General features: G+C 70.6%; 108 protein-coding genes and 1 pseudogene (2 of these 109 running past the window's edge). 54 read left to right on the top strand and 55 right to left on the bottom strand.

Annotation, left to right across the window (positions count from 1 at the left end):
• From FHS29_RS03895 to FHS29_RS03910, 4 genes are all read right to left on the bottom strand, one after another.
• Positions 1-497, bottom strand: the 5' portion of a protein-coding gene (locus FHS29_RS03895) for a YebC/PmpR family DNA-binding transcriptional regulator (RefSeq protein ID WP_184688229.1). Its footprint begins 256 nt before the window's first position; the window shows 497 of its 753 coding nt (coding positions 1-497); it begins with the start codon at positions 495-497; the stop codon falls past the left edge of the window.
• A gap of 18 nt (positions 498-515) precedes the next feature.
• Positions 516-1,121: a pyridoxal 5'-phosphate synthase glutaminase subunit PdxT gene (gene pdxT / locus FHS29_RS03900; protein ID WP_184688230.1), complete on the bottom strand. Its 606-nt coding sequence runs from the start codon at positions 1,119-1,121 to the stop codon at positions 516-518.
• Positions 1,122-1,227: 106 nt separating this feature from the next.
• Complete coding sequence (locus FHS29_RS03905) at positions 1,228-2,646, bottom strand: amino acid permease (protein ID WP_184688232.1); 1,419 nt, start codon at positions 2,644-2,646, stop codon at positions 1,228-1,230.
• Positions 2,647-2,658: 12 nt separating this feature from the next.
• Positions 2,659-3,882: a trans-sulfuration enzyme family protein gene (locus FHS29_RS03910; protein ID WP_184688234.1), complete on the bottom strand. Its 1,224-nt coding sequence runs from the start codon at positions 3,880-3,882 to the stop codon at positions 2,659-2,661.
• A 76-nt stretch (positions 3,883-3,958) separates the two neighbouring features.
• Here FHS29_RS03910 and FHS29_RS03915 point away from each other — a divergent pair, with 76 nt between their 5' ends.
• The 3 genes from FHS29_RS03915 (at position 3,959) to FHS29_RS03925 (ending at position 6,728) form a co-directional block, all read left to right on the top strand.
• Positions 3,959-4,426: an Lrp/AsnC family transcriptional regulator gene (locus FHS29_RS03915; RefSeq protein ID WP_376774379.1), complete on the top strand. Its 468-nt coding sequence runs from the start codon at positions 3,959-3,961 to the stop codon at positions 4,424-4,426.
• A 63-nt stretch (positions 4,427-4,489) separates the two neighbouring features.
• On the top strand, positions 4,490-6,340 hold the full coding sequence (locus tag FHS29_RS03920; RefSeq protein ID WP_184688639.1) for an acyl-CoA dehydrogenase family protein: 1,851 nt from the start codon (positions 4,490-4,492) through the stop codon (positions 6,338-6,340).
• Between the two features lie 19 nt (positions 6,341-6,359).
• Positions 6,360-6,728 carry a DUF6292 family protein gene (locus tag FHS29_RS03925; protein WP_184688237.1) on the top strand — a complete coding sequence of 123 codons (369 nt, stop codon included), beginning with the start codon at positions 6,360-6,362 and terminating at the stop codon, positions 6,726-6,728.
• On the opposite strand, the gene FHS29_RS03930 is transcribed toward FHS29_RS03925, so the two are convergent.
• Both FHS29_RS03930 and FHS29_RS03935 read right to left on the bottom strand, forming a co-directional pair.
• Complete coding sequence (locus FHS29_RS03930) at positions 6,725-7,030, bottom strand: branched-chain amino acid transport AzlD family protein (RefSeq protein ID WP_184688238.1); 306 nt, start codon at positions 7,028-7,030, stop codon at positions 6,725-6,727. The two genes, FHS29_RS03925 and FHS29_RS03930, sit on opposite strands and share 4 nt — an antisense overlap.
• Entirely contained in the window at positions 7,027-7,707 is a 681-nt protein-coding gene (locus FHS29_RS03935) for an AzlC family ABC transporter permease (protein ID WP_184688240.1), read from the bottom strand. The genes FHS29_RS03930 and FHS29_RS03935 overlap by 4 nt, the downstream gene beginning before the upstream one ends.
• A 57-nt stretch (positions 7,708-7,764) precedes the next feature.
• Here FHS29_RS03935 and FHS29_RS03940 point away from each other — a divergent pair, with 57 nt between their 5' ends.
• The 3 genes from FHS29_RS03940 to FHS29_RS03950 all read left to right on the top strand — a co-directional run bounded on the left by FHS29_RS03940 (position 7,765) and on the right by FHS29_RS03950 (position 9,067).
• On the top strand, positions 7,765-8,322 hold the full coding sequence (locus FHS29_RS03940; RefSeq protein ID WP_184688242.1) for a helix-turn-helix domain-containing protein: 558 nt from the start codon (positions 7,765-7,767) through the stop codon (positions 8,320-8,322).
• Between the two features lie 89 nt (positions 8,323-8,411).
• Positions 8,412-8,666, top strand: a complete 255-nt coding sequence (locus FHS29_RS03945; protein WP_184688244.1) for a FitA-like ribbon-helix-helix domain-containing protein — start codon at positions 8,412-8,414, stop codon at positions 8,664-8,666.
• Positions 8,663-9,067: a type II toxin-antitoxin system VapC family toxin gene (locus FHS29_RS03950; RefSeq protein WP_184688246.1), complete on the top strand. Its 405-nt coding sequence runs from the start codon at positions 8,663-8,665 to the stop codon at positions 9,065-9,067. The genes FHS29_RS03945 and FHS29_RS03950 overlap by 4 nt, the downstream gene beginning before the upstream one ends.
• 57 nt (positions 9,068-9,124) lie before the next feature.
• Here FHS29_RS03950 and pdxS read toward each other — a convergent pair whose 3' ends face one another.
• Positions 9,125-10,033 (bottom strand): pyridoxal 5'-phosphate synthase lyase subunit PdxS, encoded by a 909-nt coding sequence (pdxS, locus tag FHS29_RS03955; protein ID WP_376774382.1) that lies wholly within the window; start codon positions 10,031-10,033, stop codon positions 9,125-9,127.
• Positions 10,034-10,231: 198 nt separating this feature from the next.
• Positions 10,232-11,074: a PaaX family transcriptional regulator C-terminal domain-containing protein gene (locus FHS29_RS03960; RefSeq protein WP_184688249.1), complete on the bottom strand. Its 843-nt coding sequence runs from the start codon at positions 11,072-11,074 to the stop codon at positions 10,232-10,234.
• Positions 11,075-11,152: 78 nt separating this feature from the next.
• On the opposite strand from FHS29_RS03960, the gene FHS29_RS03965 reads away from it, so the two are divergent.
• The 3 genes from FHS29_RS03965 to FHS29_RS03975 all read left to right on the top strand — a co-directional run bounded on the left by FHS29_RS03965 (position 11,153) and on the right by FHS29_RS03975 (position 15,943).
• On the top strand, positions 11,153-12,127 hold the full coding sequence (locus FHS29_RS03965; RefSeq protein ID WP_184688250.1) for an alpha/beta hydrolase family protein: 975 nt from the start codon (positions 11,153-11,155) through the stop codon (positions 12,125-12,127).
• A gap of 71 nt (positions 12,128-12,198) precedes the next feature.
• On the top strand, positions 12,199-13,308 hold the full coding sequence (locus tag FHS29_RS37585) for a saccharopine dehydrogenase NADP-binding domain-containing protein (protein ID WP_312864735.1): 1,110 nt from the start codon (positions 12,199-12,201) through the stop codon (positions 13,306-13,308).
• A 577-nt stretch (positions 13,309-13,885) separates the two neighbouring features.
• Complete coding sequence (locus FHS29_RS03975; RefSeq protein ID WP_184688254.1) at positions 13,886-15,943, top strand: elongation factor G-like protein EF-G2; 2,058 nt, start codon at positions 13,886-13,888, stop codon at positions 15,941-15,943.
• A gap of 75 nt (positions 15,944-16,018) precedes the next feature.
• Here FHS29_RS03975 and FHS29_RS03980 read toward each other — a convergent pair whose 3' ends face one another.
• Together FHS29_RS03980 and FHS29_RS03985 are read right to left on the bottom strand one after the other, a co-directional pair.
• Positions 16,019-17,509 (bottom strand): CoA-acylating methylmalonate-semialdehyde dehydrogenase, encoded by a 1,491-nt coding sequence (locus tag FHS29_RS03980; protein ID WP_184688256.1) that lies wholly within the window; start codon positions 17,507-17,509, stop codon positions 16,019-16,021.
• Positions 17,506-18,813, bottom strand: coding sequence for an aspartate aminotransferase family protein (locus tag FHS29_RS03985; RefSeq protein WP_184688258.1), 1,308 nt, complete (start codon positions 18,811-18,813; stop codon positions 17,506-17,508). Before FHS29_RS03985 ends, FHS29_RS03980 begins: the two co-directional genes overlap by 4 nt.
• 108 nt (positions 18,814-18,921) lie before the next feature.
• Between FHS29_RS03985 and FHS29_RS03990 the strand changes: the two genes are divergently transcribed.
• The gene (locus tag FHS29_RS03990) at positions 18,922-20,535 is read left to right on the top strand and encodes a PucR family transcriptional regulator (RefSeq protein WP_184688260.1); all 1,614 of its coding nucleotides are present in this window, start codon (positions 18,922-18,924) and stop codon (positions 20,533-20,535) included.
• Between the two features lie 67 nt (positions 20,536-20,602).
• Here the strand turns inward: FHS29_RS03990 and FHS29_RS03995 are convergent, their stop codons facing one another.
• The 3 genes from FHS29_RS03995 to FHS29_RS04005 form a co-directional block, all read right to left on the bottom strand.
• On the bottom strand, positions 20,603-21,046 hold the full coding sequence (locus FHS29_RS03995) for a hypothetical protein (protein WP_184688262.1): 444 nt from the start codon (positions 21,044-21,046) through the stop codon (positions 20,603-20,605).
• 329 nt (positions 21,047-21,375) lie between these two features.
• On the bottom strand, positions 21,376-22,815 hold the full coding sequence (locus tag FHS29_RS04000; protein WP_184688264.1) for a S1 family peptidase: 1,440 nt from the start codon (positions 22,813-22,815) through the stop codon (positions 21,376-21,378).
• Positions 22,816-22,936: 121 nt separating this feature from the next.
• Complete coding sequence (locus FHS29_RS04005) at positions 22,937-23,914, bottom strand: LysR family transcriptional regulator (RefSeq protein WP_184688266.1); 978 nt, start codon at positions 23,912-23,914, stop codon at positions 22,937-22,939.
• Positions 23,915-24,156: 242 nt separating this feature from the next.
• Here FHS29_RS04005 and FHS29_RS04010 point away from each other — a divergent pair, with 242 nt between their 5' ends.
• The 7 genes from FHS29_RS04010 to FHS29_RS04040 all read left to right on the top strand — a co-directional run bounded on the left by FHS29_RS04010 (position 24,157) and on the right by FHS29_RS04040 (position 30,589).
• On the top strand, positions 24,157-25,659 hold the full coding sequence (locus FHS29_RS04010) for an NCS1 family nucleobase:cation symporter-1 (protein WP_184688268.1): 1,503 nt from the start codon (positions 24,157-24,159) through the stop codon (positions 25,657-25,659).
• Positions 25,656-26,498, top strand: a complete 843-nt coding sequence (locus FHS29_RS04015; protein WP_184688270.1) for a nitrilase-related carbon-nitrogen hydrolase — start codon at positions 25,656-25,658, stop codon at positions 26,496-26,498. The genes FHS29_RS04010 and FHS29_RS04015 overlap by 4 nt, the downstream gene beginning before the upstream one ends.
• Entirely contained in the window at positions 26,495-27,880 is a 1,386-nt protein-coding gene (hydA, locus tag FHS29_RS04020) for a dihydropyrimidinase (RefSeq protein ID WP_184688272.1), read from the top strand. The genes FHS29_RS04015 and hydA overlap by 4 nt, the downstream gene beginning before the upstream one ends.
• 10 nt (positions 27,881-27,890) lie before the next feature.
• Positions 27,891-28,883, top strand: coding sequence for a TIGR03842 family LLM class F420-dependent oxidoreductase (locus tag FHS29_RS04025; protein WP_184688274.1), 993 nt, complete (start codon positions 27,891-27,893; stop codon positions 28,881-28,883).
• Positions 28,884-28,945: 62 nt separating this feature from the next.
• Entirely contained in the window at positions 28,946-29,455 is a 510-nt protein-coding gene (locus FHS29_RS04030) for a DUF4240 domain-containing protein (protein ID WP_312864736.1), read from the top strand.
• A 245-nt stretch (positions 29,456-29,700) separates the two neighbouring features.
• Complete coding sequence (locus FHS29_RS04035; RefSeq protein WP_184688277.1) at positions 29,701-30,177, top strand: hypothetical protein; 477 nt, start codon at positions 29,701-29,703, stop codon at positions 30,175-30,177.
• A gap of 37 nt (positions 30,178-30,214) precedes the next feature.
• Complete coding sequence (locus tag FHS29_RS04040; protein ID WP_184688279.1) at positions 30,215-30,589, top strand: PH domain-containing protein; 375 nt, start codon at positions 30,215-30,217, stop codon at positions 30,587-30,589.
• A gap of 120 nt (positions 30,590-30,709) precedes the next feature.
• Here FHS29_RS04040 and FHS29_RS38620 read toward each other — a convergent pair whose 3' ends face one another.
• The 8 genes and pseudogenes from FHS29_RS38620 to thrS form a co-directional block, all read right to left on the bottom strand.
• Positions 30,710-31,186 (bottom strand): NUDIX hydrolase, encoded by a 477-nt coding sequence (locus tag FHS29_RS38620; protein ID WP_446689058.1) that lies wholly within the window; start codon positions 31,184-31,186, stop codon positions 30,710-30,712.
• A 9-nt stretch (positions 31,187-31,195) separates the two neighbouring features.
• Positions 31,196-31,654, bottom strand: a pseudogene (locus FHS29_RS38625) (exopolyphosphatase); the annotation flags it as partial.
• A 17-nt stretch (positions 31,655-31,671) separates the two neighbouring features.
• The gene (locus FHS29_RS04050; protein ID WP_184688282.1) at positions 31,672-32,787 is read right to left on the bottom strand and encodes a glycosyltransferase family 4 protein; all 1,116 of its coding nucleotides are present in this window, start codon (positions 32,785-32,787) and stop codon (positions 31,672-31,674) included.
• Positions 32,784-33,716, bottom strand: coding sequence for a phosphatidylinositol mannoside acyltransferase (locus FHS29_RS04055; protein WP_184688284.1), 933 nt, complete (start codon positions 33,714-33,716; stop codon positions 32,784-32,786). The genes FHS29_RS04050 and FHS29_RS04055 overlap by 4 nt, the downstream gene beginning before the upstream one ends.
• Positions 33,713-34,321 carry a phosphatidylinositol phosphate synthase gene (gene pgsA, locus FHS29_RS04060; RefSeq protein ID WP_184688286.1) on the bottom strand — a complete coding sequence of 203 codons (609 nt, stop codon included), beginning with the start codon at positions 34,319-34,321 and terminating at the stop codon, positions 33,713-33,715. The genes FHS29_RS04055 and pgsA overlap by 4 nt, the downstream gene beginning before the upstream one ends.
• A gap of 61 nt (positions 34,322-34,382) precedes the next feature.
• On the bottom strand, positions 34,383-35,222 hold the full coding sequence (locus FHS29_RS04065) for a helix-turn-helix domain-containing protein (protein ID WP_184688288.1): 840 nt from the start codon (positions 35,220-35,222) through the stop codon (positions 34,383-34,385).
• A gap of 199 nt (positions 35,223-35,421) precedes the next feature.
• Positions 35,422-35,967, bottom strand: a complete 546-nt coding sequence (locus tag FHS29_RS04070; protein ID WP_184688290.1) for an HIT family protein — start codon at positions 35,965-35,967, stop codon at positions 35,422-35,424.
• Complete coding sequence (thrS, locus tag FHS29_RS04075) at positions 35,964-37,997, bottom strand: threonine--tRNA ligase (protein WP_184688292.1); 2,034 nt, start codon at positions 37,995-37,997, stop codon at positions 35,964-35,966. The genes FHS29_RS04070 and thrS overlap by 4 nt, the downstream gene beginning before the upstream one ends.
• 480 nt (positions 37,998-38,477) lie before the next feature.
• Here thrS and FHS29_RS04080 point away from each other — a divergent pair, with 480 nt between their 5' ends.
• Complete coding sequence (locus tag FHS29_RS04080; protein WP_184688294.1) at positions 38,478-39,341, top strand: lamin tail domain-containing protein; 864 nt, start codon at positions 38,478-38,480, stop codon at positions 39,339-39,341.
• 151 nt (positions 39,342-39,492) lie between these two features.
• Here FHS29_RS04080 and FHS29_RS04085 read toward each other — a convergent pair whose 3' ends face one another.
• The 5 genes from FHS29_RS04085 to FHS29_RS04105 are packed head-to-tail and all read right to left on the bottom strand — an operon-like array spanning position 39,493 to position 44,359.
• A complete protein-coding gene (locus tag FHS29_RS04085; RefSeq protein WP_184688295.1) occupies positions 39,493-40,194 on the bottom strand; it encodes a FadR/GntR family transcriptional regulator in 702 nt (233 codons plus the stop codon).
• Positions 40,194-40,961, bottom strand: coding sequence for a 3-oxoacyl-ACP reductase (locus FHS29_RS04090; RefSeq protein WP_184688297.1), 768 nt, complete (start codon positions 40,959-40,961; stop codon positions 40,194-40,196). The genes FHS29_RS04085 and FHS29_RS04090 overlap by 1 nt, the downstream gene beginning before the upstream one ends.
• Before the next feature lie 23 nt (positions 40,962-40,984).
• Complete coding sequence (locus FHS29_RS04095) at positions 40,985-42,343, bottom strand: aldehyde dehydrogenase family protein (protein ID WP_184688298.1); 1,359 nt, start codon at positions 42,341-42,343, stop codon at positions 40,985-40,987.
• Positions 42,343-43,038: a gamma-glutamyl-gamma-aminobutyrate hydrolase family protein gene (locus tag FHS29_RS04100; RefSeq protein WP_184688300.1), complete on the bottom strand. Its 696-nt coding sequence runs from the start codon at positions 43,036-43,038 to the stop codon at positions 42,343-42,345. Before FHS29_RS04100 ends, FHS29_RS04095 begins: the two co-directional genes overlap by 1 nt.
• Positions 43,019-44,359, bottom strand: coding sequence for a glutamine synthetase family protein (locus FHS29_RS04105; protein WP_184688302.1), 1,341 nt, complete (start codon positions 44,357-44,359; stop codon positions 43,019-43,021). The genes FHS29_RS04100 and FHS29_RS04105 overlap by 20 nt, the downstream gene beginning before the upstream one ends.
• A gap of 213 nt (positions 44,360-44,572) precedes the next feature.
• Here FHS29_RS04105 and eat point away from each other — a divergent pair, with 213 nt between their 5' ends.
• Both eat and FHS29_RS04115 read left to right on the top strand, forming a co-directional pair.
• Complete coding sequence (gene eat, locus FHS29_RS04110) at positions 44,573-45,988, top strand: ethanolamine permease (protein WP_184688304.1); 1,416 nt, start codon at positions 44,573-44,575, stop codon at positions 45,986-45,988.
• Between the two features lie 141 nt (positions 45,989-46,129).
• A complete protein-coding gene (locus tag FHS29_RS04115) occupies positions 46,130-46,993 on the top strand; it encodes a 3-hydroxybutyryl-CoA dehydrogenase (protein ID WP_184688305.1) in 864 nt (287 codons plus the stop codon).
• Between the two features lie 79 nt (positions 46,994-47,072).
• Here FHS29_RS04115 and FHS29_RS04120 read toward each other — a convergent pair whose 3' ends face one another.
• Complete coding sequence (locus tag FHS29_RS04120; RefSeq protein ID WP_312864737.1) at positions 47,073-48,182, bottom strand: tryptophan dimethylallyltransferase family protein; 1,110 nt, start codon at positions 48,180-48,182, stop codon at positions 47,073-47,075.
• A 210-nt stretch (positions 48,183-48,392) separates the two neighbouring features.
• On the opposite strand from FHS29_RS04120, the gene FHS29_RS04125 reads away from it, so the two are divergent.
• On the top strand, positions 48,393-49,697 hold the full coding sequence (locus FHS29_RS04125) for a flavin-containing monooxygenase (RefSeq protein ID WP_312864738.1): 1,305 nt from the start codon (positions 48,393-48,395) through the stop codon (positions 49,695-49,697).
• Positions 49,698-49,726: 29 nt separating this feature from the next.
• On the opposite strand, the gene FHS29_RS04130 is transcribed toward FHS29_RS04125, so the two are convergent.
• The 5 genes from FHS29_RS04130 to FHS29_RS04150 form a co-directional block, all read right to left on the bottom strand.
• The gene (locus FHS29_RS04130) at positions 49,727-50,320 is read right to left on the bottom strand and encodes a GTP-binding protein (RefSeq protein WP_184688310.1); all 594 of its coding nucleotides are present in this window, start codon (positions 50,318-50,320) and stop codon (positions 49,727-49,729) included.
• Positions 50,301-50,672, bottom strand: a complete 372-nt coding sequence (locus FHS29_RS04135) for a DUF742 domain-containing protein (RefSeq protein WP_184688312.1) — start codon at positions 50,670-50,672, stop codon at positions 50,301-50,303. Before FHS29_RS04135 ends, FHS29_RS04130 begins: the two co-directional genes overlap by 20 nt.
• Positions 50,672-51,106 (bottom strand): roadblock/LC7 domain-containing protein, encoded by a 435-nt coding sequence (locus FHS29_RS04140; RefSeq protein WP_184688314.1) that lies wholly within the window; start codon positions 51,104-51,106, stop codon positions 50,672-50,674. The genes FHS29_RS04135 and FHS29_RS04140 overlap by 1 nt, the downstream gene beginning before the upstream one ends.
• A gap of 42 nt (positions 51,107-51,148) precedes the next feature.
• A complete protein-coding gene (locus FHS29_RS04145) occupies positions 51,149-53,569 on the bottom strand; it encodes a sensor histidine kinase (protein ID WP_184688316.1) in 2,421 nt (806 codons plus the stop codon).
• A gap of 219 nt (positions 53,570-53,788) precedes the next feature.
• The gene (locus FHS29_RS04150) at positions 53,789-54,709 is read right to left on the bottom strand and encodes an SMP-30/gluconolactonase/LRE family protein (protein WP_184688317.1); all 921 of its coding nucleotides are present in this window, start codon (positions 54,707-54,709) and stop codon (positions 53,789-53,791) included.
• A gap of 211 nt (positions 54,710-54,920) precedes the next feature.
• Here FHS29_RS04150 and FHS29_RS04155 point away from each other — a divergent pair, with 211 nt between their 5' ends.
• Complete coding sequence (locus tag FHS29_RS04155; RefSeq protein WP_184688319.1) at positions 54,921-56,330, top strand: DUF1996 domain-containing protein; 1,410 nt, start codon at positions 54,921-54,923, stop codon at positions 56,328-56,330.
• 13 nt (positions 56,331-56,343) lie between these two features.
• Here FHS29_RS04155 and FHS29_RS04160 read toward each other — a convergent pair whose 3' ends face one another.
• Together FHS29_RS04160 and FHS29_RS04165 are read right to left on the bottom strand one after the other, a co-directional pair.
• Complete coding sequence (locus FHS29_RS04160; RefSeq protein WP_184688321.1) at positions 56,344-56,724, bottom strand: hypothetical protein; 381 nt, start codon at positions 56,722-56,724, stop codon at positions 56,344-56,346.
• A gap of 10 nt (positions 56,725-56,734) precedes the next feature.
• Complete coding sequence (locus tag FHS29_RS04165; RefSeq protein WP_184688323.1) at positions 56,735-58,222, bottom strand: PucR family transcriptional regulator; 1,488 nt, start codon at positions 58,220-58,222, stop codon at positions 56,735-56,737.
• Between the two features lie 154 nt (positions 58,223-58,376).
• On the opposite strand from FHS29_RS04165, the gene uraH reads away from it, so the two are divergent.
• The 6 genes from uraH to FHS29_RS04195 all read left to right on the top strand — a co-directional run bounded on the left by uraH (position 58,377) and on the right by FHS29_RS04195 (position 64,198).
• On the top strand, positions 58,377-58,679 hold the full coding sequence (gene uraH / locus FHS29_RS04170) for a hydroxyisourate hydrolase (RefSeq protein WP_184688325.1): 303 nt from the start codon (positions 58,377-58,379) through the stop codon (positions 58,677-58,679).
• On the top strand, positions 58,679-59,551 hold the full coding sequence (locus tag FHS29_RS04175) for an FAD binding domain-containing protein (protein ID WP_184688327.1): 873 nt from the start codon (positions 58,679-58,681) through the stop codon (positions 59,549-59,551). The genes uraH and FHS29_RS04175 overlap by 1 nt, the downstream gene beginning before the upstream one ends.
• A 3-nt stretch (positions 59,552-59,554) precedes the next feature.
• The gene (locus tag FHS29_RS04180) at positions 59,555-60,022 is read left to right on the top strand and encodes a (2Fe-2S)-binding protein (protein WP_184688329.1); all 468 of its coding nucleotides are present in this window, start codon (positions 59,555-59,557) and stop codon (positions 60,020-60,022) included.
• The gene (locus FHS29_RS04185) at positions 60,019-61,374 is read left to right on the top strand and encodes an 8-oxoguanine deaminase (protein ID WP_184688331.1); all 1,356 of its coding nucleotides are present in this window, start codon (positions 60,019-60,021) and stop codon (positions 61,372-61,374) included. The genes FHS29_RS04180 and FHS29_RS04185 overlap by 4 nt, the downstream gene beginning before the upstream one ends.
• Positions 61,371-63,590 (top strand): molybdopterin cofactor-binding domain-containing protein, encoded by a 2,220-nt coding sequence (locus FHS29_RS04190; RefSeq protein WP_184688333.1) that lies wholly within the window; start codon positions 61,371-61,373, stop codon positions 63,588-63,590. Before FHS29_RS04185 ends, FHS29_RS04190 begins: the two co-directional genes overlap by 4 nt.
• Positions 63,591-63,715: 125 nt before the next feature.
• Positions 63,716-64,198, top strand: coding sequence for a nucleoside deaminase (locus tag FHS29_RS04195; protein WP_184688336.1), 483 nt, complete (start codon positions 63,716-63,718; stop codon positions 64,196-64,198).
• 139 nt (positions 64,199-64,337) lie between these two features.
• Here FHS29_RS04195 and FHS29_RS04200 read toward each other — a convergent pair whose 3' ends face one another.
• From FHS29_RS04200 to FHS29_RS04220, 5 genes are all read right to left on the bottom strand, one after another.
• Positions 64,338-64,955, bottom strand: a complete 618-nt coding sequence (locus FHS29_RS04200; protein ID WP_312864739.1) for a response regulator — start codon at positions 64,953-64,955, stop codon at positions 64,338-64,340.
• Complete coding sequence (locus FHS29_RS37590; RefSeq protein WP_312864740.1) at positions 64,952-66,151, bottom strand: sensor histidine kinase; 1,200 nt, start codon at positions 66,149-66,151, stop codon at positions 64,952-64,954. Before FHS29_RS37590 ends, FHS29_RS04200 begins: the two co-directional genes overlap by 4 nt.
• Positions 66,152-66,160: 9 nt before the next feature.
• Positions 66,161-66,895: an ABC transporter permease gene (locus FHS29_RS04210; RefSeq protein WP_184688338.1), complete on the bottom strand. Its 735-nt coding sequence runs from the start codon at positions 66,893-66,895 to the stop codon at positions 66,161-66,163.
• Positions 66,892-67,800 (bottom strand): ABC transporter ATP-binding protein, encoded by a 909-nt coding sequence (locus FHS29_RS04215; RefSeq protein ID WP_184688340.1) that lies wholly within the window; start codon positions 67,798-67,800, stop codon positions 66,892-66,894. The genes FHS29_RS04210 and FHS29_RS04215 overlap by 4 nt, the downstream gene beginning before the upstream one ends.
• A 252-nt stretch (positions 67,801-68,052) precedes the next feature.
• On the bottom strand, positions 68,053-69,552 hold the full coding sequence (locus FHS29_RS04220) for an LVIVD repeat-containing protein (protein WP_184688342.1): 1,500 nt from the start codon (positions 69,550-69,552) through the stop codon (positions 68,053-68,055).
• A 148-nt stretch (positions 69,553-69,700) separates the two neighbouring features.
• On the opposite strand from FHS29_RS04220, the gene FHS29_RS04225 reads away from it, so the two are divergent.
• Positions 69,701-70,324, top strand: coding sequence for a DUF305 domain-containing protein (locus FHS29_RS04225; protein WP_184688344.1), 624 nt, complete (start codon positions 69,701-69,703; stop codon positions 70,322-70,324).
• Here FHS29_RS04225 and FHS29_RS04230 read toward each other — a convergent pair.
• Complete coding sequence (locus FHS29_RS04230; RefSeq protein WP_184688346.1) at positions 70,314-70,637, bottom strand: antibiotic biosynthesis monooxygenase family protein; 324 nt, start codon at positions 70,635-70,637, stop codon at positions 70,314-70,316. The genes FHS29_RS04225 and FHS29_RS04230 overlap by 11 nt on opposite strands.
• A gap of 79 nt (positions 70,638-70,716) precedes the next feature.
• On the opposite strand from FHS29_RS04230, the gene FHS29_RS04235 reads away from it, so the two are divergent.
• The 5 genes from FHS29_RS04235 (at position 70,717) to FHS29_RS04255 (ending at position 75,569) form a co-directional block, all read left to right on the top strand.
• Positions 70,717-71,307, top strand: a complete 591-nt coding sequence (locus FHS29_RS04235; RefSeq protein ID WP_184688348.1) for a TetR/AcrR family transcriptional regulator — start codon at positions 70,717-70,719, stop codon at positions 71,305-71,307.
• A gap of 272 nt (positions 71,308-71,579) precedes the next feature.
• Complete coding sequence (vanH, locus tag FHS29_RS04240; RefSeq protein ID WP_312864752.1) at positions 71,580-72,533, top strand: D-lactate dehydrogenase VanH; 954 nt, start codon at positions 71,580-71,582, stop codon at positions 72,531-72,533.
• Positions 72,526-73,566: a D-alanine--(R)-lactate ligase gene (gene vanA, locus FHS29_RS04245; RefSeq protein WP_184688352.1), complete on the top strand. Its 1,041-nt coding sequence runs from the start codon at positions 72,526-72,528 to the stop codon at positions 73,564-73,566. Before vanH ends, vanA begins: the two co-directional genes overlap by 8 nt.
• Positions 73,563-74,171 carry a D-Ala-D-Ala dipeptidase VanX gene (gene vanX, locus FHS29_RS04250; RefSeq protein ID WP_184688354.1) on the top strand — a complete coding sequence of 203 codons (609 nt, stop codon included), beginning with the start codon at positions 73,563-73,565 and terminating at the stop codon, positions 74,169-74,171. The genes vanA and vanX overlap by 4 nt, the downstream gene beginning before the upstream one ends.
• Before the next feature lie 288 nt (positions 74,172-74,459).
• Entirely contained in the window at positions 74,460-75,569 is a 1,110-nt protein-coding gene (locus FHS29_RS04255; RefSeq protein ID WP_184688355.1) for a UDP-N-acetylglucosamine--N-acetylmuramyl-(pentapeptide) pyrophosphoryl-undecaprenol N-acetylglucosamine transferase, read from the top strand.
• Positions 75,570-75,653: 84 nt separating this feature from the next.
• On the opposite strand, the gene FHS29_RS04260 is transcribed toward FHS29_RS04255, so the two are convergent.
• Together FHS29_RS04260 and FHS29_RS04265 are read right to left on the bottom strand one after the other, a co-directional pair.
• Positions 75,654-76,772 carry a sensor histidine kinase gene (locus FHS29_RS04260; protein ID WP_184688646.1) on the bottom strand — a complete coding sequence of 373 codons (1,119 nt, stop codon included), beginning with the start codon at positions 76,770-76,772 and terminating at the stop codon, positions 75,654-75,656.
• Positions 76,765-77,460 (bottom strand): response regulator transcription factor, encoded by a 696-nt coding sequence (locus FHS29_RS04265; RefSeq protein ID WP_184688357.1) that lies wholly within the window; start codon positions 77,458-77,460, stop codon positions 76,765-76,767. The genes FHS29_RS04260 and FHS29_RS04265 overlap by 8 nt, the downstream gene beginning before the upstream one ends.
• An 87-nt stretch (positions 77,461-77,547) precedes the next feature.
• Between FHS29_RS04265 and FHS29_RS04270 the strand changes: the two genes are divergently transcribed.
• A complete protein-coding gene (locus FHS29_RS04270; protein WP_184688359.1) occupies positions 77,548-78,180 on the top strand; it encodes a M15 family metallopeptidase in 633 nt (210 codons plus the stop codon).
• 57 nt (positions 78,181-78,237) lie between these two features.
• Here FHS29_RS04270 and FHS29_RS04275 read toward each other — a convergent pair whose 3' ends face one another.
• The 5 genes from FHS29_RS04275 to FHS29_RS04295 all read right to left on the bottom strand — a co-directional run bounded on the left by FHS29_RS04275 (position 78,238) and on the right by FHS29_RS04295 (position 83,324).
• Entirely contained in the window at positions 78,238-79,389 is a 1,152-nt protein-coding gene (locus FHS29_RS04275) for a low temperature requirement protein A (protein WP_184688361.1), read from the bottom strand.
• 77 nt (positions 79,390-79,466) lie between these two features.
• Positions 79,467-80,516, bottom strand: coding sequence for an ABC transporter ATP-binding protein (locus tag FHS29_RS04280; RefSeq protein WP_184688363.1), 1,050 nt, complete (start codon positions 80,514-80,516; stop codon positions 79,467-79,469).
• A 1-nt stretch (position 80,517) separates the two neighbouring features.
• A complete protein-coding gene (locus FHS29_RS04285) occupies positions 80,518-81,291 on the bottom strand; it encodes an ABC transporter permease (RefSeq protein WP_184688364.1) in 774 nt (257 codons plus the stop codon).
• A complete protein-coding gene (locus FHS29_RS04290; RefSeq protein ID WP_184688366.1) occupies positions 81,282-82,190 on the bottom strand; it encodes an ABC transporter permease in 909 nt (302 codons plus the stop codon). Before FHS29_RS04290 ends, FHS29_RS04285 begins: the two co-directional genes overlap by 10 nt.
• A 3-nt stretch (positions 82,191-82,193) precedes the next feature.
• Entirely contained in the window at positions 82,194-83,324 is a 1,131-nt protein-coding gene (locus tag FHS29_RS04295; protein WP_184688368.1) for an ABC transporter substrate-binding protein, read from the bottom strand.
• Between the two features lie 510 nt (positions 83,325-83,834).
• Between FHS29_RS04295 and FHS29_RS04300 the strand changes: the two genes are divergently transcribed.
• Positions 83,835-84,458: a hypothetical protein gene (locus tag FHS29_RS04300; RefSeq protein WP_184688370.1), complete on the top strand. Its 624-nt coding sequence runs from the start codon at positions 83,835-83,837 to the stop codon at positions 84,456-84,458.
• On the opposite strand, the gene FHS29_RS04305 is transcribed toward FHS29_RS04300, so the two are convergent.
• Positions 84,431-84,901: a TIGR03618 family F420-dependent PPOX class oxidoreductase gene (locus tag FHS29_RS04305; protein WP_184688371.1), complete on the bottom strand. Its 471-nt coding sequence runs from the start codon at positions 84,899-84,901 to the stop codon at positions 84,431-84,433. The two genes, FHS29_RS04300 and FHS29_RS04305, sit on opposite strands and share 28 nt — an antisense overlap.
• A gap of 271 nt (positions 84,902-85,172) precedes the next feature.
• Here FHS29_RS04305 and FHS29_RS04310 point away from each other — a divergent pair, with 271 nt between their 5' ends.
• From FHS29_RS04310 to FHS29_RS04320, 3 genes are all read left to right on the top strand, one after another.
• Positions 85,173-85,970 (top strand): IclR family transcriptional regulator, encoded by a 798-nt coding sequence (locus FHS29_RS04310; RefSeq protein ID WP_184688373.1) that lies wholly within the window; start codon positions 85,173-85,175, stop codon positions 85,968-85,970.
• Between the two features lie 4 nt (positions 85,971-85,974).
• Positions 85,975-87,339, top strand: coding sequence for a DEAD/DEAH box helicase family protein (locus FHS29_RS04315; protein ID WP_184688375.1), 1,365 nt, complete (start codon positions 85,975-85,977; stop codon positions 87,337-87,339).
• An 81-nt stretch (positions 87,340-87,420) separates the two neighbouring features.
• Entirely contained in the window at positions 87,421-88,248 is an 828-nt protein-coding gene (locus FHS29_RS04320; RefSeq protein ID WP_184688376.1) for an alpha/beta fold hydrolase, read from the top strand.
• Here the strand turns inward: FHS29_RS04320 and FHS29_RS04325 are convergent.
• Entirely contained in the window at positions 88,184-89,677 is a 1,494-nt protein-coding gene (locus FHS29_RS04325; protein ID WP_184688378.1) for a pyridoxal phosphate-dependent decarboxylase family protein, read from the bottom strand. The two genes, FHS29_RS04320 and FHS29_RS04325, sit on opposite strands and share 65 nt — an antisense overlap.
• A gap of 217 nt (positions 89,678-89,894) precedes the next feature.
• Between FHS29_RS04325 and FHS29_RS38430 the strand changes: the two genes are divergently transcribed.
• From FHS29_RS38430 to FHS29_RS04365, 9 genes are all read left to right on the top strand, one after another.
• Entirely contained in the window at positions 89,895-89,972 is a 78-nt protein-coding gene (locus tag FHS29_RS38430; RefSeq protein ID WP_360106957.1) for a putative leader peptide, read from the top strand.
• 149 nt (positions 89,973-90,121) lie between these two features.
• Positions 90,122-91,105, top strand: coding sequence for an ABC transporter substrate-binding protein (locus FHS29_RS04330; protein ID WP_246439799.1), 984 nt, complete (start codon positions 90,122-90,124; stop codon positions 91,103-91,105).
• Positions 91,102-91,947 (top strand): ABC transporter permease, encoded by an 846-nt coding sequence (locus tag FHS29_RS04335; RefSeq protein WP_184688382.1) that lies wholly within the window; start codon positions 91,102-91,104, stop codon positions 91,945-91,947. The genes FHS29_RS04330 and FHS29_RS04335 overlap by 4 nt, the downstream gene beginning before the upstream one ends.
• Complete coding sequence (locus FHS29_RS04340; RefSeq protein ID WP_184688383.1) at positions 91,944-92,687, top strand: ABC transporter ATP-binding protein; 744 nt, start codon at positions 91,944-91,946, stop codon at positions 92,685-92,687. The genes FHS29_RS04335 and FHS29_RS04340 overlap by 4 nt, the downstream gene beginning before the upstream one ends.
• Positions 92,668-93,693 carry an ABC transporter substrate-binding protein gene (locus FHS29_RS04345; RefSeq protein ID WP_184688385.1) on the top strand — a complete coding sequence of 342 codons (1,026 nt, stop codon included), beginning with the start codon at positions 92,668-92,670 and terminating at the stop codon, positions 93,691-93,693. The genes FHS29_RS04340 and FHS29_RS04345 overlap by 20 nt, the downstream gene beginning before the upstream one ends.
• The gene (locus tag FHS29_RS04350; protein WP_184688387.1) at positions 93,690-94,640 is read left to right on the top strand and encodes an LLM class flavin-dependent oxidoreductase; all 951 of its coding nucleotides are present in this window, start codon (positions 93,690-93,692) and stop codon (positions 94,638-94,640) included. Before FHS29_RS04345 ends, FHS29_RS04350 begins: the two co-directional genes overlap by 4 nt.
• A 1-nt stretch (position 94,641) precedes the next feature.
• Entirely contained in the window at positions 94,642-95,805 is a 1,164-nt protein-coding gene (locus FHS29_RS04355; protein WP_184688388.1) for an LLM class flavin-dependent oxidoreductase, read from the top strand.
• A gap of 33 nt (positions 95,806-95,838) precedes the next feature.
• Entirely contained in the window at positions 95,839-96,597 is a 759-nt protein-coding gene (locus FHS29_RS04360; protein ID WP_184688390.1) for an IclR family transcriptional regulator, read from the top strand.
• Positions 96,598-96,665: 68 nt separating this feature from the next.
• A complete protein-coding gene (locus tag FHS29_RS04365) occupies positions 96,666-97,607 on the top strand; it encodes an ABC transporter substrate-binding protein (protein ID WP_184688392.1) in 942 nt (313 codons plus the stop codon).
• 68 nt (positions 97,608-97,675) lie between these two features.
• Here the strand turns inward: FHS29_RS04365 and FHS29_RS04370 are convergent, their stop codons facing one another.
• A complete protein-coding gene (locus FHS29_RS04370; protein WP_184688394.1) occupies positions 97,676-100,474 on the bottom strand; it encodes an AfsR/SARP family transcriptional regulator in 2,799 nt (932 codons plus the stop codon).
• Positions 100,475-101,001: 527 nt separating this feature from the next.
• Positions 101,002-101,541: a hypothetical protein gene (locus FHS29_RS04375; protein ID WP_184688396.1), complete on the bottom strand. Its 540-nt coding sequence runs from the start codon at positions 101,539-101,541 to the stop codon at positions 101,002-101,004.
• Positions 101,542-101,997: 456 nt separating this feature from the next.
• Here FHS29_RS04375 and FHS29_RS04380 point away from each other — a divergent pair, with 456 nt between their 5' ends.
• Positions 101,998-102,777: a class I SAM-dependent methyltransferase gene (locus FHS29_RS04380; RefSeq protein ID WP_184688398.1), complete on the top strand. Its 780-nt coding sequence runs from the start codon at positions 101,998-102,000 to the stop codon at positions 102,775-102,777.
• 162 nt (positions 102,778-102,939) lie between these two features.
• Positions 102,940-103,764, top strand: a complete 825-nt coding sequence (locus tag FHS29_RS04385) for a transglutaminase-like domain-containing protein (protein ID WP_184688400.1) — start codon at positions 102,940-102,942, stop codon at positions 103,762-103,764.
• Between the two features lie 95 nt (positions 103,765-103,859).
• Here FHS29_RS04385 and FHS29_RS04390 read toward each other — a convergent pair whose 3' ends face one another.
• Complete coding sequence (locus tag FHS29_RS04390; RefSeq protein ID WP_184688664.1) at positions 103,860-104,144, bottom strand: hypothetical protein; 285 nt, start codon at positions 104,142-104,144, stop codon at positions 103,860-103,862.
• Positions 104,145-104,376: 232 nt separating this feature from the next.
• Between FHS29_RS04390 and FHS29_RS04395 the strand changes: the two genes are divergently transcribed.
• Both FHS29_RS04395 and FHS29_RS04400 read left to right on the top strand, forming a co-directional pair.
• Positions 104,377-104,805 (top strand): VOC family protein, encoded by a 429-nt coding sequence (locus tag FHS29_RS04395; protein ID WP_184688402.1) that lies wholly within the window; start codon positions 104,377-104,379, stop codon positions 104,803-104,805.
• A gap of 393 nt (positions 104,806-105,198) precedes the next feature.
• The gene (locus FHS29_RS04400) at positions 105,199-108,504 is read left to right on the top strand and encodes a S8 family peptidase (protein WP_184688404.1); all 3,306 of its coding nucleotides are present in this window, start codon (positions 105,199-105,201) and stop codon (positions 108,502-108,504) included.
• A gap of 110 nt (positions 108,505-108,614) precedes the next feature.
• Here the strand turns inward: FHS29_RS04400 and FHS29_RS04405 are convergent, their stop codons facing one another.
• The gene (locus FHS29_RS04405) at positions 108,615-108,902 is read right to left on the bottom strand and encodes a TetR/AcrR family transcriptional regulator C-terminal domain-containing protein (RefSeq protein ID WP_312864741.1); all 288 of its coding nucleotides are present in this window, start codon (positions 108,900-108,902) and stop codon (positions 108,615-108,617) included.
• A gap of 17 nt (positions 108,903-108,919) precedes the next feature.
• On the opposite strand from FHS29_RS04405, the gene FHS29_RS04410 reads away from it, so the two are divergent.
• On the top strand, positions 108,920-109,978 hold the full coding sequence (locus tag FHS29_RS04410; protein WP_312864753.1) for an FAD-dependent monooxygenase: 1,059 nt from the start codon (positions 108,920-108,922) through the stop codon (positions 109,976-109,978).
• A gap of 165 nt (positions 109,979-110,143) precedes the next feature.
• On the opposite strand, the gene FHS29_RS04415 is transcribed toward FHS29_RS04410, so the two are convergent.
• Positions 110,144-110,542, bottom strand: coding sequence for a hypothetical protein (locus tag FHS29_RS04415; protein ID WP_184688408.1), 399 nt, complete (start codon positions 110,540-110,542; stop codon positions 110,144-110,146).
• A 166-nt stretch (positions 110,543-110,708) separates the two neighbouring features.
• On the opposite strand from FHS29_RS04415, the gene FHS29_RS04420 reads away from it, so the two are divergent.
• Positions 110,709-112,967 carry a tetratricopeptide repeat protein gene (locus FHS29_RS04420; protein ID WP_184688410.1) on the top strand — a complete coding sequence of 753 codons (2,259 nt, stop codon included), beginning with the start codon at positions 110,709-110,711 and terminating at the stop codon, positions 112,965-112,967.
• Positions 112,968-113,033: 66 nt separating this feature from the next.
• Here the strand turns inward: FHS29_RS04420 and FHS29_RS04425 are convergent, their stop codons facing one another.
• A protein-coding gene (locus tag FHS29_RS04425; protein ID WP_184688412.1) for a hypothetical protein crosses the window boundary here: on the bottom strand, positions 113,034-113,160 show its final stretch. Its footprint extends 401 nt past the window's final position; 127 of the gene's 528 nt are visible here — the last part of the coding sequence; its start codon lies off the right edge, out of view; the stop codon is at positions 113,034-113,036.

Below are 113,160 nucleotides of genomic sequence, written 5' to 3' on the forward strand. Positions count from 1 at the left end.
TTGACCTCTTCCGCGCCCGCGTCCAGCACCGCCATCAGGACGTCGTCCTCGGACAGCTCGTTCTTCGGCACGATCACGACGCCCTTGCGGGTGAACATGTAGGAGACCGAGCCGGGGTCGGCCATGCTGCCACCGTTGCGGGTCATGGCGGTGCGGACCTCGGACGCCGCGCGGTTGCGGTTGTCGGTCAGGCACTCGACCAGCACCGCCACGCCGTTGGGGCCGTAGCCCTCGTACATGATGGTCTGCCAGTCGGCCCCGCCCGCCTCCTCGCCGCCGCCGCGCTTGCGGGCGCGCTCGATGTTGTCCAGCGGCACGGAGTTCTTGCGCGCCTTCTGGATGGCGTCGTAGAGCGTCGGGTTGCCGTCCGGGTCACTGCCGCCGGTGCGGGCCGCCACCTCGATGTTCTTGATGAGCCGCGCGAAGAGCTTGCCGCGTTTGGCGTCGATTGCGGCCTTCTTGTGCTTGGTGGTCGCCCACTTTGAGTGGCCGCTCATTTCTCCTCCGTCTGATACTCAGCCCGCGGCACGGACCATGTCCACGAAAAAGCGGTGCACGCGTCCGTCACCGGTCAGTTCCGGGTGGAACGAGGTGGCGAGCACGTGTCCCTGCCGAACCGCGACGATCCTACCGGCGGCGTCCCCCGCCTCGACGGAATCCGGAACCCGGGCGAGCACCTCCACGCCTTCCCCTGTCTTCTCCACCCAAGGGGCACGGATGAACACCGCGTGCACGTCGCCCACGTCGGTGAAGTCCAGTTCCGCCTCGAACGAGTCGACCTGCCTGCCGAACGCGTTGCGCCGCACCACGATGTCCAACCCGCCCAGCTGGTGCTGGTCCGGCCGGCCGTCGAGGACCTCGTCGGCGAGCAGGATCATGCCGGCGCACGACCCGTAGGCCGGCATCCCCTCCGCGATCCGCGCCCGCAGCGGCTCCAGCAGCTCGAACGTGGCCAGCAGCCGGCTGATGGCGGTCGACTCGCCGCCGGGCAGCACGACGCCGTCGACCTCGGCGAGTTCCTCGGGGCGGCGGATCGGGCGGGCCAGCACATCGGCTTCGGCCAGGGCGACGAGGTGTTCACGGACGTCGCCCTGCAGGGCGAGGACACCGACGACGGACACGGCTGGTCTTCCTCCTAGGTGAGCTCCCACCAGCCTAGGTGACCGGGCCGGACGGGGTGCTCGTGGCACCCGCCCGGCCCGGTCGGGACCGCTCCGGCGGACGGGGCTAGTCGCCCACCGCGATGCGCCCGGAGGCCTGGTGGGCCTTCGAACGGCGGGACTGGATGGCTCGCCAGCCGAGGAACAGCACGACCGCGAGCACGGGGATGGACCAGAACGCGATCCGCTCGGCGGTCCCCGCGAACGCCATCAGCACGATGACCAGCGCGAGGAAGCCGAGGGTGGCGTACCCGGTGTAGGGGGCGCCGGGCATCCGGTAGGCGGGACGGGTCAGCTCGCCGCGCAATGCGGCCTTCCGCAGCCGGAGCTGGCAGACGAGCAGCGTCGCCCAGGTCGCGACCACACCCAGCGAGGCGATCGCGATGGCGATGTCGAACGCCTCCTTGGGCACGATGTAGTTGAGCACCACACCGGCCAGGTAGGCGACGGACGTGAACAGGATGCCGCCGTAGGGCACGTGCCGGGAGTTCATCTTCCCGGTGAACGCCGGGGCCTCGCCCTTCTGCGCCAGCGACCGCAGGATGCGGCCGGTGGAGTACAGGCCGGAGTTGCACGACGACAGGGCGGCGGTCAGCACGACGGCGTTCATCACGTCGCCCACACCGGCGATGCCGAGGGCGGAGAACACCGTGACGAACGGGCTCTCCGCGCCGCTGTAGAGGTTCCACGGCAGCAGCATGGCGAGCAGGAGCACCGAGCCGACGTAGAAGATCGCGATCCGGTAGACCACGCCGTTGATCGCCTTCGGCAGCACCTCGCGCGGGTTGGCGGTCTCCCCCGCCGCGATGCCGACCAGCTCGATCGCCGAGTACGCGAAGACCACCGCTTGCAGCGTCATCAGCGCGATGCCCACGCCGGCCGGGAACATGCCGCCGTTGCCGAACAGGTTGTGCACGCCCGCCTCGTGGCCGCCGACGTCGGCGGTGCCGATCACCAGGGCCGCGCCGGTGAAGAGGAAGACGATGATGGCGGTGACCTTGATGACGCTGAACCAGAACTCCAGTTCACCGAACAGCTTCACCGACAGCAGGTTGATGGCGACCAGCGCGCCGAGCGCGATCAGCGCGGTCACCCACTGCGGCAGGTCGGGCAGCCAGCGGTGCACGTAGATGGCCACGGCGGTGATCTCGGCGATACCGGTCATCGCCCAGTTCACCCAGTACATCCAGCCCGAGGTGAATCCCGCCCACGGTCCGATGAACTCGCGGGCGTATTCCACGAAACTGCCCGCGGTGGGGCGGTGCAGGACCAATTCGCCCAGGGCGCGCATGACGAAGAACGCCGCGATTCCGCAGGCCGCGTAAGCGAAGACGAGCGAGGGACCGGCTTGGGCGAGTCTGCCGCCCGCACCCAGGAACAGCCCGACACCGATGGCGCCGCCGATGGCGATCATCTGCACTTGCCGCTTGGACAGCGCTTTGGTGTAGCCGTCGGCGTCCGGCTCCGTTGCCCTCTGCTCGTTCATGGTGGCCGAACGTTAGTGGCTCCCCGCGAGCGCTCGCGATCGGCTTGAGGAAGTCTTGATGTAATCACGATCACATTCACCGGAAAGAGCCTGTTCGAGGTCTTCCCAGAGGTCTTCCACGTCTTCCAGGCCGACGCTGAGGCGCAGCATGTCGTCCGGTACGTCGCACGCCCGGCGGTCGTCCGCCGGGACCAGGCGGTGGGTCAGCGCGGCCGGGTGCTCGATGAGCGTGTCGACCGAGCCGAGGCTCACCGCGGGCGTGACGAGGCGGAGGCGTCGGACGACCGCCGTCGGATCTTCGCGGGTGGTGAACGCGAGCACCGCGCCGGTCCCCCGCAGTTGGGTGCCGACCAGCCCGTGCGGGTCCGCGCCGGGCAGGCTCGGGTGCCGCACCAGGCCGACGGACGGGTGCCCGGACAGCCTGCGCGCCAGTTCGACCGCGCTCCGCTGGGACGCCTCGATCCGCAGCGGCAGGGTCGCCAGGCCCCGGTGGAGCAGGTAACCGCCCAGCGGGTGCAGCACCGCGCCGGTGATGATCCGAATCTGCCGCAGGGCCTTCGCGTGGTCGTCGGAGCAGGCGACCACACCGCCGAGCACGTCGCCGTGCCCGCCGAGGTACTTGGTGCCCGAGTGCAGGACGTAGGTGGCGCCCAGGGTCGCCGGGTTCTGCAGGACCGGCGTGGCGAAGGTGTTGTCCACCATGACGGGGACGGCACCCGCCCCCGCGACGACCCGGGCGATGTCGACCAGGTCCAGGTTGGGGTTGGCCGGCGTCTCCAGGACGACGAGACCGGTGTCCGGGGTGATCGCGTCGGCCACCCGGTCGGCGGTGGCGTAGGTGGTGCGCACGCCGAGCAGGCCGGACGACAACAGGTGGTCCGTGCCGCCGTAGACAGGGCGGATCGCGACCACGTGCGGCTTGCTCGTGAGGACGCACGCGGCTTGGACCACGGCCGTCACGGCGGCCATGCCGCTGCCGAACGCCACGGCCGCTCCGGTGTGTTCGAGAGCGGCCAAGGCCTCCTCGAAACGGGCCACGGTCGGGTTGTGCAGGCGCGAGTAGACCGGTGACGCGGCGTGCGCCGCGCCCTCGGCGAGGGCTTGCAGTGCCAGACCTCCCTCGGCCTGGTCCGGGATCGGGTAGGTGGTCGACAGGTCGATCGGGGGCGCGTGCACCCCCAGTGCGGCCAGGTCGCCGCGTCCACCGTGCACTGCCGTCGTCCGCAACCGTGTCATGGCCGAATCGTGGACTTTCCTCGGCCGAACGGCGAAGATCCCGCAGGATGTCCGGTGGGGAATGGAGTTCGCCGCAGTGGATTCGATCGACGCCGCCATCGTGCGGGAGTTGCAGAAGGACGCGCGGCTGCCCAACAAGGACCTCGCGGACCGGGTGAACGTGGCGGCGTCCACGTGTGTCGTGCGCCACCGGGCGTTGCGGGAGCGCGGCGTGATCACCGGGTACCACGCGGAGGTCGACCTGACGGCCATCGGGCGTCCGGTGCAGGCGGTGATCGCGGTTCGGGTGCGGCCGCACACGCAGGCGGTCGTCGGACCGTTCATGGAGTACGTGCTGTCGTTGCCGGAGGTGCTGGCGTTGTCGCACGTGGCGGGACCGGAGGACTTCCTGGTGCACGTGGCGGTGGCCGACACCGCTCACCTGCAACGCCTGGTGCTCGACCGGTTCACCACCCGGCGGGAGGTCACCGAGCTGCACACGAACCTGTTGTTCCAGCACGTCCGCAAGCACACCGTGCCGCCCGCCGCGCAGATCCGGGACTGAGGGCCGGGACCGGCGGCCGGACGATCGGTCGGCGAGGCGGTTCGGGGTGTGTTAGCAATGGCCATGCCTGATGAACTGCGCGATCTGCTCGACGGCCGCTGGGCGGCGTTGCGGCGCAACTCGTCGGAGCTGCTCGGCAAGTTGGAGCCGGCCCACGACCTGGACCGCGAGGAGTACCGGGCCTGGGTGCTGGAGCAGCTGCACGCGTTGGCCGAGGGCGGGCACCCGCTGACCGGGTTCCCCGCCGCGTACGGCGGGAAGGACGACGTCGGCGGCTCGGTGGTGGCGTTCGAGGTGCTCGGCTACGGCGACCTGTCGTTGATGGTCAAGGCGGGCGTGCAGTGGGGGCTGTTCGGCGGGGCCGTGCAGGCGTTGGGCACGCGGGCGCACCACGACGAGTACCTGCCCGCGATCATGAACCTGGAGCTGCCGGGGTGCTTCGCGATGACGGAGTCCGGGCACGGGTCGGACGTGCAGCACCTGCGCACGACCGCGACCTACGACCCGGCGTCGCAGGAGTTCGTCGTGCACACACCGGACGTGTCGGCGCGGAAGGACTACATCGGCAACGCCGCCCGGGACGGGCGGATGGCCGTGGTGTTCGCGCAACTGGTGACCGCCGGCGAGTCGCACGGCGTGCACGCGGTGCTGGTGCCGATCCGGGACGAGTCGGGTGCGCCGATGCCGGGTGTGCGGATCGAGGACTGCGGGTCGAAGGCCGGGTTGAACGGTGTCGACAACGGGCGGCTGACGTTCGACAACGTGCGGGTGCCGCGTTCGGCGCTGCTGGACCGGTACGGGTCGGTGTCCGCGGACGGTGTGTACTCCAGCCCGATCGAGGGTGCCGGGCGGCGGTTCTTCACCATGCTGGGCACGTTGGTGCGCGGGCGGATCAGCGTCGCGGGCGGTGCGGGCAGCGCCACCAAGAAGGCGTTGACGATCGCCATCCGGTACGGGTTGGCGCGGCGGCAGTTCACCCGACCGGACAGCGACGAAGAGGTCGTGGTGCTGGACTACCTCGCGCACCAGCGGCGGTTGCTGCCCGCGTTGGCCACCTCCTACGCCCTGCACTTCGCGCAGGAGGAGTTGGTGTCGGCGTTGCACGACGTGGCCGACGACCGCGGCCGACGGGAGTTGGAGTCGCGGGCCGCGGGGCTCAAGGCGGTGGCCACGTGGCACGCGACGGCGACCATCCAGACGTGCCGGGAGGCGTGCGGCGGGGCCGGGTACCTGTCGGAGAACCTGTTGGCCGGGCTGAAGGCCGACACCGACGTGTTCACGACGTTCGAGGGAGACAACACCGTCCTGCTGCAACTGGTCGCGAAGGGGCTGTTGACCAGCTACCGCGATCACGTCGGCGATCTGGACCCCTGGGGCATGGCCCGGTTCGTGGCGGACCAGTTCGTGGGCGTCGTCATCGAGCGGACGGCGGCGCGGGCGATCATCGACCGGTTGGTGAGCGGCAGCTCCGACGCGTTGCTGGACCGGGGTTGGCAGCTGCGGCAGTTCGAGGATCGCGAGCGGCACGTGGTGGAAGGGCTGGCGCGGCGGCTGCGACGGGCCACGGCGGAGAACGCGTTCGACGTGTTCAACGCCGCGCAGGACCACGTGCTGCACGCCGCGCGGGCGCACGTGGACCGGGTGGTGCTGGAGGCGTTCGTGGCGGCCGTGGACCGGTGCGGGGATGCCGCCACCGCCGGTTTGCTGGACCAGGTCTGCGACCTGTACGCGCTGAGCACGATCGAAGCGGACCGGGCGTGGTTCCTGGAACACGGCAGGCTGACACCGGCGCGGGCCAAGGCCGTGACGCAGGCCGTGAACGACCTTTGCGGCGGTCTGCGGCCCCATGCACGGCGTCTGGTGGACGCGTTCGGCATCCCGGAGGGCTGGCTGGCGGCACCGATCATCACGTGACAGGTCCAGAATGGTCCGTATGGACGAGCTGACCGTGGGACTGGCCGGATATGTGCGCGCGGTCGCGGAACAGGTCGGCGTGCCGCCGGAAGGCACCGAGTACGAGGTCAGCGACACCGCGACCGCGTACCTGGCGCTCAACGAGGGCGCCGGCCGTGACCTGATGCTGCTGTGGAGCGAGACGCACGGCTGGTCGATCGCGGTGGAGACGAACCCCGCCGAACCGCCCGTCGTGCTGGCGCACATGGGCGTTCCGCTGGTACCGCCGCCGCGCACGGTGGCGCGGTTCGTGGCGGACGTGCTGGCGGGCAAGCGCGGCAGCAACGAACCGACCGTGGGCGGCGACAGGAGTGTGCTCGCGATGCGCCTGCGCCCGTACGCGTTCTAGGCGCCGAGGAGGCGGAGGCCGGCCGTGGTGGCCGCGGCGAGGAGCACGACCACCACGAACGGCGCCTTGCGCCACGCGGCGAGCCCACCGACCAGGACGCCGACCGGCAGCGCCCACCCGGCGAACCCCTGCCCCTTCATCAGCGAGGACGTGGCGACGAGCGCGACCAGCAACACCGTGGCGGACATGGACATCAGTTCCCTGGCCTTGGCCGGCAGCGCCAGCCGGTCCCGGAGCAGCGGCCCGGCCAGCCTGAACGCGTACGTCCCGACGGCGAGCACCAGCACGGCGGTCAGCGTCATGCCCGGACCGCCTTCCCGCTGAACGCGACCACGAGGCCGCCGAGGGCGAGCAGCACCGGCAGGCCGGCGGGCAGGAACGGCGTCGTGGCGAGCGCGACGGCCGATCCGAGCAGTGCCGCGTGCCGGGTCTTGCGGTCCTTCAGGGCGGGCAGCGTCAACGCGAGCAGGGCCGCCGGGAACGCCGCGTCGAGCCCGAACGCCGCCGGGTCGCCGATCGCCTGCCCCGCCAGCGCGCCCGCGACGACCGAGGCGTTCCACGCCCCGAACAACGCCACCCCGCAGGACCAGTACGCGGCGCGGGCCCTGGCGGGATCGCGTTGGGCCAGCGCGAAGGCCACCGTCTCGTCGATCAGCAGGTGACTGCCGACCAGGCGGGCGACCAGCCCGCGTCCCAGCACGTCCCCGACCGCCAGCCCGAACGGCAGGTGCCGGGCGTTGAGCACCAGCCCGGCCAGCACGGCGGCGGCCGGACTGCCGCCGGCGGCGACGATCCCCACCGCCATGAACTGCGATCCGCCGGCGAAGACGAGCAACGACATGACGACCGGCAGCCACCAGGGCAGGCCGGCGGCGACCGAGATCGCGCCGAAGGAGGCGCCGCTGACCGCGGCGCCGGCAGCCACCGCGGCGACGTCACGCAGCAGCCGTTGGTCTAGGGTTCGCCATATCGAACGCATCGTCTTCTACGATGAACAGTGGTGGAGCTGTTCGTCAAGGCGAACGATTGGACTGTCATGTCGAACACAGGCGCGCCGCTGGAGGTCATCGCCGCTTCGCTGCGGCGGGAGCGGGAGCGGGTGGGGTTGTCGCTGAGCGAGCTGGCCAAACGGGCGGGGATCGCGAAGTCGACGCTGTCGCAGTTGGAGGCGGGCAGCGGGAACCCCAGCGTGGAGACCCTGTGGGCGTTGGGCGTGGCCCTGGGGGTGCCGTTCAGCCGGCTGGTCGACCCGCCGGCGGCTCGGGTGCGGGTGATCCGGGCCGGTGAAGGGCCTGCGATCCACTCGGAGCGGGCCCACTACGCGGCGACCCTGCTGGCCTCCTGTCCGCCCGGGGCGCGGCGGGACATCTACGTGCTGGACCTGGAGCCGGGGAATCCCCGGGAGTCGGAGCCGCACATGGCGGGGACCGTCGAGCACATGATCGTGAGCCGGGGGCGGGTGCTGGCGGGGCCTTCGAACGAGCCGGTCGAGTTGGGGCCCGGGGACTACTTGCTGTACCCGGGGGACCTGCCGCACACGTGCGCGGCGTTGGAGCCGGGTACGTCGGTGGTGCTGGTGATGGAGCACGTGTAGAACACCCGTTCGAGCGATGTCGATCAAGTGGGGAATACGCCGATAGGGGGTGCATGCAGACAGCTACCGCACCACCTAGGGTCGACGACATGAGCGAAGAACGCACGACCAAACCTGTTCACGTCCGCGACGTGCCCGAAGAGGTCGTCGCCGTTCTCCAGGCGCGAGCCAACGCGCATGGCATGTCCCTCACCGCCTACCTCCGCAACATGTTCGTCGAGGCGGCGAACAAGCCTTCGATGGCGGAGTGGATCGAGTCGGCGACCGATCGCGATTGGGGTGTCGACCGCGAAGTGCTCGACCAGGCCTTCCGCGAGGCCCGCGAGGAGGCTGATGCGCGATGAACCCAACCATCGTGGTCGACTCCTCGGCGCTTCTCGAGGTCGTCGCGAGCAAAGTCCCCGACCGGGAGCTTCTGCACAGGCTGTCCACCGCCGTCGCGGCCGCACCCGAACTCATCGACGTGGAGGCGTTGAGCGTCCTGCGCCGCCTGGAGTCCATGCATGCGCTGTCCGGTGACGAGGCGACGGCAGCGCTGGCCAAGGTTCGGGCCGCACCGATCGACCGGGTGCCCCATCGCCCGCTCATCAAGCGCGCTTGGAGTTTGCGCGGCTCCATCCACGCCGCTGACGCCTTCTACGTCGCACTCGCCGAGGAACTCGGCATCCCGCTGATCACCTGCGACGCGAGGCTCGCGGGTTCGAACGGTCACCAAGTGGACATCGAGGTGTATCCGGTGTCCTGACAACCGGGAACGGCCCCGCAGGCGAGCCTGCGGGGCCGTTGCGGGTGAAGGACGTTCCTACCAGCCGCGCTCGGCGAGCCGGTGCGGCTGCGGGATCTCGTCCACGTTGATGCCGACCATGGCCTCGCCCAGGCCGCGCGACACCTTCGCCAGCACGTCCGGGTCGTCGTAGAAGGTGGTGGCCTTGACGATGGCCTCGGCGCGCTGCGCCGGGTTGCCGGACTTGAAGATGCCGGAGCCGACGAACACGCCCTCGGCGCCCAGCTGCATCATCATCGCCGCGTCGGCCGGGGTGGCGATGCCGCCGGCGGTGAACAGCACGACGGGCAGCTTGCCGGCTTCGGCGACCTCGCGGACCAGCTCGTACGGGGCCTGGAGCTCCTTCGCGGCCACGAACAGCTCATCGGCGGGGAGGTTCTGGAGACGCCGGAGCTCCGCGCGGATCTTGCGCATGTGGGTGGTCGCGTTGGACACGTCGCCGGTGCCGGCCTCGCCCTTGGAGCGGATCATCGCGGCGCCCTCGGTGATGCGGCGCAGTGCCTCGCCGAGGTTCGTCGCGCCGCACACGAAGGGCACGGTGAACTGCCACTTGTCGATGTGGTTGGCGTAGTCGGCCGGGGTCAGCACCTCGGACTCGTCGACGTAGTCGACACCGAGCGCCTGGAGGACCTGGGCCTCGACGAAGTGCCCGATGCGCGCCTTCGCCATGACCGGGATGGACACCGCCGAGATGATGCCGTCGATCATGTCCGGGTCGCTCATCCGGGACACGCCGCCCTGCGCGCGGATGTCGGCGGGCACGCGCTCCAGCGCCATGACGGCCACCGCACCGGCGTCCTCGGCGATCTTGGCCTGCTCGGGGGTGACCACGTCCATGATCACGCCGCCCTTGAGCATCTCCGCCATGCCGCGCTTGACGCGGGCGGTGCCGGTGACGTGGGTACCGGAGTCGGATGAAGTGGTCACGGCCAACCTTTCGAGTGAGTGGACGACAGTCTCATGGTACGTCCCACGTGGACCGCCGAAGCAGGCCAATCCGGCGCGTTCTCAGCAGGCCACTCGACACTCAACCGCAGGTAGTGGCCTACGCCACCGCACGCACCTCGACTGGCCAACGGCCGACCGGCCGACTGCCACATCGACTGTTCGAGCACCACGCGAGCATCACCGGAGGACCTCCACGGCGTCGTGGTACATGCGGAACAGGGCGGGCAGTTCGGCGGATCGCGTGCCCAGCGCGTCCCAGCAGCGGGCGACCAGCGCACGGGCCTGGGTGCCGATCCACGGCTGCGGCAGCAGCACGGGCGGGAGCAGCGGGTCGGGTTCGACGGCACGGGTGAACTCGGCGGCCAGTTCGACCGCGATCCGCAGCAGGTCCGTCCGCGACGCGCCCTCGGTGAGCCGCCTGAGGCGGACCCGCGCCACCTCGGCGAGCCGCTCGTGGCGGGCGGCGACCTCGTCCAGCGGCCACAGGCGGGAGGCCAGGGCGGCGGGCGAGCGTTCGCGTCCGATCCGCAGGTCGGCGCTGGTCAGGAAGGTGACGGAGGGCAGTACGCCGAGGTGGGTGGCCTCGCCTTCGACCAGGTCTTCCCAGTCGTGCGGCGAGACGTACAGGCCGCCGTGCAGGGGTGCGCCGCCGAACCGCACGATGGCGTCCCGCAGGGCGTCGCGGGCCGGGCGTTGCGACTCGGGGACGGCGAAGGCGACGAGGTGCCACACCCCGTCCCACTGCGCCTCCCCCGCGTCCTGCCGGTACATGAACCGGACGAACTCGACGTCCGGCTCGGCGGCGCGGCGAGCTTGCGGGGTCATCTTCAGCACGGCTCTGCGCCCGCGGCCGTCGACGGTGAACTTCCCTTCTGCGACAAGCCTTTTCACGCACAGGCGCACCTGCTGGTCGCTCATGCCGAGCGCGTCGGCCACTTCGTACAGCTCGCCGGCTTCCACGGTGCCGTCCACCCGTACGAGGGCTTCGACCACCGTGCGGGTGGGTACTTCGACGTCCATGTGCTCAAATCTAGTACGTTCGTAGGGGCAACGATAGTTTGGTTCGAGTTGAAGATGGCAGTTCGGGTTGGGGTGCGGATGGCACGGTGGCTGGTTCGGGTGATGGTCGTGGTGGTGGTGCTGGCGGTGGCAACCGGGGGGTGGATCGCCTACCAACACTCTTACGGGATTCGCGAGGAGAGGGTGAGCATCGGGGAGTTGCGCGGGGTGCTCGCGCGGCCGGAAGTCGGCGACCGGCACGGGCTGGTGGTGTTCGTGCACGGCGACGGGCCGATCGACGCGACCCACGAGACGTTCTACCGGCCGATGTGGGAAGCGTTCGCGCGTGCCGGGTACGCCTCGCTGTCCTGGGACAAGCCGGGGGTCGGCGGTGCGCCGGGAAACTGGCTGCACCAGACCATGGCGGACCGGGCGCGGGAGACGTTGGACGCGGTGGCGTGGGCGCGGTCGCGACCGGAGATCGACCCGGAGCGGATCGGGGTGTGGGGCGCCAGCCAGGCGGGGTGGGTGATGCCGACTGTGGCGCGGAACCCGGAGGTGAAGTTCGTGATCGCGGTGTCGCCCGCGGTGAACTGGCACCAGCAGGGGCGGTTCAACCTGCTGGCCGAGTTGGCCGCGCGCGGGGCGTCGGGCGAGGAGGTCGCTTCGGCGTTGGCGTTGCGGGAGACGACGTTGGAGCACCTGCGGCGGCGGTCGACGTTCGAGGAGTACCGGGCGGCGGTGGGTTCCACGGAGATCACGCCGGATCGGTGGCGGTTCATCCTGGCCAATCACGAGTCCGATGCTTCGGCGGATCTGGCGCAGGTGAAGGTGCCGGTGCTGCTGGTGCTCGGTGGACACGACGTGAACGTGGATGTCGCCGATACGGAAGCTGTGTATCGGCGATTGGTCAGTCGGGTGCGGGTGGTGCGTTATGCGGATGGGACGCACGGGATGACCGTTGCGGGGCGCGGGGAGTTCATGACCGCGGTGGTGGCGGTGATGGCACCCCGGTCGTTGTTCGTCGGAGGGTTTTTGGAGGAGCAGGAACGGTTCTTGAGGGGTGTGGGGTGAGAGTTGTCGTTTTGGGGGGCGCGGGGGCGGTTGGGGCGGCTGCGGCTCGGGTGGCTTCCGCGTTGCCGGGGGTGGAGGTGGTGGTTGCGGACCTTGGCGGTGGGGTTCGGGTTGACGTGACCGACGGAGAGGCGTTGCGGGAGGTTCTTCGGCCGGCGGATGTGGTTCTGAACACGGTCGGACCGTTTTATCGGTTCGGGGCCGGGGTGTTGCGGGCTGCTATCGATACGGGGACTGACTATCTGGATATTTGTGACGACTGGGAGCCGATCGGTGAGTTGATGGCGTTGGACGGTGCGGCGCGGGCGGCCGGGGTGCGGGCGGTGATCGGGATGGGCGCCAGTCCTGGGGTCAGCAACTTGTTGGCGGCGTTGGCGGTGCGGGAGTTGGAGGTGCGGGAGTTGGAGGTGCGGGAGTTGGAGGCGCGGGAGTTGGAGGCGCGGGAGTTGGAGGCGCGGGAGTTGGAGGGGCGGGAGGGAGGGGTGCGGGAGGCGGGGGGTGTGGAGGAGGTGTACACGGCTTGGCCTGCGGATGGGACGGCGGAGGCGGGGGCGGCGCTGGTGCATTGGATGAGGCAGATCAGCGGGCGGACCGCGGTGGTGGAGGGTGGGGAGGTGGTGGAGGTGCCGCCGCTTCGGGCGGTTCGGTTGGAGTTGCCGGGTGGGTTCGCCGGGACTGCTTATACGGTCGGACATCCGGAGCCGGTGATGTTTCACGGGACGTTTCGGCCGGTTGCTTCGAGCACGTTGATGGTTGCTTCGGCTTGGACGATCGGGTTTTTGGAGGTGTTGCGGCGGGATATCGATGCGGGGCGACTCACGGTGGAGGAGGCGGCTGCGGAGGTTGCCCGGCCGGGGTTGGGAAGGGTGTTGCGGGGGTTTGGGCGGAGGCTTGCGGGGAAAGGGTCGTTGCCGTCATTTTTTGCGGTGGCTCGTGGGGGTGGAGGTGGGGGTGGAGGTGGGCGGGTGGCGGTGACTACGCTTGATCATCCTTGGTTGATGGATGATGTGGCAGAGGCTACGGGGTTGCCGTTGGCGCTGGGGTTGGTGCAGTTGTCGGGGGTTGAGCCTGGGGTGTATTCGCCTGAGGCTGTGATTGATGCGGAGCGGTTCTTTCGGGATTTGGCGCTTCATCATCCGGGGGTGGTGGTGCGGACGCGTGTTTCGTCGATTGGCGCGTGAGGGGTGGAGGTGGGGGTGAAAACTTGAAAAGCGTCCTCGCCGGACGGGCAGGCCGCCAAGGATCCCCAAAGGGCAAAGCTCTTCGAGCTTTGAGGTGCGGTGTGGGTGGGGGTCTGCGTGTCCTCCCCGTATGACCTGGTCGGAGACAACCACATGCGTCAAGGGCAGATCGATCATGTGTGTGCGGTGGTCGCGGGTCTCGATCTGCCCTTGACACATGCGGTTCGCTGGCGCGCAGGCCATACGGGGATGACACGCAGAGGGACCGGTGTGTGCGGGGGCGCAGCCGAACCGCAGGAGTGCGCGGGGCGTAGGCGGGGGTGCGCGGGGGGCGCAGCCGAACCCGCAGGTGTGCGTGGGGCGCGCAGGCCGTAGGCGGAGGTGTGCGGGGGGCGCGGCCGTGGGTGTGGCGGGGTGTGGGTGGTGACGCTCGGTTGAGGGTGGCGCTGTCATGCGGCCTTTGGTGGTTGCGGTCCGTCTGGGTTCCTCCTGGTGGGTTGGGTGTCGGGGTTGGGGTTGTCCCGTGGGGTCCTTGGGTGTGAGATCGGACACTAAACACTTGTGGAGGGTGGTCCCCATGGGAACCAAGAGCTCCGACAATGGCCACTCGGCAGGCGCGGTCGCTGTGGATGATCCGGCCAAGGTTCGCAATGTCGTGTTGGTCGGGCCTTCCGGGTCCGGGAAGACGACGCTCACCGAGGCCCTGCTTGCCACTACCGGCGTGCTCAGCCGGGCCGGTTCGGTCACCGAGGGCAACACCGTTTGTGATCATGATCCTGCCGCTGTCCGTCAGCAGCGGTCGGTCGGGCTGGCGGTGGCGCCGGTTCGGCACGGGGAGGTGAAGATCAACTTCATCGACACGCCCGGCTATGCGGACTTCGTCGGTGAGTTGCGGGCCGGGTTGCGGGCGGCTGATGCGGCGTTGTTCGTCGTGAGCGCGGCCGAAGGGGTGGACGCCACGACGGTTGCGTTGTGGGAGGAGTGCGCGGCGGTCGGAATGCCCCGCGCTGTCGTCGTCGCCCGCACCGATCACCACCGGGCTGATGTGCTCGGGGAGATCGCGTCCTGCCAGGAGGCGTTCGGGGCCGGGGTGGTGCCGCTCTACCTGCCCGGTGACGACGGGTTGGTCAACCTGTTGACCACGAACGACCCCCGGTACGAGGAGCAGCGCAACGCGTTGATCGAGGGCATCATCGCCGAGAGCGAGGACGAGACCCTCATGGACCGCTACCTCGGCGGCGAGGACATCGACCAGGCCACGCTGATCGCCGACCTGGAGACGGCGGTCGTGCGGGGGTCGTTCCACCCGGTGGTGCCGGTGTGCGCGATGACCGGTGTGGGGCTTGCCGAGTTGCTCGACGGTGTCGCGCGGGCGTTTCCCTCGCCGTTGGAGCACCCGCTGCCCGATGTCACCGGAGTGGACGGGATCCCGCATCCCCGGCTCGCCGCGGACCCGGACGGGCCGTTGGTCGCCGAAGTCGTGCGGACCGCTGTCGACTCGTACGTCGGTCGGGTGTCGTTGGTGCGGGTGTTCTCGGGGACGTTGCGGCCGGAGCGGCCCGTACACGTGTCCGGCCACGGGATGGCCGACCGGGGCCATGAAGACCACGATGTGGACGAACGGGTGGCGCACGTGTATTCGCCGTTGGGGGCGAACCTGCGTGAAGTGCCGTACTGCGTCGCCGGTGACCTGTGCGCGTTGACCAAGCTGGGCTCCGCGGAGACCGGCGACACGGTGTCCGCGCCGGACAAGCCGCTGCTGATGGCACCGTGGGAGATGCCGGAACCGCTGCTGCCGGTCGCGGTCGTGCCGCGCAGTCGTAGCGACGAGGACAACCTGGCGCGCAACCTGGGCAAGCTCGTCGCGGGTGACCCGACGTTGCGGCTCGAGCGCAATGCCGAGACCCACCAGCTCGTGCTGTGGTGCATGGGTGAGGCGCACGCCGACGTCGTGCTGGCCCGGTTGCGCGCCGGTGGCGCGGAGGTCGACACCGAACCGGTGCGGGTGGCGTTGCGGGAGACGTTCAGCGGACAGTCCAAGGGCCACGGGCGGCACGTGAAGCAGTCCGGCGGGCACGGGCAGTACGCGGTGTGCGACATCGTCGTCGAGCCGCTGCCGCGCGGCTCCGGGTTCGAGTTCGTGGACAAGATCGTCGGCGGCGCGGTGCCCAACCAGTTCATCCCGAGCGTCGAGAAGGGCGTGCGGGCCCAGTTGCAGCGCGGCCTCCAGGGCGGGTACCCGGTGGTGGACGTGCGCGTGACGCTGGTGGACGGCAAGGCGCACTCGGTCGACTCGTCCGACGCCGCGTTCCAGACCGCGGGGTCGCTGGCGCTGAAGGACGCGGCGGCCAACGGGAAGACCGCCCTGCTGGAGCCGGTGGACGAGGTGTCGATCCGGCTGCCCGACGAGCACCTGGGCACGGTGCTGGGCGACCTGTCCGGTCGGCGTGGACGGGTGCTCGGGACCGAGGCGGACACGGCGGGCTACACCCTGATCCGGGCCGAGGTGCCCGCGACCGAGCTGCTCCGCTACGCCATCGAGCTGCGTTCGCTGACCTCGGGCACCGGTACCTACACGCGCCGCTTCTGCCGCTACGACCCGTTGCCGCAGGCCCTGGCCGCCCGTTCCACCTGAGGTCACCCCGACCCTCGCCACCGTGCCGGGCCCGCGACATCCGTCGAACGCGGTCCCGGCATCCGGGGCGGGGCCTCAGGTGTTCTGCGGGAAGCCCAGGTTGACGCCGCCGTGGGACGGGTCGAGCCAGCGGCCGGTGACGACCTTCGTGCGGGTGAAGAAGTGCACGCCTTCCGGGCCGTAGGCGTGCGAGTCGCCGAACAGCGAGTCCTTCCAGCCGCCGAACGAGTAGTAGGCCACGGGCACCGGGATCGGCACGTTGACGCCGACCATGCCGACCTCGATCTCGTTCTGGAACCGCCGGGCCGCGCCGCCGTCGTTGGTGAAGATGGCGGTGCCGTTGCCGTAGCGGTTGGCGTTGACCACCTCCACCGCGTCGTCGTAGGTCGCCACCCGCAGGACGGACAGGACGGGACCGAAGATCTCGTCCCGGTAGATCGACATGTCGGTGCCGACGTGGTCGAAGAGCGTGGGCCCGAGCCAGAAACCGTCGGCCTCGCCGTCGATCGGGTGCCCTCGGCCGTCGACCACCAGCGCCGCGCCCTCGGTCACTCCGGCGTCCACGTAGGACACCACCTTGTCGCGGTGCGCGCCGGTCACCAGCGGGCCCATCTCGCAGCCGGGACGGCGGCCGTCGCCCACGTGCAGGCGGGCGATGCGGTCCTTGACCTTGGCCACCAGTTCGTCGCCCACGGGGTCGACCGCGACCACGACCGAGATGGCCATGCACCGCTCCCCCGCCGAGCCGAAGCCCGCCGACACGGCCGCGTCGGCGGCCAGGTCGAGATCCGCGTCCGGCAGCACCACCATGTGGTTCTTGGCGCCGCCCAACGCCTGCACGCGCTTGCCGTGCCTGGTCCCGGTCTCGTAGACGTACCGGGCGATCGGGGTCGAGCCGACGAACGACACCGCCTTGACGTCCGGGTGCTCCAGGATGCGGTCGACGGCCTCCTTGTCGCCGTGCACGACGTTCAGCACGCCGTCCGGCAGTCCGGCTTCGGCGAACAGGTCGGCGATGAACACCGCGGCCGAGGGGTCCTTCTCCGACGGCTTGAGCACGACGGTGTTGCCGCACGCGATCGCGTTGGGCACGAACCACAGCGGCACCATGGCCGGGAAGTTGAACGGCGAGATCACCCCGACCACGCCGAGCGGCTGCTGGATCGAGTAGACGTCGACCCTCGTGGAGGCGTTCTCGCTGAACCCGCCCTTGAGCAGGTGCGGGATGCCGCACGCGAACTCCACCGCCTCCAACCCGCGCTGCACCTCGCCCGCCGCGTCGGACAGCACCTTGCCGTGCTCGGCGGTCACGATCGCGGCCAGTTCATCTTTGCGCGCGTTCAACAGCTCGCGGAACGCGAACATCACGTTGGCGCGTCGGGCCAGTGAGGTGTCGCGCCACGAGGCGAACGCGGAGCCGGCCGCCTCGACGGCTCCGTCCACAGTGGACGAGGAGGCGAAGTCGACCTGGGCGGCGACCCGGCCGGTGGCCGGGTCGTAGACGTCGCCACTGCGCGAGGTGACGCCGTCCCAGGCCTTTCCGCCGATCCGGTGGGTGATCCTCACAGCACGTCTCCCAGGATGCCCAGTGCTTCTTCGACTTCGTCCTCGGTCACGGTCATCGGCGGCGCGAGCCGGATCACGTTGCCGTACAGGCCGCCCTTGCCGACCAGCAGGCCGCGTTCCCGGGTGCCCTCCAGCACGGCGCCCGCCGCCTTCGGGTCGGGTTCGCCGGACGGGCCGACCAGCTCGATGCCGACCATCAACCCCTTGCCGCGCACGTCGCCGACCGCCGGCCGGTCCTCGGCGATGGTGCGCAGACCGCTCATCAGGCGCTCCCCCATCTTCGCCGCGTTCGCCTGCAGGTCGTTGTCCAGCAGGTAGTCCAGGGTCGCCAGCGCGCCCGCGGTGGACACCGGGTTGCCGCCGAACGTGGAGATCGAGTTGGCGGTCAGGCAGTCCATCAGGTCGCCCCGCGCGACCACGCCGCCGATCGCCAGACCGTTGCCCAGCCCCTTGGCGAACGTCATGGCGTCCGGTGTCACGCCGTGCGCCTGGATGCCCCAGAAGTGCTCGCCGGTACGGCCCCAGCCGGTCTGCACCTCGTCGGAGACCAGCAGGATCCCGTACTCGTCCAGGACCTCCTTGAACGCCGCGAACAGCCCGTCCGGCGGAGTCGAGAAGCCTCCGACGCCCTGGATCGGCTCGACCAGCATGCAGGCCACGTCGCCCGCCGTGGTCGTCTCGATCACCTCGCGCAGGTCCTCGACGCACGCCTTGATGTAGTCGGCGTCGGAGAAGTCCTTGAACGGGCTGCGGAACCGGTAGCCGCCGTGCACCCAGCTGACCTTCACCGGGCTGAGCGAGGACGCCGACCAGCCCCGGTTGCCGGTGATCGCCATGCTCGCGAACGACCGGCCGTGGTAGGAGTTGCGCAGCGCGAGCACCTGGTCGCTGCGGCGGGCCTGGGTGGCCAGCATGAGCGCCGTCTCGTTGGCCTCGGTGCCGGAGTTGGTGAAGAACACCTTGGCGTCCGGGATCCCGGACAGCTCCGCGATCTTCTCGGCCAGCTCGACCTGCGAGCGGATCAGGTAGAGCGTCGAGCTGTGCAGCACGCCGGTGTCGAGCTGGGCCCGGATCGCGTCGCTGATCTCGGCCACGTCGTAGCCGATCGCGTTGGTCAGGATGCCGGCGAAGAAGTCCAGGTAGCTGCGCCCCTCCCGGTCGGTCACCCGCCGCCCGCCGGCACTGGCCAGCTCGATGGGCTGTTCGTAGTAGAGGGCCAGCCAGTCGGGCATCACCGCGCGGTGCCGGGCCAGCAGCTCGCCGTGCCCGCCAGCCTCGTGCCCGCTCGTCCCGGGTACCACCATCGCGTCCTCCTCAAAGGGCGTCCCTGGTGATGGAGTCTGGTCGGGACGGCCGAGCACCGCCATGCACAACGTGTACCGCTTTTTGGCAAATCGCATTACGTTGTGTCCATGTACCCCACGGTTGCCGAAGCTCTCGCCCTGCCGGTGATCCGCCGAGGCGAACCACGCGTCATCGCGGGCGCGGCCGGCATGCAGCGCCGGGTGCGCTGGGTGCACGCGGCCGAGATCGCCGACATCGCCCACCTGCTGCGCGGCGGCGAACTCGTGCTGACCACGGGCATCGCCCTGCCCGAGGACCCGGCGGGGCTGGCGGAGTACGTCGCCGGGCTGGCGTCGGTGGGTGCGTCCGGGCTGGTCGTGGAACTGGTGCGGCGGTGGAACGACGAGGTGCCGGGTGCCCTGGTGGCCGCCGCCGAACGGCACGGGCTGCCGTTGGTGACGCTGGCGCGCGAAACCCGATTCGTGTCGGTGACCGAGGCAGTTGTGGCGTTGATCGTAGACGCTCAGCTGGCCGAGCTGAGGGCGGCCGAGCTGGTGCACGAGACGTTCACGTCGCTGACCGTCGCCGGCGCGGAGCCCGCCGAGGTGCTGCGCGAGGTCGCCCGGATGTCCGGGCTGCCGGTCGTGCTGGAGACCCTGGGGCACGAGGTGCTCGCCTACGACGCGGCCGGGCAGGACCCGACCGCCTTGCTGGCCGACTGGGGCACCCGCTCACAGGCGGTCACCGTGCCCGAGCGCACCGCCTACCACGAGCAGTCGGGCTGGCTGGTGACGATCGTCGGCGCGCGCGGGGCGGACTGGGGCCGGCTGGTGCTGGTCTCCCCCGAGCCCCCGCCGCACCGGCACGTGGTGGTGGCCGAACGCGCGGCGTCGGCGCTGGCCGTGCACCGGCTGGTGGCGCGGGACCGGGAGTCCCTGGAACGCCAGACCCACCGCACGCTGCTCACCCAGCTGCTCGGCCGCCCTCCGCAGGACCTGCCCGCGCGGGCGGCGGCGCTCGGCGTGCCGCTGGACCGGCGCCAGCTCGTCGGCGTGGCGATCCGACCGGGTGCGGCCACCGCGCCCGCGCAGGCGCTGGCGACCCAGGAGGTGTTGCGCGACCTGGCCGAGGCGACCGCCCTGGCGACCCGCCGGGTGACCGTGCCCGCGCTGGTCGGGGTGGTGGACGACACCAGCGTGCGGGCCTTGCTGTCCCTGCCGCCCGCCGCCGGGCTCGACGGGGTGCTGCGCCGACTGGCCCGCGAGGTGCACCGGACGGCCGCCGCGACCCAGCACGCGCTGCCGGTGGTGATCGCGGTGGGGACGACCGTGTCGGCGCTGCCCGACGTGCGGCGCAGCCTCGGCGAGGCCGCGCACATCGCCGGGGCGGCGCTGCGCTCACCGGGCAACCGGCTATACCACCGGCTGGACGACGTGCGGCTGCGCGGGCTGCTGCACCTGTTGCGGGAGGACGAACGGGTGCGGGCGTTCGCGGACCGGGAGCTCGGACCGCTGGTCACGCGGGACGGCAACCAGGGCAGCCGGCTGGTGGAGCTGCTGCGGTGCTACTGCGAGCAGGGCGGCAACAAGTCCGCCGCGGCGGCTGCCGCCCACCTGTCGCGGACGGCGTACTACCAGCAGCTGAGCCGGATCGAGCAGGTGCTGGGCGTGTCGCTGGAGGACCCGGAGTCGGTGCTGTCGCTGTACGTCGCGCTGCTGGTGCACGAGATGGGCGAGCACTGAATGAGCACTGACGATGCCGCCCGGAGAGCGGGGATTGCCCTGGGGGACCGGGGCAATCCCCACGCGGTCAGCCCAGGGGCGGCAGGTCGATCGGCGGCTTGGGCGCGTCCGGGAGGCCCGGCAGGCCGGGCTGCTGGAGGTTCGGCGGCTGCACCTCGGACACACCCGGCAGCTGCGCCACGACGGGCAGCTTCGCGTCCTGGGGGAGGTCGCGGGCCTTCGGCACGGACGGCACCTCGGGCGAGGCGGGCAGGTCGGCGACGGCGGGCAGCTGGGCCTCGACGGCGACCTGGTCCCGCACCGGCAGGGGCAGCCGCACGGCCTGGTCGCCGAGCAGGTCCGTCGCCGACTTGGTGAGCTCCAGACTGGTCTTGGGCGCGTCGGAGAGGGAGCCTTCGACGACGTCCAGCGGCTGCTGCGCGGCGGAGGCGGAGCCGACCAGCAGCGGGGTGGCGCCGGCGGCGAGCAGAGCGGCGGCACGCAGGATTCCGCGGGTGCGGTGTGCAGACACGATTTTCCTAACCTGGTTCGGGGACCGATCAGTGGACCCTTTCGTCATCGGCACCGGTTCGGCCCTGCCACACTCGCTCGATAGGGTGACTGACGCTGCGTACCGCCCGTCACCCGGTAGAGGTGGCACCACGGGTGGAGGTCGACCACCTGACGGGATCATCCCGTGACAGGCTCCGCGCCGCGGACCGCGGTGTACCGGAACCGCGAAGACCCGTCGGGCTGTCCACAGCAGACAGTCGGACGGGCGGAGCGGGGCCCGAAGTGCCCGCGCGGGCCCGTGCCGGGGAGACTCGGCACGGACCCGCGCGGGTTTTCATCCCCCAGCGACTAGGGGTTCGTCACCCCTAGTGTGTAGCTGCCGGAGCCGCTGTACGCGTGCACCCGGAACCGGTAGTAGCCGGCCGTGCCGTTGTAGTTCACGGTCTCGCTCGCGGCCGGGCTGTCGCCCTTGGCCACGACCGCCCAAGCGCTGCCGTTCCACTTCTCCAGGTAGAGGTCGAAGTCGGCACCGGTCGGACCGGCGAGGCAACCGACGTGCGCGCCGGACACCGTGGACTGGTAGTAGCTGTTGTTCGGCTGGTAAGCCTGCCCACCCGCGGCGAGCGAGCCGTTGTAGCGGACCTCGGAGGTGGCGCAACCGGTCGGCGGGTTGGGGTTGCCGCCACCGCTGGTGATCAGGCTCAGCCCGTAGGCCTGGAGGATCTCGTTGACCGGTTGGAAGTAGGTGGTGCCACCGGTCCGGCAGTTGCCCGAACCGCCGGAGGTCACGCCCTGCGCCTGGTTGCCCGCCACCAGCGAGCCGCCCGAGTCACCGGGCTCCGCGCACACCGTGGTCTGGATCAGACCGGTGACCGTGCCCTGCGGGTAGGACACCGAGGAGTTGCGGGCCTGGATGGTGCCGCAATGCCAGCCCGTGGTGGAGCCGGAACGGCAGACCGTCGCCCCGACCGCCGCGTCCTGCGAGCCGGCCACCGAGACCGTGCCGCCGGAGTAGTTGTTCACCAGGCCGCGCGGCGTGTTGCCGGCCGCGACCTGCACCCAGGCGTAGTCGTTGCCGGGGAAGCTGGAGCCGCGGAACGAGCCGCTCGGGTTGGAGGTGGACGCGCCGGTCGTCCCGCAGTGGCCGGCGGTGACGAAGCCGCCGTTGACCGAGAAGCCGACCGAGCACCGGGTGCCGCTGCCGATGTTGTAGGCGTTGCCGCCGATGACGTCGATCAGCGGGCGCGGGGCCTCGTTCGTCGGCACGTACCGGACGGCCGAGGCGTTGACGCCGCTGGCGGCCACGAAGGCGCGGGCGGCGGAGAGCTTGTCGGAGTGCGACTTGACCACGACGGTGTTCGTCGGCAGGTCGACGTACCAGCCCGGCACGGACCGGGGCGCCCGGGAGGCGTTGCGGTCCAGAGTGGACTTGACCGCGTCCAGGTCCCGCTCGCTGCGCTGCACCAGCTTGCCCCGGCCGCGGCCGACCTGGTCCAGGTCGGCCCGCGAGGTGACGCCGACGGTCAGCGTGCCGGACGAGTCGATCCACGCGCCACCGAACCGCGCGTCCAAGTGCTTGCGCAGGTCGCGAGCCGTGTCGCTGGAGGCCTTGTCGGCCGACAGCCGCTCGCGCGCCTGGTTCGCGTCCAAGCCGAGGTCGCGTTGGATGGCGGAGAGGATCTCGGTGCTCTGGTCCGCCGGCGCCGGGGCCGCTTGCGCGGTTCCCGACAGGGCGCCGGCGGCCACCAGCGCTGCGGCCAGCGCCAGTGGTCTCAACGGTGTTGACATGGGGTTTCTCCTCGAGGGAGGCAGGGATTCCCCGTGAAAAGTAAGTCGACCCGGCCGATCGCGGTAATACCGCTTGGGTCATAAGTCCGTGTGATGGAGGGGCGAACGGACCATCACGGGTTCACGGCACCGCGACGTGGTGCCGGACCGCCCCGTACTCGGGATGCGACGGCAGCCACGCCGTGTAACGGGGGTTGCGCTCCGCGGTTTCACGATAGGCCTCGCCCGCGTACCGCAGGACCTGGGGTCCGAACGCCGCGGCGGGGCTCTCCGGATCCCAGCCGATGAGGTGCCGCCACCGCAGCGGCGATCCGGCGATCGGCATCGCCACCAGACCCGGCGCGCGGCGGAACGTCGGCTGGCACAGCGCGACCGTGTCACCGGCCTGGGCCAGGTCGATGCAGCTGTTGATGTCCACCTCGTACATGGTGCGCGGGGTGAAGCCGGCGCGGCTGCACGCGGCGACGAAGCAGTCGCCGAAGCACCCGTCGCCGGGCACGACCGCCCACTGCATCTCCTTCAGCTCCGCCAGTTCCACCTCTTCGCGCAGGGTGAACGGGTGGTCTTCGGGCACCAGCACGAACACCGGGTCGAGCGCGATCACCTGCCAGGTCAACCCGTACTCCGTCGGCGGCGGCGCGTCGCCGCAGACACCCACCAGCACGTAGTCCAGCCGCCCCTGGGCGACCGACTTCGCCAGTTCGTCGTTCGACCACGACGCGTGCGTGCTGACGTGCGCCCCCGGGTGCGACTCGGTGAGCCGGTGCACCAGGCCGCCGAGCATGGGTCCGTTCACCGCGCCCACCCGGAACCGGTCGGTGGGCACGTCGTCGTCGACCAGCCGCAGCGCGTCCTCCTGCAGGCGGGAGAACGCGGGCAGCAGGACGCGGGCGCGTTCCAGCACCAGCTCGCCGAGCACGGTGGGCCGCGCGCCCTTGTGGTCGCGCTCGAACAGCTTGCCGCCGAGCAGGCCCTCGATCCGGTGCAGTTGAGCGGTCAGCGCGGGTTGCGCGAGGCCCAGCAAGGAGGACGCTTTCGACAGGCTGCCCGCGTCGGCGATCGCGCAGACCACCCGCAGGTGCCGCAGTTCGAGCTTCATCCAACCGACGGTAGGACACTGTGAACGGTCAGTCGAGGGGTCTAACGCCGAGTAGAGGGCAAATCCTTATGGCCCGGCCGGCGGCACCGCCCGGCAACGGGCAGAGTGTCTTCCGATCACGTCAAGCGTGGACACTTTGACACTGCCCGGCGCAGGCGGGCCGACCCGAGGATGCCCGGATGGACAACGTGCCGAACCGCCTGCGTGGAAGGTGTTCAACGAGCTTAACAGGGGAGTGATCGATGGCCCTCGACTCCGCAGCACAGGTCACATCCGCTCCCGACGGCCGCGTGGAGCTCCGCGACCACTCCGCGATCGCGGCGAGCCCTTACTACAACCCCGAGCTGGCCCCGGTGCCGATCGCGCAGCGCACCTGGACCACCTACAACTTCTTCGCGCTGTGGATGGGGATGGCGCACAACATCCCCAGCTACACGCTGGCCGCGTCCCTGGTGGCGTTGGGGATGGACTGGCTGCAGGCCTTCCTGACCATCACCCTCGGCAACCTGGTCGTGCTGGCGCCGATGCTGCTCAACAGCCACGCGGGCACCAAGTACGGCATCCCGTTCCCGGTGTTCGCCCGCGCTTTCTACGGGGTGCGCGGCGCGAACCTGGTGGCGCTGCTGCGGGCGTTCATCGCGTGCGCGTGGTTCGGCATCCAGACCTGGGTCGGCGGCAAGGCGCTGCACGTGATCGTCGGCAGGCTGGCGGGCGACGGCTGGACGAACGCGCCGGTCGTGCTCGGCCAGGTGTGGACGCTGTGGCTGTGCTTCCTGGGCTTCTGGCTGGTGCAGATGGTGGTGATCTGGCGCGGCATGGAGGCGATCCGCCGGTTCGAGAACTGGACCGCGCCGCTGGTGTCGGTCGGCTTCCTGGTCCTGCTCGCGTACGTGGCGGTCAAGGCGGGCGGGTTCGGGCCGATCCTGTCCGAGCCGTCGAGGCTGGGCTGGGGCGCGGACTTCTGGAAGGTGTTCTTCCCGTCCCTGATGGGCATGATCGCGTTCTGGTCGACGCTGTCGCTGAACATGCCGGACTTCACCCGGTTCGGCGGCAGCCAGCGCAAGCAGGCCCTCGGGCAGCTCCTGGGGCTGCCCACCACGATGTCGTTCATCGCGATCGTGGCCATCCTGACCACGTCCGGCGCGGTGGCCCTGTACGGCGAGGCGATCTGGGATCCCGCGGCGCTGGCCAGTCGGTTCGACAGCACGGCCGTGGTGCTGGTCGCGCTGGTGGCGCTGGTCCTGGCGACCATCTCGGCGAACCTCGCGGCGAACGTGGTGAGCCCGTCCTACGACTTCTCCAACGCGTTCCCGAAGAAGATCACGTTCGCGCTGGGCGGCCTGATCACCGGGGTGATCGGCGTCGCGATCCAGCCGTGGCGGCTGATCGCCGACCCGGGCATCTACATCTTCGCCTGGCTGGGCTTCTACGGCGGTCTGCTGGCGTCCGTGGCGGGCGTGTTCATCGCGGGCTACTGGATCCTCGGTCGCACCGAACTCGAACTGCCCGACCTCTACCTGTCCGGACGCGGTGCCTACTGGTTCAGCGCGGGCTGGAACCGGCGCGCGGTGGTCGCGACCGCCGTCGGGTCCGTGCTCGCGGTGGGTGGCGCGTACGGCGGGCCGTTCCCCGCCGACGGCCTGATCCCGTTCCTCAAACCGCTCTACGACTACAACTGGGTCGTCGGCCTGGTCGGCGGCCTGGTCGTCCACCTGGCTCTGGCGCCACGGAGGGAGAACGCGTGAGCAACATCGTGCGGGCGGGGCTGGTCCAGCAGAAGTGGACCGGCGACAAGGAGTCGATGATCGCGAACGCGGTGGAGGCGGTCCGCACCGCCGCATCGCAGGGCGCACAGGTCGTGTGCCTACAGGAGCTCTTCTACGGGCCGTACTTCTGCCAGGTGCAGGACGCGGACTACTACTCCTACACCGAAGGCATCCCGGACGGCCCGACCACCGAGCTGATGTGCCGGGTGGCCGAACAGCACGGGGTCGTGCTGGTGGTGCCGATGTACGAGCAGGAGCAGCCCGGCGTGTACTTCAACACGGCCGCGGTGATCGACGCCGACGGCACGTACCTGGGCAAGCACCGCAAGAACCACATCCCGCAGGTGAAGGGGTTCTGGGAGAAGTTCTACTTCCGGCCCGGCAACCTCGGCTACCCGGTGTTCGACACGGCGGTGGGCAAGGTCGGCGTGTACATCTGCTACGAGCGCCACTTCCCCGAGGGCTGGCGCGCCTTGGGGCTGGGCGGCGCGCAGATCGTGTTCAACCCGTCGGCGACTTCGCGCGGGCTGTCGGAGTACCTGTGGCGGCTGGAGCAGCCCGCTGCCGCCGTGGCGAACGAGTACTACGTCGGGACGATCAACCGCGTGGGCGTAGAGCCCTTGGGGGAAAACGACTTCTACGGGCAGTCGTACTTCGCCGACCCGCGTGGGCAGTTGGTGGGCGAGGCCGCTTCGGACACCGACGAGGAGGTCGTCGTCCGCGACCTGGACATGGACCTGTTGGCCGAGGTGCGCGACCTGTGGGCGTTCTACCGCGACCGCCGCCCGGACTCGTACGAAGCGCTGGTGAAGCCGTGAGCACCCTGATCAGGGGCGGTCTCGTCGTGAACGCGACCGGGGCCGTCCCCGCCGACGTGCTGGTGGACGGCGAGAAGATCGCCGCGCTGCTCGCGCCGGGATTCCCGATCGAGGCCGACCGGACCGTCGACGCGTCCGGGAAGTACGTGATCCCGGGCGGTGTCGACGCGCACACGCACATGGAGATGCCGTTCGGCGGCACGTTCTCCGCCGACACGTTCGCCACCGGTACCACGGCGGCGGCGTGGGGCGGCACCACGACGATCATCGACTTCGCCGTGCAGGTCAAGGGCACTTCCCTGCTGACCACCCTGGACAAGTGGCACGCCAAGGCGGACGGCAACTGCGCGGTCGACTACGGGTTCCACATGATCGTCTCCGACGTCAACGAAACCTCGTTGAAGGAGATGGAATCCTGCATCGACGCGGGCGTGAACACGTTCAAGATGTTCATGGCCTACCCCGGTGTCTTCTACGCCACCGACGGCGAGATCCTGCGCGCCATGCAGAAGGCGCGCGAGACCGGCGCGACGATCATGATGCACGCCGAGAACGGCATCGCGATCGACCAACTGGTCGCGCAGGCCCTCGCCGCCGGCCGCACCGATCCGGTGGAGCACGGGCTCACCCGTCCGGCCGAACTGGAGGGTGAGGCCACGTCCAGGGCGATCACCCTGGCGAAGGTGACCGGCTCGCCGCTCTACGTCGTGCACCTGTCCGCCGCGCAGGCGCTGGACGCGGTCGCCCGGGCGCGCGACACCGGGCAGAACGTGTTCGCCGAGACGTGCCCGCAGTACCTGTACCTGTCGCTGGAGGACCTGGCGAGACCGGACTTCGAGGGCGCGAAGTACGTGGCCTCTCCCCCGCTGCGCCCCCGGGAGCACCAGTCGGAGCTGTGGCGCGGCCTGCGCACCAACGACCTGTCGGTGGTGTCGACCGACCACTGCCCGTTCTGCTTCAAGGACCAGAAGGAACTCGGTCGCGGCGACTTCTCCAAGATCCCCAACGGGATGCCGGGCGTGGAGCATCGGGTGGACCTGCTGCACCAGGGCGTGGTGAAGGGCGAGATCAGCCTGGAGCGGTGGGTGGAGATCAGTTCCACGACACCAGCGCGGATGTTCGGCCTGCACCCGCGCAAGGGGGTCATCGCACCCGGTGCGGATGCCGACATCGTGGTGTACGACCCGCAAACGCGGCAGACCATTTCGGCCGCCACGCACCACATGAACGTGGACTACTCGGCGTACGAGGGGATGGAGCTGACCGGGCGGGTGGACACCGTGCTGTCCCGGGGCCGGGTCGTGGTGGACGGCAGCGGTTTCCACGGTGCGGTCGGGCACGGGAGGTTCCTGGCCCGTGAGCTCAACCAGTACCTGATCTAGGGGGCACGTCGTGGACTTCGGTGTGGTGTTGCAGACCGACCCGCCCGCGCGGGACGTGATCGCCGGGATGAAAGCCGCCGAGGACAGCGGTTTCCGCTACGGGTGGACGTTCGACTCCACGGTGCTGTGGCAGGAGCCGTTCGTCATCTACTCGCAGGTGTTGGCCGCGACCACCGACCTGGTCGTCGGGCCGATGGTGACCAACCCGAGCACCCGTGACTGGTCGGTGCTCGCGTCGTTGTTCGCGACGCTGAACGACATGTTCGGCAACCGCACGGTGTGCGGCATCGGCCGGGGCGACTCGGCGAGCCGGGTGATCGGGCGGAAGCCCGCTTCGCTGGCCACGTTGGCCGAGGCGATGGCGGTGGTGAAGGGGCTCGCCGAGGGACGCGAGGTCGTCCACCACGGCACGCCCGTGCGCATCCCGTGGGTGCGCAACGGCAAGCTGGAGGTGTGGATGGCCGCGTACGGGCCGCGTGCGCTCAAACTGGTCGGCGAGCAGGCGGACGGGTTCATCCTGCAGACCGCCGACCCGGACATCGCGCGGTGGACGATCGGGTCGGTGCGGGACGCGGCGGTGGCGGCGGGCCGTGACCCGGCGGACGTCACGATCTGCGTGGCCGCGCCCGCGTACGTCGGGGAAGACCTGGCGCACCAACGGGACCAGCTGCGCTGGTTCGGCGGCATGGTCGGCAACCACGTGGCCGACCTGGTGGCCCGGTACGGCGACTCGGGCGCGGTGCCCGCGGCGCTGACCGACTACATCAAGGACCGCGAGGGCTACGACTACTCCCACCACGGCCGGGCGGGCAACCGCTCCGCGGACTTCGTGCCGGACTCGATCGTGGACCGGTTCTGCCTGGTGGGTCCGGCGGCTGCGCACGTGGAGCGGCTGCACGAGCTGCGCGGGCTGGGCGTGGACAACTTCGCGCTGTACCTGATGCACGACGAGAAGGAGAAGACCTTGGCCGCCTACGGCGACGAGATCATCCCGCAGGTCTGATTGCCCTGTTCAGAGGCGGTGGGCGGGGTGGATTGTCGGACCACCCCGCTACCGTGTGCGGCGTGACATTCGAGAACGACGAAGCCCGTTTCTGGGCTCTGCTGGAGAACGCCTGGGCCGCTGTGGGCCCCGAGGCGAACGAGGTGCGCGCGGCGCTGGCCAAGCGCGACCTGGACGAGGAAGCGTTCGACGAGGCCGCCGTGCTGGAGGAGCACCTGGACGCGGTGCTGGCGTCGCTGCGGCAGGCGTGCTCGGAGCTGTCGAGCGAGGAGCTGACCGCGCTGGACCGGGTGGTGGAGCGGAAGCTGCACGAGCTCGACCGGCAGGACGTGCACGAGGTCACCGGCGGCTCGGACGACGGGTTCCTGTACGCGCGCGGCTTCGTCCTGGGCCTGGGCCGGGAGTTCTACGAGGCCGTGTCGCGCGATCCGCGGGTCGCCGTGGCGGACGCCGAGTGCGAGGCGCTGTGCTACTTCTTCGCGCACCTGCACGCGGAGCGCTTCGGCGGCTTCCCGGGCACCGGCTCGGGCATCTCCCGCGAGACGGCGACGAACGCCGCCGGCTGGGCCTAGGCCGGCGGTGCCGGGGCGTGGGTCCACCCGCGCCCCGGAGCCGCACACAGGCGGCGACTCCGGCGAACCGCACCGAGCTGTGGGGCCACCCGCGTCCCGGAAACCCGCTCCAGGCGACCATTGGCGGACCGCACCGAGTTGCGTCCCCCGTGTTCCCGGAGATCCGCTTCGGGCAACCCTTGGTCGACGTGATCGAACAGCCACGACCGGCCCTGTCGAACGCCCTACGTCCTACGATCCCGGGAATGTCCACCGAACTCGGTCCCGAGGGCAAGCAGGTGTGGCCGCGCGAGGAGCGGGGCCGCCTGGCCTTCCTCGGCAGTTGGTTCACGGCGTTCGAACTGCTGCTCGGCCCCGCGCTCATGATCGGCGCCTGGTTCGTCCCGGCGGACGGGCGCTGGGTCATGTTCGGCATCGGCGTCCTGGTGACGTTAGTGCTCGTCTCCGAGATCAACGGGAACCGCGTCGTCAAGACCGAGACGAAGGCGCAGCACGACCGGCTGGAACGGTCCGGTGTCCCGGCCACGGCAGAGATCGTCGGTGTGCGGGAGGTGGACCTGGTCGGGGGTTCCGGTGTCGGGCTGCGGCTGCGGGTCTTCGGCGTCGGCCTGGTCCCGTTCGAGGCCGACTACCTCGAACAACGCGGGCAGCGGTACGAGGTGGGCGACCGGCTGCGCGTCCTGGTCGACCCTTCGGACAACCTGTTCCGGTTGCTGCGCTGAGCCCTGCGCCGCCGAATCCGGTGCTACCGTCGGATTCGTGATCGACTTCGAGAAAGCGTCCGTGTTCAAGCTCGCGCCGTGCCGGCCGGAGGACATCGCGCCGCAGGTGTCGCCGATCATGATCCAGGGCGAGCGGATCGTGTCCTGCTTCAAGACCGTGCGCGACTTCGTGGTGTTCACCGACAAGCGGGTCATCGCGGTCAACGTGCAGGGCATGACCGGGCGCAAGAAGGACTTCACGTCCCTGCCCTACAGCCGGGTCCAGGCGTTCTCCATCGAGACGGCGGGCACCTTCGACATGGACGCCGAGCTGGACCTGTGGTTCTCCGGCCTGGGCCAGGTCCGCCTGGAGTTCCGCGGCCACGCCGACGTCCGCCTGCTGGGCCAGATGATCGCGACCTTCATCCTCTAGCCGGTGCCGGTGCCGGTGCCGGTGTTGATGCCGGTGTCATTGCCGGTGCCGGTGTTGATGCCGGTGTCATTGCCGGTGCCGCACGACGCACCGCAGGGGCACGCGCACCCGCCGCCGGGCTCAGCGGACCAGCCGGGTCTCGCCGTCCCACCCGGCCAGCGCGTCCGGCAGCACCTCGGCCAGCTGCACGGGGTACACGGTGTCGTCGGTGGCGCGCAGTTCCTCCACCGACCACCACCGGTGGCGGCGGATGGTCCGTTGTTCGAGCTCGTCGAAGCGGGACGTGTCGACGTCCGAGCACTCGGCCCGGCTGACGAAGAACCACTCCTCCGCCGCGTAGCTCAGGCCGTCGAAGCTGAACACCGCCCGCCGCTTCCACACCGGACCCACCAGCTCGTCCGGGGAGAGCCGCAACCCGGTCTCCTCGTGCGCCTCGCGCACCGCCGTCGCCCGCAGGTCCTCGGCCGGCTCCACGCCACCGCCCACGGTGAACCAGAACAGCTCCTCCGGGCGCGCCGGGTCGAAGCCCTCGAACAGCAGCACCCGGTCGTCCCCGTCGACTAGCACGACCCGCGCGGACACCCGCTGGGTCGGCACGTCGGCAGGCGGTTCGGCGATCTCGAAGTACGACGGCGTCGGCGCGGTCCCGGCCAGGCGCAGCCAGCGCACCAGCCGCCACCGCCGCAACGCCAACGTGTCCCGCACCGCGTCGTTGTGCACCCGCCGCGCGAGCACGACCCGCTGCTCGGCGTCCGACAGCTCCGCCGCCAACGCCGGCGCCAGCACCGACCGGTCCAGGTCCTCCAGCAACGCGCTCAGCTCGTTCTCGGCCGTCTCGCGGTCCACCCGCGACGCCCGTTCCGCCCGGTCCGCCGCAGTGCCCAGCGCCGGCGTGCCGCACACCACCGAGACCGCGCGGGTCACCACGGCCCGGCGCGCCAGCGCGGCGTCCAGCGCGGCCCACGCGGCGTCGGTGCGCACGTGCAGCCGGTCGAGCCGGTTGGCGGTGCCGAGGATGCCGGGCCCCACCAGCACGACCAGCCCGAGCAGCACCAGGAAGGTCAACGCCACGCCGGAACTGGTCACGCCTCCCCCACCCGTCGCGGGTCGGCGGCCATCGCGCTCTCGTACACCCGCAGCACCTGCCCGGCCACCACCGACCAGTCGTAGGTCATCACCCGCTGCCGCGCCGCGTCCACGTACTCAGCCCGACGCCCCGGATCCGCGAGCAGGCCCCGCAACGCCGACGCCAGTGCGGCCGAGTCGCCGACCGGGGTCAGCACGCCGGCCTTCCCGTCGTCCAGCACCCGGCGGAACGCGTCCAGGTCGCTCGCCACCACGGCCGTCCCGGCGGACATCGCCTCGGTGAGGATGATGCCGAAGCTCTCGCCACCGGTGTTCGGCGCGCAGTACACGTCCACGCTGCGCAGGGCGCGGGCCTTGGTCTCGTCGTCGACCATGCCCAGGAAGTCCATCCGGGACGCGAGCGCCGGACCGGCGGCCTTGCGCAGCTCCTCCTCGTCACCGCGGCCGACGATGAGCAGCCGCACGTCGTCCAGCGCCCGCAACGCCTCCAGCAGCACCGGCATCCCCTTGCGGGGCTCGGTGAACCGGCCGACGAACCCGATCGTGCCGCCGGGGCGCGGGTAGCCCTCCAGCGGCTCCGCGTCGGCGAAGAAGCCGACGTCCACACCGTTCGGGATCTCCACCGCGTCCCCGCCGAGGTGCTCCACCTGCACCCGCCGGGCCAGCGCGGACACCGCGATCCGCGCGGTGATCTTCTCCAGGAACGGCTGCAGCACCATCTGGAACGCCGACAGCATCTTGGAGCGCGGGGTGGACGTGTGGAAGGTGGCCACGATCGGCCCGTCCGCCACCATCAGCGCCAACATGGACAGTGACGGCGCGGTGGGCTCGTGCAGGTGCAGGACGTCGAAGTCGTGCTCGGCGATCCACCGCCGCACCCTGGCGAACGACACCGGGCCGAATGACAGCCGTGCCACCGAACCGTTGTACGGGATGCCCACCGCGCGCCCGGCGGAGGTCACGAAGTCCGGCACGGGGGTGTCGTCGTCCGCCGGCGCCAGCACCTCCACCTCGTGCCCCAGTGAACGCAGCGCGCGCGCCAGGTCGACCACGTGCGCCTGCACGCCTCCGGGGACTTCGAAGGAGTACGGGCAGACGATGCCGACCTTCACCCGGTGCCCTCCCTGCGGGCCAGCACCCGGCGCAGGGCCTTCTGCCTGCTCTCCGGCAGGTCCGCCAGCCACAGCTGCTGGAACATGTGCCAGTCCGTGGGGTGCGCCGCGATGTCGGCGGCGAACACGTCCGCAATGGACTGGGTGGCCGCCGGGACGCCACCGGTGCCCGACACCCGGATCGGCGGGTGGATGCGGACGACCCAACCGTCCTCGGTGAACCACAGCCCGACCGGCAGCAGCGCCGCGCCCGTGGTGGCGGCCAGGTGCGCGGGGCCGGCGGGCATCATGGTGCGCTCGCCGAAGAACGTCACCGGCACACCGCCCGCCGTGAGGTCCCGGTCGGCGAGCAGGCAGATGGGCTGGTTGGCGCGCAGCCGTTCCGCGAGCACCACGGCCGGGTTGCGGTCGCCGCCGGTCAGCGGCACGACCTCGAAGCCCAGACTCTCCCGGAACGCGATGAACCGCCGGTACAGCGACTCGGGTCTGAGGCGTTCGGCGACGGTGGTGAACGTGCCGAGCTTCTCCACCAGCCACACGCCCGCCATGTCCCAGTTGCCGCAGTGCGGCAGCGCGAGCACCACGCCGTTACCGGCCGCCAGCGCCGCCTCCAGGTTCTCCACCCCGCTGAACGACCGGTCGCACGACTCGTAGACGGCCTTCAGGTCCATCGACGGCAGCCGGAACGCCTCGCGCCAGTACCGCGCGTACGACCGGACGGACAACCGCACCAACTCGTCCAGTTCGGCCTCGCCCGCGCGCGGCACCACCCGCCGCAGGTTCGCCCTCAGCTGCTGGACGCCGCCGCCGGCACGCCGTGACGCCCAGTCCGCACCCCGGTCGAACAGCGCGACCGCCCACTTCTCCGGCAGCAGCCGGACCACTCGCCAGCCCGCGGCGAAGCCGAGATCGGCCAGGCGCTCCTTCATGTCGACAGCTCCTTAGCGGCACGCCGCACGGCCAGCACGCGCTGCACCACGGTGATCACCACGAGTGCGGTGAGCAGGTACAGCGCCACCGGCAGGACGTACGGCACGCCCAGCCCGTGCAGGCCGATGCCGACCAGCGCGATGATGAACCGCTCCGCCCGTTCCGCCACGCCGCCGTCGGCGGACAGCCCCGAGGCCTCCGCCCGCGCCTTGACGTACGAGGTGACCTGCGCGCCCACCAGGGAGACCAGGCTCGCGGCGGCGAGCCCCTGCTCCCCCGCACCGAACGACCACCAGGCGATGGCGGCGAACAGCGCGCCGTCCGCGATCCGGTCGCAGCTCGCGTCCAGCACCGCGCCGAACCGCGTGCCGCCGCCCTGCGCGCGCGCCATCGCGCCGTCGATCAGGTCGAACAGCACGAACGCGGTGACCACGGCGGCCCCGGTGAACAGCTGCCCGCGCGGGATGAACCACAGCGAGGCGGCGACGGAGCCGACGGTGCCCAGCACCGTGACGGTGTTCGGGGTGAGGCCGCGGCGAAGCAGCCACGCCCCGATCGGATCGGTGACGCGCGAAACCGACGCGCGGGCGAAGATGTTCAGCATAAGGCGGCGACTGCACCTACCGGCGGGGACGACTGGGTCTCCGGCAGCCTAACGGCCCAGCTCAGCCGAGCTTGCGGTGGTCCCTGGAGATTCCCTCCAGCAGGTCCTCCAGCTGCTCGCCGCGCATGGCGAGCCGCTCCAGCCGGCCGAACAGCGCCAGGTACTCGCGCACGTCGTGGGGGTCGGTGATGGTCGCGTTGCCGGTCAGCACGCTCAACGTCACCACCCGCTCGTCGTAGACCTGGAACCCGTGCAGCGCGACCAGGTTCGCGTCCGCGGTCCAGGGCACCACGCCGAGCTGCACATTCGGTCTCCGCATGATCTGCACGAGGTGCTCGATCTGCTCGCACATCAGGTCGGCCGACCCCATCCGCCACCGCAGCGCACCCTCGGCCAGCAGGAACACGAACCGCTTGCCCAGGTCGTCCATCCGCGCCCGACGGCTGCGCAGCGTGGCGATCGCGGTGTCCTGCTCGTGCGCCGGCGTGGCGTTGAGCACCACCCGCAGGTAGTTCTCACTCTGCAACAACGCCGGAACCCCGGCGTTCTGAAAAAAACGGCTCGTGGTCGCACGGGCCTCGATACGCGCCACGGTCTGCTGGTGCCGATGCGCCCCGCGGTGCAGCACCACCCGGCGGGTCTCCGCCTCGGCGTGCAGCTGACGGGCCAGTTCCACCAGCTCGACCCTGGTCTCCCTGGTCGCCGACAACTCGGCCACCAGGCGCTCCACGTCGGTCACGGACGGGAGGAGCATGCCGTTCTCGATCTTCGACAACTTCGACTGGCTCATCCCGGTAGCCCGCGCGGTGGCCGTGCCGGTCATCTTGGCCTCCGTGCGCAGCCTGCGTAACTCGCGCGAGAGCCGTTCTCGGGCCAGCCGCGAACGCTCAGGTGCGGTCATGAAACGCACGTTATCGATGATGGCGGTCCGTGACGATCGGCCACACAGGGAATACCGGACGTTCATCGCCGCTCATGTGGTGATCTTTCGCACGGCGACTGTGTGTATTCGGGTTGCACGTGCAGACGGGCGTGCACTCGGCGGCACGAGACCGCCGAGTGACGCAATTCGACGGTCGGATGCGGTGCGGCGCTGCCGACTAATGCGTCGACCAGGCGTCCGCCAGCAGTCGACGGGTCTCCCCGAGCAGCTGCGGCAGGACCTTGGTGTGGCCGATCACCGGCATGAAGTTCGCGTCGCCGCCCCACCGGGGCACCACGTGCTGGTGCAGGTGGGCGGCGATGCCGGCGCCCGCCACGACGCCCTGGTTCATGCCGATGTTGAACCCGTGCGGGTTCGCCACGGCGCGGATCACCCGCATGGCGCGCTGCGTGAACTCGGCGAGTTCAGCCGTCTCGGCGGGCGTGAGGTCGGTGTAGTCGGGCACGTGCCGGTAGGGCAGCACCATCAGGTGGCCGGGGTTGTACGGGTACAGGTTGAGCACCGCGAACACCAGCGCGCCACGGGCCAGGATCAGGCCCTCGGCGTCGTCCAGCCCGATCACCCGGCAGAACGGGCAGCCCTCCGGCTCGTCGCCGACCGCCTTGCCCTCACCGCGCACGTAGGAGAGGCGGTGCGGGGTCCACAGCCGCTGCAGCTCGTCGTGGACCCCGACCCCGTCCTGCTCTTCGTACCGGGGCGTCACTGGACGAGTTCCGCCGTGGGCGAGGCGTTCTCGCGACGGGTCACCCAGTCGACGATGGTCTCGACCGCGCGGGCCACCGGCACGCCGTTGATCTGCGTGCCGTCGCGGAACCGGAACGACACCGCGCCGGATTCGACGTCCTTGCCGCCCGCGAGCAGCATGAACGGCACCTTCTGGGTGGTGTGGTTGCGGATCTTCTTCTGCATCCGGTCGTCGGAGGAGTCCACCTCCACCCGGATCTTGCGCTCCCGCAGCGCCGCCGCGACCCGCTCCAGGTGCTCGACGTGCTCGTCGGCGATCGGGATGCCGACCACCTGCACGGGGGCCAGCCACGCCGGGAACGCCCCCGCGTAGTGCTCGGTGAGCACGCCGAAGAACCGTTCGATGGACCCGAACAGCGCCCGGTGGATCATGATCGGCTGCTGCCGGGAGCCGTCCGGCGCGGTGTACTCCAGCTCGAACCGCTTGGGCTGGTTGAAGTCGAGCTGGATGGTCGACATCTGCCACGACCGGCCGATGGCGTCCTTGGCCTGCACGGAGATCTTCGGGCCGTAGTACGCCGCACCGCCGGGGTCGGGCACGAGTTCCAGCCCGGAGTCCTCGGCGGCCTGCCGCAGCGTCTCGGTGGCCTCCGCCCACTCCTGCGGGTCGCCGATGAACTTCGGCGAGTCGTCGCGGGTGGACAGTTCGAGGTAGAAGTCGCTCAGGCCGTAGTCGGCGAGCAGGTCGAGCACGAACTTCAGCAGCGACCGGAGCTCGCCCGGCATCTGCTCCTTCGTGCAGTAGATGTGCGAGTCGTCCATCGTCAGGCCGCGCACCCGGGTGAGGCCGTGCACCACGCCGGACTTCTCGTACCGGTAGACCGTGCCGAACTCGAACAGCCGCAGCGGCAGCTCGCGGTAGGACCGCCCGCGCGACCTGAAGATCAGGTTGTGCATCGGGCAGTTCATCGCCTTGAGGTAGTAGTCCTCGCCCTCGAACTCGATCGGCGGGAACATCGTGTCCGCGTAGTAGGGCAGGTGGCCGGACGTGTGGAACAGGCCGCTCTTGCTGATGTGCGGCGTGTTGACGAACTCGTAGTCCGACTCCTCGTGCCGGCGGCGCGAGTAGTCCTCCAGCTCACGGCGGATGACGCCGCCCTTGGGGTGGAACACGGCCAGCCCCGAGCCCAGCTCGTCGGGGAAGCTGAACAGGTCCAGCTCGACCCCCAGCTTGCGGTGGTCGCGGCGCTCGGCCTCGGCGAGCAGCTCCAGGTAGCCGTCCAGCGCCTCCTGCGACTCCCAGGCCGTGCCGTAGATCCGCTGGAGCTGCGGGTTGTTCTCGTTGCCGCGCCAGTAGGCGGCGGCCACGCGGGTGAGCTTGAACGCCGGGATGTGCTTGGTCGTGGGCACGTGCGGGCCGCGGCACAGGTCGCCCCACACCCGGTCGCCGCTGCGCGGGTCCAGGTTGTCGTAGATCGTCAGCTCGCCGCCGCCGACCTCCATGATCTCCGAGGTGTCGACGGCGGCGCCCGACTCCCCACCGGCTTTGACGTCCACGAGCTCCAGCTTGAACGGCTCGTCCGCCAGCTCGCGCTTGGCCGCGTCGACGGACTCGACCACCCGCCGGTCGAACCGCTGCGCGCCCTTGACGATCTGCTTCATGCGCTTCTCCAGCGCCTGGAGGTCCTCGGGCGTGAACGGCTTGTCGACCCGGAAGTCGTAGTAGAACCCGTCCTTGACCGGCGGGCCGATGCCCAGCTTGGCCTCCGGGAACTGCTGCTGGACGGCCTGCGCGAGCACGTGCGCGGCGGAGTGCCGGATCACCGCGCGGCCGTCCGGCGTGTCGGCGGCCACCGGCTCCACTTCGACGTCCACCCGCGGCGCCCAGGACAGGTCGCGCAGGTGCCCTTCGGCGTCCCGGACCACCACGACGGCGTCCGGCCCCTTGCCGGGCAGCCCCGCCTCCCGGACCGCCGTGCCCGCGGTGGTCCCGGCCGGCACCACCACGCGCGGTGGGGCGAGTGCGGCTGCGGGGCGCGGCTGGGACACGATGACTCCTCGGGTAGGCGGTGCTATTGCCGGAGATGTTATCGGGGCTCACCGACCTGTTATCTGCCGACACGTCCCGAAGCCATCCGGTCCAGGGCCTGAGACCGCTCTCAAGGCCCGCGGCGGCCTGCCCGGCTACGGCCCCTTGGAGCAGGCACCAGCCGAGGGTCGGATCGACTGCCGATGACATCGCCGTACGGCTCGTGGTGCCGGGAAACCGCCCGCTGCGCCACCGAGTGACCCGGGCTCGTCGGCCGACGCACGCGGGTCGCGGGCACCACCGGATGAACCAACGCGTATTCCGCCACCCGCAGAGCGTGAAAGCGCAATTCAGCGGGAAGTGGTCTGTTCGAGTATTCGGACCACTCGAACGGACTCCACAACGGAGCGCGCCACCAACCCTGACGACCTTTTTCCCGAACCCCTACTCCCCCACCCAGCGGATTACCCACCGCACCTGTAGGCGAGCATGATCACCTCATGAGCACTGCGACGACGTCCGGCAGCTGGCCGACGATCAGCACCACACCTCCGAACCTCGAAGGATTGGGCACCGACCACGTCAAGTGGGGTGTTCCCGCCGGCTCGGGCAAGAGCGGGTACGTGTTCCGCGGTGGCGCTGTCGACGTGAAGCTGGACGGCACGGAATTCACCCTGGGCACGTTCACCCACGAGAACTTCCCCATTCAGGCGATGCCGCAGTCCCAGTTCGAGGTCGACCTCACGGTCAAGGTGGTCTTCGAGGACGGCACGGAGAGCGACTTCAGCTTCAAGTTCCGGCACAACGAGACCCCCAACGTCGGCCCCAACCCGGAGGACGAGGTCGACCTGCCCACGTTCGTCTCGCCGGAGAACGTCACCGTCGAAGGTGAGCAGTACGCCGTCGTGATCAGCGGTTTCAAGCAGGGCGGCCAGGTGGTCCGGAAGTTCATCAGCGCGGAGAACAGCGCCAACAGCGCCGACGTGGTGGCCCTGTTCGGCAAGGCGGGCCGGCCGGACGTGGTGATCACGACGGTGCGCAACAAGGGCGAGGTGAAGCGGACCCAGGCGGACGAGTACGTGGAGATCGTCAACCGCGGCAGCGCACCGGGGGACATTTCCGGCTGGACGCTGGGCGCCGACGACGCGGGCCAGGACTTCACCTTCCCGCCGGGCACCGTTCTCCAACCGGGCCAGCGGATCCGGGTTTACACCAACGAGATCCACCCGGAGTCCGGTGGTTTCTCGTACGGGATCAAGCGGCCCATCTGGAACGACCAGGGCGACACCGCCAAATTGCGTGACACGAACCGCAACGTGGTCTCGCAGTTCGGCTACGGCAAATCCGCCCAGCCCACCCCCTAGGCACCGTCGGAATCCACCCGGATTCGGCTTCGGCAGGAATGCCGAGGCCGGATTCGGCTTCGGTGGTAAGTCGACACCGGATTCGGCTTCGGCTTCGGCAGCCGATATCGGATTCGGTTCGCCTTACCGGACCGGCGCGTTCGGCCACCGGTCAGGACAGGAAACCGCGCAGCAGCGACGCCGTGCCGTCCAGGTGTTCCGCCATCGCCCGGCGCGCCCCTTCCGCGTCGCCGTCCAGGATCCGCGTGACGACCAGCTCGTGCTGGTCGTTGGAGTGCGCCAGGTTCGGCGGCAGCAGCGGGATCCGCTCCAGCAGTTCGTTCACCCGCATCCGCACGTCCGCGATGGCCCCCGTCAGCGACGCGGACCCGGTGGACTCCGCGATCGCCAGGTGCAGCCGGGAGTCCTTGCGCCGGTACTCGGCCAGCTCGGCCGAGGAGCACTCGGCGAGCCGCGCCCGCAGGTTCCGCCGCTCCCCCGGTCCCAGCGACCGCCCGGCCGCGCACTCGGCGGCCCCGGTCTCCAGCACGGTGCGCAGCGTCAGCGCGTCGAGCAGTTCGGGCACCTCCACCCGCCGCCCCGGCAGCGACGCGGGCAACTCGGCGTTGACGAACGTGCCGCCGTAGCGGCCCCGCCTGGACTCCACGATCCCGGCGTCCTGCAAGGACCTGATCGCCTCGCGCAAGGTCACCCGGCTCACGCCGAGCCTGGTCGCGAGTTCCCGTTCGGCGGGCAGCCGCTCGCCCGGCGGCACGACGCCGAGCCGGATCGCCTGCATGAGCCGTTCCACCGTCTCCTCGAACGCGTTGCCCGCCCGGACCGGGCGGAACAACGCGTCCCGCAACGGCATCATCACAGCGGTGTCACGTAGGCGCCCGCGATACCGCCGTCCACCAGGAAGTTCGACGCGGTGATGAACGACGAGTCGTCGCTGGCCAGGAACGCCACCGCGGCCGCGATCTCCTCCGGCTCGGCGAACCGGCCCAGCGGCACGTGCACCAGCCGCCGCGCGGCCCGTTCCGGGTCCTTCGCGAACAGCTCGCGCAGCAGCGGGGTGTTCACCGGTCCCGGCGACAGCGCGTTGACCCGCACGCCCTCCCGCGCGAACTGCACGCCCAGCTCACGGCTCATCGCCAGCACGCCGCCCTTCGAGGCGGTGTAGGAGATCTGCGAGGTGGCCGCGCCCATGGTGGCGACGAACGACGCCGTGTTGATCACCGATCCCTTGCCCTGCCGCAACATGTGCGGGATGGCGTAGCGGCAGCACAGGTACACCGACGTCAGGTTGACCTTCTGCACCCGGTCCCACGCCTCGATGCCGGTGGTCAGGATGGAGTCGTCCTCGGGCGGCGAGATGCCCGCGTTGTTGAACGCGACGTCCAGCGAGCCACAGGTGTCCACAGTGGTCTGGTACAGCGCCGACACCTGCTCCTCGTCGGTCACGTCGACCCGCACGAACAGCCCGCCCACCTCGTCGGCGGCGGCCTCGCCCGCGCCCGCGTCGACGTCCGCGACCACCACCCGCGCGCCCTCGCTCGCCAGCCGGCGCACCGAGGCCAGGCCGATGCCGCTGCCGCCGCCGGTCACGACGGCCACCCGGCCTTCCAGTCGCTGTGCCATGTCTCTCCCATTCAGCCGGATCATCAGTGGGCGATGAAGACGTTCTTGGTCTCGGTGAACGGTCCCAGCGCGTCCGGCCCCAGCTCACGTCCCAGCCCGGACTGCTTGAACCCGCCGAACGGCGTCCAGTAGCGGACCGACGAGTGCGAGTTGACCGACAGGTTCCCGGCCTCCACACCGCGCGAGACGCGCAGGGCCCGCCCCACGTCACGGGTCCAGATCGAGCCGGACAGCCCGAAATCGCCGGCGTTGGCCAGCCGCACGGCCTCGTCCTCGTCGGCGAACGGCAGCACGGCCACCACCGGCCCGAAGATCTCGTCCACGGCGGCGGGATCGTCGGGCCGCACGGGTGCCAGGACCGTCGGGGGGAACCAGAAACCCGGCCCGTCGGGAGCCGACCCCCGGAACGCCACCGGTGCGTCGTCGGGCACGTACGAGGACACCTTGGCCAGGTGCGCGGCGGAGATCAACGGTCCCATCTCGGTGGCCTCGTCGCCGGGCGCGCCGACGACGACGCCCTTCACCGCCGGTTCCAGCAGCTCCATGAACCGGTCGTAGACCGAGGCCTGCACCAGGATCCGCGACCGCGCGCAGCAGTCCTGGCCGGCGTTGTCGAACACCCCGTACGGCGCGGTGGCGGCGGCCTGCTCCAGGTCCGCGTCGGCGAACACGATGTTGGCCGACTTGCCGCCCAGCTCCAGCGTCACCCGCTTCACCTGGTCCGCGCAGCCCGCCATGACCTGCTTGCCCACCCGCGTGGACCCGGTGAACACCACCTTGCGCACCGCCGGGTGCGTGACGAAGCGTTGCCCGACAACAGGTCCGGCACCGGGCAGCACCTGGAACACGTCCTCCGGGATGCCCGCCTCACGAGCCAGCTCCGCGAGCCGCAGCGCGGTCAGCGGTGTCAGCTCGGCGGGCTTGAGCACCACCGTGTTGCCCGCCGCCAGCGCCGGCGCGAAACCCCAGCCCGCGATGGGCATCGGGAAGTTCCACGGCACGATCACACCCACCACGCCCAACGGTTCCTGGAACGTCACGTCCAGCCCGCCGGCCACCGGGATCTGCCTGCCGAACAGGCGTTCCGGCGCGGCCGAGTAGTAGTGCAGCACGTCGCGGACGTTGCCCGCCTCCCACCGCGCGTTGCCGATGGTGTGCCCCGCGTTCAGCACTTCCAGCGCCGCGAGCTCCTCCACGGCACCGTCGACGGCGTCGGCGAACCGGCGCAGCAGCCGGGCGCGGTCACCGGGGGCGACCGCCTTCCAGGCGGGGAACGCGGCCTGGGCCCGGGCGATCGCCGCGTCGGTCTCCTCCAGCGAGGCGAGTCCGACGCGGCGCACCACTTCCCCGGTCGCCGGGTTGATCACGTCGGAGGAGGCCATCACACGCCCTTCCGCACCGCGTCGACGAACGCATCGAACAGCCGGTCCTCGCGGTCGGCCTCCGGGTGCGACTGGATGCCGAGCACGAACCGCTTCCGCGGCAGCTCCACCGCCTCCACCTCGCCGTCCGGCGCGGTGGCGACGACCTCCAGGCCGTCACCGATGCGGTCCAGCGTCTGGTGGTGGTGGCACAGCACGGACAACGACGGTCCGACGATCCCGGCCAGCGCGCTGCCCGCCACCACCGCGACGTCCACCTTCTCGAACACGGCCGGCGTCACGTTGTGGCCGGCCACGTGCTGGTGCAGCGTGCCGCCGAGCACCACGTTGAGCACCTGCATACCCCGGCACACCGCCAGCAGCGGGAGGTCCAGCTCCAGCGCAGCCCGCGCCAGCGCCAGTTCCGCGTCGTCCCGGTGGGCGTTCGCCTTGCCGGTGCGCGGATCCCGCGCCGCGCCGTACCTGGCGGGGTCGACGTCCCCGCCGCCCGCCAGCACCAGGCCGTCCAGGAACGCGATGGTGCCGGCGTTCCAGTTGCCCAACGGGGGCAGCAGCACGGGGTTGCCGCCCGCCCGCACCACCGAGTCGAGGTAGGCGCGGTGCAGCACGGCGGCTTCGACGTCCCACACGCCGAACCTCGTGCGGTCCAGGTAGGTGCTGATGCCGATCAGCGGTTCAGAGCCGTTCGAAACCACGGACACGCTCCCAGTCGGTCACGGTCGAGTCGTAGGCGGCCAGTTCCACCTTGGCCGCGTTGAGGTAGTGGTCCACCACGTCCTTGCCGAACGCGTCGCGCGCGATGTCGCTGCGCGCCAACAGGGATGCCGCGTCCCGCAACGTCGTCGGCACGGTCTCGCGGTCGGAGGTGTAGGCGTTGCCGACGAACTCGTCCTCCAGCCGAAGGTCGTTGTCCACCCCGTGCAGGCCCGCCGCGATCAGCGCCGCCACCGCCAGGTAGGGGTTCACGTCACCGCCCGGCACTCGGTTCTCGAACCGCAGCGACTGGCCGTGCCCGACCACGCGCAGCGCGCACGTCCGGTTGTCCCGGCCCCACGCCACGGCGGTCGGCGCGAAGCTGCCGGGGACGAAACGCTTGTAGGAGTTGACGTTCGGCGCGAGGAAGTAGGTCAGCTCGCGCAGCCCGGCGAGCTGTCCCGCCATGAACGACTTCATCAGCGCCGACATCCCGCGCCCTTCGGCGAACACCGGCTCACCGGCCGCGGAGCGCAGGCTCAGGTGGATGTGGCACGAGTTGCCCTCGCGCTCGTTGTACTTCGCCATGAACGTCAGGGACTTGCCGTGCTGCGCGGCGATCTCCTTGGCACCGGTCTTGTAGATGCCGTGGTTGTCGCACGTGGCCAGCGCTTCCTTGTACCGGAACGCGATCTCGTGCTGGCCGGGGTTGCACTCGCCCTTGGCCGACTCGACCTCCAGGCCCGCGCCCGCCATGTGGTTGCGGATGTCGCGCAGCAGCGGCTCGATGCGTGCGGTTCCCAGCAGCGAGTAGTCGACGTTGTACTGGTTCGCCGGGGTGAGGTTGCGGTAGCCCCGGTCCCAGGCGTCCTCGAAGGTGTTGTCGAAGACGATGAACTCCAACTCGGTGCCGACGAACGCCTGGAGACCGCGCTCCGCCAGCCGGTCGAGCTGGCGGCGCAGGATCTGGCGCGGCGAAGCGGGCACGGGCTCCCCGCTCTCCCACTCGATGTCGCACATCACCAGCGCGGTGCCCTCCTGCCACGGGACGCGGCGCAGCGTGGACAGGTCCGGCTTCATCACGAAGTCGCCGTAGCCGGTGTCCCAGGAGGACATCGCGTAGCCGTCGACCGGGTTCATGTCCACGTCCACCGCGAGCAGGTAGTTGCAGCCCTCCGCGGCGTGCTCCAGGACCTCGCTCAGGAAGTACCGCGCGGCGCACCGCTTGCCCTGGAGACGGCCCTGCATGTCGACGACGGCCACGAGGACCGTGTCGATCTCCCCGGTGTCCACGAGCTCGCGCAACTCCTCGACGGTGAGCATTCGCACTACCTCCAAAGGTATGTCAGCGAGCCATTGGCCGCCGCCATCCTGACACCATCAGGTGACGCACGCCAGCCCTCCCCGCCTCTCCCGCACTGGCTCGGATACCCGACCGCGAAGCCGTCGCGCGCCGGCTTGTTGACACCATCAGGTGACGCACGCCACTCTCGAACCGCCTTCAAAGGAGCGCAGCTGACCCATTAGGGAGCGCAGATGGCCAAGCACGTCGAGTACGAGAAGGTGGGCAGCGAGTACCTGGAGCACCGACAGCTCAAGCGCGGCGCGGCGGGGTGGGTGCTGCTCGCCGGGCTCGGGGTGTCGTACGTGATCTCCGGCGACTTCGCCGGGTGGAACTTCGGGCTGGCGCAGGGCGGCTGGGGCGGTCTGCTGGTCGCGACCGTCCTGATGGCCACCATGTACACGTGCATGGTGTTCGGTCTGGCCGAACTCGCCGCCGCGCTGCCCGTGGCCGGCGCCGGGTACGGCTTCGCCCGCCGCGCGCTGGGACCGCTGGGCGGGTTCGCGACCGGTGTCGCCATCCTGATCGAGTACGCCATCGCGCCCGCCGCCATCGCGGTGTTCATCGGCGGGTACGTGGAGACGCTGGGGCTGTTCGGGTTGACCAACTCGTGGCCGGTGTACCTGGTGTGCTTCCTGATCTTCGTCGGCGTGCACCTGTTCGGGGTGGGTGAGGCGCTGCGGTTGATGTTCGTGATCACCGGCATCGCGGTGGTGGCGCTGCTGGCGTTCGTCATCGGCATGATCCCCCGGTTCGACGTCGACAAGCTGTTCGACCTCGCCGGGAACGACGGGTTCCTGCCGTTCGGGTTCGCCGGGGCGCTCGGCGCGCTCGTCTACGCGATCTGGTTCTTCCTCGCCGTGGAAGGCGTTCCGCTGGCCGCCGAGGAGGCGCGCGACCCGAAGCGCGACATGCCGCGCGGCATCATCGGCGCGATGGCGGCGCTGCTGCTGTTCGCCGGCGCCATCCTGGTGCTCGCGCCCGGCGGGGCGGGCTCGGAGGCCCTGAAGGGGTCGAACAACCCGCTTCCCGACGCCGTGCGGGCGGCCTACGGCGGGGACAACCCGCTGGCGCAGATCGTGAACTACGTCGGCCTGGCCGGGCTGGTGGCGAGCTTCTTCTCCATCATCTTCGCGTACTCCCGGCAGCTGTTCGCGCTGTCGCGCGCGGGCTACCTGCCGCGCTGGCTGTCCAGGACGGGCAAGCGGAAGACGCCCTACCTGGCGCTGATCGTGCCGGGCGCGATCGGGTTCGTGTTGGCGGCGGTCACCCGGGACGGGGCGCTGCTGATCGACATCGCGGTGTTCGGCGCGGCGCTGTCGTACGTGCTGATGATGGTGTCGCACATCGTGTTGCGCATCCGTGAACCGGGACTGGAACGCCCCTACCGGACGCCCGGCGGGGTCGTGACGACCGGTGTCGCGCTGGTGCTCGCCCTGGCGGCGGTGGTGGCGACGTTCTTCGTGGACAAGACGGCCGCCGGGATCACCGCGGGGATCGTCGTGGTGGCGCTGGCCTACTTCTGGTTCTACAGCAGGCACCACCTGGTCGCGGCCGCGCCGGAGGAGGAGTTCGCCGCGATCGCCCGAGCGGAGCGGGACCTGGGCTGAGGGGCTCCGGCGTGTCCGCCCACGCGAAGGCGGGCACGCCGGTCCCGGTGCGGTCCACCGCTGCACCCGTCGTCGCCCGAGGCGCACGTGGCTACAGGTGGAGGTTGTGCCGGTGCGCACCCGCCCTGGCAGGATCGGGGCGTGAGTGACATTCAACGTGTTGGAGTGGTGGGGTCCGGGCTGATGGGCTCCGGTATCGCCGAGGTCTGCGCGCGAGCGGGGCTCGACGTGCTGGTGGCCGAGGTGAACCTGGATGCCACCGAGGCCGCGAAGGGGCGGATCGCCGCTTCGTTGGGCAAGGGCGTGCGCAGCGGGAAGCTGACCGCCGAGGACCGGGACGCCGCACTGGAGCGCCTCCGGTTCACCACCGACATCGCCGACTTCGCCGACCGCAACCTGGTGGTCGAAGCCGTCGCGGAGAACGAGCAGGTCAAGACGGACGTCTTCGCCGCGCTGGACAAGGTCGTGCAGGACCCGAAGGCGATCTTCGCCTCGAACACCTCCTCCATCCCGATCATGAAGCTGGGCATGGCGACCGGCCGCCCCGAGCAGGTCATCGGGGTGCACTTCTTCAACCCGGTGCCGGTGTTGAAGCTGGTCGAGCTGGTGCCCTCGCTGCTGACCGGCGAGCAGACGCAGAGCCGAGCCGAGGCGTTCGTGACCGGGGTGCTGCACAAGGAGGTCATCCGGTCGCAGGACCGGGCGGGGTTCGTGGTGAACGCCCTGCTGATCCCCTACCTGCTGTCCTCGATCCGGATGCTGGAGTCCGGCTTCGCGAGCGCGGAGGACATCGACAACGGCATGGTGCTGGGCTGCGCGCACCCGATGGGGCCGCTGCGGCTGGCCGACCTGATCGGCCTGGACACCACCAAGGCGATCGCCGAGTCGATGTACGAGGAGTTCAAGGAGCCCCTGTACTCGCCGCCGCCGCTGCTGCTGCGCATGGTGGACGCGGGGCTGCTGGGCAAGAAGAGCGGTCGCGGGTTCCACAACTACGCGGCCTGAGGTCTCCCCCGGCGCCGTTCCCCGCCGGGGAGCCGTGCCGCGTGCGGGTCTCCGGCAGGGCTCGGAGACCCGCGCGCCGTCACACGTGCACGCCGTCCACCGGGGTGTCGTAGACGGCGAACCGGAAGTACACGCCGAGGTCCGGGCGGCGTGACGCCGTGCGGAAGCTCAGCAGCTCGTGCATCCCGGCCATCGACTCCAGCGGCAGCGGGGCCAGCGCTTCGGCGACGTGCCGGTACTGCCGGTGGTCCACGCCGAACCGGCGCATGACCGACGTGATGCGCGCGGCGGCATCCGCATCGGATTCCGCCGCGCCGGGCAGTCGCAGGTAGACGTTGGCCTCCTCCGGCCCCGCGCAGCCCGAGCGGAACGCCAGGCACGTCATCGGCTCGTTGTCCGGCGACGCGGGCGAGCCGTACACGTCCCGGTAGGCGGGCCCGGCCGACACCGGGTCGTGGGTGCGCGCCAGCGACGCCACCCGGTCCAGGTCGACCCGACCGGTGTGCCGGAAGTAGACCTTCACCCGCGCGTCGGGGGTGTCCGCCAGGTCCAGCGCGACGAACTCCAGCTGGTGCCCCTCGTCCGCCAGTTCGTGGTACTGCGCGGCGACCCGGTCCCACGCGAACGGCAGCCCCAGCCGGGTCATCGCCGCGCACATCACCTCGGGCACCGCCGCCGGCCCGTGCGCCTGCGGGTTGAGGTAGACCTTGTAGCGCGGCTTCTCGCCGGGGCGGTAGGCCAGCGAGTGCCAGACCGTCGGCCGGAACGGGCGCGGCTCGTCCACCACGAAGAGGTCCTCGACGAGGTGGTACCGCGTCAGCGAGACACCCGGCCGGCCGGCCAGCGAGCGGGTCAGCGCCCGGCCCGCGTCCTGCGCCGCCCGCGCGGTGGGTTGCGCGCCGATGGATTCGAACAGCACCCGGACTTCCGGCACGCCGCCCCGCCAACTCACCGAGAACTCGATCGGGAATCCGTCCCGGGAAACGAACGACGGATATTCCCGGCGCAATCCGATGCGGCGATCGGACCAATCACCGAGGACGGCGCCCAGTTCGCCCAGCGAGACGCGTAACTGCTCGACGGAGAAACCCAGCGCCGTGCCGATGGCGAGCCACTTGTCGAACGCGAAGCCTCGGTAGGTCGAATCCGATGCACTGAACAGGCCCTCACGGCGTGAGGCCTGAGCCACAGCGACAGAACTGGACACTAGGCACCTCCGGGCGCAAGGCTTACCTTGTGCAGAGGGTGCGCGCAATGGACGACGGGCCGGCCGGTGGAGATCACACCCGGCGGCCACCGGCACGCTGCGTGACGGAATTGGGCCGAAAGGGTGGCGGCACTTGTGGCTGAATTTCCGGCTAGTCAATACGCCGAACGTCCCATTCATGATCACACGTGCGTGATCGGCGCCGGCGTGTCCGGGCTGGCGGTCGCCGGAACGCTCCGTTCCCGGGACTTGCCGGTGACCGTACTGGAGCGGTCCGGAGGGCTCGGCGGGCTGTGGCGATATCCGGAACCCGCTGGACCCGGACCTGCCTACCGGTCACTGCACCTGAACACGTCGGCGAAGATCACCGGGTACGGCGACTTCCCGATGCCGGCCGACTTCCCGCGCTACCCCCGACATGACCAGATGGCGTCCTACCTGCAACGTTACGCTGATCACAAGGGCGTGACGGATCTGGTGGAGCTGAACTGCGAGGTGGTGTCGCTGTCCCGTGCCGCAGACCACACGTGGCTCGTGACGACCCGTGACCGCACCGGCGCCCAGCACCACCGGCGGTTCGGGCACGTGGTCGTCGCGACCGGCCACCACTGGTCGCCGCGACTGCCGTCATTCCCGGGGGATGAGACGTTCCCCGGTCGCAGGCTGCACTCGTTCGACTACTCCGATCCGGTCGGGCACACCGGCAGACGGGTGGTCGTGGTGGGTTTCGGCAACTCCGCTGCGGATATTTCCGTCGAATTGTCCAGGGTCGCCGCGAGAACGGTATTGGTTCAGCGGCGGGGTGTGCACGTGGTGCCGAAGACCATGCTCGGAATTCCCATCGACGAAATCGCCTCGGCCCCCTGGTGGGCCCGCCTGACGTTTCCCGAACAACGCCGCCTGATCGAGACGCTGCTGCGCCTGATGCGCGGCCGGCTGGCCGACTACGGGTTGGCCGAACCGGACCACCGCATCTTCGGCGGCGCCCTCACCATATCCGACGAGCTGCTCAGCCGGATAAACCACGGAGCGCTCGTCGTCAAGCCTGCGATCGAGCGTATCGAGAACTCCGTGGTGCATTTCACGGACGGCACCGGTGAGGCGGCGGACGACCTGGTGTACTGCACCGGCTACCGCATCGAATTCCCGTTCCTGCCATTCGAATGGGTGTTCGAACCGGCCGGCCGGGTGGCGCTGTACCAGCGAGTGGTATCACTGGCCCAGCCGGACCTCTACTTCGCCGGCCTGATCCGGCCGTTCGGCGCGATCACCCGCCTGGTGCAGGCGCAGGCGGAGTGGATCGCCGACCTGGTGGAGGGCGTCGCCGAACTGCCCCCGCCGTCGGTGATGAGGCGCGAGGTCGACGCGCACCTCAAAGCCGCCGACGCGCGCTACGGCCCGTCGGCGGCGGACTCGGTGCAGGTGGACTTCGGCACCTACCTGGCGGCGCTGCGCAGGCAGCGTCGCCCGTCGGTGCTCACCACCCGCCGCGGGTGATCACGCAGGCGATCACACCGGGGTGCGGCTCAGGCCATCGCGTCCAGGCGGTCCATGGTGTGCTGGATCAGGCTCACCAGGACCGTCTTGGACGACTCGCGGTCCCGTGCGTCGCACAGCACGAGCGGGATCGCCTCGTCCACGTCCAGCGCTCGGCGCACCTCGGCCACCTCGTAGGCGTGCGCGCCCTCGAAGCAGTTCACCGCGATGATGAACGGGATCCCGCGCCGCTCGAAGAAGTCGATGGACGGGAAGCTGGAGTCCAGCCTGCGGGTGTCGACCAGGATCACCGCGCCGATGGCGCCGTAGGCCAGTTCGTCCCACATGAACCAGAACCGGTTCTGGCCGGGGGTGCCGAACAGGTACAGCACCACCTCCGGGTTGATCGTGATGCGCCCGAAGTCCAAGGCGACCGTGGTGGTCTCCTTCTGCTCCAGGCCCAGCACGTCGTCCACGCCGACGCCCGCCTCGGTGAGCAGTTCCTCGGTGTGCAGCGGCGGGATCTCGCTGACCGAGTTGACCATGGTCGTCTTGCCGGTGCCGAAGCCGCCGGCGACGACGATCTTGACTGGGGTGGGGACCAGCAGTTCCCCGCCCGGTCGCTCAGATTCCACGGACACCATCCAGCACTGCCTGCAACAGGTTCCGGTCCGGCACTTGCGGGACTCGGGAGGGGTCTCGGATCACGACGTCACCGCGCTGGATGAGGTCGCTCAGCAGCACCTTGACGACCACCAGGGGCACGTCCAGGTACGCGGCGACCTCCGCCACCGACAGCGGTCGCCGGCACAGCTCCATGATCTCCAGGTGCTCCACCGACAGCGCGGCCGGGTCGGCCGGCGAGGGCATCGCCCGCACCTGGGTCACCAGGTGCAGCTCCGGGCGCAGCGGACGGGTCCGGCCGCGCACCATCGCGTAGGGGCGGACCAGCGGGCCCGCCGCCTCGTCGTACCACCAGTCCTCGCGGCCGGCCATCACGACGACCTGCGGGCCGCGGGCAACGCGGACGAGGTGCCGCGGGGCGCGGACGACAGGTACGTCCCCACCCGCTTCACCAACATGTTCATCTCGTAGGCGATCATCCCCATGTCGGAGTCCTCTTCGCCCAGGACGGCCAGGCACGCGCCGTGTCCCGCCGCGGTGACGAAGAGGTAGGCGTGCTCCATCTCGACGATGGTCTGCCGCACCGCGCCACCGCCGAAGTGCCGCCCGGTGCCGCGGGCCAGGCTCTGGAACGCCGAGGCCATCGCCGACAGGTGGTCGGAGTCGTCCTTGGACAGTCCGGGTGACCGACCGAGCAGCAGACCGTCCGCGGACAGCACCACCGCGTGCCGGGCACCCACCACACGGCCGACCAGGTCCTCCAACAACCAGTTCAGTTCGTTGTGCTGGCTGGTCATGTCGTTCATCGCCGTTGCCTTTCCGGTTTCCAGTCGTCCGGCCACTGCTGGTCAGGGTTCGAGGGCGTCGTCGGAGCGGCGGGCGTCACGGGTGCCCCGCTGGAACGCCGACAGGTCCTGGCGGACCCGTTCGGCGGACTGCTCCGCGTCGACCTCGGCGAGCGGTTCGGGCGAAGGGTGGAAATCGTTGCGCACCAACTGCGGCGCGAGGTTCTGCTGCCTGCGGCGGCGGGGCAGCTCGGGGCGGTCCGCGGGTTCGGCGGCCGGCTCGTCGGCAGGCCACTCGGCGGTCCGCTTGCGCTGTGGCAACTGGAGGTCGCCGCTGTGCTGCGGCAGGTCCAGCTCGTCGTTCAGTCGTTCGTCGGGTCGGTTGTCCGCTGGAACGGGATGCTGGTTGGCCGCAGCCTCGGCCTGGGCCCAGAACCCCTCCAGCTCTCGGGAGGTGTCGGGAAACCTGGCGTCTCGCACTGAGTCGTCGCCCTGCTCCGGGATCACGTGGTCGTCTGGGAAGGTGCGGCGCGGCAGCTGGCGGGTCTCCGCCGGCTCCACGACGCTGGTAGGACCCGCCACGACGGCGGACGGGATGAGCACCAGGGCGAGCGTGCCGCCGTAGGGCGACTCGCGCAGCTCGACGTGGATGCCGCGCCGGGCCGCCAGCCGGGCCACCACGAACAGGCCGAGGCGGGACTCCCCGCGCAGCCGCATCGCGTCGAACTCGGGCGGGTCGGCCAGCATCGCGTTGTGCTGCTCGCGGTCCTCGGGGTTGATGCCCAGGCCGTGGTCCTCGATCTCCACCACGACGCCCTGCGGCACCTCGCTGGCGTGCACCTGCACCTGGGAGCGCGGCGAGGAGAACGCGGTCGCGTTGTCCACCAGCTCGGCCACCAGGTGGATGGTGTCCGCGACGGCCGCGCCCACCAGCGCGGTCTCCGGCACGGGGTTCACCTTGACCCGGACGTACTGCTCGGTCTCGGCGACCGCGGCGCGCAGCACGTCGAGCAGCCGCACCGGCTTGCGCCACTGCCGCCCGGGCTGCTCGCCGGCGAGGATGATGAGGTTCTCCGCGTTGCGGCGGGCGCGGGTGGCCAGGTGGTCGAGCTGGAACAGCGCGTCGAGCTGGTCCGGGTTCTCCTCCTCCCGCTCCAGCTTGTCCAGGATCTTGAGCTGGCGGTGCACCAGGCCCTGGTTGCGGTGCGCGATGTCCAGGAAGACCCGGTTCACGCCCTCGCGCGCCTGGCTCTCCTTCACCGCCGCGGCGACGGCGGTGTACTGGGCGGCGTTGAACGCGTCGGCCACCTGGCCGATCTCGTCGCTGCCGTAGTCCAGCGGCGGCACCTCGACCTCGACGTCCACGTGCTTGCCCTCGCGCAGCCGGTCGACGATGTCGGGCAGCCGCTCGTGGGCCAGCGCGAGCGAGTCCTTCTTCAGCGCCGTCAGGCGGGTGATCAGCGCGCGGTTGACCAGCCGGTTGGAGATGCGGACCGCGAACACGATGCCGGCGAGCACCACGACCAGCGCGATGAGCGCGCCGATCAGGACGGTGACGAACCGGCTGTTGCCGCGCTCCAGGCCGGAGTCGGCCGCGCTGGACGCCTGGTTGGTGGCCAGGGTCACCAGCCGCTCGGACACCGGGCGGGAGGCGGCCTGCCACTCGTCCAGCGCCACGTCGGCGGTGGACGTGGTGATCAGCTCGTTCTCCAGCTCGGTGAGCCTGCGCCAGTCGTCCGACTCGGTCAGCGCCTGGTACTCCCGGCGCACGTGGTCCTGGGCGAACGGCGTAGTCGTGGTGAGCTGCGAGTGGTAGGAGCCCACCAGGTTGACGAACTCCAGCCGGTCCTTCGCGCTGGGCTGGCCGGAGGTCAGCGCGCCGGAGGCGACCGAGGAGGCGCGCGACATCCAGTCGGCGGCGCGGAACAGGTCGGTCGCGTTGAGCCCGCCCTGGGAGGCCACCACGTCGGGGACGACGCGGGCCTGGGTGCCGAACAGCGCGGTGCCCGCGTCGACCACACTGTTGTAGTACTTGTAGATCTCGTCCTTGTCGACCTTGCCGGTCTCGACGCCCGCGCGGCGCTGCGGCAGCTCCCCGAGGAGCGCGTTCAGCGCGGTGATCTTGGCGTTGACCTCGTCCGGGGAGTTGCCGGAGACCGCCTCGAACGCCCGCCTCATCGCACCGGTCGTGTCGTCCACGACGCGCTGCTGCGCGTGCAGGTCGTCGAGGTCGGGGTTCTTCTGGCTGAGCGCGGTCATGGCGAGCTGGCGTTCGCGCTGGATCGCGACGAAGGCGTTCACGGCCGGGATGGAGGCTTCCTTGACGCTGACCGCGACGGCGCGGGTGTAGAAGCCGTCGAAGACGGTGTAGGAGGAGAACGCCAACCACATCACCAGCAGCACCACGCTCGGCACCACCACCACACCGGTGAGCCTGGAGCGGATGGTCTTCTGGTTCGTCTCCACCTTGTTCTTCTGCTTCACAGTGCTCCGCAGCCTCGTGAACTAGTCAGCCTGGTCAGAACGCAGCACTAGGAGCGCTGCCTCCTCTTCACCCGATCGGCCACGGAACGGTAACATCAGAAGATCATCATTACGAAGAGACAGCGATCACTCGCGCGACGCGACGCTGAGGTTACCCAGTCGAGTGACACCCGGAACAGGGGGCCGATGTGAACTTTGCACCCATCGGCCCCCTTGGTTTCACCTGTTGGGCACAGCGACGACGTTGTACGTAGTCGTCGGGGTCGGCGGTGTGGTGAACCGGGCGTTGGGCAGGTACAGCCGGTTGCCGAACGCGGCCACCGTCGTGGGCACGTCGAACCGCGGGTCGGTGATCTTGGCCACCAGCTTTCCGCTGGTACCGGCCCTGTCAAGGGTGAACACCGCGACCGTGTTCAGCGCGTTCCGCACGACGTAGAGGGTGCGCCCGCGGACCAACAGGCCGTCACCGGCGGTGAGCACCTCGCCGCCGAGGTCGACGACCTTGGTGACGCCGTCCACGACGCGGTGCAACTGACCGGTGTTGCTCTGCACGACGAGCAGCGCTTTTCCGTCCGGCGTCTCCGCGATGCCGTTCGCGTTGAACCCCGGATTGAGGACGAAATCACCGGTCAGCGGCACCGCGGTGTAGGTGTCGGGCAACCGGCCGTGCGGCCCGAACGCGATCTTGTACAGCAGCGCCTTGCTGGAGTCGGTGAAGTACGCGGCGTCGTCGGTGACCACGACGTCGTTGACGAAGGCACCCGGGCCGGCGAATTTGTAGGACTTGAGGATTGCTCCATTTCGGGCATCGACCACCCGCGCGTCCCCGCCATTCCCACCGGCGACGAACAGCCGCCCGCGCCGGTCGACCTTCAGCCCGACCGACGGCGTGCCGGGCCCCTGGCTGAACACCTCACCTTTGCCGGTGCGCAGGTCGAGGCGGAGCAGGTCGCCGTCGGCCAACGAGCCCAGGTACGCGACCGGCGCGCTGCCGATGGCGATGCCCTCGGGGCGGAAGCCGTTCGGCAGCGGCAGCTCGGTGGGTAACGGGTCGTGCGCGCTCGCGGCCGAGGCGGGCGCCGCGGCGACGAGCGAGAGCCCGACCACCACGGCGGCCAGCACTCCTGACATGCGGGACATGACACTCCTCAGGGTCGTCCGTTGCACGGGTCTTCGCAGCGGCCACCCACCGGCCTAGTGCCTCCCGGCCCGAGTTAGGGGGCGATCTGGGTAACGAGACGGTAACGGTGAGGTCGCGGACCGGGTGCGGTACGTATGCCACGTTGTCCACCGCCCACCGGTGGTCGGGGTTCGAAGCTGATGCGCGTACCTACGACGAGGTGACACATCCATGACGCGAAACCAGGGGCGGCACCGCTTCTCGCGGCGCACGAAGCTCACGGCCGGGGTTGCCGGACTGGTGCTGACGACCGGCCTGGCGGTCGCCATCTCCACCACCGGCGACCAGGGCACCGCCCAGGCGGACGGGGCCGACAAGTCCCTGTTCGTCGACATCACCAAGCAGGGACGCAACGTCAAGGCGCCCAGGCCGGAGGACGACGCGACGACCGGGACGTTCACCGTGGACTGCGGCCGCAACGAGAACGGCCACTTCAACCCGGACAACTTCATCGCGCAGCCCGGCGTCCGCAACGGCGCCCAGCACCTGCACGACTACGTGGGCAACGTGTCCACCGACGCCGACTCGACCGACGAGAGCCTGCTGGAGGCCGACACCACCTGCAAGAACGGCGACAAGTCCACGTACTTCTGGCCGGTCGTCCGGATCGACCGGGAGAACGAGGGCGGGGAGCCGGGACAGCCCGCCGACGCCGAGGTCGAGTGCCCGGACGTGAAGCGCAAGCTCCGCGACGTGCCACGCCAGGCCAGGGCCGAGGTCGACCGCGAGCTGAAGGCCCTCAAGGACCAGGTCGCCGAGGCCAACGCCAAGTTGCAGAACGTCAACGTGGACGACCCGGACGCGGTGAACAACACCGTGCTGAAGCCGCTGCGCGACAAGCGTTCCGCGACGATCGGACGGATCGTGGAGGCGATCGACCGGGTGGGCCGGCGGCCGCGCGGGCTCCAGCGGCTCGCCCCGTGCACGGTCAAGGACGGCGACACCGAGGACGTGAAGGTCGCCGAGGCGCAGAAGGAAGCCGAGGCCGACGCGCCGGAGAAGGGTGACGGCAAGAGCCGGAGCGACGAGAACGAACTGCCCGGCAACGAGGGCGAGATCCAGCGCCCCGAGGTCGTGGACATCACCTTCCGCGGCAGCCCCACCGGCGAGGTCACGCCGATGCCCCGGTTCCTGCGCGTGCTCTACGGCGACGCGAAGGTGTCCACCAACGGCCCCAGGAACGCCCGCGACTCGTGGACCTGCACCGGTTTCGAGGACAAGGTGCTGATCAACAAGTACCCGATCTGCCCGCAGGGCAGCAAGGTCAAGCGCATCCACGACTTCGCGAGCTGCTGGGACGGCACCAACACCGACAGCGCCAACCACCGCGACCACATCGTCTACGCCGACCGGAACGGCAAGTGCCCCAGGGGCTTCAAGGCCGTGCCGCAGCTGCGCATCAGCCTGACCTACGACATCCCCCGGGACGTGCAGCAGAACGGCCAGTACGCGGTCGACGCGTTCCCCGAGGAGAAGCACAACCCGTTCTCCGACCACGACGACTTCGCCAACGTGATGCCCGACGAGATCATGCAGCGGGTCGTGAACTGCATCAACACCGGCAAGAGGTGCCGGGAGTAGGCGTGCCGGTGGATCAGGGGATCACCAGACCGGCGGCCCGCAACGACTCCTCGACGCGCAGCCGCTCGATCTCCCGGTCCACCCCTTCGGGCAGTTCGCCGAGCCGGTGCGCCACCCCGACCGCCGCACAGGCCTGTGCCAACAGGACGTCGTACGCCTGCCGTACCCCTGCGCGGCGGGCGTACGGCGTGCCCGGTCGGACGCACTCCAGGATCCGGTGCACCCGCCGCAGGTCCGCCGCCAACTGCTCGATCGGAAGTCCTTGCGGCGAAGCGGTTTCCCGTCGCAGACCGCGTATCAGGCGGGGCAGGCGGAGCGCAGCCCAGCACAGCGCGGACGGCGCGAGCGCGGCGGCCGCGAACAAGGCGAAGTTGGCCCACGGCGTGGGAGCCATGCGACCAGTATCAACCCGCCTGCAAGGCCAGGTACAGGTCCACCCGCGAAGCGAAGTCGGACAGGTCCGCGCCCAGCAGCTCCTCCACCCGCCCGACCCGGTACCGCAGCGTGTTCACGTGGACGTGCAGGCGGGCGGCCGCGGTGGTCCACGAGCCCGAGCAGTCCAGGAACACCCGCAGCGTGCCGACCAGGTCCGACCCGTGCTCGGCGTCGTAGTCCAGCACCGGCCCCAGCACCCGCCGCCGCAACGACCCGCGCAGCTCCTCCGGCACCCCGGCCAGCAGCAACTGGTGCAACGCGATCTCCTCGCCCGCCACCACGCACGTCCGGCCGGCCCGCCGCTCCCCCAGCCGGCGCGCGTGCGACGCCTCCTCGGCCGCCCCGCGCAGCCCGGCGGCCACCACGGGCGACGAGATGCCGACCAGCACCCGGGTGGCCCCCAGACCGGGCTCGACGGTCCGCAACGCGGTCCGCACGGCCTCCGCCCACCCGGCACCGGACGGGGCGACCGCGTACACCTCCGCACCCACCGCGCCGACCAGGGCGTGCGGCGCGATCGGGGCCAGGACTTCCTCCAGCAGCGCCGCCACCGGCTCGACGCGGCCGTCCGACGCCGACGCCACCAGCACCCGCAGCGGCACGTCGGAGTGCCAGCCGACGGCGGCGATCCGGGCCGCCAGGTCGCCCGAGCCGGCCAGCACCTCCCGCAGCAGCGGCCCCGCCGCGCGGTTCCCGATCCGCCGCCCCTGCACCACCCGGGACCGCTCCACGCCGACGAGGCTGGCCAGCTCGGCCGCCACCTCGTCGTGCGCCAGGTCGCCCGCGACCGCCAGGACCCAGGTCGCCAGGCGTGACCCGCCGCGTTCGGACACCGGCAGCAGGGTCGTCCCCCGGACCACCCGCGGCAGGCGGTCGGCCCGCAGGAACTCGCGCGCGAAGAACGCCGCGTCGGGCAGTTCGGGGCCGGCCACGACGTGCCCGGTGGTCGACAGCACCCAGCACGCGGCGGCCAGCTCCGCCTCCCCGGCGGTGACCAGCTCGTCCAGCCCGCCGCCGTCCGCGACCACGGTCAGCAGGCGCCGGTACCGGCCCAACCGGGCGCCCGCGTCGCCGACCCGTTCGGCGGCCAGCTCCTGCACCACCCGCTCGGTGATGACCGCGAAGGAGAGGTCTTCCGGGACCTCCAGCAGCGGGATGGCGTGCCGGCGGCACGCGTCGACCAGCGCTTCCGGCAACTCGCGTGCGTCCGGTGCGCGGGCGGCGGCCAACGCGGCCACACCGCCCTGTGCCAGCGCGCCGACGAACGTCTCGCAGTCGGCCGCCGAACGGTGCCAGAGCAGGCCGGACAGCACCAGCTCGCCACCCGAGAGGTACCGCGCCGGGTTCGGCAGCTCGGTGCCGTAGAGCCTGGTCACGGGTCGGTCGAGGCACTCGTCGCCGACGACGGAGCGCAGCCGCAGTTCCGGCATCCGCAGCAACGTGCGTACCAGCAACACACGCCTCCTCCCCGATGTCCGGACAGTTCAGCTTCGTCCGATCGGGTTTGTAGGAAAGCACAAATCCGCTCGCTGTAGGAGCCTGTGATTCATGCGCCGCCACCGTAGCCGGGCGGCCTACCCGTTCTGTGTACTGGATCACACACCGAGGGGGATGCCAGTGACGATCAGCACGCACGTGCTCGACGCGCAGCGCGGCCGGCCCGCCGCCGGGATGGCGGTGCGGCTGGAGCGCGACGGCGAGCCGGTCGCCGAGGGGCACACCGGGGACGACGGCCGGATCACCGGCTGGCCGTCCGACACCGCCGGGGTCTACCGGCTGGTGTTCGACACCGGGGCGGTGGCGCCGTTCTTCCCGGAGGTGGTGCTCACCTTCCGGGTCACCGAGCCGGGCGAGCACCACCACGTGCCCCTGCTGTTGTCCCCGTTCGCGTATTCGACCTACCGAGGCAGCTGATGGACTTCCTGCGACCCGACACCTTCGCCGAGGCGCTCGCGCTCAAGGCCGGGCAGCCCGAGGCGGTGCCCATCGCCGGCGGCACGGACGTGATGGTGGAGCTGAACTTCGACCACCGCAGGCCCGCCGCGCTGCTGGACCTGACCCGGATCGCGGAGCTGCGCGAGTGGTCGGTCGCGGACGGGGTGGTGCGCATCGGCGCGGGGGTGCCGTACGTGCGGGTCATCGAGGAGCTCGGTGACCGGCTGCCCGGTCTGGCGATGGCGTCCCGCACAGTCGGCTCGCCGCAGATCCGCAACCGGGGCACGGTCGGCGGCAACCTCGGCGCGGCCTCCCCCGCCGGCGACACGCACCCCGTGCTGCTGGCCGGCGACGCCGCGGTGGAGGTGGCGTCGACCCGCGGCACCCGGCTGATCCCCGCCACCGAGTTCTACCTCGGCGTCAAGCGCAACGCGTTGCGGCCGGACGAGCTCATCGCCGCCGTGCACGTGCCGGAGACCCGCGCGCCGCAGCAGTTCTCGAAGGTCGGCACGCGCAACGCGATGGTGATCGCGGTGTGCTCGTTCGCCGTCGCGCTGCACCCCGGGGAGAGGCGGGTCGGCGCGGCCGTGGGCAGTGCGGCCCCGACGCCCCGCCGGGCGACCGATGCCGAGGAGTTCCTGACCGGCGAGCTGGTCGCCACGAACCAGTGGGAGTCGCCGAAACCGTTGAAGGACGCGGTGAAGCGGAGGTTCGGCGAACTCGTCGCGAAGGCCGCGAGCCCCATCGACGACGTGCGCGGCTCGGCCGCGTACCGCAAGCACGCCCTGTCCGTGCTGGCCTGCCGCACGCTGGGCTGGGCGTGGCAGGACTACACCGGGAAGGTCGCCTGAGCCATGCGCGTGAACGTGACGGTCAACGGGGAGCAGCGCCAGGCGGACGAGGTCTGGGAGGGTGAGAGCCTGCTGTTCCTGCTGCGCGAGCGGCTGGGCCTGCCCGGCTCCAAGAACGCCTGCGAGCAGGGCGAGTGCGGCTCGTGCACGGTCTACCTCGACGACGTGCCGGTGTGCTCCTGCCTGGTCGCGGCCGGCCAGGCGCAGGGCCGCGAGGTGCGGACGGTGGAAGGCCTCGCGCAGGGCGACCGGCTCGACCCGGTGCAGGAGGCGTTCGTCGAGGCGGGGGCGGTGCAGTGCGGGTTCTGCACGCCCGGACTGGTGGTCGCGGCGCACGACCTGATCCGCCGGGTGCCCGACCCCGGCGACCCGGAGATCCGCGAAGCGCTCGCCGGGAACCTGTGCCGCTGCACCGGCTACGAGAAGATCATGGACGCCGTGCGGCTCGCCGCGCGCCGGGCGCGGTCATGACCCCCACCGTCCTCGACGGTGTCGCCGTGTCCACGATGGACGACTCGGGCACCGAGTTCGCCTCCGGCCACGTGGTCTTCGAGAACGGCCGGATCACGGCCGTGGGCCCCGGCCAGGCCGCCAAGCCGAACGGGCCGCACACGTGGGTCGACGGCAGCGGCTGCCTGGTCACCCCCGGCCTGGTCAACACCCACCACCACCTCTACCAGTGGGCGACGCGGGGCATCGCCCAGGACGCGACCCTGTTCGAGTGGCTGACCACGCTGTACCCGGTGTGGCGCGGGCTGGACGCGGAGGTCACGCACGCGGCGGCGTCGGCTGGCCTGGCCCGGCTCGCGACCACCGGCTGCACCACCGCCGCCGACCACCACTACGTGTTCCCGCGGACCGGCGGCGACCAGTTCGACGCGCTGGTGGGCGCGGGCCGGCGGATCGGCCTGCGCCTGCACGCGATCCGCGGCTCGATGGACCGCGGTCGGTCCGACGGCGGTCTGCCGCCGGACAACCTGGTCGAAGACACCGATTCCGCTCTGGCGGCGACGGAGAAGGCGATCGACGACTACCACGACCCGTCGTTCGAGGCGCTGGTCAGGGTGGCGGTCGGGCCGTGCTCGCCGTTCTCGGTCAGTCCCGGGCTGATGACCGGCGCGGCGGAACTGGCCCGCGCCAAGGGGGTCCGGCTGCACACCCACCTCGCCGAGACTCCGGACGAGGAGGACCGGTGCCAGGCCGAGTTCGGCTGCACACCGACGCAGTACGCGGAACGCACCGGCTGGCTGGGTGAGGACGTGTGGCTCGCGCACACCGTGCACCTGTCCCAGGACGCGGTGAAGCGGCTCGGCGCGACCGGCACCGGTTCCGCGCACTGCCCCACCTCGAACGGTCGCCTCGGCACGGGTATCGCGCCGGTGCGCGACCTGCTGGACGCGGGCGCGCCGGTCGGATTGGGCGTGGACGGCGCGGCGTCCAACGAGTCGTGCGGCATGGTGGAAGAGCTGCACCAGGCGTTGCTCCAGGCACGCCAACGCGGCGGCCCCGACGCGCTGGACGCCCGACAGGCGTTGTGGCTGGGCACCAGGGGAGGCGCCCGGTGCCTGGGCCGGGAAGCGGAGATCGGCTCCGTCGAGCCCGGCAAGCTGGCCGACCTGGCCGTGTGGCGGCTGGACGGCCTGGACCACGCGGGCATCGACGACCCGGTGGCCGCGCTCGTGCTCGGTCCGCCGCCGAAGCTGAAACTGCTGCTGGTCGGTGGCCGGACGGTGGTCGACGACGGCGAGCTGCGGACCGCGTCGGAGTCCGAGCTGGCCCGTGACCTGCGTGCCGCGAGCACCCGGCTGAAGGAGACCCGATGAGCCTGACCCCCGCCGAACTGACCTCCTCGGTGTCCGGTGGCATCGGCTCCAGCCCGCAGCGGCCGGACGGCCACCTCAAGGTGCGCGGCGAGTTCGCCTACGCCTCGGACCTGTGGCACGAGGACATGATCTGGGGCGCGACCCTGCGCAGCCCGCACCCGTACGCGCGCATCGTCTCCGTCGACCTGACCGAGGCGTTGAAGGTGCCCGGTGTGTACGCGGTGCTGACCCACCAGGACGTGCCGGGGCGCAACCTGTACGGCCTGGAGCACAAGGACCAGCCGGTGCTCGCCGTGGACGTCGTGCGCTACCAAGGGGAACCCGTCGCGCTGGTCGGCGCCGACCACCCGGAGACCGCGCTGCGTGCCATGAAGCGGATCGAGGTCGAGTACGAGGTGCTGACGCCGGTCGTGGACATGGAGACCGCGACCGAGGACACCCCGCTGCACCCCGGCGGGAACCTGGTCCGGCACGTGCCCGTGCGGCGTGGCGACCAGAACGCGTCCGCCGAGGTGGTGGTCACCGGCCGGTACGAGGTCGGGATGCAGGACCAGGCGTTCCTGGGCCCGGAGTCGGGACTGGCGGTGCCCGCCGAGGACGGCGGCATCGACCTCTACATCGCGACCCAGTGGCTGCACGTGGACCAGGCGCAGGTGGCGTCGGCGCTGGGGTTGCCGCTGGACAAGGTGCGGCTGACGCTCTCGGGCGTGGGCGGGGCGTTCGGCGGGCGCGAGGACCTGTCGATGCAGGTGCACGCGTGCCTGCTGGCGCTGCACACCGGCAAGCCCACCAAGATGGTCTACAACCGCGAGGAGTCGTTCTACGGGCACGTGCACCGGCACCCGGCGGTGCTGCACTACGAGCACGGCGCGGACCGCACCGGGAAGCTGGTGTACGTCAAGGCGAAGATCTACCTGGACGGCGGCGCGTACGCGTCCAGCACCTCGGCGGTCGTGGCGAACGCGGCGACGCTCGGCGTCGGCCCGTACGAGGTCGACAACGTGACGGTGGACTGCTGGGGCGTGTACACCAACAACCCACCGTGTGGCGCCATGCGCGGCTTCGGTGCGGTGCAGGCGGCCTTCGCCTACGAGTCCCAGATGGACAAGCTGGCCGAGGCGCTGGCCATGGACCCGGTGGACGTGCGCATCGTGAACGCGATGTCCGAGGGCTCGGTGATGCCGACCGGTCAGGTGGTCGACTCGGCCGCACCGGTCGCACAACTGCTGAAGCTGGTCAAGGACAAGCCCTTGCCGCCGGTCTCCACGACCGTCGACCTGCGGGACATGCCCGGCGGCGTCTCGAACACGACGCACGGCGAAGGCGTGGTGCGAGGTGTCGGCTATGCCGTGGGAATCAAGAACGTCTGCTTCTCCGAGGGCTACGACGACTACTCCACCGCGCGGGTGCGGCTCCAGGTCATCAACGGCGAACCGGCCGCGCTGGCGCACACCGCCGCGTGCGAGGTCGGCCAGGGCCTGGTGACGATCATGCAGCAGATCGTGCGCACCGAACTGGGCGTGCAGCGGGTCACGATCCTGCCCATGGACACCAGCATCGGCAACGGCGGCTCCACCTCGGCGTCCCGGCAGACGTACGTGACCGGTGGCGCGATGAAGGCCGCCTGCGCCGCCGTGAAGGAGAAGCTCGCCAGGCTGGCGGCCGGGCGGAACACCACCGACCTCGTCGAGCTGCTGGGCGGTGAGGTCATCGACGAGACCGTGGAGTGGCGGCACCGGGCCACCGAACCGCTCGACCCGGTGACCGGGCAGGGCAACGCGCACGTCCAGTACGGTTTCGCCGCGCACCGCGCGGTGGTGGACGTGGACGTGGAGCTGGGCCTGGTGAAGGTGGTGGAGTTGGACTGCGCGCAGGACGTCGGCAAGGCGCTCAACCCGCAGGCGGTGCAGGGGCAGATCCAGGGCGGCACGGCGCAGGGCCTCGGCCTCGCGGTGATGGAGGAGATCCAGACCGCCGACGGCAAGGTCCGCAACCCGTCGTTCACCGACTACCTGATCCCGACCGTGCTGGACATGCCGCCGATGCGCATCGACGTGCTGGAACTGGCCGACCCGAACGCGCCCTACGGCGTGCGCGGCGTCGGCGAACCGCCCACCATCTCGTCCACCCCGGCCATCGTCGCCGCCATCCGCGCCGCCACCGGTCTCGCGCTGCCCCGCGTCCCGGTGCGCCCCGAGCACATCACGGGGACCTGAGCCGTGGTGGGTCGAGCCGCCTCCGGCGTGGTGCCGGCGGTACCGCCGCACGAAGACGCGGCCTCGCCGAGGCCCGGAACCGCCGCCGCGACCAAGTCGGGGCCGATCGGACACAGGAGCCCCCGATGACCACCTCCGTCTCCCCGGACCACGCCTGGCTGCGCGAGTCGATCGGGTTGGCCACCCGCAACGTCGCCGAGGGCGGCGGGCCGTTCGGGGCGGTGGTCGTCCGGGACGGCCTGGTGATCGCCACCGGGACCAACCAGGTCACACCCACGCTGGACCCGACCGCGCACGCCGAGGTGGTGGCGATCCGGGCGGCGTGCCAGGCGGTCGGCGACTTCAGGCTGAACGGCTGCGTGCTGGTGTCGTCCTGCGAACCGTGCCCGCTGTGCCTGTCCGCCGCCCTGTGGGCGCGGGTGGACCGCGTCGTCTACGCCGCCGACCGGCACGACGCCGCCCGAGCCGGGTTCGACGACCGCGAGTTCTACGAGCTGTTCGGCAAGCCCCGCGAGCAGTGGAGCCTGCCGGTGCACCAGGTCTCCACCGGCGAGGACGACGCCCCGTTCGAGGCGTGGCTGGCCCGGGCCGACCGCGTCGACTACTGACGCCCCGAATCGACTACCGACCCCCGAACGGCCACGAGGCGCCGCTGCCGAGGCTTGACGACCCACGAACGGGGCAGGCGCAGGGCTCCGCGTCGCACGTGATGATCGAGCTGTGCGTCAGTGGCGGTCCGGCGGGCGGCTAGGCGCCCAGCAGGCCCCGTTCGTAAGCCACCGCCACGGCCGCGGCGCGGTCCTTCACGCCGAGCTTCGCGTACACGTGCACGAGGTGCGTCTTCACCGTCGCCTCGCTGATGAACAGCCGGGCCGCCGCCTCGCGGTTCGTGCAGCCGCGCGCGATCAGGCCGAGCACCTCGATCTCCCGTTCGCTCAACGGCTCCGCCGCCGGCGTCCGCACCTGTCCGACCAGCCTGGTGGCCACCGAAGGCGACAGCACCGCTTCACCCCGTGCCGCCGAACGCACCGCGCGGAACAACTCGTCGCGCGGCGTGTCCTTGAGCAGGTAGCCGGTCGCACCGGCCTTGATCGCGGGCAGCACGTCGCTGTCCGTGTCGTACGTGGTGAGCACCAGCACCCGCGCCGGGAAGTCGCGCAGCCGTTCGATCGCGGTCACCCCGTCCACCCCCGGCATCCGCAGGTCCATCAGCACCACGTCCGGGCTCTTCGCCCGCACCACGGCCTCGGCTTCCGCGCCGTCCGCCGCCTCGCCCACCACGTCCACGTCGCCGGCCGCCGCGAGCATCCCCCGCAGCCCGTCCCGCACCACCGGGTGGTCGTCCACGATCACCACCCTGATCACCGGGCCACCTCCGCCGGGATCGCGGGCACCGACGCCGACACCGCCGTGCCGCCGCCGGGCTCCGATTCGACCGCCAGCGAGCCGGCCAGCCGGGACACCCGCTGCCGCATCCCGACCAGGCCGTAGCCGTTCGTCTCCCGGCACGTGTCGAAGCCCGCGCCGTCGTCGCGCACGTCCAGCGTCACCACGTCCTCCATGTAGGACAAGGTAAGCCCCACCCGCGACGCGGACGCGTGTTTGGCCACATTGGACAGAGCTTCTTGAGCGGTGCGCAGCAGGGCCACCTCCACCTCCGGGTGCAACGGCCGGGCCGGGCCCGTGGTGGACACGGTGGCCGGGACGCCGGTGTGGTCGTTCCAGCCCGCCGCCACTTCTGCCAGCGCGTCCGGCAGGTTGGCGTCGTCCAGCGCGGGCGGGCGCAGCGCGTGCACGGACCGCCGGGCTTCGGCCAGGTTCTCCCGCGCCAGCCGCAGCGCGGTGTCGATGTGCCGGGACGGCTCGTCCACGGCCTGGAGCTGGGTGATGATGCCGGTGAACCCCTGGGCGAGGGTGTCGTGGATCTCCCCCGCCAGCCGCTGCCGCTCGTCCTGCACGCCCGCCTCACGGGCCTGGATCAGCAGTTGGGCGTGCAGCCCGGCGTTCTCCTCCATCATGGACGCCAGCTGCGCCACCATCTCCTTGCGCCGCCGGGACTGCTCGGCGGTGATGTGCCCGAGGAACGTGAAGGTGATCGCTATCGTCGTGATGAACACGACGATCACCAGGTACACGGCGATCGCCACGGGTTCGGCCGGTGGCAGGCCGCCGTGCAGCGATGTGGCGGCGAGCACCGCGTTCACCACGACACCGGCGAGCTTCCACCGACCCGGCAGCACCTCTATCGCGTACACGTACCCGGCGAAGGAGAAGAACCCGAAGATCGGGTCGCTGAGCCCCAGCACGCCGTAGAAGACCAGGACGCCCGCGAAGAACACGGTCATCAGGCCGCTGCGGGACCGCCACCGCGGGTGCAGCGTGTGCCACCACAGCATCCACAGCCCGGCCGCGGTGGCGATCCCCAGGGTGACCGCGCGCTCCGCCGGGCCGTCTGGCGTGACCAGCACGTACATCACCATCGGCAGCACGAGGGCGAAGTACGGGACGATGTGCCCCGCGGAGTCGAGCCGCCGTTCCCACACGTCCAGCCTGTCAGCCACCTCGCGCACCTACTCCCAGCGGAACGACCTGGCCGCGACGGTACCCGCCACCACCGAGGTCACCGCCAGGACGGCCAGGTGCACCGGGCTCGGCGCGGTGCCCAGCCAGGCGTCCTGCAACGCGCCCACGCCGGGCGGCAGGTGCTCGCCGATGCGGACCAAGAGGTCCGGCATCAGGAAGCGCGGCAGGTAGGCGCCGCCGAAGAACATGACCAGCATGAACACCACCGTGGCCCAGCCGCCGGCGGACCGGGCGGTCGGCGCCCAGGCCGCGACCAGGAGACCCAGCGCGGACAGCGACAGCATGCCGAGCAGGCACGCGGCGAAGAACCCGAACGGGTTGTGCGGCAGGTCGATGCCGAAGACCAGCGTGCACACCACCATCAGCAGCCCGATCGACAGCACCCCCGCGATGAGGTTCACCACGACCTGCGCCACCAACAACCGCCCGGGGTGGACCGGTGTGGTGGACAACCGCCGCAGCACGCCCTTCTCGCGGTAGGTCGCGACGGTCGCGGGCAACTTGTTCAGCCCGAGGAACGCCAGCGCGATGACGACCAGCGTCGACACGTACGCGTCGATGAACCGGAGGCCGCCGAACGCCGGGTCCGGCGTGCGGAGCGCCGGGATCGCACCCAGCACCAGCAGCAGCACGGTCGGGAAGAAGATCGCGAACACGACCATGCTCGGCTCGCGCAGGAACAGCTTCCACTCGGTCATGACGATCTTGTTCAAGGTGCTCACTCCGAAAGCGCTCTGCCGGTGAGGCGGATGAAGGCGTCGTCCAGCCCGGCCTGCTCGATGCGCAGGTCGGCGGCGACGATCTGGTTGCGGGCCAACAAAGACGTGACCGCGTGCAGCAGGTTCCCCCGGCCCGTCACGACGACCTGCGGCCCGTGCCGCTCGACCGCGTCGACCTCGGGCAGCCCCGCCAGCAACGCCGTGTCCAACGGCGAGGTGGGCCGGAACCGCACGGTCTGCTCGCCGTCCACCCGGGCCACCAGCCCGGCCGGGCTGTCCACCGCGACCAGCCTGCCCGCGTCGATCACGGCGAGCCGGTCGCAGAGCCGTTCTGCCTCTTCCATGAAGTGCGTGACCAGGACCACGGTGACGCCGGAGTCGCGCACCTGCTCGACCAGCGTCCAGGTGTCCCGACGGGCCTGCGGGTCGAGCCCGGTCGTCAGCTCGTCCAGCACGGCGACCTTCGGCTTGCCCACCAACGCCAACGCGATGGACACCCGCTGCTTCTGCCCGCCGGACAGCTTCCGGTACTCGGTCCCGACCTCGTCGGCGAGCCCCAGCCGCTCCAGCAGTTCCCGCCAGTCCGCGGCGTCCCGGTAGAACGAGGCGTAGAGCTCCAACGCCTCCCCGACCCGGATCCGCTCGGGGAGCTCGCTCTGCTGCAACTGCACACCCAGCCGGGTGCGCAACTCCGCCCGGTCCCGCCGGGGGTCGAGCCCGTCCACCCGGATCGACCCGGAGTCCGCCGCGCGCAGCCCCTCGATGCACTCGACGGTCGTGGTCTTGCCGGCGCCGTTGGGCCCGAGGATCCCGAAGATCTCCCCCTCGTCGACGGAGAACGACACCCCGTCCACCGCGACCTTCCGGTCGTAGGTCTTGACGAGGTCGACCACCTCGATGATTGCCATGCCCCCAGCTTCGCGACCCCGCCACGCCACCGGATCGCTCACCGGGCCAGACCACGGGTCAACCGATCGGTTGACCCGGCCCGCGCCGACCGGTGTCCGGAGCACCCCGACCGGCCACGTGGCGACGGCGGTCCCACCCGTTCAGGCTCTCGTCGGGTGGCGAGGCGATCGCCGGACCCCGGTGGTGGGCCCGCGAAAGGGGGCCTGTCCGGTCACCGGACAGGCCCCCTTCGGGAGTGTGCTGCCGAGGGACTACCTGGGGAACAGCTCCCGGTAGTGGCCCTGGGTCTGCACGTTCAGCTCATCCACCCGGATGAACTTCGCGGTGAGCACGCGCGGATCCCGGATGTCCAGGACGTCGAGGCCCTTCGCCATGTCCGACGAGTAGATGTAGCCGTTGTAGTAGTACGTCGACCACGCGCCGCCGCCCTTGCCGTCCGGCAGCGGGCCGCGCTCGAACCAGCCGATCTCCTTGGGGTTGCGGGAGTCGGTGAAGTCCCAGATCGAGATGCCGCCCTGGTACCACGCCTGCACCATGATGTCGCGCCCCTGGACGGGGATCAGCGAACCGTTGTGCGCCACGCAGTTCTCGGTGTCGGTCTGGGTCCGGGAGATCTTGTAGTAGGAGCGGAACTCCAGCTCGCGGCCGTCGCCACGACCGGTGATGTCGTAGATGCCGTCCGCGCCGCGGTTCTTGCCGATGGTCTCGTTGCAGGTCGCCGCGCCGCCGCCGCCGAGCTCGTCGGTGAAGACGACCTTGGTGCCCGCGTTGTTGAACGTGGCGGAGTGCCAGAACGCGAAGTTCACGTCGTCCTGCACCCGGCTGATCTCGCGGGGCTTCTCCCGGTTGGAGATGTCCCACAGCACGCCGTCACCCATGCACGCGCCCGCGGCGAGGTCCTTGGACGGGTACACGGTGATGTCGTGGCAGCCGGAGGTCGCCGTCACGTAGCCGGTCGGCACGGAGCCGGGCCGGCCGACGTTGCCGCCGTCCGGGAACAGCACGGCCTCGGTCAGCAGCGACGCCGCCGCCGGGTTCTTCAGCGGCACCTTCACGATGGAGATCAGGTCGTGCGGGGGCTGGCAGTCGGGGAACGTCGCGTTCGGGCTGTACGAGGAGACGTACAGGTAGACGTCGCGGCCCTTCTTGTCGGGCACCAGCGTGTGGGTGTGGGAACCGCACTTGGTCTCGACGGCGGCGACGTAGCGCGGGTTGCGCTTGTCGCTGATGTCGAAGATCTTGACGCCTTCCCACGCGCTCTTGTTCGTGGCCGGCAGCGGGGTGCTGGCGCACGAGTTGTCGCTGCGCGAGGAGTCGGTGGAGAGGAACAGCAGGTTCCCCCGCACGGAGATGTCGTTCTGCGAGCCGGGGCAGAGCACCGTGCTCACGATCTTCGGCTTGTGCGGGTTGCGGATGTCGTAGATGACGAACCCGTCGTAGTTGCCGTCGAACGCGTAGCCGTCCTGGAACGCCAGGTCGGTCCACGTGGAGGTCTCGGTGAACGGGGCCGGCTTCGGCAGGTTGGCCAGGTGCTTGACGTTGCGGCTGTTGCGGATCTCGTCGACGCCCGGAATGCCCGTGCCCGGCTGTTCCTGAGCCGCCAGTTGGGCCTCCGACAGCCCGGCGAGGTCGGCGTCGACAGTGGGCTCCGCACCCGCCTGCGGACCCCACGTGAGAGTAGAGAGCGCGAGTGCGAACGCCCCCAAGGCCGCGGCGGATCTGCGCCGGCGGGCCGAATCGCGTGCTTTCACCTCAGGTCTCCCCTTCCGAACCTGTAGCAGGAACCGCAGTATTGCCCGTTCGCAACGCTAACCACCAGGCCCATTCGTCGGTAAGGTTTCGCTTTCCGCCCGGTGGGACGGCCGGGTACGTTGGCCCCGAACCTAGGGGGTCGGTCGGATGCGGATCTTGTTCGTCGCGGCGGTGGTCGCCTTCCTGGCCGCGTGCACCTCGCAGTCGGAGGGCGCGCCGCCGGTCATCGTGCCCAAGGGGCCTGGTGAGCAGGCCGAGACCATGGACCCGGGCGACGTCGGCACGGACCGGTGGGTGGCACCCGGCGAAGCCGACCTGAAGTACGTGGCGAGCATGATCGTGCACCACCGGCAGGCGTTGGAGATGTCCTCACTCGCACCCGATCGGGCGTCGAACGAAACGGTGAAGGGCCTCGCGTCGCGGATCTACGACACGCAGGGACCGGAGATCGACGCCATGGAGCAGTGGCAGCGCCAGTTCGCGGAAAAGGCCCCGGCGCACGGCCACGACGGCACGCTGCCGCACGTGGACCACGACTCCATGCCGGGCATGGCCACCCCCGAGCAGCTGGCGGCGCTGAAAGCCGCTCGCGGGGCCGATTTCGACCGGCTGTTCCTGCAACTGATGATCGCCCACCACGAGGGCGCCGTGAAGATGGCCGTCGACCTGCTGTCGACGGGCACGGACGTGCGGGTGGAGGAAATGGCGAACGACGTGGTGGCGTCGCAATCCGACGAGATCGCGCGGATGAAGGCGATCGTCATCCCGTAGGCGCGCCGAGGACCAAGTCCTCCGACGGCTGGAAGGTCTCCACGGCGTTGCCGGTGACGTGCCGGGCGACGCCCGCGTTGCGCTTGTGCGCCTCCCGGAACGAGTCGGAGGCGACCCACGCCTTGAAGTCGGCCTCGGTGTCGAACTCGTTGACCGAGACGTACGGCTGCTCGGGCCGGGTGGGGCGGAGCAGGGTGCTGCGACGCAGACCGGGCACACCCGGCAGGTAGGTGCGCATGTTGTCGCGGAAGTGCGCTTCGAACTCCTCGGCGCGTTCCGCGGGCACGAACAGGCGGTTGGTCGCGACGAACATGCGGCACCTCCGGGTTCCCGACGCTACGTAGGTAACTATTCCAACGGCGCGTCGGGAACACAAGGACTAGGATTCGACGGTGCCGAAGATCAGCGCCGACACCGTCGCGCAGCACCGCGCGAACCGGCTGCGCGACCTGCTCGACGCGGGGCGCGCGATCGTGGCCGAGGAAGGTCCGGAAGCGCTGACGCTGGCCGCCCTTGCCCGCCGCGTCGGCCTGTCCCGCCCCTCGCTGTACGAGTACTTCCGGTCGCGGGAGGAGCTGGTCGCCGCCATCGTCACCGACGAACTGCCCGAACAGGCGCGGCGACTGGCCGAGGCGGTGCACGCGGTGTCCGGGATCCCGGCCAAGGTCGAGGCCTACCTGCGGACCGTGCTGGAGATCATCGTGGACGGCAGCCACGGTGCGGTGGTCGCGCTGTCCGCGCACGCGCTGCCCGAGTCCAGCCGGCAGCAGATCCGCGACGAGCACGAGAAGCTGCTCGCCCCGCTGGCAGGTGTGCTGGTCGAAGCCCGGGTGCCGCAGCCCGGCCTGCGGGCGCTGCTGATCCACGGCTCGGTGGAGGCTGCGGCACGCACCGTGCGGCCCGGCGATGCCGAGCAGAGCGAGGCCGTGCTGCGAGCGCTGCTGGACCAGACCCTGCACGGGATGAGCAACCGGCCAGGCTGATCCCGCCACGCCAACGTGCTGCTCGTTCGTCCCGCCGGACATTGATCGTCGACTACGAGAACCGTGAACGGGTCGCGGAGTCGGCGCGCACGCACGTTCTCGCGTGTTACTGGTCGGTAGCATATCGTCGGCATATCGAAAACCGCATACGTGCCGGCAACACCGCGCTGCGTTGACTGGAAGGCATGACCGACCGCCAACCACCACGGACAGCGGCCCCTCACACCCGATCGCCGGCATCGCCGTCCACCTCGGCCGCCCCGAGAACGGGCATCACGATCTACGGGTGCGGGCGGGACGAGGCCGTCCTGTTCCGAGAGATGGCCCCTCGCTTCGGTGTGGTGCCCACCATCACCGCGGCGGCGGTGTCAAAGGCCAATATCGGGCTGTCATCCGGAAACCGGTGCATCAGTGTGGATCACAAGACTCGGATCACCGACTCCACACTTCTCGCGCTCAGCCGAGCCGGGGTGGAGTACATCTCCACGAGGAGCATCGGCTACAACCACATCGACGTGCAGTACGCGGCGAGCATCGGCATCTCCGTGGAGAACGTCGCCTACTCCCCCGACAGCGTGGCCGACTACACGCTGATGCTGATGCTGATGGCGGTGCGACATGCGAAGTCCATCATCCGCCGTGCCGACGTCCACGATTACAGGTTGAACGACGTACGTGGCAAGGAATTGCGCGACCTGACCGTCGGAGTGATCGGAACGGGACGCATCGGCACCGTGGTAGTGGACCGGCTGCGGGGTTTCGGTTGCCGAATCCTGGCCTATGACAGCCTACCCCGGGCCGCAGCCGACTACGTTCCCCTCGAACCATTGTTGCGACAGAGCGACATCGTCACCCTCCATACACCGCTCAACGCAGGTACACACCACCTCTTGAACCGTCGGCGTATCGCTCAGATGAAGGACGGCGCGTTCGTCATCAATACCGGACGTGGCCCGCTCCTCGATACCGAGGCCCTTCTCGCGGCGCTGGAAGGCGGCAGGTTGGGCGGCGCGGCGCTGGACGTCCTCGAAGGAGAGGACGGCGTGTTCTACACCGACTGCCGAAACAAACCCATCGAAAGCAAAACGCTGCTGCGGCTGCAGGAGCTGCCGAACGTGATCATCAGTCCGCACACGGCCTACTACACGGACCACGCGCTGAGCGACACCGTTGAGAACTCCATCGTGAACTGCCTGAAATACGAAAGCGGGAACCAGCGTGACTAGGCTGAAGATCGCCGTCCTGTTCGGCGGTCGCTCCGAGGAGCACCCCGTCTCCGTCAAATCCGCGCAGGAGGTCGCCAAGCACCTCGACACCGAGAAGTACGAACCGTTCTACGTCGGGATCACGAAGAGCGGCGCCTGGCAGCTCTGCGACGGCCCCGACGCAGGCTGGGAGAACGGTCGCTGCCGCCCGGCCGTGCTGTCCCCGGACAGCGGCGTACGCGGCCTGCTCGTGCTGGAGCAGGGGCGATACGAAACGATCAGCCTGGACATGGTGTTGCCCGTCCTGCACGGCAGACTCGGCGAGGACGGTGCGGTACAAGGTCTGTTGGAGCTGTCCGGCATCCCCTACGCGGGCTGCGACGTCCAGAGTTCCGCCCTGTGCATGGACAAGACCCTCGCCTACCTCGTCGCCCGGAGTGCGGGGATCGCTACGCCGGAATTCCGGACGGTCACCGCGGACGAGGCCGTCGACACCGGCCGGCTCACCTACCCGGTCTTCGTGAAGCCGGCGCGTTCCGGGTCGTCCTTCGGCGTGAGCAAGGTGACCCGGGAAGAGGAACTGCCGCGTGCGGTGGAAACCGCGAGGCAGTACGACTCGAAGGTGGTGATCGAGCAGGCTGTCATCGGCAGCGAGGTCGGCTGCGCCATCCTGGGCAACGATCCGGACCTGATCGCGGGCGAGGTCGATCAGATTTCACTGTCCCACGGCTTCTTCAAAATCCACCAGGAGAGCGCGCCGGAGAGCGGTTCTGAAAATTCGACGGTGATCGTACCCGCGGACATCCCGGAACAGACCCGCGCGCTCGTCCAGGAGACCGCGAAGGCCATCTACCGCGCCCTGGGGTGCCGGGGGCTCGCGCGGGTGGACATGTTCCTCACGGAAGACGGGAGCGTAGTGCTCAACGAGGTGAACACGCTGCCCGGCATGACCTCGTACAGCCGCTATCCGCGAATGATGACGGCCGCCGGGTTGCCGCCGGCCGAAGTGATCGACCGGTTGGTTTCGTGGACGTTGACCGGGAAAAGCCGATGAATGACGACTTCGCCTTCGTGGACGAGCTCGTGCCGGGGATACGCTGGGACGCCAAGTACGCCACCTGGGACAACTTCACCGGCAAACCGGTGGACGGCTACCTGGCGAATCGGATCGTCGGCACCAGGGCGCTGTGCGCGGCCCTGGCGGAAGCGCGCGAAAAAGCCGAATCCCACGGCCTCGGCCTACTGCTCTGGGACGGCTACCGCCCGCAACGCGCGGTGGACTGCTTCCTGCGCTGGTCGACCCAGCCGGAGGACGGCCGGACCAAGCTCCGGCACTACCCGAACATCGACCGGGCCGAGATGTTCGAGAAAGGGTACGTGGCCGCCAAGTCGGGCCACAGTCGCGGCAGCACCGTCGACCTGACGCTCTACCACCTGTCCACCGACGAACTCGCCGCCATGGGCGGTGACCACGACCTGATGGACCCGGTCTCGCATCACGGGGCGACCGGGATCAGTCAAGTCGAAGCGCGGAACCGGCAATGCCTCCGCGCCATCATGGAGGACTGCGGTTTCAGCTCGTACGCCTGCGAGTGGTGGCACTACACCTTGAACGACGAACCCCACCCGGACACCTATTTCGATTTTCCCATCGAGTAGTCGAGCCGGGCCGAAGAGAGTTGTCGAAACGTTGAGAGTTCTGATGGTGGACGCAGCCATCGCCGCAAGGCGCGCCGACCTCGGCGTCGGGGATCGCGGCGACGCGGTGGACCGGCGGTGGTCCGTGGCAGGGCGCGCCCCGACGGGGTTCGGCCGGCGGACCGGCCCCGAGCCGGTCGGCGCTCGGCCGGCAGGCGTCGTGGGGCCGCAGCCGGCGATCGTGACACCGCCGGTGCCGCCCACGGCGCCCGCCCTGTCCCGATCGCGACGACCACCACGGGGGCAGGCGTGACGGCACCGCGCGTCGTCGTCGCCGGCGGCCATTCGGCCGGGCACATCGAGCCGACGATGAACTTCGCCGACGCGCTGCGCCGGCTGGAGCCCACGGCCGAGATCACCGCCCTCGGCACCGTCCGCGGCCTGGACACCACGCTCATCCCGGCCCGCGGCTACCCGCTCGAACTGATCCCGCCGGTGCCGCTGCCGCGCAAGCTCGACCGGGTCCTGCTGCAGACGCCGGGCCGGCTGCGCGACTCGGTGCTGGCGGCCGGGATGGTGCTCGACCGCGTGCGGGCCGAGGTCGTGGTCGGCTTCGGCGGCTACGTGGCCCTGCCGGCCTACCTCGCCGCCCGCAAGCGGGATCTGCCGATCGTCGTCCACGAGGCGAACGCCCGGCCCGGAGTGGCGAACCGGCTGGCGGCCCGGATGACGACCCACGTGTTCACCGCCGCGCCGGGCGTCCGGCTGGCTCACGCCACCGCCATCGGCATCCCGTTGCGGCCGGCGATCACCGGGCTCGACCGGCCGGCGCTGCGCGACGCCGCCCGGCAGCGGTTCGGCCTGCGACCCGACGGCCCGGTGCTGATGGTCACCGGTGGTTCGCAGGGCGCTCGGACGATCAACGCCGCAGTGTCCGCTGCGGCGTCGGCGTTGCGGGCGAACGGCGTGCAGGTGCTGCACATCACCGGGCCGCAGAACGTGGTGGAAGTGCCGGACGGCGACCCCTCCGACCCGCCCTACCTCGTCGTCCCCTACGTGGAGGAGATGCAGTACGCCTACGCCGCGGCCGACTTCGTGATCTGCCGCTCCGGGGCGATGACGTGCGCCGAACTGGCCGCCGTCGGCTTGCCTGCCGCGTACGTCCCGCTGCCGCTGCGCGGCGGTGAACAGCGGCTGAACGCCGAGCCGGTCGTCGCGGCCGGCGGGGCACTGCTGGTCGACGACGCCGATCTCGACCAGGCCTGGATCGAGGCCACCCTGATCCCGCTGCTCACCGATCCCGAGCGGATCGCGGCGATGTCGGCCCGCGCGTCGGCGGCCGGCGCCCCTGACGCGGACGTCGTCCTGGCCCGGCACGTGCTCACCGCGGTCGCCGAGCGACGCAGGTCCGCCTCATGAAGACCCGGGGGACCACGCCGGCGACCGCCCCGAGGAGTGCATGACTCCTGCCGGTGCGCACACCGGCCGACGACCGGATCCCGATCATCGGCCGGTGTGCGGTGGCGCGGCGGGTAGTTGAACCGTGACGCGGAGCCCCCCATCGGCCCGAGGGGTGAGCGTCAGGGTTCCGTCGTGTGCCTGGGTGATGCTCTTGACGATTGCCAGGCCGAGGCCGACACCTGCGTGGTCGGTGCGGATGCGTTCGGTGCCGCGTTGGAACGGCTCGTCGAGGGTGGAAACCAACTGTGGGGAGAGCTTCTTGCCGGTGTTCTCGACAGTGAGCACCACAGTTCTGGCGTGAACACCGGTCGTGACCCACACGGTGCCCTGTTCGGGCAGGTTGTGGACGATCGCGTTGTGCACGAGGTTCGTGGCCATCTGCAACAAGAGCGCGTGTGAGCCGAGGGTGTGGCTGATGTCGCCGGAGGTCTCGATGGTGACGCCGCGTTTTTCCGCGAGCGGGAGGAGCGTTTCAGTGGCGTCCTCCACCGCGAGGGACAGGTCGACGTTCTCCCGGCTGAAGGACCGCTGGTTGGCACGGCTGAGCACGAGCAGCGCTTCGGTGAGGTCGATCGCCCGGGTGTTGATGAAGTGGAGGCGCTCGACGAGGTCGTCGGTGTCGCGGTTCGGATCGTGGCGGGCGACGTCGAGCAGCGTCTGGGTGATCGCCAGCGGGGTGCGCAGTTCGTGGGCCGCGTTGGCGGCGAACCTCTGCTGTTCGGCGTCGTGCGCTTCGAGCCGCGCGAGCATGGTGTCGAAGGCGTCGGCGAGTTCGCGGAACTCGTCTTCGCGGCCCTCCAACTGGATCCGGTGCGAGAGCGACCCGTTCGCGGCCAGCCGGGTGGCATTCGTGATGCGGGTCAGGGGCGCGAGCATGCTGCCGGCGAGGATCCACCCTCCCACGAGACCGAACACCAGCAGGAACGCCAGCACTGCTTCTGCCTTCGGGGTGAAGGCGCGCTCCAGCTCCGAGCGGTCGGGCACGTACATCCCCGGGTTCGAACGCGAGCCCTCCGGTGGCGGGAGGGGGATGACCTCGGGCACGTAACGCAGCAGGAACAACCACACGACCGCGAGCAGCAAGGCGCCGGCGAGCATGAGGAACCCCGCATAGCTGAGGGTCAGTTTGAGGCGAACGCTCAAACCAGGGTTCCTATCCACGGTCCCGTCCCTCGCGCACGATTCCGGGGGCTGTGTCGATGCGGTAGCCGACACCGGCGACGGTGGCGATGATCCAGGGTTCGCCGAGTCGTTTGCGCAATGCCGAGACAGTGATGCGCACGGCGTTGGTGAACGGGTCGGCGTTCTCGTCCCACGCCCGTTCCAGCAGTTCTTCGGCGCTGATCACACCGCCTTCGGCGGCGACGAGGACCTCCAGCACGGCGAACTGCTTCCTGGTCAGCGCGACGTACCGGCCGTCCCGGTAGACCTCGCGGCGGAACGGGTCCAGCCGCAGGCCCGCGATCTCCCGCACGGGCGGCCTGCTGTGCGCACGCCTGCGGTTGAGCGCTCTGAGCCGGAGCACGAGTTCCCGGAGTTCGAACGGCTTGGTGAGGTAGTCGTCGGCGCCGAGCTCGAACCCGGAGGCCTTGTCGTCGAGCCGGTCCGCGGCGGTGAGCATCAGGATCGGCATACCGCTGCCGGAAGCGACGATGCTTTCCGCGATCTCGTCACCGGACGGACCGGGAATATCGCGATCGACGACGGCGATGTCGTAGGAGTTGACGCTCAACATCTCCAGAGCGGTGTCACCGTCGCCGGCGATGTCGGCCGCGATCGCCTCCAGGCGCAGCCCATCGCGGATAGCCTCTGCCATATAGGGCTCGTCCTCGACGATCAGCACACGCATGCTCTCGATGCTACGTGCCGGCGCATATCGTCGGCATATCGGAAACCACATACGTGCCGGCAACACCGCGCCGCCTTGACTGGAGGTATGCCTCACCGCGAGCCGGCACGAACAGCAGCCCATTGCACGCGATCGTCCGTCATCGCCGCCCTGGTAATCGTCAGCGCGGCATTTGTCGGCTTCTTCATCCGCCAGTCGCCGGCGTCCTCGTCCTCCTCGTCGGCAGCACCCGTCGACACTCCCCACGGCAACCACGAGGGTGCGCTCGACGCGGATCACGGTGCCCTCCCCGAGGGCGTGACCGTGTTCGACGACGAGCATCCCGGCGTAGCCAACCTCGACCCCGATCTGCTCCGCGCCCTGCGCGCAGCGGCGACGGAGGCCGCCGACGACGGCATCGAGTTCTACGTCAACAGCGGCTGGCGCTCCCCGGAGTACCAGGATCGGCTTCTCCACAAGGCCATCTCCGAGCACGGCTCGGCAGAGGAAGCCGCGCGCTGGGTCGCCACCGCGAACACGTCCGCTCACGTGGCGGGGAACGCCGTCGACATCGGGCGCTCCGACGCCAAGGCGTGGCTGTCGCAACACGGCGCCAAGTACGGACTGTGCCAGATCTACCGGAACGAACCCTGGCACTACGAACTGCGTCCCGAAGCCGTCGATCACGGTTGCCCGGCCATGTACGCCGACCCCACTCACGACCCGAGGATGCGGCAGTGACGAACGGCCCGACCTCCGCGACTTCCGACCGTCCACTTCGCGGACCGTGAGAACCCCTTACGGAGCGATCGGCCGGCGCGCGGTCACGACCACCGACGCCACCAGCGCCGCGAGCACCAGCGCGGCCACGTGGATCGGTGCGGGTGAGAACGACGCCAGCAACGTCAGCAGCGCCGCCACCGGGAACGCCCAGGTGGTCAGTCCTCGCCGGCGCGGGTACACCTGGAGGTACCAGACCACGACCAGGAACACCGCGACCGGCACGGTGGTCGCCATCCCCGCCGCGAGCCTCGACAGGTGCGCCGTGTGCAGGTCGTAGTCGACCGCCACCTCCAGCCCCGCGCCGACGGCCGCGACCGACGCGAACACCAGGAAGTGCCCGTAGCCCCACGTCAGCGCGAACCGCAGCGTGGTCAGCAGCTCCTGTGCCGGGTGGTCGAAGTAGAGCCACCACATCGTGAACACGATCACCAGACCGGCGACGGCCAACGAGATCAACGCCGCCGCCGAGTGCCCCGCGTCCAGCGCCGAGGACACCGCCCCGGTCGCGGCCAGGATCGACTCGCCCAGCACGATGAGCGTGAACAGCCCGTACCGCTCCGCGACGTGGTGCGGGTGCCAGGTCGTCCGCCCGGCCCGCTCGGCCCACACCGGCACGGCCAGCTCCGCCGCCACCATCACCAGGAACCCGACCCAGAACGCACTGTCCGGCAACCACAGCCGTGCCACCCAGCCGGCCTGCACGACCGTGATGCCGAGGGCGTACCGATGCGCGCACGCCCGCCGCTCGGGGTCGGTACCCGCCGCTCGCAGCCACTGCGCGACCATGGCCAGCCGCATGATCACGTACCCGATGGTGATCACCGTGAAGTCGGACCTGTCGAACGCCCTCGGCACGCCCGCCGCCACCACCAGCACGCCCGCGATCTGCACCAGCGTGGTCAGCCGGTAGGGCACGTCGTCGGTGTCGTAGGCCGAGGCGAACCAGGTGAAGTTCAGCCACGCCCACCAGATCGCGAAGAACACCGACAGGTAGCCCGCGACACCGGCGCCCAGGTGGTCCTCCGCCAACGCGTGGTGCAGGTTCGCCGCAGCCGACGCCACCGCGACCACGAAGCTCAGGTCGAACAGCAGCTCCAACGGCGTCGCGACCCGGTGCTCCTCGTCCGACCGCCGTGCCGTCATCGGCCGGTACCACGCCCTCGTCATGCGGCGATCATGCCCAGCCGGACCGGAACGCGCACCCGCAGGTCACCCGTACGCGAGCCGACCCGCGCCGGAGGCGCTCACGCCTCCACGACCATCAGCCTCGTGGGTGCCAGGTCGAGCGCCACGGTCGTCCCCGGCGGGAAGTCCCCGGCCCGGCTGGACGGCTGGTCCACCCGCACCACCTGCTCCCCGCCGTCCAGCCGGACCGAGAGCCGGGTGACCGACCCCAGGAAGCTCTGCGTCAGCACGCTGCCGACCAGCGCGCCGTTGTCCTGGCCGCTGTGCTGGGCGATGCCGATGTCCTCGGGCCGCACGATGACCTTCACGTCGGTGCCCGCCGCCAGCCCCTCGGCCGCGTCGGTGGCCAGCCGGAACGTGCCCAGCCGCACGCCACCGGCCTCGGCCGTGCCGAACACCGCGTTGGTCACCCCGACGAACTGCGCCACGAACGCCGACGCGGGCTGCCGGTACACCACCGCCGGCGTGTCCAGCTGCTCCAGCCTCCCCTGGGACATGACACCGACGCGGTCGGAGACCGCCAGCGCCTCCTCCTGGTCGTGCGTGACGAACAACGTCGTCATGCCCAACCCGGTCTGGATGCGCCGGATCTCGTCCCGCAGCGACACCCGCACCTTGGCGTCCAACGCCGACAGCGGTTCGTCCAACAGCAACACCCGCGGCTGGATCGCCAGCGCCCGGGCCAGCGCGACGCGCTGCTGCTGCCCGCCGGACAGCTGGTGCGGGTACCGCTTCGCCAGGTGCTCCAACCCGACCAGCTCCAGCAGCTCGCCGGTCCGCTTCGCCCGGTCCGGGGCCTTGCGCAGCCGTAGCCCGAACGCGATGTTCTGCGCGGCGGTCATGTTGGGGAACAGGCTGTAGGCCTGGAACACCATGCCCATGTCACGGCGGTTCGCCGGCACACCGGTGATGTCGCGCCCGTCGACCCGGACCGTCCCGGAATCGGCGGTCTCGAAGCCGGCGACGATGCGCAGCGCCGTGGTCTTGCCGCAGCCGCTGGGGCCGAGCAGGCTCACCAGCTCGCCCCGCGCCAGCTCCAGGTCCAGGCCGGCCAGCGCGGGCTGCCCGCCGAACGACTTGCGCAGCCCGTGCAACTCCAGGTAGCCCATCTCAGCCTTCCTCGGCGACGGTGTCCCGCCGCCGCCTGCCGACGAACGAGAGCAGGAACAGCAGCACGAACGCGAACAGCAGGCTCAGCAGCGACACCGCGATGGACACGCCGGCGTTCCGCTTGCCGAGCAGGTTCACCCGCACCTGCAGGGTGTCGAAGTTGAGCAGCGAGGCGATGGTGAACTCCCCCAGCACCAGCGCGACCGACAGCAGCGACGCGCCGATCAGCGCGGTGCGGATGTTGGGTACCACGATCCGCAGCAGAACGGTGCCCCAGGACGCGCCGAGGCTGCGGGCCGCCTCCGCCAACGTCTTCAGGTCGATCGCGGACAGCCCCGCGTCGATCGCCCGGTACGCGAACGGCAGCACCAGCACGGCATAGGCGAAGGTGAGCGTGAGCGGCGAGTCGCCGAGGAAGTAGCTCACCCACGCGTACAGCGGGGCCATGCCGACGACCAGCACGATCGCCGGGATGGTGATAGGCAGCAAGCACAGGAACTCCACCAACCGGCGCAGTTTCGGCAGCCGCAGCCGGATCCACGCCATGGTCGGCACCAGCAGCACCAGCACGACCAGCGAACTGGTCGCGGCGAGCTGCACCGACGCCAGGATCGCTTCGACCAGGTCGCGGTCGGACACGATTCCCGACCACGACTCCAGGCTCCGCGTGCCGTTCGCTCCGCGCGTGGAGAACTCCGCCATCGCGAACAGCGGCAGCAGGAAGAACACGCCCAGCAGGGTCAGCACCAGCGAGCGGACGACTCTCACTGCCATCGCGCGAACCTCCGCTGCAGCAAGGCGTAGAGGCCCATCGCGACACCCACCACCACGACCATGCCGAGCCCCAGCGCCTTGCCGAGGTTCTCCTGCCCCAGCAGCACTTCACCGGTCAACGCGCCCCGGATCTGCAACGGCACGATCGGGCTGCCCTGCGACACCAGCGCGGCGGCCGTCGCGTACGCCGAGAACGCGTTCGCGAACAGCAGCAGCAACGCACCGAGGAACGAGGGCAGCAGGATCGGGCCACCGACGTGCCGCCAGTACGTCCACGAGGTGCCGCCGAGGCTGTCCGCCGCCTCCCTCCACTGTGGACGAAGTCCGTCCAGCGCGGGCAGGAACACGATGACCATCAGCGGGATCTGGAAGAACGTGTAGACCAGCGTCAAGCCGGGCAGCTCGAACAGCCAGGCCCCGCCGGCGAACAGGTCGATCCCGAACCGGTCCCGGAGGAACCGGGTGACGAAGCCCTGGAAGCCCACGGTGGCGAGGAAGGCGAACGCCAGCGGCACACCGCCGAACTGCGCCAGCACCCCGGACCCGGCCACGACCACGCGTCGCAGCAGCCCTTCCGACTTGCCGGAGGTGACCGCCCAGGAAAGCAGCGCACCGAGCACCGCGCCCAGCAACGCCGTCAGCGCGGACAGCTCGACGCTGCGCAGGAAGGCCTGCAGGTACGCCCCTCTGCCCAACGCGACCAGGTTCTCCAGGGTGAACGCGCCGTTCGGGTCCTGGAACGCCCCGGCGAGCACCAACACCGTCGGGTAGACCAGGAACGTGCCGACGTACAGCAGGAACGGCACGACGACGAGCCAGGCCGGCCACGACTTCGCGGCCGGCCCCCGGCCCGGTGCTTCCACCTCGCCCCGGACCGGGGTGGTGGCGGGTGCGACCACCGGTCAGCCCACCGCCTGCGCCCAGGTGTCGGACAGCGTCTTCTTGGCCTTGTCCGACTGCTCCTGGGTCAGGAACACCTGCTTGCCGTCGGTCTTGGGCAGCTTCGCGGCGGCCGCGTCGTCCACCTCGCCCGACTTGGTCAGCGCGTCCAGCCGCACCGGCCGCGAAAGGCCCTTGAGGAACAGGTTCTGCCCCTCGTCGGAGTACAGGAACTCCTGCCACAGCCGGGCGGCGGCCGGGTGCGGGGCGTCCTTGCTGATCGCCTGGTTGTAGTACGCGCCGACCTGCGCGCCCTGCGGCACGACGACCTTCCAGTCCGCCTTGCCGGCGAGCTTCGAGGTCTGCGCGGCGTTGGTGTAGTCCCAGTCGACGACGACCGGCGTCTGGCCGGACTCGATGGTCGCGGGCGACGGGTCCACCGGCAGGAAGTTGCCCGCGGCCTTGAGCTGCTTGAAGAACTCCACGCCGGGGGCGATGTCGTCGGCCGAGCCGCCGTTGCCCAGCGAGGCCATCACGACGCCGGAGAACGCCGCGCCGGCCTGCGTCGGGTCGCCGTTGAGCGCGACCTTGCCCTGGTACTCGGGCTTGAGCAGGTCCTTGACCGTCTTCGGCGCGGGCACCTTGGCGGCGTCGTAGCCGATGGACATGAAGCCGCCGTAGTCGCCGTAGTAGAGGCCGCTCGCCTCCTTCAGCTCGGCGGGGATGTCGCCCCACGTCTCGACCTGGTAGGGGGCGAAGAGGTCCTTGTTGGCCACCGCCACGTTCAGGCCGAGGTCGAACACGTCGGGCGCGCGGTCGTTGCCCTTGAGCTGCTTGGCGGCGTTGATCTCGTCCTGGCTGGACGCGTCGGGCTGCGCGGAGTCGACCGTGATGCCGTACTTGCCCTCGAACGCCTTGATGATCTCGCCGTAGTTGGCCCAGTCCGGCGGCAGCGCGATGACGTTCAGCCTGCCCTCCTTCTTGGCGGCCTCGACGAGCTTGTCCAGCCCGCCGAGGTCGGCGGCGGACTTCGCGGACGCGGCGGACGAGTTGGTCGCGGCGCCCTCCTTGGCGGGCGGCGCACCGCATGCGGCGACCAGCGCCAGCGCGGCGGCGCCGATGCCGACCGCGCGGAGGACTCGGGTGTGGGTCACGGGGGCGAACCTTCCTCGTGGGCAAGGGAATCCGGGCCGGCCGGAACGTTCCGGACGAGCGGAGGATTCGTGACGGCGCGCGTGCTTGTCAAGCTCGGCGGGCCGAGTGAGACCCGTGCGACGAACCGGGCGAACTCCTGGTGGTCGCCCGGTGTCCCGGGAGTTAACAGGCGGGCCGTGAGAGCACGTCCCCCGGCCCGGCGGCCGACCAGGATCGTCGCGTGTGGAGGGTCGGGCAGGGCGAGCCCCGCGCGCGAAGCAGGCCTGGGTGATCGACACCCCTGCCGCACGGGCGATGTCGCGGATGCTCACGGCCACGCGGCGGATCGTACCGGTCCGGGATCGACCGGACCGGCTTGATCACTGGGCCATCAGGACTACCCGCAGACCACCCGAGGCCATTGCCCACACGGATTCCGGTCGACGGGCAGCGCGGTCGCGTCGCAACCTCGGAGCACCTGACAGGTAGCCGTACTATATGTAGAGAAGCTACCTATTGGGGAGGGATTCGTGAGTCGCAAACTGCTGGTCTGGTCGCACGTCATCACGTCCACGGGCTGGATGTGCATGGCGCTGGCCCTGTTCGTCGCGGTCGGCTACGCCTTGGACGCGTCGGGGCCGGCGCGGGAGGCGGCGTTCGACGTGGCACTGCTGATCGACGTGGACGTCCTCCAGTTCACCGCGACCACCTCGGCGTTCACCGGTCTGATGCTCTCGGGCCTGACACCGTGGGGCTACTTCCGCCACTGGTGGGTGCTGCTGAAGTTCGTGATCACGTTCACCCAGCTCTACGTGGGGATCTTCGTGCTCAGCCCCAACCTGCACCCCGACGGCTCGCCCGCGATGATGCGGCTGGGCTCCCTGCTGATGGCGTCGGCCCTGGCGGGCCAGGTGTGGCTGTCGGTGGCGAAGCCGTTCAAGCGCACCCCGTGGACCGGGCCCGGCAAGCCGCCGACCGCACCCGCCTGGGCGTTCGCCGCCTGCCTGGCCGTGCCGGCCGTCGACTACGCCTTGGGCGAGTGGGTGCTCGGCCGATCCATCCCGGCCCTGGCCATGCTGGTCGTGGTGGTCCACCCGGTGGTCAGGGCCCGGTCCCGACCCCGCCCTCAGCCGAAGCTGATCCGCGTGCCGTAGAGCTTGGTCACCTTGAGCCGGATGACCACCCGCCGCTCGTCGACCTGGAGCCTGAGGAAGTCCTCGTCGGACGAGTCCGGATCGGCCCGCAGGTCCTCGGGCAGCATCTCCAGCAGCTCGCGGCCCACCGCGTCACCCGGCGTGGAGGACACCTCGGAGACTTCCGCGTCCCCTTCGGCGACGGCGAAGGTCCAGTCGTCCACCGACACGTGCAGGGCGGCCTTGCCGGAGTTCCGGACGTGCTTCACCTTGACCCGGTCGAGCGTGGTGGAGAACCGGAGCAGCCGCTCCTCCGGTTTCCAGTGGTAGAGCATCGTCGTCAGGTGCGGATGCCCGCTGCGCTTGGTGGTGGCCAGCACCCCGAACCGTCTGGAGGCCAGCACTTCGGAAGCACCGGCATCGTCCAACGCCGTCGCGCCGGGCCCCGTGCGATCTTCGGTCATGCCACGACCAACCCGCCCACACCCGCCAGCTATTCCACCCGACGTCGCCCGACACCGGACGCCCCGATGGCCCGCCACTACCGCCACCAAGCCGGGATTCACCCTTCCGAGGGTCGGAAGTTGAACCCAGAACAACCCCGTCGCGAGCCTCTGAACAGGCGTGACATCACTCCACACCGGACCGCTTCCGTCTAACGGAAGCCATGCCTTTACCGGTCCACTCCGCTCCGAGGATCCTCCTACGCGCCACAGGGGTCGGAAGGGGAGACCGATGACCAAGGGGAACGGCCGCTCGGCGACATCGCGCGCACTGGACCTGCTCGGGGCGTTCACGATCGAACACCCGACGCTCACGCTGACCGAGCTGGCCACCCGCTGCGCCATGCCGCTCGCCACGGCGCACCGCCTGGTCGCCGCGCTGGAGGCGTGGGGCGCGCTGGAGCGCAACACCGACAACAGGTACCAGATCGGCACCCGGTTGTGGGAGATCGGCCTGCTGTCACCGGTCCCGCGCCGGATGCGGGAGATCGCCCTGCCGTTCATGCAGGACCTGTACGAGAAGAGCAAGGAGAACATCCACTTCGCCGTCCGCGACGGCCACGAGACGCTCTACATCGCCAAGCTCACCGGGCACCAGGCGGTGCCGATAATCTCGCGCGAGGGCAACCGGCTGCCGATGCACTCGACCGGCGTCGGCAAGGCGCTGCTGGCGTTCTCCAGCAAGGAGTTCATCGACACCTACTGCGCGCGGCCACTCGCGCGCTACACCCGGCACACCATCGTGGAACCCGGCAGGCTGCGCCGCGAGCTGGCGGTGACCCGGGAACGCGGCTACTCGCTGACGAACGAGGAGATGACGCTCGGCTCGTGCTCCGTCGCCGTCCCGGTGTTCGACGCACGGGGCGAGATCGCGGCCAGCCTCGGCGTGGTGGTGCACAGCGTGCGCGACAACCTCACCAAGTACGTGCCGGACCTCAAGGCGGAAGCGGCGAAGATCGCCAAGATGATGATCGCGCACCACTGCGACCCGTACCCCGGCTTCGTGCACGACCTGCCGCAAGGAGTGTGACGGGATGCTGTGGTCGGAGTTGGTCGTGTCGGCGATCGGCGGTGTGGGCGTGGCCGGGATCGTCACCGTGCTGCGCGTCGCGTCGTCCCGCAGGAAGGTGCCGAACGCCTTGTCCCGCAGGGTAACCCGACGTCACTACCTGTCCGCCGTGCTGGACCTCTCGCAACGCGGGGACGTGCACCGCCTGGACGCGTTCGTGCCGCACCTGCAACCGGCCGCGAACGACCCCGTGCTGCGGGAGATCCAGGTGGCGTGGCAGCGGGTCAACGACCGGCTGGGCGTGCGGCTGGTGACGCGGGAGAGCCAGGAGTGCCTGACCGCCGCGGCGGAGTTGCTGAGCAGGGGCATCGACATCCGCGTCGCCACCGCGCTGAACACCGACGAGCTGTCGTACCACGTGTTCAGCGGCGCGGTGCACCACACGGTGCTCAACCACCGCGAGGGCAGCCGGGACAGGCCCAACCGCCTGGACGGCATGTCACCCGCGAAGGTCTTCCAGAGCCACTTCGAGCAGGTGTGGGACGAGTCCCTGCCGTTGGAGTCGGTCCTGGCGGACCAGGTGATGCGCGGCCTGCGCCGGCGCGGCGACCGGACCGAGATCGCCCAACAGCTCCGCGACCTGCGCTCGAAGTACGCGCTCGACCCGGTCGCCGAGGAAGCGGTGGTGCGCCACATCGCGTTCCGCAACACCGCCCCCGTGGTGTTCGTGACGGGACTGCCCGGCGCGGGGAAGTCGGTGGTGCGCAGGAGGTTGGCCGACAAGCTGACGGCGCTGCGGTTCCAGGTGGACGAGCTGAGCGACTACGTCTACGCGTTCCACGACTTCGTCCACAACCTGCTGATGCTCAACGAGGACCGTGGACGCGGCTTCACGGCCGACGTGGGCGGCGCGTTCCGGGTGTCGAACGAGGAGAACCTGCGCCCCGCGCTGGACGCCTTGGCGCAGCGGGTGTGGAAGAACCGCGCCACCTCCGCGATCACGCTGGTCGAGTTCGCGCGCTCGGACGTGATCAAGGCGCTGAACGTGTTCGGCGAAGCCGTGCTCTCGTCGTGCCACCTGATCCACGTCCGGGCGTCCACCGAAGTGCGTTCGGCTCGCCTCGGTGCCCGCGCCCAACCGCCACGGATCCAGATCACCGAGCCGGACATCACCATCACGGTGTCCGACGACCACAGGCTGCCCAGCGTCGTGGCGAACTCCCTCTACGTGGTGGACGACTACGGCAAGCTCCGGGTCCACGACAGCGTCGCCGGCCGCGTCCACGCCATCGACAACGAACTGGACGACCCGAACGGCGCGGAGGTGGACGCGGAACTCGACGGCTTCATCGAGAACATCGTCCGCCCCTACCGGACGCTGGTGGCCTAGCGAGTCCGGCACGGCCCCGACCTCCACCCGTCACCGGAAATGGCTCGGGGCCGACCGCACACCCGCCGTACCCTTCGGACGATGCAGCGCTCGTCCGTCAAAATCGCGCACCACACCATCGCGTACACCGACTTCGGTGGCGTGGGCACGCCGGTCCTGGCCCTCCACGGCAGCTTCGGCCGAGGATCGGTCTTCACCACCCTGGCCGCTCACCTGGACGGCCACGCCCGGATCATCGCCCCCGACCAACGAGGTCACGGGCTGAGCGACCACACCCCCACCTACACCCGCGACGACTTCGTGAACGACGCCGCGTCCCTGCTGTCCCGGTTGGGCGCGGGACCGGTGGTCGTGCTGGGCCACTCGTCGGGCGGCATCACCGCCTACCAACTGGCCGCCCGCCACCCCGACCTCGTCTCCGCGCTGATCATCGAAGACGTGGGCCCCCTCATGCGAACCCCCGAAATCCCCCACCCGGTCCTCGACGTCCGCGACTGGCCCACCACCGCGCCCACCCGCGAAGCCCTGGCCGACGCCATGACCGCCCACGTCCCGGACAGCACCTACTTCATGCACAGCGCCGTGCAGGAGGACGACCACTGGCACCTGCTGTTCGACTGGAACGACATGATGGCCGTCCAGGAAGCCTGTGTAGGCGACTGGTGGCCCGACTGGCTCGCCTCCACCTGCCCGGCACTGGTCCTCCACGGCGCCCACAGTCCCCTCCTGCCACCGGGCCTCGCCGAAGCCATGACCGTCCGCCGCGCCGACACCCGCCTCGTCCGCTTCCCGGACGCCGGCCACTGGATCCACGACGACGCCCCGGAAGCCATGGCCCGAGCCATCAAGGCTTTCCTGGTCGACTGGCGGCAGAGCGGCGGTGCACGCCGAGGTTCGCGTGGTCGGTGACCGCGGTCAGCGGGTCGGCGGTCAGGCTGCGCGCGACGGCGCCGATGGCGAGGTCGACGGCGTGGGCATCGGTCCGCCAGTTGACCGCGGAGATCCGCATGGCGCGCATACCGTTCCACGTCGTGCCGCCGAACCACGCCACACCGTCACGTTGGACGCGGTCGATGACCCGGTCGGTGTGGGCGTCGTGGTCTCCGTCTGCGGCCAGGAACCGCACCAGACCCTGGTTGATCACCGGCCGGGCGAGCACTTCGACGCCGGGCAGTTCACCGATCCCGGCCACCAGCCGTCGCGCGTGATCGACACAACGGTCGACCATCTCCGCGATCCCCCGACGCCCCAGGGCCCGGACGGCTGCGTAGACCGGCACCGCCCGAGCACGGCGGGACCACTCGGGATTCCAGTCCAACTGGTCACGGGCCGGCGTCACTCCCGTTCCCGAGGCGGTATCGGCGGCGTGCACCAGGTAGCTCGCACGCGTCGACAGCGCATCACGGTGTGCGGACGGGTGCCGGACGAAGACGAACCCGGAGTCGAACGGCACGTTGAGCCACTTGTGCCCATCGGCGGTCCACGAATCCGCGCGGTCGACGCCGTCCAACAGGTGCCGGTGCCGTGCGCCGACGTTCGCCCACAACCCGAAGGCGCCGTCGACGTGCACCCACGCACCGCGTGCCGCCGCCAGTGCGCAAGCCTCACCGAACGGGTCGAACAGCCCGGTGTTGATCTCGCCGGCCTGGAGGCACACCACCGTCGGCGCGTCGGTCGCCGCGAGCTCCCGCTCCAGAGCGGCCAGGTCGATACGACCGTCGGCACCGGACCCCACCGACCGCAGCTGGTCGGTGCCCAGGCCGAGCAGCCGCACGGCACGCTCGACGGACGCGTGCTGCCGCCCCGAGGTCAACACCCGCACGACCGGGGCGCCGGCCAGACCCCGCCGCTCCACGTCCCACCCCCGGTCGGCGAGCAGCTTGTGGCGTGCGGCGGCCAACGCGGTCAGGTGCGCCGCCTGCGCGCCCGTGGTGAACCCGAACGAGGCCTCCCCCGGCAACCCCAACAGTTCTTTCAACCACTCGCCGGTCACCTCTTCGATCACCGCCACGGCCGGACCGCACGCGTACATGGCGGCGTTCTGGTCCCACGTCGCGGTGAGCCAGTCCGCCGCCAGCGCGGCCGGCACACCGCCACCGATCACCCAGCCGAAGAACCGCCCGCCGGCACTGCCCAACAGACCGTCAGCGGTGTCCCGCACCAATTCGTCGATGACCCGGACGTCGTCCACGCCGTCCTCGGGCAGCGACCGCCCCAACGTTTCCCGCAGCCGCCCCAAATCCGCCCCGGGAGAAACCGGCCGGGTGGCCAAGCCGGCCAGGAATTCAGCGGCATGCGCTGCGGTGCGGTCGAGCAACTCGCGCGGATCTTTGTCCATGCAGGCAGTCTCGACTGCCCGAGCCCGACCCGCCGGCCGCATTCGGACACGCCGGTGGCGGAGCCGCGCGGCGGGCGCGTGCACCGCTCCGCTACCACGATGTGGAAGATCCCAGTGTAATCGGACAAAGAATCCCCTGGTCAGAGCTATTTCCACAATACGGGAACGCGGCCGTCGCGGTTGACGGGCTCCCGACGGCGTCCCTAGCGTTCCGGTCATGAGGCTGCCCCGGCTGACCACTCGTCAGCACGTCGACCTGCTCCGGGTCGCCAGCGCGCTGTGTCCGTCGCGCTGAGCGACGCCGCTTTCATCTTCGGCCGGTAGACCGCGCCCGACCACGGGTCCGCGGGGATTCGGCGACCTCTTCTTCGCTCCCCTGATTCCTTGCAGCAAGGGTTGGCAGGCACGCTCATGGGTTTTTTCGCGCACTCCACAATATCCCGGATGGCCGCCGTCGGCGCCGCAGCAGTGCTCATGGCGGCACTGGCCGCGTGCGGCGGCTCGGCGGACGCCGGGTCCGGGCCGGTGGTGGTCAGGCTGGTCGACCCCGGGAACTACGGGCCGCTCGCGTACGCCAAGAAGCACAACAGCTTCGACGGCCCGCTGGCCAAGCTGAACGCGAAGGTGGAGTGGGGCGGGACGTACGCCTCGTTCACCGCGACCACCGACGCGATCCACTCCGGCGCGGTGAACTTCGCCGAGGGCGCCTTCTCCCCCGCGCTCGGCTACCTCGCGACCTCGGACGACATCAAGATCGTCGCGGTGAAGGACGTGGTGACCGATCCGCGCGCCGGTGCGGGCGATGGCCTGATCGTGCCGCCGGACAGTCCTATCAGGACCGTGGCAGACCTGCGAGGCAAGCGGGTCGCGGTGAACAAGGCCGGGCGCGGCGAGTACCTGCTGCTGCTCGCGCTGAAGCAGGCGGGCATCCCGGCAGATCAGGTGCAGCGCGTGTACCTGCAACAGGACCAGGCCGCTTCGGCGTTCACCACCGGGCAGGTGGACGCGTGGGTGGCCATCGTGCGGGCCTTCCCGCAGGCCGTGGCCAAGGGCGCCAGGGTGGTGTCCCGCGGCCGGGACCTGCCGTCGGACGACCTGAACATGTTCGTGGCCCGAACCGACCTGCTCGCCAGGAACCCCGACGTGGTCCGCACCCTGATCCAGGTCCTGTCCGAACTGGACGAGCAGGAGAAGGCGGAGCCGGAGAAGTTCCAGAACGTCTTCGCCACCCAGGGACCGGCGGCGGCGACCGGCTTGCAGCTGGAGAACAACATCGCCACCGGCCGCTACGACAACGTGCTGCGCCTGCCGCAGCCCGGGGACGAGGCCAGGCTCGACGGCGTGTCGGCGGTGTTCGTCGAGAACAAGGTGCTGCCGGCCAGCGCCGACCCGAAGAAGGCGTTCTACGACTGGGGTGACCGCAAATGACCATGGCACCGGTCCGCGCCGCCCCGGCGGTGACCGCGTTGGAAACACCGGAGTTCCTGGGCACCAGGTCGCGCAACCGGTTGCTGTCGCTGGTGCTCCGGGGCAGCGTGCCCGCCCTGATCCTGGTGGCGTGGTGGTACTCGACCACGCACGGCCTGGTGTCCACCGAGGTCCTGGCCTCACCAGGGCAGGTGGTCCGGGCGTTCTGGGAACTGGTGAACACCGGGCAGTTGTGGGACTACGGGCTGGCGTCGTTCCGGCGCGCCGGGCTGGGTGTCGGCATCGGGGTGAGCACCGCCCTGGTCCTCGGCCTGGTCAGCGGACTGACCCGGCTGGGCGAGGAACTGGTCGACGCGACCGTGCAGATCATCCGGGTGGTGCCGTTCCTCGCGCTGGTGCCGCTGTTCATCTCGTGGTTCGGCGTGGACGAGGCGTTCAAGGTGGCGCTGATCGCCGTGTCCTCCGCCTCGCCGATGTACGCCTACACCTACCTGGGCGTGCGCTCGGTGGACCGCAAGGTGATCGAGGCGGTGCGCGGGTTCGGACTGCGCGGCTTCCGGCTGGCGCTGGGTGTGATCGTGCCGAGCGCGTTGCCGAACATCCTGATGGCGCTGCGGATCTGCCTCGGCATCAGCCTGGTCGGGCTGATCGCGGCCGAGCAGGTCGGCGCCACCGAGGGGATCGGCTACCTGGTCACCCTCGCGCAGCAGTACTACCGCAACGACTACATGGTGCTGTGCATCGTGATCTACGCGTTGATCGGGATCGGGGTGGACCTGGTGATCAGACTGGTCGAGCGGACCGCCATGCCGTGGCGGCGGCACGGGACGGCGAGCGGATGAGCGGCGCCGACGCGGTGGTGCGGTTGCGCGGCATCCGCAAGAGCTTCGGGCCGAAACAGGTGTTGGACGGGATCGACCTGGACATCGCGCCGGGCGAGTTCGTCGCGCTGCTCGGGCCGAGTGGTACCGGCAAGACGACCTTGCTGCGGCTGCTGTCCGGGCTGCAACGCGCCGACGCGGGAACCGTGCTGGTACCCCGGGTGCGCACGGTCGTCTACCAGGAGCCGCGCCTGGTGCAGGCCCGCCGGGTACTCGCCAACGTCACGATCGGCCAGCGCGGCAAGGCGGCACGCGCCCCGGGGCTCGCCGCGTTGGCCGAGGTCGGTCTCGCGGACAAGGCACGGAGTTGGCCCGCCACGCTGTCCGGTGGCGAAGCGCAACGGGTCGCGCTCGCCCGTGCGCTGGTCCGGCAGCCGGAGCTGCTGCTGCTGGACGAGCCGTTCGCCGCGCTGGACGCGTTGACCCGCCTGCAGATGCAGGTACTCGTCGCCGAGCTGTGCGCCCGGCACCGCCCGGCGGTGCTGCTGGTGACCCACGACGTGGACGAGGCGCTGCTGCTGGCCGACCGCGCGATCGTGCTGCGGGACGGGGGTTTCGCCCTCGACCGGCGGATCGACGTCGACCGGCCGCGAGACCGCGACGACCACGCGGTGATCGCCCACCGCAAGGGCTACCTCGCCGCACTCGGGGTCACCCCCGACCGTTCTCCCAGGAGCACTGATGAGCACGCGAACGCTTGAGCAGAACCGGATCTGGTACACCCGCTGCCCGGTGCCCACGGCCAGCGGCCTCGCCTACAACCTCGGTTGGCTGGCCGAGGAGTTCGCGGCCGAGGGCCTGGACGTCGGCGTGCTGCAGGACGCCGCGCCGGAGATCGCCGCCCGGCACTTCGACCACCGGCTGGTCGGGCTGTTCCGGGAGGGCGGCAACGTGCCCGCGCTGGTCGCGAAGTCCGAGGGCGCGCCGACCAGGCTGATCGGGCTGACCTGGATCGACGAGTCGCAGGTGATCGTGGTCCGCCCGGACTCGGGCATCACCTCGCCGGAGCACCTGGCGGGCCGGCGCGTCGCGTTGCCCGCACTGGCGGCGGATCGCGCCCGCAGCTTCCCGCGTGCGATGGCGCTGCACGGGTTCGCCGGTGCGCTCGGCACCGTCGGTCTGTCCACTTCGGACGTCGTCTTCACAGAGGTCCCCACCGGGCAGGGTGACGTGGGGCCCGGTGATCGGGGCGGTGGCTCGCTGTTCGGGGTCGAAGCACTGGCCAGGGGTGACGTGGACGCCGTCTACATCAAGGGCGCCCAGGCCGCCGAACAGGCCGCAGCGCACGGTCTGGTGATCGGGATCGACCTGGACTCGTTCGCCGACCGGAGGTTCCGGGTGAACAACGGCACGCCCCGGCCGATCACCGTGCACGAGCGGATCCTGGCCGAGCGGCCGGACCTGGTGGTCCGGTTCCTGGCGCAGACGCTGCGCGCGGCGGACTGGGCGGCGGGCAACCTCGACCGGGTGCGCGAGATCCTGGCCAGGGAGACCAGGTCAGGCGCCGAGGGCGTGGTGGCCGCCTACCGGGACGGGTTCCACAAGTCGCTGCACCCCGACCTGTCGGCCGAGCGGCTCGACCTGCTCACCCGCCAGAAGGACTTCCTGTTGGTGCACGGGTTCCTCGCGCAGGACGTGGACATCCGCGCGTGGGCCGCGCACGAGCCGCTGGCCGAGGCCGTGGCGCTGCTGGAGGAGGGCCGGTGAGCGCGCCCCGGCGAGCGCCCCGGCAGGTCCCCCGGCGGGAACCACGGATCATCTGGACCATCCCCACCCGCGGTGACGGCCGGGGGAACCGTTCCCGTGGCTGGGATCCCGCACCGTCGCTACCCGCGTCCGTCCGGGACGGCCGGGCCGGTGGACCCGCGTTCACCCCGTTCGACTACCTGCACCAGATTTCCCGCGCGGCCGAACTGGGCGGGCTGGCCGGCGTGTACGTGCCGTACGACCCGCACGGCGAGGAGTCGCTGGTGGTCTCCGGGTCACTCGGCCGGGACAGCCGGTTCCTCGAAGTGGTGGCCGGGTTCCCGGCCGGGATCGCGACTCCGGTGTACGCCGCGAAGCTGTCGGCGACGCTGCAACGGGCCTTCGGCGGGCGGCTGGGCTGGCGGCTGGAGGTGGACCTGGACGAACGCGTGCAGCGGACCCAGGGCGACTTCGTCACCGGCGCGGACCGGTACGCGCGGGCGGCGGAGTTCCTGACCGTGGCGAAAGCGGTGTGGCACGGGCAGGACGTGGACTTCACCGGCCGGTTCTACGAGGTCGTCAAGGGCGGGTTCACCGGGCCGCTGGCCGGGCTGCCGTTCCCCACCGTGTACCTGTCCGGCACCTCCGACGAGGCACTGGCGCTGTCCGCCGAACACGCCGACGTGCACGTCTTCGACCTCGCTCCGGACGACGAGCTGGACCGGCACGTCGCCCGGCTCGGCGAACGGGTCCGGCCGGCGTTGCAGGCCACCGTGCACACCCGTGAGGACGAGGCGGAACTGACCGGCACGTCGGGCCTGCGGGGCACGTACGCGCAGGTGGCGGACCAGATCCTGGCGTACCGGGAGCGGGGTTTCGACACCTTCTTCCTCGCCGCCGAACCCCGGCTGGAAGAAGCGCTGCGGATCGCGCAGCACGTGCGTCCGCTGCTCGCAGGGAGGGCATGACATGACGATCGACATCTGGTGGCGGATCGGGATGGCGGGCGACCCGGTGTCGCTGCGCACCGCGCACCGGCAGTCCCGCGGCGACTGGGCGCCGCCGGGACCGGACAGCATCACGCCGGGGATCCGGGACGGCGAACCGGACGGCTACGGCCTGCTCGACTACCTCGTGCAGACCGCACGGGCCGCGGAGGGCCTCGGTTTCCACGGCGGGCTGCTGCCGTCGTTCCCCGGCACCGACGACCCGTGGGCGGTCGCGTCCGCGCTGGCCAGGGAAACCAAGACGTACAAGTTCATGGTCGCGTTCCAGCCCGGCTTCCTCAACCCCGTGCAGGCCGCACGGATGACCGCCGGCCTGCACCGCGCCTCGGCGGGACGGGTGACGTACAACATCATCACCGGCGGCGGCGGGGCCCCACAGCTCTGGTGGGGCGACAAGGTCGCGCACGACGACCGGTACGCCCGCACGTCGGAGTTCCTGGACGTGCTGCGCGGGGTGTGGGACGGCGGGCCGTTCGACTTCGACGGCCGGTTCTACCGGGTGGAGGGCGGCGGGCTGCCCGGACCGCTCGCCGGGCTGCCGTTCCCGGAGGTGTACTTCTCCGGCTCGTCCCCGGCGGCCATCGAGGCGGCCGGTCGGCACGCCGACTACTACCTGTCCTGGCTGGAGCCGTTCGAGGCGCTCCGGGCGAAGTTCGACGCGGTCCGCGCACGCAGCGCGGCGCCGAAGTTCGCGGTCCGGGTCGACGTGCTGGCCAGGGAGACCGAGCGGGAGGCGTGGGCGGACATCGAACGCGGCTGGCAGCACGTGCGGCCGGAGGCGGTCCGGGCGCAGCTCTCCCGGGACGGCGGTGACTCGTTCGGCGTGCGCCGGGCGGTCGGCTTCCAGCCGGGGTCGTTCACCGGCTTCCGCGACTTCGAGGTGCAGCCCAACGTGTTCGCCGGGCTGGCGCTGATGCGGCCGGGTCCGGCGTTCGGCCTGGTCGGCAGCTACGAACAGGTGGCGCAGCGGCTGGACGAGCTGATCGACCTCGGCGTGGACTCGTTCATCCTGGCGGGCGGGCCGCACCTGGAGGAGGCGTACCGGGTCGCCGAGGGGGTGCTGCCGCTGCTGCGGGGCAGGCTCGGGGAGCGCGGGCAGGCCGGGCCGGTGACGCTGAGTGCGTAGCCCGACCGGCGGCCGAGGACCGGGAGAGCGTTGATGGCGACGAGCGCGGCCCCGCCGGGTGCGCAGGCGGTGCAGCGCGCACTCGGCGTGCTGCAGTGCTTTCGCCACCACGGGCCGGAGCTGGGCGTCACGGACATCGCCAAGGCCATGGGCCTGCCGATCAGCACCGCGCACCGGCTGGTGCTCACCCTGGTCGCCGCCGGGTTCCTGGAGCGCGACCCGGCCACCGCGCGTTACCGGCTCGGCACGAGCGTCGCGGAACTGGGCCAGCTGCACTACTTCCAGAACGGTCTGCACCGCCTAGAGCCGGTCCTCGCCCGGCTCGCCCGCACCACCAAGGCCTCCGCCAGCATCTCGGTCCGCAGCGGGCACGACGCGCTCGTGCTGATCGGCGGCATGGTCGGCGCGGAGTCCTCGGACGGCATCCGCGCGCCGCTGCACTCCACCGCCATGGGCAAGGTGCTGCTGGCATGGGCGCCACCGGGTGAGGACGACCTGGACGCGCTGCCCGACCTGGTCCGGCCGACCGACCGGACCATCGGCGACCGCGCCGAACTGCGCGCGGAACTGGTCCGCGTGCGGGCAGCGGGCTACGCGGTCAACGACGGGGAGAGCGAGACCGGCGTCCGGTCGGTCTCGGTGCCGGTCCTGGACGCGGACGGCTTCAGCTATGCCGCGCTGACGCTGCGGGCGACTCCCGAACTGATCACCGACGACCGCGTCCGCTGGTTCGTCGAACAGGCGCTGGCCCGGGTGGACCGGGTCGCCGCGCTGCTGCTGCCCTCGCAGTAGTCCCGAATTTCCGACATCACCCGGCGCGGGGGCGCCGGGGTTTCGCCGAACTCGTATGGAGGTCCGTGATGACCGTTCGGGTGGGGTTCTTCCCGCACAACAACTCGCTGTTCGTGCTGCGGCACACCGGCATCCTGGAGCGCAGGCTGCCGGACGTGACGTGGGTCGACCTCCGGGCGCTGCCACAGGGTGACCGGCCGGACCCGCGGTCGGGGCTGCCGAGCGTCCACAGTGACCAGTTGTTCGCCGACGGCGGCTACGACGTCATCGGCACCGGCTTCACCCCGCCGATCACCGCGCTGGGCGCCGGCCGCGACGTCGTCTACCTCGGGGTGTCCGGTCCGCGCACCGAGAACGGCAGGCTCGTGGTGCCGGCGGACTCGCCGATCAGGCAGGTCGCCGACCTGCGCGGCCGCCGGGTCGGCATCGCGCACGGCTCGTGGCAGACCACGCTGTTGCTGTTCGCACTCGACCAGACGGGGCTGACCTGGGCGGACGTCGAACCGGTGAACACCGGGGCCGATGCGGCGCAGCTGTTCCTCGACGGCCGGATCGACGCGTGGACCGGCTCCTACCCTGATCTGGACCGGGTGGAGGCGCGGACCGGGGTGCGCACCCTGGTGCGGACCGAAGGGCTGTTCAGCCACCCGTCGCTGTGGTTCACCCGCCGCGACTTCGCCGAGACCCACCGGGCGGAACTGGCCGCGATCGTCGAGTCGTTGCAGGAATCCGACCGGTGGATCACCGACAACCCGCGCGCCGCCGCGCAGTACTTCGTGGACGACGCGGTCGCCCGGGGCGAGGACGCCGACCTCGACGCCTGGGAACGCGCACTGCGCAACCGACCGTTCGGCGTGAACCCGGTCGACGACACGTTCCTGGAGGAGCAGCAGCGCGCGGCCGACCTGCTCACCGCCAACGGCCTGCTCCCCCGTGCGGTCAACGTCCGGGACGCCGTCCTGCCGTGGGTGAACGACCTCGTCGCGGGCACGCTCCCGGCTCGCGCTTGACCGCCGACCCGGCGTTGGCGGGCAGCGGATGCCCGTCAGCGCCGGGTCGTCCGGGTGTGGTGGTCAGGTCAGGTCTGGTCGAGCGTGGCCAGACGTTGCCGGATGCGGTCGGCGTGCGTGGTGCGGTGTTGTGCTCGGTAGAGGCCGAGGGCGCGATCCCAGGTGTTCCGGGCTTCAGCGCGCTGACCGGTGGCGGCGAGAACGTCGCCGAGGCGGCTGAGCGTGTCGGCTTCCGCGTAGGTGTTCCCGATGTCGCGACGGAGGTCGAGGGCCTGGTGGTAGTAGTCCTGGGCGTGGGCGTGCAGGCCGGAGTGGTGGGCGATGTAGCCCAGGGTGTCCAGCGCGGCGCCTTCGCCCACGCGGTCGTGGTGTCGGCGGAACAGGTGCAGGGCGGCTTCGCAGTGGTCGCGGGCCTGTGACAGATCTCCCAGCAGGGCTGAGAAGTACCCCATCGCGTCGAGCATGTCGGCTTCCCACAAGGGATCCGGGTGGGTCCGGTAGTGGTGCAGGGCTTGGGTGACGTAGCCCAACGCTTGTCGGATGTCGCCGTGATCGGCTTGTGCCGGCCACAGCGCGTGGCGGGTTCGCGGCTGCCCGGCGGAGTCGGCTCGGCCAACCGGGATGAGGGCGTCTCGGGCGTGGGCGATGGCCTGGTCGTGTTGTCCGGTCCGGGCGTAGGCATGGGCGAGACAGCGGTGTGCCCGGGCGCGTGCGACCGGATCACCCGCTGCCATTGCCGCGTCGAGCCCCGCCCGCCAGACGCTCACGTCGTCGTGGACGTGCCCTCGCTGCCGGTGGAAGTTGTTCAACGACCAGGCCAGCTGCCATACGGCCTCGGGCAGCCCTTGCTGTGCGGCGACGTTCTGCGCAGCCAGCAGGGACAGGTGTTCGGCGTCGAACCAGGCCATCGCCGAGGCAGCGTCACTTGGCGGCGTCGGGCTGCACCCCTCGGCGGGCCGCCCCAGCCGGAGGGGTTGGCGGTGTGGGTACAGCAGGCGTTCGCCGGCGTAGGCGGTGTGGAGGTAGAAGTCGACGAGCCGGCGCAACGCGGCGGTGCGTACGGCTTCGCAGTCGGCTCGGCTGCTTCGCTGTTGTTCGGCGGCATGGAGGCGGACGAGGTCGTGCATCCGGTAGCGGCCAGGGGTGTGCTGGGAGACCAGGTACAGAGCCTCCAGTTCACGCAGGAGTGCACCTGCGCGGGCGGTCGGGAGTGCGGCCAGTGCGGCGACGGCGGGCAGGCTGATGTCCGGTCCGGGCATCAGACCCAGCAGCTCGAACAGTGACGCCGCCTCCGCGGTCGACGCGCGGTAGGAACAGGACAACACGGTCCGCAGGTCGGCGGTGAGCTCGCCGGCGTCGAGGGCGTCCAGCCGCGCCGAGGACTCGCGCAACTCGTCGGCGAGCACGGCGAGTGGGAAGCCGGGGTTGGCTGCGGCGCGGGCGGCCACGATGCGCAACGCCAGCGGCAGACCCGCGCACCGCGCCCGCAGTTCCGCCACCGCGTCGGGTTCGGCGGCCACCCGGTCCGGACCGAGGTGGCGGGCGAGGAGTTCGTGGGCTTCGGAGTCGTCGAGCACACCCACGTCCAGCCGGGCGGCTCCGTGCGCGGTGATCAGTCCGGCGAACCGGTGCCGGCCGGTGACCAGCACCGTGCACGACTTGCCACCGGGCAGCAAGGGTTCGACCTGGGCGCTGTCGCGGGCGTTGTCCAAGAGGACCAGCATTCGCCTGCCCACCACCAGGCTCCGGTACAACGCGGTCCGCGCGTCGAGGTCCAGGGGGATCGCCGCCGGGTCCACGCCCAGGGCATCGAGGAAGCCCCGCACTGCGGCGGCCGGGTGCAGTGGCGGTTCCGAAACGTCGAAGCCCCGGAGGTTGACGTACAGCTGCCCGTCCGGGAACCGCGCGAGGTGCTGGTGCGCCCAGTGCAGGGCGAGCCAGGTCTTGCCGATCCCACCCGCCCCGCCGATCGCCGAGACCACCATCGGCGCGGCCAGGTTCGCCGTGGTGTCGAGCGTCGCGGTGAGCGCGGCGAGTTCGTCGGCCCGACCGGTGAACAACCGCGGTGCCGCCGGCAGTTGCCGTGGTGTCGGCGGTCGCACGGACACGACCGTGCCGGGGTGGCCGTCGAGCCGCGGGTGCCCGGTCAGGATCCGGTGGTGCAGCTCCCGCAACGGAGGGCTGGGGTCGGTGCCGAGTTCGTCGGCAAGGCGCAGACGTGTCCGGTGGTAGTGGTCGAGCGCGTCGGCTTGGCGGCCACTGCGGTACAGCGCGAGCATCAACTGTGCGGCCAGCCGCTCGTCCAAGGGCCGTTCAGCGGCTCGTTCGTGCAGTGCGGCCAACAGTTCCGCGTGTCGGCCCTGGCGCAGTCCGATGTCGGCGTGGTCCAGCTCGGCCGCCTGTCGTTCCTTGTCCACGGAGGCGCGGACGCCGGCCAGCCAGGGGGTGTCCAACCCGGTGAAGGGCTCTCCCCGCCAGAGTCGCAGCGCGTTCGAGAACAGTTCCAAGGCCCGGCTGTCGTCGTCGGTGGCACGGCCTTCGTCGAGCAGGCGGCGGAAGCGGCACAGGTCCACCGTCCCCTCGTCGACGGTGAGTGCGTAACCGCCTGATCGTCGGACGATGCCGAAGTCCCGCACGTCCGCCAGCGCGCGGCGCAGACGAGCCAGGTACGAGTGCAGGGCACCGCGAACCCGCAACGGCGGGTGCCGGCCCCACACGCGATCGACGAGCTGGTCGATCGACACCGCGTTGTTCGCGTCGACCAGCAAGGCCGCCAGCACACACTGCTGCCGGGCCGGACCGATGTCGACCGGCCGGTCGTCCACCCGTACCTCGATGGCGCCGAGCAGACGGAACTCCACCGCCATCTCGCTTCCTCCGCCGGACACCCTAGCGGGATAGCAGTTCCGGCTGGTCTGTTCAAGCGGAATCGCCCGACATCCCCCGATGGGCGAGCCCCATCCCTTCGGGGCGCACCAGGCCACCCCCATCGACGGACGCCGTCCGAAGCTTCGGCCTGGTGCACTGGAACGGCCCTCGACCGGGACAACGACTTACCGGCCGTCGAACAGGTCCAAGCGCTTTTCGCGGTAGCCCGGAAGTTCGGCCAGGAAGGGAACAAGGAACAGGCTCGGGCTACGATTTGGACGCGGTACACCTCTGCGACGAGGCCATCGAGTTGAACCGGGATCAGAACGCGCCACCCTTGGCCTCCGTCACCGTCGAGGCTCTCCGCGCAGTCGAAGCTGACTCCCGCAGCGGTTCTGCGTCGAGGATGGCGATCCGGAGTTCCGGCCTTCTCCTACGTCATCTCCTCCTCCGCGATCGACGACGAGCGGGCCCGCCCCGGAAATCCGGAGCGGGACCACCCGTCGGTCCTCACTTTGTCGGGTCGTCAGGGCGCGACCCGGTCGAAGCGGAGCGAGGTGTAGCCGGCGCCGTCCGAGTAGATCTGCGCGACCGTCGCCGCCCCTGCCGCGTCGACCCGCCGAGCCTGGAGCCGGATGGTCGTCGGCCCGTTCACGCGGATCACTTCGCTGATCGGCGCGGTCTGGTTGCTGCCGGTCAGGGCGTCGCCGACGTTGTGGTCGATGATCTGGTTGATCAGCCGTTCACTCTCCGGCACAGGCGTGTTGGTCGTGGCGTTCCACAGCCGGGCGGTGATGTACGCGTTGACGGAGGGGACGCCGGAGAGGCGTCCGCGGACGTCCGCGTCGAGTTCGTACGTACCGGAGAACGGCAGCGCGACCGTCAGCGGCGTGTCCGTCCAGACACCGTTCGGCAGGTCCACCTGCGCGTGCAGGTGGGCGACCGCCTGGTCCGCCTGGATGGCGGGCTGAGCCGCACTGACACCGCTCTGGGTGACCACCACGGTCGTGGCGAGTGCCACCACGGCTGCACCGATGGCGGTCAAGGGCGTCCGAAATCGTTTCATCGTGCTCATTCCTTCTCGCGTCGCACCGGGAAATGGGCGGAGCGGAGTTCCGGGAACGCACGAAGCGCCCGGACTTCCGGTCTGATTTCTGGCGAGGTGAGGTAGCACCTCTTCGCCGACGTGGCAGAGCAGTGCCGACACCGATCGGGAGCGTCGTTCGGCAGGCACGGTCGAACCTGCGCAGGACTCGACCGCGGCAGCCGACCACTGCCACAGGGCATTCATCTCGAAAAGGGGAATCGGCACTCGGACGGTTACCGGTAGGACCATCCTCCGTACGATTCTCACCGTAGAGCCGAATGCCCCCGGCTGCGATAGACCAACAGGATGAAGCTTTGTACGCGCACATTTGCGGACCCATCCGACGTAATGCACCCTCGACTGCGCTCAATGCGCCGCGAGCTGGAATCAACCCGGGGCGCAACGGATCGGATCGGCGCGCCCTACGGTGGCGGGATGAGCGACCTGCCTGAAACGTTCGATGAGGTCTTCCTGGTCTCGGAGCGGTCGGAGTGGCTGCGCCGGGCGTTCCCGCCACTGCTGGACGCGGACCTGCCGCCGGAGGTGGAACCGTTCTCCTTCGTGCCGATGTCCGGCCTCGAGGAGATCGCGTCGGCCGTCCGCCCCGGGCCCGGTGGACGCCTGGTGGACGTGGCCTGTGGGCGGGGCGGGCCGGGGATGTGGGTGGCACGTCGAGTCGGTGCCACGTTGTGCGGTGTCGACGGCTCGCCGGTCGCGGTCGCGTCCGCATCACGACGACGCGACGCGTTCGGTCTGGGGTCCACCGCGCGTTTCGTGGTCGGGGACTTGGCGGACACCGGACTGGACAAGGGCATGGCCGACGCGGTGATGTGCGTGGATGCGTTCCAGTTCACCGAGGACCGCGACCGTGCCGCGCGGGAACTGCGGCGTGTGCTGCGCCCCGGCGGCCGACTCGTGCTGACCTGTTGGGAAGCCCGCACCCCAGGCGACGTGGACGTCGCGGAGAGGTTCGCGACCCTGCGCTGCGATCAAGTGTTGCGCGACGCCGGGTTCACCGACGTGGACGTAGCCGAACGGCCCGCGTGGGAACAGCGCCGGCAAGCCGTCTACGAGGCAGCGCTGGACGCCGGCCCGTCCGACGATCCCGGATTGACCCTGATGCAAGCCGAGGCACGTACCGCCCTCGCGGGGATGCCCTCCGTCAGACGCGTCCTCGTCACCGCTACGAACCCCACCAGGACCGACGGCTCGTGACCGGTGGGTCCGTCGCACTGCGAGTGGACAGTCCTTTGAGGACGAATCATCGAATATCGCGCCCTGAAGCCAATCCTGGAGAGACGATCGAGCGGCCCGGCGGCAGCTCGATCAAGCAATAGTGCGACCACGCCGGTCGTCGACCGCCTATGATCGTGCCGCATGGTAGAAGTCATCGACTACGCACGCCCCGGACCGCTCACCAGCCTCGACGGCGTAGATCCGCTCGCCCTGGAATCGATCGCCGCCGATCCTCTGAGCATCTGCCTGCCAGTCCACGACTTGGTGATCCAACCCACCGGCGCGCAGACGCTGGACCTGCCTGCCGATCGCTTCGACGAAAACCAGATCCGGCCCGCGAGTTCGCTGGTGCAGCGGTTGCTCGCGCTGGACCCGGCACCGCTGACCACTGCCCGCGAACCGGACAAGCGCGTGGTGGGCACCTGCCGGCACTTCGCCGTGCTGAGCTGCGCGCTGCTGCGCCACCGCGGAATCGCGGCCCGCGCCCGCTGCGGCTTCGCCACCTACTTCCAGCGCGGCCAGGGGCTCGACCACTGGATCACGGAGTACTGGGACGACAGCAGCTCGCGCTGGATCCGCGTCGACTCGGAGATCCTCGGGCAGACCGTGCTGCCCCACCCGCACGACCTGCGCCCAGGGGAATTCCTCACTGGCGGCGAGGCGTGGAGTGCCTACCGGCGTGGCGAGATCGACGCTTCCCGGTTCGGCGTCCACGGAACCGAGAACTGGGGACCGGCCGAGATCCGCGGCAACGCCGTGAAGGACCTCGCCGCGTTGAACAAGGTCGAGGTCCTTCCGTGGGACGAGTGGGGGCGCATGACCGATGCCTACGCAGGGAAGACCGGTGCGGACTACGACGCTCTGCTCGATGAGCTCGCCGACGTGTGCGCCACCGACGATCCCGCTGCCGTGAGCGCCCTCTACGAACACGAGGATCTACGCGTGCCGGCGGATCTGCTCCGCTGACCAGCCTCCGCAGGCGTCGACCACCCCGGTCGCTCAATACCCTGGCTCCGGCCAGGGCGTCACGCAGCGCGCAGGAGACGCCGTGCGGTGAGCGTTCACTCCCCCGATGGACGCCGCTCCCGGAACGTGTCCGGCGCGGACTCGGGCACTTCGGTGCGCACCTCCGAGTCCCGCAACACCTCCCGCGCCTGCGCCTCGGGGTCGGCGCTGCCCACCCGCTGCTCCTCGGGCAACAGCTCGGCCCTGGCCACCGCTCGTTCGTCGACCCCGGTGCGCCGGTCGAACTCCTCCGGACGGTCGAGGTCGTGCTCACGCCGGACCCGCTCCTCCTCCTCGGCGGTCAGGTCGGTGGCGCCCAGATCCAGTGGTTCTTCGCTCATCACCGTGACTTACCCCGTCCCCGCCGTGTCCACGCACCGAAGTGGGATCCCGCAGACCTCGCTCCAACCGCGACCACCACGCTCGACACTCGAACGCCGTGTCCGCCGCGCCCTTCCAAGCGATGCTCCGCTCGAACCCGTCGACCACATCCGACGAACCCAGAGGATTCACCATGCGGGACTTGGCGCATCCTGTCGTCCACAGCGCACAATCGCCGTGGAGGTGATCAATGTGACCGAGCGGGAGACAGTACCCGTGCTGCGTCAGGTGGTCCTGGACTGCACCAACGCCCGATCGCTGGCGGAGTTCTACCGGCGCCTGCTGGGCCTGGCCTACCGAACGGGCGACGAGCCGCCGGAACCCGGAGCGGCCGACGAGCGCGGCTCCGACTGGCTGGTGCTGAGAAATCCGGGCGGCATCCAGCTCGCTTTCCAGCAGGTCGACACGCTGCCCGAGGCGAGCTGGCCGGACCCCGGCCCGGTGCCGCAACAACTGCACCTGGACCTGACGGTGGCGTCGATCGAGGACCTCGACAGGCAGCACGACCGCGTCCTGGAACTGGGCGGGCGGCTGCTGTCCGACCGCAGCGACGACCCGGAAGAACCACTGCGCGTCTACGCGGACCCGGCCGGCCACCCGTTCTGCGTCTTCGTCGCCTGAACCGACCGCGTGACCGAAGCCGCGCCGACTACGCGACGGGGCAATACCGGACGCACCGTTCCGTTTCGTATTTCCGAGGTGGACCGACTTCGCCTGGCGAAGACGATCCGCCACTCGAGAATGCCGAGTGAGGGGGAATAAAAACGACCTGGCCGAATGGGCAGGGCGGTCCAACGTCGCTGTTCAGCGGCTAGCTGAGGCCAATCCGATCAAGCCTTGCCGCCGGATGACCGCAGGACCTTGAGGATGATCGCCAGTTTTGCGATGCGGATCACACGTCTCGCCCCGCCGGCCCCGATCCATCACGGAAGACCCGTGCCAGAGTTGAAGTGATCATGCTTTCGACTTTTCGGACGTAGGGGGAATTCCGTGTCAGGTCGAAGATTTCCCAAGATGTTCGCCGCGGTCGCGATATCGGCGGCGGCGGTCGTGCCGGTCGGGGCGTCCGCCGCGCCCGCGGAGGCACCGGAGCCCGCGTCGGCCGGCACCTCGGTCACCCTGATCACCGGCGACCGGGTGGAGGTGCGCGCGACGGGGGGCGCCCGCCCGGAGTACCAGGTGGTTCCCGCGCCGCGGGACGGCCACCCGGTCGGGTTCCAGACCCGACGCGAGGGCAACCGGGTGCACGTCGTGCCCGGCGACGTCGCCCACCTGGTGCCCGACGTGCTGGATCCGGCACTGTTCGACGTCACGTCACTGGTCGAGATGGGGTACGACGACGCCAAGGCCGACAGCCTGCCGCTGATCGTCGGGCACCCGGACGGGGTCCGGCTCGCGGACGCCGGTCCGGCGCTGCACGCCGTCCGCGAGCTGCCCACCATCGGGGCGAGCGCGGTGCGGCTGCCGAAAGCGGAGGCCGCCGCGTTCGGCGCGCAGCTCGCGGGCCGCGCGGACGGTCGGCGTTCCGCTCTGTCGGGCATGACGTCGATCCGGCTGGACCGGAAGGTGCGGGCGAGCGAGCTCGACTGGAACCTCACCGACGTCGGGGCGCCGGACGCCTGGTCGTCAGGCCTCAGCGGCGAGGGCACCACGGTGGCCGTGGTGGACAGCGGCGTCGACGCCGGACATCCCGACCTGGTGGGCAAGGTGACCAGCGAGGACTTCACCGGCAGCGGGACGACCGCCGACCAGGCCGGGCACGGCACGCACGTCGCGTCGATCCTGGCCGGCACCGGCGCGGCGGCCGGCGGTGCCCGCAAGGGGGTGGCGTTCAACGCGAAGCTGCTCTCCGCCAAGGTGCTCGACGCGAACGGCGAAGGGCAGGCGTCCTGGATCATCGCCGGCATGGAGTGGGCGACCGCCCGCGGCGCCAGGATCGTCAACCTGAGCCTGGGCGGCCGGGCGACCGAAGGACCCGACCCGCTCCGCGACGCGGTCGACCGGCTCTCCGCCACCTCCGGCGCGCTGTTCGTGGTCGCCGCGGGCAACCGGGGCTGGGGCCAGTACACGGTGGACACACCCGGCGTCGCGGAGTCGGCCCTCACCGTCGGCGCGACGACGCGGACCGACGAGGTCGCCTGGTTCTCGTCCCGTGGTCCCACGCTCGGGCGCTCCGGGCTCAAACCCGACGTGGTCGCCCCCGGTGAGGCGATCACCGGGGCCCGCGCCGAGGGGACCGGCAGCGAGCCGGGGCCCTACACCACGCTCCAGGGCACCTCCCAGGCGACGCCGCACGTGGCCGGGGCAGCCGCACTGCTCGCACAGCAGCACCCCGACTGGACCGCCCGGCAGCTCAAGGGCGCGCTCATCGGCACCGCCACCGCGCTGCCGAACCCCGGACTGACGGCGTTCGACCAGGGCGCGGGCAGCCTGGACCTGGCCAAGGCGATCACCGCACAACTGCTCGCCGAACCCGGCACGCTCGACTTCGGCCTCCAGAAGTTCCCGCAGCGCGAGCCGGTGGTCCGCACGATCACCATCCACAACAAGGACATCCAGCCGCGCACGGTCGACCTGAACGCGTCGCTGCGCTCCCTCCCCGCCGCCACACCGGCTCCCGCGGGGATGCTCACCGTCTCCCCCGGCACGATCACCGTGCCCGCCGGCGGGACGGCCACCACGACCGTGACCCTCGACCCCAGGCTGGGTGATCCCGGTCAGTACGACGGCACGCTGTCGGTTACCCCACGGGGTTCCTCGGCTCCCGCGGTGCGGCTGCCGGTGGGCTTGGAGAAGGAACCCGAGAACTACGACCTGACGGTCGGCGTGGTCGACCGCAACGGCACGCCTTGGGCGCACGGCGCCGTGGACGTATTTCCGATCACCGACGGGCTCGGCCGGTTCTACACGATCAACCTGGACCAGAACGGTCGCGGCAGCACCCGCGTTCCACCGGGGCCGTACCAGGTCTCCGCGCAGATCCGCACCCCGGCCGGCGCGGCGGGACCGGAATCGCTGGCGGTGGCGGGCAATCCGGAGGTCGTCGTCACGGCGGCGACGTCGGTCGACATCGACGCGCGGCCGGCCGTGGCGGCCACCGCGGGCGTCGACGGCGTGTCGACCCGCGTCGGGCAGCAGGACCTCTACTACTCCCGCAGCGGGCCGAACGGCAACGGTTTCATGTACTCCATGTTCAAGGGCAACGCGCCCGGAGACCCCAACGTGGCCGACCACCTGTTCGTGCAGCCGACGAAACCGGTCACCGCGGGCCGCTTCGCCCTGACCTCGCGGTGGCGGCTGCTCGCCGACGGCCTCGACGGCCGACCGAGCCTCTACGACCTGGTGTTCGCCGACGACCGCGTACCGGACCGGCCGCACCACCAGCTGACCGCGACGGACGTGGCTCAGCTGTCGCAGCGGACCACCACCTACCGCACGCTCGGCAAACCCGCCAACGCCTACGAACTCCGCTCGTTCGAGAGCGACATGGTCCCGACCCCGTTCCGCACCTACCACGGTCTGCAGGTGCCGGCACGACGCGTGGAAGCGGTCACAGCCAGTCCGAACGTGCGCTGGACGCACTGCGTGACCGCGTACGACCCACCGGTCATCAACCTGTGCACACCGCCGACGGCGCACCGGCCCGGCGAGCGGGTTTCGGTGAACCGGCTGATGCCGTTGCGGCACGTACCGTACTTCGGCCGCACCGACACCCTGCTCCAAGCCGAATCGCAGTACGGCGACGGGGTGGGCATCGGCCGCCTCGACGGGTCACCGGTGAAGCAGGCGCACCTGAAGCTGTACCGGGATGGCAATCTCATCGGGGAGTTGCCGACCTTCAGCGGCTTCTTCGAGGCGGAGCCGGGCAACATCCGGTACACGCTCGAAGCGTCCGTCCAACTCGAACCGGGCACCTACCCGTGGTCGAACACCTCCCACAGCCGCTGGACGTTCACCTCGCTCCCGCCGGGCCCGGACGGCGGAACCACCCGGCCGGACGTCCTGGTGCTGGACTACCAGCCGCAACTCGAACTGGACGGCAAGGCGATCGCGGGCCGACCGCTGACGTTCGACATCCGCCCGACGCTGCTCGAATCGCGCGGAACGCCGACGTTGCGCGAGTTCACCTTCGAGGTGTCGGCGGACAACGGCACGACCTGGCGGCCGGTGCCGACGACCGTCGTCGGCCAGGTGCGCCGCGGCACGGTGCCCGCGACGTCGCTGCCACCCGGCGGGGCACTGTCCGTGCGCGCGGTGGCCGCTGACACTGCCGGAAACCGCATCGAGCAGACGACGACCAGGATGTTCGGCGTGCGCTGACCGGAACCGCCACGCAGACGGGAGAGCAGTCGCACCGACTGCTCTCCCGTCTGCGTTCCCCGGCGAGTCGGTTCGCCCACGGGGGAACCAAGCCTGCCGGCTCCGCCTGGTCATCCGCCCGGAGGCCGTGCGCCGGTACGCGTACTGACCGGTCCGTGACCCACTCGGGCCGCAAGACCGTCGAGCACGCAGTCCAGGCCGAACTCGAACTCGGCGTCGGGGTCGGGTTCCGCGGCTTCGAGGACGCGGCGGGCGAGCATCGGGTGCTCGCCCGCCGCGAGGACCTCGCTGATGTAGGGGCCGACGCTGCGCTGCCACTGCTCTTTGGTCAGCCCGGTGCGCTGCTCGGCGCGCCGGGCGGCCTGTCGAACTGGAAGGGCCCGACGGCCGCTACTCACTGCGCTGCGCGCGCGTGGTGGCTGCGGACGGCACGCACAGCGCCGTGCGGACCGCGCTCGGCGTGGGCACCTCCGGAGCGGGCGACCTGGGCCGGGCGATGATCAACATCCTGTTCCGCGCCGACCTCCGACCCCACCTGCGGGGATGTCCTTCGCCACCTGCACGATCACCACGCCGGAGGCGCCCGGCCTGCCGGCGACCGTGGACGGCGAGACGAACTGGGTCTTCCACGTCGCCTGCGACGTCGACGGGGGCGAGCGCCCCGAGGACTTCACGCACGAGCGCTGCATCCGTCCAGGCGGCGGTCGGCGATCCCGACCTCGCCGTCGGGGTGCGCAGCGTGCTCCCGTGGCGGCCCCGGAGTTCCCTGGCCGACCGCTTCGCCGTCGGCCGCGTGTTCCTCGTCGGCGACGCCGCGCACACCGTGTCACCCCTGGGCGCGTTCGGCCTCAACACCGGCGTCGCCGACGCCCACAACCTGGCGTGGAAACTGGCCGCCGTCCACCACGGCGAGGCAGGCGCCGGCCTGCTCGACACCTATGCGCAGGAGCGCGAGCCGGTCGCCGCGGCGACGCTGGACCAGGCGATGCGCAGGCTCGCCGACCCGCAGCTGCACTGGGGGCGTGGACCCGAGGCCGACGCCGCCAGAGCGGCGGCTGGGGTGTGGGCGGCGCCGGTCGTGCACCTCGGCCGGCGGTACGACTCGGCTGCCGTGGTCGACCCGCGGCCGGAACTCCCGTCCACAGTGGACCTGGCGGTGGCGCTGGGCGGGTCGCCGGGTTCACGGGTACCCCACGCGTGGGTCGACGGGATCTCCACGCTCGACCTGGTCGCGTCCCGGTGGACCCTGCTGGTGGGTGCCGCGGGCGACCGGTGGCTCGCCGCCGCGGCGGAGGTCGGCCTACCGGCGCACCGGGTCGGCGCACCGTGGCTGCCCGACGACGGGGCCGTGCTCGTGCGACCGGACGCGATCGTCGCGATGCGGGTCACCACACCGGTCCCGGACCCGGCGCGGTTCCTCGCCGACGTCCTGGACCAAGTGCCGGCCAGGCCGGTCGCGGTGCCGAGCACCTGACCGGGCAGCCGCCCTCGACCATCCGCCGCCGGTCGCCCACCGGCCGGTGGGCGACGCCTTCGATCACGCCACCTGAAGATCCATCGGATGTGCCCCAGCGCAGGACGGGCTGGCCCGGGTGACACCCGGGGCAGTCCGTCCTGCGCTGTCAAACGCCGGTCGCGCTCAGACGCAGAGCGGCGGCGTGGGGCTCGACTCCCGGTCGGTCACGTTGTAGACGACCCCCCGGTTGCAACCTGGACCCACCCACGTCGGCCACGTGTGGTAGTAGGTGTTGCCCGCCGACATCGTGACGTCCGGCGACCGGAACGTCTGGTTGGCCGGGTTCACCCACTCCAGGTGCCCGTAGAACGAACCGCCCGACTTCTTCTGGTACGAGACCCGGACGTGCCCCTGCCGGTTCACCGGCGTGATGGTGATGCACAACCGCCCGTTCGCCAGGTCGACGCACCTGGAGGTGTCCAGCGCTCCGACCGATTCGTTCCCGGCCGCCTGCGCCATCCCTCCCGTGATCGCCATCAGTGCCAGCGAGAACACCACCACCAAGCTCTTCCTGCTCTTCACCGCTACCCCCGCAGCCGCTTTCCCGTTGCCGGACAACACCGTCGCGTCCCCCTCCTGGTCGGACCACGCCCTTGCGGGCAGTGACCAATGCTGCTCGGACCCGGTCGTCGGGAACAGGCCGCCGACCGGCCACCCGTGGCCGGTCCGGGCTGGTACCAATGTCCCCATGGGGGAACGACTGGCAGGCACCCTTCGGCACTACCGCCGACGGGCGGGACTGACCCAGGAACGGCTCGCCGAGCGGTCCGGGGTCTCGATCCGGACGATCCGGGGCATCGAGACCGGCGAGCGCGGCAACCCGCAGCTCGTCTCGGTCCGGCAGCTCGCCGCCGCGCTCGACCTGGCGTCCGACGAGCGGCGCGAACTGCTGTCCGCGGCGGCGGGCGCGCCCGAGCCGACGGCGGGCCCGCTGCCTCGGCAACTGCCGCCCGACATCGCCGGCTTCGTCGGGCGGGCCGCCGAACTGGCCCGGCTCGACGCGGTGCTGCCCGTCGCCGGGCGGGAGCCGTGCGCCGTGGTCGTCTCGGCGGTCTCCGGCACGGCGGGCGTCGGCAAGACCGCTCTGGCGGTGCGCTGGGCGCACCGGATGGCGCACCACTTCCCCGACGGGCAGCTCTACGCGAACCTGCGCGGGTTCGACGCGGGCGGTTCGGTGGTGGAACCCGCCGAGGCGCTGCGCGGCTTCCTCGACGCGCTCGGCGCGGCTCCGCAGCGCATCCCGACCGGCCTCGACGCCCAGGTGGGCCTGTACCGGAGCCTGGTGGCCGGCCGCCGGCTGCTCGTCGTGCTGGACAACGCCCGAGACGCCGACCAGGTGCGCCCGCTGCTGCCCGGCACCGCCGGCTGCCTGGTACTGGTCACCAGCCGCAACCAGTTGACCAGCCTGGTGGCCGGCAACAGCGCCCACCCGCTGACGCTGGACCTGCTCAGCGCGGCCGAGGCGGAGCAACTGCTGGCCGCCCGGCTGGGCCGTGAGCGGACGGCCGCCGAGCCGGCGGAGGTGGCCGAGATCGTCGCCCGCTGCGCCGGCCTGCCGCTGGCGTTGGCGGTGGTGGCCGCGCGCGCCGCCGCCAGGCCCGCGTTCCCGCTGCGGGCGGTGGCCGCGGAGCTGCGCGAGGCCGGGGGCGACCTGGACGGCTTGGCGGGCGCGGAACCGAGCTGCGACGTCCGCTCGGTGCTGTCGTGGTCCTACCGGGCGTTGGACGCCGACGCGGCGCGGGCGTTCGCCCGGCTGGGTCTCGCGCCGACCGCCGAGATCGGTCTCGTCGCCGCCACCTGCCTCGTCGGCGCGCCGGTCGGTCGGGTCCGGGTGCTGCTGCGCAGGCTGGAGGACTGCCACCTGGTCGAACAGCACCGGCCAGACCGCTTCCGGATGCACGACCTCGTCCACGCCTACGCGGCCGAGTTGGCCCGGGACGTCGCCGGAGCGACCCGCCGCGCCGCGCTGCGCCGGCTGTTCGACATGTACCTGGTCGTCGCCGGTCGGGCGCGCGACCTGGTGATGCACAGCCCCCGCATCGCCGAGGTGGTGGACCTCGCCGCCGGCGAACCGGGCTGGCCCGAATTCGCCGACGAGGCCGAGGCCCTGGACTGGCTGGAGACCGAGCGCGGCACCCTGCTCGCGACCGTGCGGTGGCTGGCCGAACACGGCCGGCACGACGACGTCTGGCGGTTCTCCTGGCTGCTCTACGGGTTCTTCCGGACCCGGCAGCACAAAGCCGACTGGCTGGAGGTCGGGCGGCTCGGCGTGTCCTGCGCCGAGCGGCTCGACGACCCCGTGGCCCGGTTCCACGCCGCGAACTGCCTGGGCGGCGCGTACATGGCGACCGGCGACTGGGACCGGGCGATCGCGTCCTACCAGGACGCGTTGGCCGTCTGCCGAGCCGACCACGACCCGGCCAAGGCGGCGGTGTGCCTGAACAACATCGGCATCACGCTGATCAACAGCGGCAGCGCCGAGCAGGCGATCCCCTACCTGCGCCGGGCGTTGGCGCACGCCCGCACCGCGCAGAGCCCGGTCGACGTGGCCATGTACTCGCTCAACCTCGGCGACAGCTACTGCATGACCGGTCGTCACCGGGAAGCGCTCACCCACGGCCGGGTCGCGCGGGAGCTGTTCCACTCGCTGGGCAGGCGCTACCACTGCGCGGTCGCGGTGGGCAACATCGCCGAGTCCTACTTCGGCCTCGGGGCCTTGGCGGAGGCCGCGCGCCACGCCGAGGAGTCGCAGGCGGAGTTGCGCTCCGTGGACGCCCGGTTCGACGTCGCCAAGAACCTGCTGTTCCTGGGGCGGGTCCGCGCTGCCCAAGGCCGGCCGGACCTGGCGCGACAAGCCTGGGAGGAAGCCTTGGACACCTTCCTGGAACTGGACGACCCGCGGGCAACCGTCGTGGAGAACCTGCTGCGACGAGAGCGCGAGCGGTAGTCCGGCCACCGCTCCTCGATCGGCCCCGTTCGCCCACCAGTGACTACGCGGGACTGCCCAGTCAGATCATGACGAACCCTCCGCAGCGTCGTCGGGTTCGGGCGGCTGTCGGCAGGGGGTGAGCGCCAGGACGGCCTTGGACCGGTCGTGGTCCAAGAACCGCAGGCCCATGAAGTTGTCGCCCGCGGTGAAG

This window comes from Saccharothrix tamanrassetensis (assembly GCF_014203665.1).
GTDB lineage: Bacteria > Actinomycetota > Actinomycetes > Mycobacteriales > Pseudonocardiaceae > Actinosynnema > Actinosynnema tamanrassetense.

What these genes read in the sequence shown, in the direction of transcription:
- FHS29_RS04320 (WP_184688376.1), top strand. Translation starts at nt 87,421, where the DNA reads ATGCAGCGCTCGTCCGTCAAAATCGCGCACCACACCATCGCGTACACC.
- FHS29_RS03930 (WP_184688238.1), bottom strand. Translation starts at nt 7,030, where the DNA reads ATGACGCTGACCGCCGTGCTGGTGCTCGCCGTCGGGACGTACGCGTTC.
- FHS29_RS03905 (WP_184688232.1), bottom strand. Translation starts at nt 2,646, where the DNA reads ATGAACGAGCAGAGGGCAACGGAGCCGGACGCCGACGGCTACACCAAA.
- FHS29_RS04035 (WP_184688277.1), top strand. Translation starts at nt 29,701, where the DNA reads ATGTCCACCGAACTCGGTCCCGAGGGCAAGCAGGTGTGGCCGCGCGAG.
- FHS29_RS04325 (WP_184688378.1), bottom strand. Translation starts at nt 89,677, where the DNA reads ATGGACAAAGATCCGCGCGAGTTGCTCGACCGCACCGCAGCGCATGCC.
- FHS29_RS04280 (WP_184688363.1), bottom strand. Translation starts at nt 80,516, where the DNA reads ATGGGCTACCTGGAGTTGCACGGGCTGCGCAAGTCGTTCGGCGGGCAG.
- uraH (WP_184688325.1), top strand. Translation starts at nt 58,377, where the DNA reads ATGCCAGTGACGATCAGCACGCACGTGCTCGACGCGCAGCGCGGCCGG.
- FHS29_RS04225 (WP_184688344.1), top strand. Translation starts at nt 69,701, where the DNA reads ATGCGGATCTTGTTCGTCGCGGCGGTGGTCGCCTTCCTGGCCGCGTGC.
- FHS29_RS04380 (WP_184688398.1), top strand. Translation starts at nt 101,998, where the DNA reads ATGAGCGACCTGCCTGAAACGTTCGATGAGGTCTTCCTGGTCTCGGAG.
- FHS29_RS03960 (WP_184688249.1), bottom strand. Translation starts at nt 11,074, where the DNA reads ATGGACGTCGAAGTACCCACCCGCACGGTGGTCGAAGCCCTCGTACGG.
- FHS29_RS04400 (WP_184688404.1), top strand. Translation starts at nt 105,199, where the DNA reads ATGTTCGCCGCGGTCGCGATATCGGCGGCGGCGGTCGTGCCGGTCGGG.
- FHS29_RS04010 (WP_184688268.1), top strand. Translation starts at nt 24,157, where the DNA reads ATGGCCCTCGACTCCGCAGCACAGGTCACATCCGCTCCCGACGGCCGC.
- FHS29_RS04335 (WP_184688382.1), top strand. Translation starts at nt 91,102, where the DNA reads ATGACCATGGCACCGGTCCGCGCCGCCCCGGCGGTGACCGCGTTGGAA.
- FHS29_RS04190 (WP_184688333.1), top strand. Translation starts at nt 61,371, where the DNA reads ATGAGCCTGACCCCCGCCGAACTGACCTCCTCGGTGTCCGGTGGCATC.
- FHS29_RS04180 (WP_184688329.1), top strand. Translation starts at nt 59,555, where the DNA reads ATGCGCGTGAACGTGACGGTCAACGGGGAGCAGCGCCAGGCGGACGAG.
- FHS29_RS04315 (WP_184688375.1), top strand. Translation starts at nt 85,975, where the DNA reads ATGCTGTGGTCGGAGTTGGTCGTGTCGGCGATCGGCGGTGTGGGCGTG.
- FHS29_RS04215 (WP_184688340.1), bottom strand. Translation starts at nt 67,800, where the DNA reads ATGGCAATCATCGAGGTGGTCGACCTCGTCAAGACCTACGACCGGAAG.
- vanX (WP_184688354.1), top strand. Translation starts at nt 73,563, where the DNA reads ATGAATGACGACTTCGCCTTCGTGGACGAGCTCGTGCCGGGGATACGC.
- FHS29_RS03950 (WP_184688246.1), top strand. Translation starts at nt 8,663, where the DNA reads ATGAACCCAACCATCGTGGTCGACTCCTCGGCGCTTCTCGAGGTCGTC.
- FHS29_RS03965 (WP_184688250.1), top strand. Translation starts at nt 11,153, where the DNA reads ATGGCACGGTGGCTGGTTCGGGTGATGGTCGTGGTGGTGGTGCTGGCG.
- FHS29_RS04345 (WP_184688385.1), top strand. Translation starts at nt 92,668, where the DNA reads ATGAGCACGCGAACGCTTGAGCAGAACCGGATCTGGTACACCCGCTGC.
- FHS29_RS04055 (WP_184688284.1), bottom strand. Translation starts at nt 33,716, where the DNA reads ATGAAGGAGCGCCTGGCCGATCTCGGCTTCGCCGCGGGCTGGCGAGTG.
- FHS29_RS04185 (WP_184688331.1), top strand. Translation starts at nt 60,019, where the DNA reads ATGACCCCCACCGTCCTCGACGGTGTCGCCGTGTCCACGATGGACGAC.
- FHS29_RS04130 (WP_184688310.1), bottom strand. Translation starts at nt 50,320, where the DNA reads ATGGTGTCCGTGGAATCTGAGCGACCGGGCGGGGAACTGCTGGTCCCC.
- FHS29_RS04355 (WP_184688388.1), top strand. Translation starts at nt 94,642, where the DNA reads ATGACGATCGACATCTGGTGGCGGATCGGGATGGCGGGCGACCCGGTG.
- FHS29_RS04005 (WP_184688266.1), bottom strand. Translation starts at nt 23,914, where the DNA reads ATGAAGCTCGAACTGCGGCACCTGCGGGTGGTCTGCGCGATCGCCGAC.
- FHS29_RS04420 (WP_184688410.1), top strand. Translation starts at nt 110,709, where the DNA reads ATGGGGGAACGACTGGCAGGCACCCTTCGGCACTACCGCCGACGGGCG.
- FHS29_RS04105 (WP_184688302.1), bottom strand. Translation starts at nt 44,359, where the DNA reads ATGCTCACCGTCGAGGAGTTGCGCGAGCTCGTGGACACCGGGGAGATC.
- eat (WP_184688304.1), top strand. Translation starts at nt 44,573, where the DNA reads ATGGCCAAGCACGTCGAGTACGAGAAGGTGGGCAGCGAGTACCTGGAG.
- FHS29_RS03935 (WP_184688240.1), bottom strand. Translation starts at nt 7,707, where the DNA reads ATGCGTTCGATATGGCGAACCCTAGACCAACGGCTGCTGCGTGACGTC.
- FHS29_RS03920 (WP_184688639.1), top strand. Translation starts at nt 4,490, where the DNA reads ATGCCTGATGAACTGCGCGATCTGCTCGACGGCCGCTGGGCGGCGTTG.
- FHS29_RS04095 (WP_184688298.1), bottom strand. Translation starts at nt 42,343, where the DNA reads ATGGCCTCCTCCGACGTGATCAACCCGGCGACCGGGGAAGTGGTGCGC.
- FHS29_RS04080 (WP_184688294.1), top strand. Translation starts at nt 38,478, where the DNA reads ATGAGCACTGCGACGACGTCCGGCAGCTGGCCGACGATCAGCACCACA.
- FHS29_RS03945 (WP_184688244.1), top strand. Translation starts at nt 8,412, where the DNA reads ATGAGCGAAGAACGCACGACCAAACCTGTTCACGTCCGCGACGTGCCC.
- FHS29_RS04390 (WP_184688664.1), bottom strand. Translation starts at nt 104,144, where the DNA reads ATGAGCGAAGAACCACTGGATCTGGGCGCCACCGACCTGACCGCCGAG.
- FHS29_RS04090 (WP_184688297.1), bottom strand. Translation starts at nt 40,961, where the DNA reads ATGGCACAGCGACTGGAAGGCCGGGTGGCCGTCGTGACCGGCGGCGGC.
- FHS29_RS04340 (WP_184688383.1), top strand. Translation starts at nt 91,944, where the DNA reads ATGAGCGGCGCCGACGCGGTGGTGCGGTTGCGCGGCATCCGCAAGAGC.
- pgsA (WP_184688286.1), bottom strand. Translation starts at nt 34,321, where the DNA reads ATGCTGAACATCTTCGCCCGCGCGTCGGTTTCGCGCGTCACCGATCCG.
- FHS29_RS03990 (WP_184688260.1), top strand. Translation starts at nt 18,922, where the DNA reads ATGTACCCCACGGTTGCCGAAGCTCTCGCCCTGCCGGTGATCCGCCGA.
- FHS29_RS04085 (WP_184688295.1), bottom strand. Translation starts at nt 40,194, where the DNA reads ATGATGCCGTTGCGGGACGCGTTGTTCCGCCCGGTCCGGGCGGGCAAC.
- FHS29_RS04160 (WP_184688321.1), bottom strand. Translation starts at nt 56,724, where the DNA reads ATGGCTCCCACGCCGTGGGCCAACTTCGCCTTGTTCGCGGCCGCCGCG.
- FHS29_RS03925 (WP_184688237.1), top strand. Translation starts at nt 6,360, where the DNA reads ATGGACGAGCTGACCGTGGGACTGGCCGGATATGTGCGCGCGGTCGCG.
- FHS29_RS04330 (WP_246439799.1), top strand. Translation starts at nt 90,122, where the DNA reads ATGGCCGCCGTCGGCGCCGCAGCAGTGCTCATGGCGGCACTGGCCGCG.
- FHS29_RS38430 (WP_360106957.1), top strand. Translation starts at nt 89,895, where the DNA reads ATGAGGCTGCCCCGGCTGACCACTCGTCAGCACGTCGACCTGCTCCGG.
- FHS29_RS04000 (WP_184688264.1), bottom strand. Translation starts at nt 22,815, where the DNA reads ATGTCAACACCGTTGAGACCACTGGCGCTGGCCGCAGCGCTGGTGGCC.
- FHS29_RS03940 (WP_184688242.1), top strand. Translation starts at nt 7,765, where the DNA reads ATGTCGAACACAGGCGCGCCGCTGGAGGTCATCGCCGCTTCGCTGCGG.
- FHS29_RS04310 (WP_184688373.1), top strand. Translation starts at nt 85,173, where the DNA reads ATGACCAAGGGGAACGGCCGCTCGGCGACATCGCGCGCACTGGACCTG.
- FHS29_RS04195 (WP_184688336.1), top strand. Translation starts at nt 63,716, where the DNA reads ATGACCACCTCCGTCTCCCCGGACCACGCCTGGCTGCGCGAGTCGATC.
- FHS29_RS03910 (WP_184688234.1), bottom strand. Translation starts at nt 3,882, where the DNA reads ATGACACGGTTGCGGACGACGGCAGTGCACGGTGGACGCGGCGACCTG.
- FHS29_RS04265 (WP_184688357.1), bottom strand. Translation starts at nt 77,460, where the DNA reads ATGCGTGTGCTGATCGTCGAGGACGAGCCCTATATGGCAGAGGCTATC.
- FHS29_RS04065 (WP_184688288.1), bottom strand. Translation starts at nt 35,222, where the DNA reads ATGACCGCACCTGAGCGTTCGCGGCTGGCCCGAGAACGGCTCTCGCGC.
- FHS29_RS04275 (WP_184688361.1), bottom strand. Translation starts at nt 79,389, where the DNA reads ATGACGAGGGCGTGGTACCGGCCGATGACGGCACGGCGGTCGGACGAG.
- FHS29_RS04155 (WP_184688319.1), top strand. Translation starts at nt 54,921, where the DNA reads ATGACGCGAAACCAGGGGCGGCACCGCTTCTCGCGGCGCACGAAGCTC.
- FHS29_RS04140 (WP_184688314.1), bottom strand. Translation starts at nt 51,106, where the DNA reads ATGAACGACATGACCAGCCAGCACAACGAACTGAACTGGTTGTTGGAG.
- FHS29_RS04285 (WP_184688364.1), bottom strand. Translation starts at nt 81,291, where the DNA reads ATGGCAGTGAGAGTCGTCCGCTCGCTGGTGCTGACCCTGCTGGGCGTG.
- FHS29_RS04175 (WP_184688327.1), top strand. Translation starts at nt 58,679, where the DNA reads ATGGACTTCCTGCGACCCGACACCTTCGCCGAGGCGCTCGCGCTCAAG.
- FHS29_RS04360 (WP_184688390.1), top strand. Translation starts at nt 95,839, where the DNA reads ATGGCGACGAGCGCGGCCCCGCCGGGTGCGCAGGCGGTGCAGCGCGCA.
- FHS29_RS04385 (WP_184688400.1), top strand. Translation starts at nt 102,940, where the DNA reads ATGGTAGAAGTCATCGACTACGCACGCCCCGGACCGCTCACCAGCCTC.
- FHS29_RS04230 (WP_184688346.1), bottom strand. Translation starts at nt 70,637, where the DNA reads ATGTTCGTCGCGACCAACCGCCTGTTCGTGCCCGCGGAACGCGCCGAG.
- FHS29_RS03975 (WP_184688254.1), top strand. Translation starts at nt 13,886, where the DNA reads ATGGGAACCAAGAGCTCCGACAATGGCCACTCGGCAGGCGCGGTCGCT.
- FHS29_RS04135 (WP_184688312.1), bottom strand. Translation starts at nt 50,672, where the DNA reads ATGGCCGGCCGCGAGGACTGGTGGTACGACGAGGCGGCGGGCCCGCTG.
- FHS29_RS04365 (WP_184688392.1), top strand. Translation starts at nt 96,666, where the DNA reads ATGACCGTTCGGGTGGGGTTCTTCCCGCACAACAACTCGCTGTTCGTG.
- FHS29_RS03985 (WP_184688258.1), bottom strand. Translation starts at nt 18,813, where the DNA reads ATGGTGGTACCCGGGACGAGCGGGCACGAGGCTGGCGGGCACGGCGAG.
- FHS29_RS04370 (WP_184688394.1), bottom strand. Translation starts at nt 100,474, where the DNA reads ATGGCGGTGGAGTTCCGTCTGCTCGGCGCCATCGAGGTACGGGTGGAC.
- FHS29_RS04150 (WP_184688317.1), bottom strand. Translation starts at nt 54,709, where the DNA reads ATGTCCCGCATGTCAGGAGTGCTGGCCGCCGTGGTGGTCGGGCTCTCG.
- FHS29_RS04305 (WP_184688371.1), bottom strand. Translation starts at nt 84,901, where the DNA reads ATGACCGAAGATCGCACGGGGCCCGGCGCGACGGCGTTGGACGATGCC.
- FHS29_RS04375 (WP_184688396.1), bottom strand. Translation starts at nt 101,541, where the DNA reads ATGAAACGATTTCGGACGCCCTTGACCGCCATCGGTGCAGCCGTGGTG.
- FHS29_RS04270 (WP_184688359.1), top strand. Translation starts at nt 77,548, where the DNA reads ATGCCTCACCGCGAGCCGGCACGAACAGCAGCCCATTGCACGCGATCG.